Source organism: Methylophaga sp., from assembly GCF_009711715.1.
In the GTDB taxonomy this organism is placed as follows: Bacteria; Pseudomonadota; Gammaproteobacteria; order Nitrosococcales; family Methylophagaceae; genus Methylophaga.
Genome location: NZ_VENF01000015.1, coordinates 1 through 96,815, shown reverse-complemented (window position 1 = coordinate 96,815; position 96,815 = coordinate 1). Strand labels below are relative to the sequence as shown.

Below are 96,815 nucleotides of genomic sequence, written 5' to 3'. Positions count from 1 at the left end.
GGCTGCCGGGTTTGCTCAACAGCACCCTGTTTGAACTCGGGGCTGTATTTTCTTCTCTTTGACATAAACACTCCTTTTGCCCATTATCAGGCTTCTTTGAAGTGTCCGCAAAATCGGGGTAGAACCCCACCGAATATAGACAAATTGATTTCAAGCGCTTTTAGATCGGGCTGTTGTGATTTAGATTGCTTCAGCAGTGCAACCTGCTCATGAGCACCACTTAGGTCCCCCTTTCTAAATAGAGACCAAGCCCAGTGAGCCTGCAATCCCTCGCTTCTCTTAACGAGATCCTTCTTATCTGACAGAAATTGATGAAGCTCAGAAAATTTTCCAAGTGATGAGGCGGCATTACAAACTCTGATAGCATCAGATTCCTGGCCAGTGCGATCAAAGAGCTCCTTACAATATGAGTAGTATCTATCCCCAAGGTTTTCTCTTTCCAGTAAAATAACCAAATGAGAAAGATCATTGGTAGCTTTACTTTGTTGATATTGGCTTATGGCTAATGCAACTGGGTCTTTACCCTTGGCTGACTCAATGATATTTTGCAGATTCCTTACTTCAGCATCAGGTGCCCCCGAGCCTCCCATCTTTTGTAGGAGCCGTTCTGCATCATCCACCAACCCTGATCGCGCCAATGCCTCTATTTCAAGCATCTTAATGGCAATGGAATTAACGGCTCTCTCCATTTGAGCTCTGTGGCGAACGATATACTCCACCACTGCTGAGGCTGGTTTTTTTGTCTGTGCCAATACAAACCGGGCCAAACCAAGAATTGAATTATTCTCACGGCTTAACGCTGTCTGTCTATTTACCTCCTTTTCAATGGACTCAAAATCGATATCGATTCCAAAAGCAAATGCCAGTGGCAAATACTCAAGCGTTTTTTGAGTGTAACTAACGAAGTAGCTCTGAAGTTCTACCTTTGCCAGTTCATGTGTTTCACTGTTTCTAAGCTCTAACCACAGCACATATTTATCCGCGATATTCGCTACATCTTCAGCACCGATATGTCTTGCCAGACCCGAACAAATTTTAAACAGCTCGACAGAGCGATTTCTAAGCGCTATTGATTCAGAATCATCTGCTAGTGGAAACAGATCTGATGCAAAAGGAATATTAGTCAAGACACTCTCACGAAGCTCAACAGCCTTAATTGCATTTACCAAATAGGTAAAAGCAGAAAGCTGAGCCAGTGCTGGCGACATAGAGAAGGATTCATTGCTTAGTGTCTCCACAATATCTAAAGCCTTTTCCCATTGATGCTCTGACAGCAATGCAGAAACTAAAGCGACCTTTCCATCATTATCTAAAGATTGAGCACTTAATTCTGCCATTTCGAACCAGCCCAAAGCAGCTTTGCTTCCCTCAACTGTTCTTTTAATCATAAAGAAGGCTGCATAACTTGACGGACTACTTACCTTAAGCAAACCAGCAGCTACATCTACATTGTTTGCTCCAACCGCATCAATAAATGCCTGAGCTATCTCGGCCTCATCCGTTGGGCATAGCTTTTTAGAAATTGATAACCAGTTTTCCGCTTGCTCACCCCTTTCCCCTACGCATAGGTATCTTGCAAGTAGCGCTAGCGCCCTAGCTTTTGCTTGAGGAGCACCACCAGACAATTCACCATTAATAATGCTTTCTGCTAAAGCGGTCGCCTTATCTTCCTTGGGAAACGAACCAAAAAATCGCAGCAAGGTAATTTCGTGAGAAAGTTTTTCTATTTTTTCATCTTGAAGGTGTTGAGCGGTAAAACCGGCACTCTTCATTCGTGTTGTTATTTCAATAGCTACTTGCGACGGGAGTTCACTTAATTGATTGGGTAGCTTACTATTTTTCTTTAGCCATACATCAAGGAAATAAACAAGAACACATAAAGCTATAAGGGACGCTCCCAAAGGGTAATTTGGCTGCGCAAGAGGAAATTTATAATCGGGGAGAAAATTCTGGTGGACTAATATCCAGTTCGCAATATCAATCCATAGTGGAACACTAAGCGACGCTAAACCTACCGTCATTGATGGCCAAATAATATACTTCGCTAATGAGGGCTTCCAATGTGTCTTCAGAAAATCTAGCACATCGCGAATTGCTTCATTTAGATCAAATTTCATTAAACTCTCCCTGAAGATGGAATGTCCTTATCAACTAGCATCGAAGATAGGCCATGACTACAGGAGGTTGTTAGGGTCTACCCAGATAAGTCATCGACTAACCTGCATCATGGCCATGAATGCTCATCCATATCTTCCGAAATGATACATTTAGAATGTATACTTGGGGGGGAAGCAGATCTTAAAAAAGTCTTGAGTAATCAAGAAATAACACGCCATGATGCGCAAGTGAGATCTCTCCCGGACGCGGATGACTGCCACCGCCGACCAGTGCCGCAGCCGATGCAGTGTGATGTGGTGCCCGGAAAGGCCGCTTTTGCCACTGGCCAACATCAAAACCTTTATTTGCGATGGAGTGCACCGTCGCCGTCTCAACCGCTTCCTGCTCGCTCATTTCAGTCAGAATGCCCGGCAAGCGGCTTGCCAGCATGGTTTTACCGGTACCCGGCGGTCCTGAAAACAACAAGCTGTGGCTGCCGGCGGCAGCGATCTCCAAAGCCCTTCTAGCGTGGCTCTGACCGCGAACATCAATCAGGTCCGGATAGTCGGGTATGACTTCACGGGTGTCTGTCTGGCTGATAGTCAACAGCTGCTGGCCATGCAGATGGGCACAGACGGCAAGCAAGCTGTCGGCACCAAAGCTTCTGCCCTGTTCTACCAGCCCGGCTTCTGCCGCATTACCGACCGGTAGAATCAGAGCATGGTCGGCTTTCGCCGCAGCCAGCGCGGTCGGTAACACGCCATGCACCGGCCGGCATTCACCGGTCAACCCCAGTTCGCCAATAAATTCCTTGTCTTCCAGCGCTTTCACGGGAATTTGACCTGAAGCTGCCAGAATGCCAAGGGCTCTATAGGCAAATCAAAACGGCCGCCCTCTTTAGGCAGATCAGCGGGAGCCAGGTTAATTGTGATGCGTTGCTGCGGAAAATTGAACTGCGAATTCAGCAGGGCACTGCGGACACGATCTTTGCTTTCTTTCACCGCTGTTTCCGGCATACCCACAATCGACAAGCTGGGCAAGCCATTGGAAAGGTGGACTTCCACTGTCACAGCCTGAGCTTTGACGCCGGTCACGGCCCGGCTTTTTACCATTGCAATACTCATTCACCATCCTTGGGAAATTCGATTAGCTTATTCTAACTGATATGTCTTTTCCGATGTAGTGAACCATCCCGAATAAGGGCTGAAGTCAACATGGCTTGTCTTAGTGAATTTTTATATACAACATGCTTGTGTTAGTTTCTATAGCGCACAACCCATCTGAATCAATAATGGAGATATCATGGACAAGCCCGGCTTGAGGACTTTATTGTTTTTAATTTCAAGCACTTTAACCAGTCCCCTTCTCGCAGACCAGATCACTCTTGATGACGGCAGTCTGCTCAAAGGCACCATCAAAGAAGTCGCAAACGGTCAGCTTATTATCAATACCGCGTTTGCCGATGACGTCACGATTGATTACAGCCGCATCAGCAGCATTTCAACAGACAGTAAATATGTCGTCGAACTGAACAGCCGCGACCGCATCGTTGGTCAATTGACTGTGGATCAGAACGGTCAGCATAAAATGACCAATACCGCCTTCGGTACCGTCAATGTTGACCCGACTAATATCCGCAGTGTCTGGGCTACTGATGCCGCCAAACCTCAGGTAGCTGCAGTGGAAGCGGAATATCAGCAGGAAATTGCTGACATCAAGGCCTCCAAAGAACAGGAAGTGGCTGAACTCAAAGCGTCCTACGAACAGGCCATGACAGCGATTCGTGAAGATCGTGACCGCCTTCGGGACCCATGGAGCGGCAGCCTGGCACTGGGTGCGACCGGGTCATCCGGTAATACCCAACGTTTCGGGGCTCACGCCCGCGGTGATCTGCATCGGGAAACCGATATGGAACGCATGGATCTCTACTTTGCCTTCAACTTTCAGAAAGAAGATGGCGAACAAACCGTCAACGAGAAACTGGCCGGACTGTCTCTGGAACGTGATATTAGTGAGATGTGGTTTGTCCGTGGTGCGATGGATTTCGAAATCGATGACTTCGAAGAACTGGACCTGCGCGCAATTGCCACGGCCAGTATAGGCCGTTTCTTTATCCGGGAAGAAGATTTGAAATTCAAAGGCTTTGCCGGTCTCGGTTATCGTTATGAAGGGTACTCAGATGGCACTACCGAAAAAGATCCGACCGGGGTGCTCGGTTACGCCGTCGACTATCGGATGAACAGCCACCTGAAACTGTTCCACGACTTCACCTACTACCCTTCATTCAGCAGCCCGGGTCAAAACTACCTGGCCGTCACCAACCTGGGGGGTGAAATGCCGCTGGCTCAGGACAACTGGAAGCTGCGTGCCAGTGTCCGCTCTCAGTACAACAGTCAACCGGCACCGGATGCTGAAACAACCGACACAACCTATCTGATGGATCTGGTCTATGACTGGGAATAAGCAAAAACACGCTTCAGAAAAGGCGCCTGCGGGCGCCTTTTTTGTTTGTGACACTTTTGCGTGAACTGTCTGCATTCAGACCTGTCTTTTGTGCACAGGCAGTTTTGAAGCCCGCCGGTTTCAGGGTATCCTGCCTCCTCTGATTTTGACCTGAAAGGACATCCACATTGATGAAACAATTTGCTCTGCTCTTTGCTCTCCTTATGCCCCTGTTGCTCACCGCCTGCGGCAGTGATGATTTCCAGGGCAGATATGTCGCGACCGATGGCATCACCAGTTATGAATTCCTGCCTGAAGGCAAACTGATCATTCTCGATGGAGATAAGGTCACCAGCGCGCAGTATGACTATGACAGCAGCGACCAAATCATCACACTGGAATCTGAACAGGAACTGCGTAGCGATACGCTGGCAGTCAACGAGGACGGCAACCTCAGCTTTGATGACACCACGCTCGTTAAAAGTGTCGATTATCAGATGCTGGAAAACTCAACCTGGATTGGTCACCAGGGGCAATCCACATTCGCACTGACTTTCACCAAAACGGAAGAAGGCATGGAAACCTATTCCCAGCTCGTCACTTATTATGATGACGATATGACCTATGTCTATCAGACCGATGACAGCATTACTCGACTGGCCGGCGACAAGCTGTTGCTGGACCGGACACAGTACCGCGTGTCGGATGTGACTGAAGACAGCCTGACACTCTCCATAGGCAGCAACAGCATGCAGCTCAAGAAGTATCCGAAAGGTACCGAAATTGAGTTCCGTGAGGGATACCAGTCAGAAGACGACATTCCCAGGTAAGAAAACATCAGGCAATAAAAAAGGCGCTTAAAGCGCCTTTTTTGTCTCTGAATACAGACTTTGCTTAATCCAGATAGGTGCAGCAGTAATCCACCAGCTCGGTGATTTTGATATCAAACGATGAATTCGCCGGCACATTGAAAGACTCGCCGCCTTTGACCTGATGCCATTCCGTCGTGTCTTTGAGGCGATAACTCAAAGCACCTGCCATGATTTCCATCAGCTCGGCTTTCTCAGTGCCGAAGGTGTAATCACCAGGCATCATAATGCCCAGCGTTTTATAGCTGCCATCGGCAAATGTCACTTTGCGGCTGGTCACCTTGCCATCAAAATAAACGTTCGCTTCACGGGTGACCGTGACATTGGTAAATTCGGACATAAAAATTCTCTTCAGTAGTTAATTATCTTTGTTCGCTTCCATCTCAGCCACCCGTTTTTCCAGCGCTTCGAGCTTTTCACGGGTGCGGTGCAGAACCTGAGTTTGCACATCATATTCTTCGCGGGTCACCAAATCCAGCTTGTTGAAAGTGGCAGTCAAAGCAGAACGGATATTCTTTTCGGCATCGGCCTGCATCTGTACCAGACCGGGCGGCAAGGCATTGGTAATGCTGTTGACGACTTCCTCAATTTTTTTCGTGTCGATCATAAGAATTCCTTCGGATTGATAAGCGCTAGCTCTCATTCTACGGCAATTTAGCAGCGACTCAATTGAAGATTTCTTACAGCAGGCTAAGACCATGCATATAAACCACAAGACAGCCTGACCAGCATTCACCAGGCCAGAGAAATGAATTTTCTCGTGCTGGGTATGTCCAGACTTTCAATTGGCAATGTAAAGGATGCAGCATGTCTGATTCAGCGCCCCACATTCCGAGAGACAAGACCTTTGACAGCACTTATGACTTGTTTCAGGAAGGCTACGATTTTATCCGTAATCATTGTTGGCAGTTGGGTACGGATGTGTTTCAAACACGCATCCAGTTAAAACCGACGATCTGCATGATGGGGCGGGAAGCTTCGCTCCTCTTTTATGACGAGCAGAAATTCAAGCGCAGTGGGGCCGCACCCAAAAGAGTGATGAAAACCCTGTTTGGCCAACAAGGCGTTCAGGGACTGGACGGTCAGGCGCATCGACACCGCAAGGCCATGTTCATGGCGCTGATGAATGAACAGTCATTGGAAGCACTGCTCCGAATCACCGAAGCTTCATGGCTGTCAGCCATCAATGACTGGCAACAGCACAACAAGCCCGTCATATTGAAAGATGCTGTAGCCGACATACTGACCCAATCCGTTTGTCAGTGGGCCGGTGTACCGCTTGAGCCCGATGAAATAAGGCATCGCAGCCAACAATTTCTGTTGATGATCGAAGCTGCCGGACAGATTGGCCTGCCTCACTGGCAAGGACGACAGGCCAGACGTTCAATGGAAAAATGGTGCCGACAACTGATTCAGCAAACACGTCATGGCAGCTTACCGGTCAGTGACAACACCGCATTATTTCAAATCGCTCATCATCGAGAGCTTGATGACAGTGTGCTTCCAGAACAAATCGCCGCCGTCGAACTGCTGAATGTTCTGCGTCCAACCGTGGCGATTACTTATTATGTGGTCTTAACAGCACTGGCTTTACATCAATTTCCTCATGAAGCACAACGACTGGGCGACGCCGAATCACGATACCGTTTTGTGCAGGAAGTACGTCGTTTTTACCCTTTCTTCCCTGCCACTATGGCTCAAGTCAGACAAACTTTTGAATGGCAGGGCTATCGGTTCGAGGAAGGTCACAGAGTCATGCTGGATCTATACGGTACCAATCATGATGAGCGGCTATGGCAGAATCCTGAACAGTTCTGGCCTGATCGATTTCTTGATTACAAACCGGATACCTTCAGCCTTATCCCTCAGGGCGGTGGCGATTATTGGCAAAACCACCGCTGTGCCGGAGAGTGGTTCACCGTGTCCATAATGGCGTTAATGACGAAGCTGCTGACCACAACAATAGATTATGATGTTCCAGGCCAGAATCTGCTTCTGGCTCATAATAAAATGCCGGCCATACCTGAGAGCGGGTTTATCATTTCTCAGATCACCTTACTCGCCACAGTGACCATCGCTGAAGCATAGTGAGAACAGGTTTCACTACACTGTCCGGCTTAAATTTCTCTAACCGTCTTACTGATACAGCCTTCATCAAATCATGAAAGCCGGAACCCGGCGCAAATCAAGTTTGTCATCAACAGGGAGCCTAGCTAGACTAAAAGAAACTTTAATTCACAACGGAATGAATCATGAGCACAGCGACTATCTGGACTATTTTTGCACTCGGCGTGATTCTCGCCGCCCTGATCGGCTTCGCCATCGGTCGCCGTCAGGCACCAGGTGGTAGCGCCCAACTTAAAGACCTGCAGGAAGAACACGACCAGCAACTGGCCCAGAAACAAATGGAACTGGAAGCCTACCAGCAGGAAGTCCACGAGCATTACCAAAAGACTGCGAGCCTGTTTAAAGAAATGGCCGGCTCCTACAAGGAGCTGTTTGACCACCTTTCAACCGGCTCAGATAAGCTCGGTGATTTTTCCGATCAACGCATCCTGCCGGAACGTGCCGGTGCACTGTTGGATGGCCCGGATCTGCAGCCTAAGAGTGATTTTATGAATCCTAAGGATAAAGATGAGGATTCATTGACGCGTTGAGCTAATGATGTGTGTCAGGAACCGGGTTGATAAGCAACGACCCGGTTTCTTCCACTCTCCTTCGCGCGGTATAGAGCACTGTCGGCTTCGTGAACAATTTCCCCGACAGATTTACCTCCTTCAAAGTCAGACAAGCCAATAGAAGCAGTAAAAGTTATCTCTTTGTTTTCGTATTGAACGCAAAGCTGGCTGATCTCTTTGCACACTTTTTCCAGAATCGCTAAGGCATTTTCATGCCCTGTATCTGGTAGCAATATCAGAAACTCTTCTCCGCCATAGCGACTGACGCTGTCAGAGTGTCTGAATGCCGAAGACAGGTAATCTGACAAAACTCTGAGTACCTGATCACCGGCCAAGTGGCCATAGTTGTCGTTGACCGACTTGAAGAAATCGATATCCAGCATGGCAATACTATAGGGTGTGCGATGACGGATTGAGTATGAGTGATTCTTTTCAAGAATCAATGCAATAGACTTTCGGTTAATTAACCCTGTTAATGGATCAAAAGAATGTTGCTGATTGATCAAGTTATCACGCAATGTGACTAGTGATTTCATTAACTTCTCTTGTTTGTCGGATACCAGTCGGTAGTCCTGCAAATTCACTTCGCGAGTGAGATTAAATTTCTCAACCAGATCCCTCGCCTTGTCGTGCATGCTTTGATGAATTGCCTCCAGCGTTTTGAATTCAGGATTATCTCGAATCTCATCGCTGGAATGACTGTAAAACCAACAACCCAAACCGCACTTCCTGTGGGCATCGACATCCGTGATCGTGACAGGAAAACCTTGCTTACAAAGTAAGCCTTCATGGAGTTGAGCGTACCAGGCACGATGGTTTTCGATCGCCTGTTCCATGATGTTCAACGCCATCTCGATTTCTTCTTGAGATAAGTTATTCCGGGTGACTATCTGATTAAAATCAAGCTCGCTGATCATTGTTATCTTTTGCTACTTCTTTTCATAACGCCCGGCTTTGGGGCCGGCTTGTAACCGCTAAGCGGCGGAAAGGCCGTCTCAGCCACGAAGGAGCGAAAACAGCCGATTGTTAGCTTTCACACAACGTCTTGGCTAGACCTTTCTAGCGACTATAAACACCGATTCATGGCTAATCTGCCATTCTCGTTCAATAGCAAAACCAGATGTCATTAATTTGGAAATAAGATCACACTTTGTAATCCGGCTGACGTAAGGAGCCAAACCAATTAACTGCATACCGGAGATCAACCATCGAAAAGCGAAATTAATTTCTGCTATTAATGATGTACTGGAAACAAATACACCATCTTTTCTTAAAATTTGATTAACTCTAGTAATCGCGCCATCTACATCCTCCAAAAGATGTAATACATTTAGGCCCAAAACTGCGTCGAAGCTCTCATTTTGGAAATTTAAGCTGTCTAATGTTCCCTGCTCAAAAGCAATGTTCTTTACGCCAGCTTCGACCGCCTTTCTCTTAGCCGCTTCTATCATCTTGTCAGATATATCAGTAGCAATAACATGTTTCACATGAGGGGCATGAAAGATTGCAGTGGCGCCACTGCCACAGCCAAACTCTAGCACCTTCGAATCTGACCTTAGAAACTCTCGGGTAATTGCCAGTTTCTTTTGATACGTGGCCTCATCTTTAAGAGGGCTTTTGATATATTTTTCTGCAGTTTTGTCCCAAAACTCTTTTGAATCTTTCATCGCTCATGTATCCCAGTACTGCCCCAAAAAGCTAACGTCCGGCTCAAGCGCCGGCTTGGAGGCGCGAAGCGGCGGAAAATCGGTCGCTTTGTAGCCGTTGGTTATGTCCTGTGCCCGATTTCTGATACAGCACTCCATAGGCGAATTTTCTTCAACTGATCCTTGAGGGCATCTTCCGCAATCTCAGTGTCGCAGGCAGCCTACTCGCAACCAATAGCCATTCCACAAACAAAAAAAGCGACAAAATCGCAAGTCCGTGTCTGCGGTTATCGAACGCTCTCCTTAACATTCAGCACGTCGCCGTTTCAGCCGGTACATGTTGTCATCAGCATGGTTCAACAGGGTGTCGGCGTCCTCTCCGTCCGCTGGATAACAGGCTACGCCGATACTGCAAGACGGCGTTTTGATATTGCCGAATCCGGCACCCAGGGGCGCGGTCACGGCTGCGATGATTTGCTCGACCTTCTGGGAAACGTCATCCGCTGACTGGATGTCCGTCAACAGCACAGTGAATTCATCGCCACCCATCCGGGCCACCGTGTCCGTCTCTCGAACGCAGCCTTCCAGCCGTCCGGCAATCATACAGAGCACCCGATCACCCATAGCATGTCCATGGGTATCATTGATGTGCTTGAAGTCATTGATATCCAGAAACAGCAAAGCCAGGCAGCTCTCGTGGCGATGGGCTGCGCGCATGGCCAATTCGAGTCGATCATGGAACAACGATCGGTTGATAAGCCCTGTCAATGGATCGTGATGGGCGAGGAAACGCAGTTTCTCCTCGGCCTCCCTCAGTGCCGTCACATCCCGCGCTACACCGATCCGCACACCGTCCTCTTCCGATAAACGGGCAGACCAGAGGACGTATACAATAGTGCCGTCCCTGTGGATGTAGCGGTTACAGAAGTCGTTGTGGGGCTGACCGTTCATAACTCGGACAATTGACGCTCGCGTGGCCTCCAGGTCATCTGGATGCACATAGTCGGTGATCGGCGTGCCCGTCAACTCATCGGCACGATATCCGAGCAGTGCCTCACACGCATCGCTCACATAGACGATCTGGTCGTCCTGATCGACTACAAAGACAGCGTCCAGCAACAAATTGGTCAGCTTGGGGTAAAGCGCTTTCAGATCAACGGGCATAGTTCAGGGAGACTTGGTGATTCATACAGGTCAAGTATAGTCCAGCGGGTCCAACAGGTTGTCGAAAAACCGTCTGTGTGGCCGGGCCTTCACGGGAAAACATCGGTACACGCAACTCTCCGGGAGACCGCTCCTTTCTTTGGCGCTTTCTGTTTCTTGGAGGGGGGAGGCCTCTTCATATAATTGCATAACAGCCTATTAATGAGGCCAACGGCCTCATAATAATATTTATTATTGGGCGGCCTTTTAATTCTATTGCCGCAACATGTGAATAAGAAGCAATTTATTGTTTTATAAGTAAAAATCAAACCGAGGCAGATACGTTAAAGAAAAAACAGGCCGTTGAGATAAAGACAACTTTATTTTTCAAACTGGTTTTTCAACCCGCTTTCCCGCTGATGTCGACTCTGAATGGTATGCCGAAGCACCTGCTCAGTTGCCAGAATACTGAGTGTTTTCCTGGCACGGGTAATGGCTGTGTAAAGTAGCTCACGATTGAGGATCGGGCTGATTTCATCGGGCAGCAGGATGCTGATGGCATCAAACTCGGAGCCCTGACTTTTGTGTACGGTCATGGCGAATACGGTTTCATGGGCCGGTATTCGGTTCAGGCTGACCCATCTCAACTCTTCGCCAAAATAGAAACAGGCTTTGAGCTGGCCGTTTTCATCTCTCAGAATCACGCCGATATCGCCATTGAATAACTGCTGACGGTAGTCATTCCGGATAATCATGATCGGTCTGCCGGGGTAATAGGTCTGGGCGGTTCGCCAGCCCCGCTGGGCAAGGAAGCGGATCATCATCCGGTTAACGGAAAAGACTGATTGCGGGCCTTGCTTGAGTGCCGCAAGGACACGGAACTCATCGAATGCCTGCAGAATATCCTGTGGTCTGGCTTCGTTTTCAACGGCATTGATAAAAGCCAGATAACCGTTTGAAACGGTATTGAGCAAACTGCGTTCATCGGGTGGCAGCCAAGTCGATTCGGGTTGTTCCAGCAGCAGACTGATAGCGTTGTCACTGTGACCGGCGTTGACCTCTGCTGCCAGTTGACCAATCAGGCTGTCTTTATCGAAACGATAGCTGTGTTGCAGGCGGACAAAGCTGTCCGTGAGTATCGAATGATGCGGTTCCGTATCAGCTTGCGTCAGCCCCAACTCCGGGAACTGGACGATGAACTCATCTGAGAAATAGCCCTGCTGGCCTTCGCTGAGGCTGGCCAGTACCGCACCGGATTCAACAGACGCCAGTTGCTGGCTGTCGCCGAGAAGAATCAGCCTGGCTTTCTGCGGTAAAGCGCGTATCAGCTTGGCCATCAGGCTGATATCAATCATCGAGGCTTCGTCGATAATCAAAACATCCAGTGGCAAGGTGCGCTCGGCGTTATAGCGACCCTGATCATTATGTTCGGTGATACCCAGCAGACGGTGCAGAGTTTTCACTTCCAGATTTTGCTCACGACTGATGGACTGTTGCAACCGGGCGGCGGCTTTGCCGGTGGGCGCTGCAAGGCCGATGCGCAGATTTTCAGACTGCCTGCTCAGACATTGCAGGATTTTCAGGACAATTGTGGTTTTGCCGGTGCCGGGGCCACCTGAAATCACGGCGATATGCCAGCTCAGCGCAATGGCAACAGCGACTTTCTGCCAGTCCACCCCTTCAACCGGATTGTGCCAATCGGCTAAATCCTTGTTGAGTTGTAAAACATCCAGTTCCTCAACCTGATGTAAACGCTGACGGATAGCCTGGGCAACATCACGTTCATCCAGCCAGTAGCGATACAAATACAGCAGACCTTCATCAGTCAGAATCAGCGGTTTGTAATCTCCGGGCTCGCCGACTGATTTGCCGGCTTTCAATGCCGACTGCCACTGTTCGATGCTGTCCGGTAGCAGATCGGCCATGGGCTGCAGGGTGTCTGGCAGATGAGTGAGATTCAGACAGACATGCCCCTGCGCCATCGCTTCGGTGAGCAAACCGGCAGTGAGACTGATAAGCGGCTGCTCCCCCTGCTCCTTACGATCAATAAAGGCCGCGAACTGACAGGCGAGTTCACTGAAGCCATGTTGTCTCAGCAGATTCAATGACTCAGTCATCCTCCACCTCGCTCATACAGTTATCGAGGGCTTCCAGCAACGCGGCAGACGGTCTGTCGTAATAGACCCCGGCCTGTTCCCAGTCAGGCTGTATGCCACGGATGAACAGGTAGTAGACTCCACCAAAATGACTTTCCGGGTCGTAGTCCGGTAATCGGATTTTGAGATAACGATGCAGCGCAAGACTGTAAATCAGGTATTGCAGCGGGTAGCCGTGCATCACCATCGCATCATCCAGTGCCGCCGGGCTGTATTGCTCTGCTTTATCGCCCAGCCAGTTGGATTTGTAGTCAGCGACATAGAAACGTTCATCGTGCTCAAACACCAGATCGATAAAGCCCTTCATAAAGCCCTGAATATCGGCAAAGCTGAGTTGTTTCAACACCCTTTCCAGTACCGGCATGTTTTTACTGAATGGTTGCAATGTACGCTTAAGACGAGTCACGGTGAGGTCATTCACTGGAAAATAGAAAGCCATTTCATCGAGGCGTTTGTCAGGATTTATCGCATCCAGTGTCAGCGCTGAGTCAGCTGAAAGTGGGGCTTTCACCACTGACTGCAGCCAGTCCATGACCACCGGCGTCCAGTCACTGTCGATGCCGTATTGAGTGAGTGTTTTATGCACCAGTTGCTGCCATTCAGCACCGGTGGTCTTAAAGTCCCAGTGTTCAAACAGGCTGTGCAGACAGGTACCGGCATTGGCACCGCGGGGAAAACCGAAACGGTCCATTCTGTGTTCAGAGGTTTGCGGCCAGTCCAGGGTGACGGTCTCGGCATCATAGTCGGGTTGTTCCACACTATGGCCGCGGGTCAGGCCACTGAAACTGCTGACCTGCCAGACTTTTTTGATCTCGGTGTTAAATTCTCTCGCCTGTAGTTGCTGGCTTTTATCTGACTGGATAATCCGCTGTGCCATGGTCATCGGTTCTGCTTTATGAACAGCGATATTGTCCGGGTATTGCGCGGTAAGCTGGTTAAGATCCTCCAGCATTGTGGCAGCATCGGCCTTGTCCTTATTGCCATGTAACAGCCTGAACATCGCGGTTTTCTGCGATTCCTTGGCAGCACCCCAGTTGATAATGCAACGTTCACGGGCCCGGGTCAGCGCTACATAAAGCAGCCGCAGATCTTCTGCTCTTTCTTCCTGCTCGACCACAGGTTCAGCGATGGAGAAACCGGGCTCACCAAAAGCGACACAGGCTTCGTTATCGTCACCACGATGGAAAGTCAGTATCGCTGGCTTCTGCGGTGGCTTGCCGTGATGCCAGAGGAAAGGACAGAACACCACCGGGTATTCCAGCCCCTTGCTGGTATGAATGGTGATGACTTTGACCAGTTGCTCGTCACTTTCCAGCCGGATTTGGGCGGCATCCTGGGTCGCAGCACTGGACTGACGCTGACCGGCAAACCAGGTCAGAATGGCTTCAATACTGCTGTTACGACGGCTGGCATAAGCCTGAATCAGCTCAGCCAGATGCATCAGATTGGTCAGTTGCCGTTCGCCATCGGGCTGCGCCAGTAAGCGACGCTGCACGTCCAGTTCGACCATTAATGAACGCAGCATGACGATAAAGCCTTTCTGCCGCCAGCGCTCATGCAGCGCCACAAACGCATCTGTCTCTGCCAGCCAGGCATTATCATTCTGCTGGAGTTCGTAAATCTGCAGTGCGGTTCTGGCAAACAGCGGTGTTGCCAGCGCGGTAGCGATCAGGCTGTCGTTACCGGGATTGGCGACTGCCATCAATACCCTTTCCAGCATCACGGCCTGTTGTGACTGAAACACATTGTCACGCGACTGCTGCACGCTGTTGACGCCGCGCAGGCGCAGAGCCTGCTGAATGGCTGAAGCCTGCGTATGACTGCGGACCAGCACGGCAATATCACCGCCGTTGAGCGGTCTGCTGTTGTCCCGTTTGTCGGTCAGCATGACCTTGCCGGCATTGGATTGAGCGATAAGCTCAACAATCTGATCGGCGGTATGTGCCGCGGCCCAGGCATGCATATCGCCCTTGTTGATCTGATCCTGCTCTGCGTCAAGCCAGACAAACTCCAGCGGGGAAGCGGACTGGCCGTCACTTATTAAAGCCGGTTTGTTTTCACGGGCTGATTTCACCGGATGGAAGGGAATCTCATCATAGATAAAAGGCTGTTCAACCCGCTCAAACAAGCTGTTAACTGCCTGCACCAAAAGCGGATACGAGCGCCAGTTGGTATCGAGGTTAAACTCCTGTTCCGAGGCGCGCTTGGCATTAAGGTAAGTGAAAATATCAGCACCCCGGAAGCTGTAAATCGCCTGCTTCGGGTCGCCGACAAAAAACACCGGATGGTCGCTGTCACTGAATATCCGATAAAAACAGTCATACTGAATCGGGTCGGTATCCTGAAACTCATCAATCAGTGCAGCCTGAAACTGCTCGCGGATCCGGGCCGCCAGTTTATCGCCCTGAGTCCCCTGCAGTCCCTGTTGCAGGTTTAATAGCAAGTCATCAAAGGCCTGCATTTTATTCTGTAGTTTGCGCTTGGGTAGTTCCTCGCAGAGATAATCAGCAAGTCTGCGGCGCAGATGCTGCAATTGCAGCTCACGGCTGGCTGTCAGCTTCTGATGCGACTCCAGAAAACGCTGGGCATGTGACCAGAATGGATGATCCGGCAGGGTTTGATTTTTCTTCAGCGCCGGTTCCAGCCGCTCGCGGGTGAAACGGTTAAGCTGTTCAAACACCTGGTCGGGCAGGCTGTCCTGGTTGAGCATTTCCACCAGTAGCTGCAGCCAGTTCTGTACCCAGTCTGAGCGATAGCTGTTGGCCTTGAGCAGATTATTGTCAGTGACAATAGCAATGACTTCGGCGCTGTAATTGAGCCAGCATTGTTTCAATGACTCAAAGTCAGTTTCAGCCTGCAAACGGGCATTGTCAGGATCGACATCAGGCAGCGGCAGATAATTGAGATAGGGTTTTCCCGGCAGATTACCCACTGCGCTTAACAGGGTTTCCGGGCTTTGTTTCTGCCGCAGCAGATAATGGGCGAACGCTGGATCAGCCGTACTGACCTCACGCCGCCAGAAGTCATCGACGACGGCCTGTTTAATGGCTTCTTCATCGGTCACCATTTCCATATCAAAGAAGTGGCCGCTCTCGAAAGCAAAGTCCTGCAGCGCACGCTGACAGAAGCCATGGATGGTGTAGATCGCCGCTTCATCAAAACTCTGGATCGCCAGTTTCAGCCGTTTCAGCGCTTTGGGATCAGCCGCTTCATCCTGGCTGAGCTTGAGCCGTTCATCGACTAACCGCTGACGCAGTCTGCCACGCAACTCTTCGGTAGCGGCGCGGGTATAGGTCACCACCAGAATCTGGCTGACTTCCAGTTGCTTTTCAATCACCAGCCGGCAATAGAGTTCAGCCAGAGTGAAGGTTTTACCGGTACCGGCACTGGCCTCAATCAGGTTGACGCCCTGCAGGGCAACTTTATCAGCCGAAAAAAGCGTCACAGCTTGCCTCCTTCCAGATGCTGCAGGATGTCCTGATAGACCTGCTGGGCCACTTCGCCAAACTCCTCGTCAATCGGTGGTTCACGATAGAGCAACTGATAATAGGGATCATCCTGTTCCGCCATGGCCCGGTTACTGTCCGGCGCCCAGGTTTTGAGGGCACGCAGGAAGGCATCTTCCGGTTTTTTGCCTTCTGTGGCTTTGAAGTATTCCAGGCTGGTTTTATCAAAGAATTTGAGTGGCTGATGGCAACCCTGCCAGTAAAGCTTGAGCAGACCAGCCATAATCTGCGTGGCGCCAGTGACCGGCAGGAACAGCATTTCCGCATCTTCGGTAATCAGCCGGGTTTCCAGAACCACCGCTTCCGGCCGCAGGATATTGAGCAGCAGATGGTCAATCCAGGCGGCGATAATATCCCGGCCTTTTTTCTTGGCAAGCCGGTAACGCAATAGGCCCTGCGGGCTGATATTGTCGAGCTGACCACCGAAGTAAAAGCCGTCGATATGGATTTCCACCGGCATGGCAAACTGTTCACCCAGAGGCAGATGGGTTTCCAGCTTGTCGACAAAGTCATTCACCTTGCTGGCTTCCTGCTCATACCAGGCTTCACCGACATAACCCTGCGGCAGCATACCGGTGGCATCAATCACCGGCTTCAGGCCCTCATCACTGCGCTGGCTGAGCTGGGCATCAAGCAGCAACTGACGTAACTGCCAGCTTTCCAGGCCATCCAGCTGGAAGGGTTCGCGACTTTCCAGTTCCGTTTCATCCAGTTCCAGCCGGACACCGAGTCGTTCACGTATTAAAAAGCGGGCGGGATGGGCAAAAAAGCGTGCCAGTTGTGAACCGGTCAGTTCACGCCAGCTGTCATCCGCTTCCGGCAACGGCGCATCAAACCAGTCCTGATGATCCTGTTCAGTCTCATCCGGACATTGCGAATGGTTAAAGCTAAACAGCTTGGGGTTACTGCCATCAAAATAGCGGCGGCTGAATGGCTGCAGCGGGTGCTCGGTTTTAATCTGGTTCAGGATGTCATCACCATTTACTGTCTCAAAGCGCTCGGTCAGTAAGTCCTGCAAATCACTGACCAGCACCGAGGGCGGAATTTCGCTGTTATCGACGATGCTGGCACCGACATAACTAATGTAAAGCTGGCGCCTGGCTGACAATAAAGCTTCCAGAAACAGGTAACGGTCATCCTCCCGCCGGGAACGGTCGCCCTCCCGGTGATCATGCGCCAGCAGGTCGAAGCTCAATGCCAGTTGCCGACGCGGAAAGACCTCGTCATTCATTCCAATCAGGCAGACGACATCAAAGGGGATGCTACGCATCGGTACCATGCCGCAGAAAGTAATGCCGTGGCCCATGAAACGGTGGGAGCTGTCGACACTATCCAGATGGGATTGCAGCCAGCTCTGAACCAGATCAACAGCAATGTCATCGTTGAAACTGGCGTGTTCACTGCTTTCCACCAGCCTTTCCAGTTGTTTCCGGATCGCTGTCACTTCGAGTTCAAACTGGGCGTCATCAAGCCCCTCGGTATCAAAAAAAGCATCCAGACACAGATTAAGCTGAGCTTGCCAGCCTGCGATGGTCTGGCGTCTGGCTAACTGCTGCCGCCAATGATCCAGGGTATCGATAAACTGACACAGCGCGGCAACAATACGGGCCCGCTCACCACTAATACCGTCCATCGCCAACTCACCGTCAAACAGTCGCATCGGCTCACCAGGTTCAGTCAGTGGCATCGCAAAACCCAGCATCAACCGGTTGAGACCGGCACGCCAGGTATTGGCATCACTGGCCGGTAAATCGAGCTGAGTTTTGTCGTTTTTATCCAGGCCCCAGCGGGTGCGGGTTTCCTGACACCATTCACGCACCCAGACCAACGCCGCATCATCCAGCCGGAAGCGTTGCTGCACAGCCGGACATTCCAGCAAGGCCAGCACGGTTTCAACATCAAAACGTGACTGAGGCAGTTGCAGCAGGGTGAAAAAGGTATTGATGAGCTGACTTTCCTGCTGGCCGCTGCTGTCAGCAATACTGAACGGAATGCGGTGTTTTTCTTCTGCCGCGCCAAACACGGCTTCAATCCACGGCGCATAGACATCGATATCCGGCGTCATCACCACGATATCGGTCGGAGACAAATCCGGTTCGCGTTCAAACATCGCCAGCAGCTGATCATGCAGCACTTCAATTTCACGCATCGCGCTGTGACAGACATGAATCACAATCGAGTCATCCGTTTCTGCCACTGGCGTTTTGCCGCTCTGCATCAGCTCGAACATATCGGCCTGAATATCGGCAAGCATAAAACCGGTCTCAGGCTCGGCAAACACGCTCTCTTGTTCGTGCTCCGTTGCCTGCAACTGGCGGAAAAATGACTGGCCCTGCTTGCCCAGACTGGCCAGAAGGGGATGGCCGGGTTCGAACTCGGCAGCGTCAAAGTCGAACTGCAGCTGTTCTTTTTGCAGTTGCTTTTGATCGCGCAGATCGCCCCAGTAATGCTCACTCGGCGACAGGTAATACAACGTGATATCGATAAATCGTGCCAGTAATTCAAAGGTCTTAAGGTAAACCGGCGGCAAAGCTGAGATGCCAAAAATACTGAGTCTGGGTGGCAGTCCCGGTGGCTGATTATCACTGTTGTTAAGCTGCTCGTGCATTTTCTGCAGCAGATAAGCGCGGTGTTTGGGTTCCGCATCATGTTCGGTAAGCCAGAACCACAGTTTGCTCTGCCAGCTTTGGGTCTCGCCCTGCTCCCAGCGCTGAACCCAATCCGGGCGATACATCAGATACTGATCGAAGGTGTCGGCGATACGCTCGGCTAACTGGTAGCGCTTAAGTTCATCTTTGTTACCCCCCAGATAGGCCGCCACCAGTTCAAAACCGGGCTCATCGATACACCCGGGCAGCAACGCATAAATACGCCAGGCTAATGAGGATTTGGCATAGGGTGACTGCAACGGGATTTCGGGCCAGAGTTCGCGGAATAAATCCCAGATATAGGCTGACGGGAATGGGAACTGCAGATTTGCGGCGATGCCGTGCCGGTTCGCCAGAAACAAGGAAAGCCAGCGCGACAATTCATTACTTTGAACCAGAATGGTTTCACTCTGAAACGGCCCAAGCGGCGTAGCACGCTGTTGTTCGGCCAGGTGGTCAGCCAGTAAACCCATATTGTTGCTGTATACCACCTTGAGCATGCGTGCCTTTATCCCTTAAATTCTTTTGCCTTGATGCATTCTACAGTGAAACATTTGGCCTGTTCAGGCATCAATATGGTATCTACGATAACGAAGTCGGAATTGATTATGACCAAAAGCTATAAAAAAGATGACTCAGCCATAGAACAACTGGACAGCCTGCAGTACCAGGTCACCCAGCAATGCGGCACCGAACCACCGTTCAATAATGCTTTCTGGGACAATAAGGAGCCGGGGCTTTATGTCGATATCGTTTCCGGTGAACCGTTGTTTTCCTCCACCGACAAGTTTGACTCCGGCACCGGCTGGCCCAGTTTTACCCAGCCGGTTGAAACAGACAACGTCACCAGCAATGCCGATGACAGTCATGGCATGAGCCGCACCGAAGTTCGCTCACGCCATGGCGACTCGCATCTGGGCCATGTATTTCCGGATGGCCCCAGCGATCGCGGCGGAATGCGCTACTGCATCAACTCGGCCAGCCTGCGCTTTATCCCCAAAGATAAACTGGAACAGGAAGGCTACGGAGAATATCTGCCATTGTTTGAAGACAAAAAAGCCGCTACGGAAGCGGTCGCGATTCTGGCTGGCGGCTGTTACTGGGGCATGGAAGAGTTATTCCGCAAACAGCCGGGCGTGTTAAGAACCCGGGTCGGTTTTACCGGCGGCCATGTGCCGGATGTCAGCTACAGCGACGTCAAACAGGGCCACACCGGGCATGCCGAAGCATTGGAAATTGTGTATGACCCACAAAAGACCAGCTACCGGGATTTGCTGGAATTTTTCTTTATCGTGCATGATCCCACCACGAAAAACCGTCAGGGTAATGATGTCGGTGACAGCTATCGCTCAGCGATATTCTGCATGAATGAGGAACAGGCCCGAATCGCCTCAGAGGTGATTAAAGACTTTGATGCCAGCGGCAAACTGCCCGGACCGATTGTGACCGAGGTGGTCAAAGCCGGTCCCTTCTATGAAGCCGAGCCCGAACATCAGGATTATCTGCAGCACTACCCCAACGGCTATACCTGTCACTGGGTCAGAAAAGACTGGGCACTGGATAAATGAGATGGCGCCCGGTTTTAACCGGGCCTTATTTGAGCTTACGGATACCGAACAGGTCGAGAATCTTGCGCTCGAACCAGGGTTCGGTAATACCTCGCTTCATCTTGTAGAGAAAGTATTTCTCAAACGCGATCTTGCTCCACTGCACCCAATGGCCTTTTTTCATCCAGGCCACATTGCGCGGCGGAATCTGCGGTTCTGCAATAAAGGCAGCGCCGGTATGACCCAGATCGGCCAGACAAATGGCGTTCCAACTGGGCCGGCTTTGCAGTTCCCGGCCCTCAATGGAAGCCGTGATGTTATCGACGGTGGCGCGGGTCATGCTTTCGATCATATAGCCGGTTTTGGGCGCCCCTACCGGCAAGGCGGTGGCTTCTACCGGTGGTATCGCAATACAGACACCGACGCCATAGATATTCGGGAAAACCACATTGCGCTGGTACTCGTCGACTTTCAGAAAGCCTCTCGGATTGACGGCTTCGTCACCCAGACCGGCTACACAGTCCACGCCGCGGAAAGCCGGAATCATCATTGAATATTTGAACGGCAGCTGATGGGTTTTAACGGTCTCGGCTTTATCATCCACCTCTTCTACCCGCATCTGACCGGGTTCAACCTGTTTAACCCGGGCATTGGTGATCCACTTGATATCGTTCTTGCGAAACTCGGACTCGAACAGGCCTTTGGAATCGCCGACCCCACCCAGCCCCATATGACCGATATAGGGTTCCGGTGTCACAAAGGTCATCGGCACACGATCGCGGACTCTGGCTTTACGCAAAGCCCGGTTCATAATCATGGCAAACTCGTAAGCCGGACCGAAACAGGAGGCCCCCTGCACCGCACCAACCACGATAGGGCCCGGATCCTTAATAAACCGGCGCCAGCTATCATAGGCGTCTTCGGCGTGGTCAACGGTGCAGATGGATTCCGTATAGCCTTTAGGACCAAAACCTTCAACCTCATCAAAGGCGAGTTTAGGTCCGGTGGCGACGACCAGATAATCATAGCTGAGATGGGTGCCGTCAGAGAGCGTCAGTCGGTTGTACTGAGCTTCGATTTCACTGACACCGCTGTCGTAAAAGTCGATGCCTTTTTTATACAGCGGCGGCGCCAGCTCAAAACTGATTTGACGGCGTTTGCGCCAGCCGACCGCGACCCAGGGGTTACTGGGAACAAAATGAAAGATCGGGGTATTGGAAACCACCGAAACGCGGTGGTTATTGCCCAAAGCTTCCTTCAGCTCGTAGGCGGCGGGCAAACCGCCCGTGCTCGCACCGATGATGACAACATGCGCCATAAAGATTCCCGGCTCTCAGACAGAAACGCTCAAACTAAAACTTTTTACTCTTGCTGACAATCAATGCAGGGTGTCCGGGTCGCTACCGGGTGAGACCGCATCGGTAAAAATTTCCGCTACATCGACCTTATCGAAATGATAATGTTCATTGCAGAATTCACAGGCAACCTCAATACCCCCTTCGGCATCAATGATCTCTTCCGCTTCTTCCTGGCCCAGCATACTGATGGTTTCCGCCACCCGCTCACGAGAGCAGGTACAGGCAAAACTCAGTGCCGCCGGGTCAAACACCCGCACTTCTTCTTCGTGAAACAGGCGATGCAGCAAACTTTCCATTTCCAGTGTCAGCAGTTCTTCATCGGTAATGGTCGAGGCCAGTTGACTGATCCGTGACCAGTCTTCTTCGGCCTGTTGCTTGTCGGCTTCTTCGCTCGGCAATTGCTGCAGGAACAGGCCGGCGACATTGTGATCATTGGCATAAAGCCAGATTCTGGTCGCCAGTTGCTCAGAGTGAGCGAAATAGGTTTCCAGTGTCTCGGCGATGGTGTCGCCCTGAACACTGACCACGCCCTGGTATGGCTGTTTGGCACCTTCGACTTCGATGGTAATGGCCAGCGTACCTTCGCCAGTGAGATCAGTAAGACCAAGGTTTTCATCCACTTCCCCCTCCCACTGGGCAAAGGCACGCAGGGTATTGGCACTGGTACACTCCACCATCAGCAGGCTCACCGGGCCTTCTGAGCGAATCTGTAATACCAGCCGGCCTTTGATTTTGACTGTGGAAGTCAACAAGGCCGCCGCCCCCATCATTTCGCCCAGGACGCGGCGGATAGCGGCCGGATAGTGGCGGCGATTAAGGACTTCCTGCCAGGTTTCCTGCAGGTTAACCCACTCGCCACGAATCGCCGCATTATCAAAAAGAAAACGTTGTAAACAATCTGACTTCACGTTGGAACACCTTTAATGGTGAGGCTGAATAAAACAGAAAGGCCGGACATCACTGTCCGGCCCATTCTATCGCATCAGGGTCCGAGTTCTAAGCAATCTTGAGCAGAATCTCGTTGATACGTTTGACGTAAGTGGCTGGATCTTCCAGTTGACCACCTTCCGCCAGCAGCGCCTGATCGAAAATAATCGAGGTCCAGTCGCTGAAGCGCTCGTCATCCGATTCGTCTTTCAGTTTCACGACCATCGGATGTTCCGGATTCAGCTCCAGGATCGGCTTGCTGCCAGCCACTTCCTGACCGGCGGCTTTCAGCATCCGTTCCAGGTTCTGACTCATATCATAGTAATCGGCCACCAGACAGGCAGGAGAATCAGTCAGGCGATGGGTAATGCGTACATCCTTGACCTTGTCAGCAAGGTTTTTCTTGACCCGTTCAACCAGGTCTTCGAAGTTTTTGTCGGTTTCCTCGTGCGCTTTTTTCTCTTCCTCGTCTTCCAGCTCGCCGAGGTCCAGATCGCCTTTAGCGACAGATTGCATATGCTTGTCATCAAACTCGGTCAGCGAGTTCACCAGCCACTCGTCAACGCGATCGGTTAGCAGCAGGACTTCGATACCTTTCTTGCGGAAGACTTCCAGGTGCGGACTGTTTTTTGCCGCGGCGTAGCTTTCCGCGGTGATGTAGTAGATCTTGTCCTGCTTGTCTTTCATACGGCCGACATAGTCTTCCAGTGACACGGTCTGTTCCGCACTACCGGACTCGGTGCTGGCAAAGCGCAGCAGTTTAGCCAGGGTTTCCTTGTTGGCGAAGTCTTCGCCCGGACCTTCCTTGATCACCTGACCGAACTCTTTCCAGAACTCGGCATACTGCCCAGGCTCATTTTTCGCCATTTTAGTGAGTTCGCTCAGCACTTTTTTCACTGAAGCGGCGCGAATGGTGTCGATTGTCTTGCTGCTTTGCAGAATCTCGCGGGATACGTTCAGCGGCAGGTCATTAGTGTCGATGACACCGCGGATAAAGCGCAGATAACGCGGCATCAGCTGCTCGCTGTCTTCCATAATGAACACGCGTTTTACATACAGCTTGATGCCATGCATGCGGTCGCGATCCCATAGATCGAACGGCGCTTTGGACGGGATATACAGCAAGGATGTGTATTCAATATTGCCTTCAACCTTATTATGGCTCCAGGCCATCGGATCCTGGAAGTCGTGGGCAATCTGTTTATAGAACTCCTTATATTCCTCGTCGGAAATATCGTTCTTCGACAGGGTCCACAGCGCAGTCGCCTTGTTGACGGTTTCTTCGCCCTGATCAGCCTCATCAATCTCACCGTCCTCATTCGGTACGGCTTCTTTTTTCATCACAATCGGCAGATTGATATGGTCGGAGTATTTCCTGATGATGTTGCGCAAACGCCAACCATTGAGGAATTCGTCTTCGCCTTCACGCAGATGCAGGGTGATTTCAGTGCCCCGCTCTGGTTTTTCGATAGTTTCAATGGTGAACTCACCTTCACCACCGGATTCCCACTGCACACCATGTTCGGCACCGAGACCGGCACGGCGGGTTTTCAGCGTGACTTTGTCAGCAACGATAAAGGCCGAGTAGAAACCGACACCGAACTGACCGATCAGCTGTGAATCCTTGGACTCATCACCGGTAAGGCTGTCGAAAAATTTACGGGTGCCACTGCGGGCAATAGTACCGATATTATCGATGACCTCTTCGCGGTCCATGCCAATACCATTATCACTAATGGTGACAGTCCGGGCATCGGCATCAAAGTCCACCCGGATCTTCAACTCGGCATCATCTTCATAGAGTGCATCGTCCGACAAGGCCTGGAAGCGCAACTTGTCGGCTGCGTCGGCCGCATTGGAAATCAGTTCACGCAGAAAAATCTCCTTGTTAGAGTACAAGGAGTGGATCATCAGGTTCAGTAACTGTTTAACTTCAGTCTGGAAACCCATGGTTTCCTTATGTGCATCAACGCCCATTGAAATAATGCCTCCATCTGGCTGTTGGTTGGAATATGCACATCAAATGGGGACCGTCGTTCACAAAATCAAGTCATCTTTTCAAATTTTGCTGAACTTGGATTTTTGTCATCCGACCACCATAATAGGCAGGTATCAATAAGGATACTTCAAGCGCCACCACCGGACTGTTTCCTACATGTCGAAAAACGAGCTTCGCATCCTCACCTACAACCTGCACAAGGGTTTTAATACAAGCAATCGGCAGTTTACGCTGCACCCTATTCGAGATGCGCTGGTCGAAACCAACGCCGATATCATGCTGTTGCAGGAAATCCAGGGCGAACACAGCCAGCACGGGCTGGTTCATCATCAGTGGCCAAGCGAACCCCATTTCGAGTTTCTGGCGCAGGATGTCTGGCCACACTATGCCTATGCCAAAAACGCGGTCTACAGCGTCGGCCACCACGGTAATGCAATTCTCAGTAAATACCCGCTGGATAACTGGGAAAATATCAATGTTTCCCCCTTTACGTGGGCCAGCCGCAGCCTGCTGCACGGTGAAATCAAACTGCCCTGGCATGATGAGGTATTGCATATTATCTGCATTCATCTGGGCCTGATTGGCCTGGAAAGACGGCGTCAGTTCGTGACCTTATGTGAGCGCATTGAGGAACATGTGCCCCATGATGCGCCGCTGATCGTGGCAGGTGACTTCAATGACTGGGCTGGCCAGGCAGAAAAAAGACTGTCACAGCACCTGGAGCTGAAAGAAGCCTACCGCACGCTGCATAATCGCTATGCCCGTACCTGGCCATCCTGGATGCCGGTACTGAAAATGGATCGCATCTACTATCGGGGCATGGAACCCATTATCTGCGAACGACCACCGCATTCTTCCTGGAACCGGCTCTCCGATCACGCACCTCTGGTTGCCTCGTTTGAGTTCTGAGCCCGGCAGCCATGTCTCTGAAACAGCGATTATCAGGCTGGGCTGATAAACTTAAACAACACATCGCCGCGATTTATTATGTTTATCGCGATCCGGAAACACCGATGCTGACACGCTGGCTGGCACTGCTGGTAGCCGCCTATGCTGTCAGCCCTATCGACCTGATTCCGGATTTTATTCCGGTCATCGGCTATCTGGATGATCTGATTTTATTGCCACTGGGCTGTTGGCTGGTTATTCACAGTGTGCCGGACAGTGTCTGGCAGCGCAGTCTGGAAAAAGCCACCGATCGCACAGCACTGCCACGTTTTCAGTGGATGCCCTGGCTGGTTGTGATGCTGTGGATTGTTGTGGCGGCAGTCATAGCCTATGGGCTATTTGCCTGAGCGAACGAAACTGGACTTATGCGCAGGATCAGCTTAAATTGCGCGCGGATTGCAAAACTTGGAGTTGAAGATGCCTGATATTGTCGTGATGTTTTTCTTGCTGGGTTTGATCGCCGGTATGGTCAAATCTGATCTGGAAATTCCCAAAGCCGCCTATGATGTGCTCAGCCTACTGCTGATGCTGACCATCGGCCTCAAAGGCGGGATGGCCTTACATGGCAATATGGGCTGGCACCTGCTGCCGGAGTTACTGAGCGTCGCTGCACTGGGTTTTCTGATTCCGGCCGCGCTCTACCCCTTGCTGCGCAAACTGGTTGGCCTGACCGTGGCTGACAGTGCCAGTTTTGCTGCTCACTATGGCTCGGTCAGTGCCGGTACATTTGCGGTGGCGCTGGCTTATGCCGAAACCCATAACATGGATATCGGCGGTCAGGTAACTCTGTACCTGGTCTTACTGGAACTGCCTGCGATTCTGTTCGGCCTGCTGATTTTCAATAAGTTGTCCGGCGAAAAAGCCTCGCGCAGCCAGTCACATATTCTGCATGAAGCTTTTACCAACCGCGGCGTTATCCTGCTGGTCGGCGGTGTGATTATCGGCTGGATGTACGGTCCGCTCAAAGGTGCCGTAGTGACTGATCTCTATACCGGCATGTTCAAAGGCGTGCTGGCGCTGTTCCTGTTGGAAATGGGCCTGGTCGCCTCCGAAGCCTTGAAACGGGTGTCCATAGATAAAATCCGGGTTGTCCTGTTTGCGGTGCTGGCGCCTTCCGTCCTCGCCATGTTCGGCCTGCTGACCGGTCACTGGCTGGGTCTTCCGGAGGGCTCGGTGTTGATTCTGGGCACTCTGACCGCCAGTGCCTCTTATATTGCCGCACCGGTCGCGATCCGTTCGGCGATACCCAAAGCGGATATAGGTCTTGCGATGCTGGCCTCGCTGGGTCTGACTTTCCCGTTTAACGTTTTAGTCGGGATTCCGCTTTACCACAGCTGGATTCAATAAGCTGTGCTTGAAAAAGCAAACTAACGTCCCTAGCGCAAGACTCGTTCTGCCATGACAGACAGCACCGGGGACTGAGGTAAGTCATTGGCAACCATAAGCGCTAAACTGAGTCCATAGTTCCATCCCAAACTATTCAACAGGAGGCATTTATGGATTTGCAGCTCACTGGCAAACTGGCCCTGGTGACAGGCAGCACGGCGGGTATCGGCTACGCCATCGCCAAAACCCTGGCTGCTGAAGGCGCCGATGTCATCATCAACGGCCGCAGTCAGGAATCTGTTGATGAAGCGGTCGCCTCACTGGCAACAGAAGCGACCGGACGATTATTTGGTTTTGCCGGCGATATCGCCACCGCCGAAGTTGCCGACAGGCTTTATGACCAGTACCCCGACGTTGAGATTCTGATTAACAATGTGGGGATATTCGAACCGGTTGCCTTTGAAGACATCAATGACAGTGAATGGCGGCGTTTTTTTGAAGTCAATGTACTCAGCGGCGTGCGGCTGGCGAGACATTATCTGCCTGTCATGAAACAGAAAAACTGGGGCCGTATTATTTTCATTTCCAGTGAGAGTGGCATCCAGATCCCGGCGGAAATGATTCATTACGGCATGACCAAGTCAGCCCAGATTTCGGTGGCCCGGGGACTGGCCGAAGATGTCGCCGCTACCGGCATCACCGTCAACAGTGTGCTGCCCGGCCCCACCCGTTCACGCGGTGTTACGGATTTCGTCGAAGATATGGCTGAACAGCAGGGACAGACGCTGGAGCAGTTCGAGGCGGATTTTTTCGAGAATGTAAGGCCGACATCCCTCATCAAGCGCTTTGCCACTACAGATGAAGTCGCCTCAATAGTTTGCTATCTTGTCAGTCCACTGGCCTCGGCGACCACCGGCGCCGCAATTAGAGTTGATGGGGGTGTCGTCAAAAGTGCATTCTGATAACAACGGTGTCCTGCGACTCTGAGCTTTATCGAGAGACTATTTAAGACTAAAGCCAGACATGCGGGAGTCACTGAATTCATTTATTTTCATCCTGTTTATGCTGGGGCTCAGCATACCGGGCCATGCTGATAATGCTGGCCCGCCTGCTATTGAGATTAAACAGCTTGAGCAACTGCTTATTCGTGAACCGGCACAGTTTCTGGTCACCGACCCGGCAGTGACTATAGATGCCCTGCCGGAAGCTGAATTCCGGCCACTGACAGATACTGATATTAATCAGGGCATTTCCGATCAGGCTTTCTGGATCCGCTTTAGTCTGAAAAACACCTCCGACGAGGACATCAACTGGATTCTCGCGCATAAAACCGCTTATCTCGATCATATTGAGCTATTTTTGCAGGATGCGCAGGCTGCTACTCAGCATATTCAGCTTTCCGACCGCAACAAATTCAACAGCCGGCTTATTCCCTACCGCACATTGGCCGTTCCCCATACTACTGCCGCCGGCGGTATAACCAAGGTCTATCTCAAGCTCTATTTCGATAAAGCCGACAGCGTCACGCTGGATTTCGAACTCAGTGACGCTGCTGTCTTTACCCGGCAGCAGAACCAGGAATACCTGCTTTATGGCCTGTTTTACGGTGCGATGTTGCTGCTGATGGCAATCTCATTTCTCGGCGCAGTGCTGCTCCGGCAATGGCTGTATCTGCTGTATACCGGTTTTCTGCTCAGCAGCACGCTGATGTGGGCCTTGCTGAACGGTTTTGCCTATCAGTATTTATGGCCGACATCGGTGTTTTGGCACAACGAAGGCTTCCATATTATCTTTCTGCTGGTCGCCACTACTGCGATTTTGTTTTCACGCCAGTTTCTGATGACCCGTATACAGTTCCCGCAGTTGGATACATTGCTGAGATGGCTGCCAGTCCTGTTTCTGGCTGGCATTGTGCTGCGTTTCACCGGTGTTTATGAACCCGTGTTATACCTTGCTATGCTCAGCATAGTCAGTCTGTTTCTGCTCAGCCTGCTAGGCCTGAAAGCCTATCTGCAGGGGCTGATTTATGCCCGCTGGTATGCCCTGGCCTGGCTGGTTTACGGTTGTGGCCTGGCTTTAAGTGTGACTGCCGCCACGACCTCTCTCCTGCCCTGGGGCATGAACACGCTGATTTATGCCCAGTTAGGCGCTATTGTCGAGGCGCTCATGCTGCTCATAGCACTGGGCGATAAAGTCAGACACTGGGAGCGTGACCATCAACAAATCCTGCAACTGGTCCAGCAGGATCCCTTGACCGGACTGGGAAACCGGCGGCTGATGCCGGAAGCGATGAAGTCGCTGTACAGTGCTTTTATCCATAATGGCAAGCCGGTGTTTATGGCACTGCTGGATCTGGATGACTTCAAACAGATCAATGACCGGTTTGGTCATGAAGCCGGCGATGACGTCATCAAACTGCTGGCTTCATTAATGCAAACCCATTCCCGTAGTGAAGATGTCTGTATTCGCCAGGGCGGTGATGAATTCCTGATCCTGTTCCAGGCTGGCAATGAACAGAAAGCGATCGACAAAATCGACCGCCTGCGGCGGGTGTTTTACGACAATAGCTTTCAGATTGATGGCAAAAACTTCTCAGCCAGTCTCAGTGCCGGTCTCAGCATTTTATTCAATACTGACAAAGTCTTATCTGAACAAACTGCTTTCCGTCGTGCTGATCGCGCGCTTTACCGTGCCAAACAGGCGGGCGGTAACCAGTGTCTGATATACCAGAGCCATAGCGATGCGCTTGGGGCGGAGGAGCCGGAGCGCCACTATTCATGAATACGCCTATTTACACAGGCCGTTATGCTCCCTCCCCCACTGGTCCTCTGCACTTTGGTTCCCTTGTCGCTGCCGTCGCCAGTTTTCTTGATTCCCGTGCGCATCAGGGGCGCTGGTTACTGCGCATGGAAGATCTCGATAAACCACGTGAAATGCCGGGGGCTGCGGACGATATTCTGCGCACCCTGGAGGCATACGGTTTCGAGTGGGACGACAAGATTATCTATCAAAGCGAGCGTCATGACGTCTACCAGGCCACACTGGATCAGCTGATTGCTGATGACAAGGTCTACAGTTGCAATTGCAGCCGACGCGAAGTCGCCGATATTGCTCATGCCGGCATCGAAGGTCCTGTCTACCCCGGACTCTGCCGTGATGGCCTCAGCCGTGATCGGAAGACCATCGCCTGGCGCTTTAAAACCGATGTGGCGCATCTGGTTTTCAACGATCGCATTCAGGGCAGCATCGATCACTGTATGCAACGGGATATCGGTGATTTTGTACTCAAACGTGCCGACGGTCAGTTTGCCTATCAACTCGCCGTGGTGGTGGATGATGCTGAACAAGGCATAACACATGTTGTGCGCGGTGCTGATCTGCTGAACTCAACCAGTCGCCAGCTTCTGCTGCAATACAGTCTGAATCTGCACTCGCCGGTGTATGCCCATATTCCCATCGCAACCAATGAGCGCGGTGAAAAGCTGAGCAAACAGACTCAGGCCAAAGCGCTGCGTGTCGATAATGCAGCGCTGATGCTGACACAGGCTATACAGTTTCTCGGCCTCAATCCGCCTGATGCGCTTGCTCAGCTCCCGCTCAGTGATATCTGGCAGTGGGCATACGAGCACTGGCAGTTAGAAAAAGTGCCACAGCAATCCAGTTAAACAGCCACCCAGAAATTGGAAAAACCGATTAATGAAAACCGGCCTGGGGCCGACATAATCAGCATATTGATTAGCTTGCCAACCACAGGCGCAGACACTTAACAAGGAACCACCCCATGCTCAGCCAGTTGACCGTCAGAAAGAAACTTATTCTCGTTGCCGTTATGGTTGCACTGACATTAATTACCATCCTGGCATTGGAACAGCTTGCAATGCGTAAAGTGGTACAACTGGAAAATCTGGCCCTGGAGGCCCAGCAGGCGGAGGTGGAAATGCTGACCCTCAGACGCCATGAAAAAGATTTTCTGGCACGACTCGACCCTAAATACATTACGGGCTTTCAACAAACTCAGGCATCGTTAATAAGCCGTGCTGATCAAATGGCGATTGAGCTTGAAAAACAAGGTCTGGATAGTGCCGCCGCTGAAGACCTGGGTTTTTACGTCAGCGACTATGCCATTTTCTTCAGTGATATTTATGCATTACAGAAAGAAATTGGACTGACCCCGACTGACGGGCTCTACGGTGCGCTGAGGGCTTCGGTTCATAATATCGAAGAGCGGCTGAATACCTTCAGTGAAGATACCCTGCTCAAGCATATGCTGATGCTGAGAAGACATGAAAAAGATTTCATGCTGCGTCTGGATATGAAGTATATCCCCCGCTTCAATGATCAAGTTAAGACTTTCAAAGCCGCGCTCAATGACAGCTTTCTACCGCCTGGCACTCAAACGGAGATCAGTGGTTTGCTGGATAATTACCAGCAGGATTTTCTGGCGCTGGTTGAGGGTTATCAGAAAAAAGGACTGGACAGCAATAGTGGCCTGCTTGGGGAAATGCGCGCTACCATCCATGAAAGCCAGGGGGCGCTGGATAATCTGGATAAGCTGATGAAATCATCAGTTCCGGCAACCATCCAACGTTATGAACGTTGGATTCTGGCTATTTCCGTGGTGCTGGGTGTGGCAATCATCTGGTTAATCATGGCTATCAGCCGCAGCATTATCCAGCCCCTGCAGCAGTTGTCTGGGACCATGCGCGAAGTCGAGGAGACTAAAAATCTCAGCATCCGCGTGCCGGTCAACGCCAAGGATGAAATTGCTGAGATGGCGGCCTCGTTTAACGGCATGACCGGTACGTTCCAGAAACTGATTGAAGATGTCCTGACATCGGCTCAAACCGTCAGTGCGGCTGCGGAGCAACTGGCCGTGGTATCACAGCAAAGCCGCGAAGGCGTCATCAATCAGCAAAGCAGCAGTGAGCAGGTCGCGACGGCTATGAACGAAATGACTGCCACCGTGCAGGAAGTCGCACGCTATGCCGCTCAGGCTGCGAATGCATCCAAGGTCTCTGATGAGGAGACCGTCAAAGGCAAAGCGGTAGTGCAGAAAACGGTCGCCGGTATAAAGCAGTTGGCAGTTCAGAGCAGCAACAATGCTGAAGCGATCAAAAACCTGCAGATGGAAAGCGACAATATCGGCACCGTACTGACCGTGATTCAGGAAATTGCCGAACAAACCAATCTGCTGGCACTCAATGCTGCGATTGAAGCTGCCCGTGCCGGTGAATCCGGTCGCGGCTTTGCGGTGGTTGCCGATGAAGTCCGAACCCTGGCCCAGCGCAGCCAGCAGTCTACGGAAGAAATCAAAACGATTATCGAACGTCTGCAAGGTGGCGCCAATCACTGTGTTGAAGCCATGCTGAGCGGCAAGGAACAGGTCGAGTTAACGGTGACTCAGGTCGAGGAAGCCGGCCAGTCACTGGATGTTATTGCCGATAAAGTGAAATCAATTCTGGATATGAACACCCATATTGCCAGCGCGGCAGAAGAACAAAGCGCGGTGGCCGAAGATATCAATCGTAATATCAGTCATATCGCGCAGGTGGCCGAAGAGAATGCTGACAGTACTTCACAGACCACCGAAACCAGTCAGAGCCTGGCCAAACTGGCCGCAGATCTGCAGAAACTGATCAGCCAGTTCAGAGTGTAGTGGTTGAAATTAAGCGGTTTCGTGAGCTGTTTATTGTCATACACAGACCGCTTCGCGCTATCATCAAAGCTGGAATTATTATCAGGATGATGAGCTATGCCCCGCTTGAGCTGTTTAATACTGAGTTTTTTTCTGTTGCTGTCCCTGACCGCCTGTGATCAGTCAGCCTCAGAAACCAGTACACAGCAGGCCCTTTTAATCAGCGGCGAAGCTGATATTCAGGGTAGCGTCAGCGGCAAAAGCGGCAGCAGCCTGACCGTCAGACTGGAAAATCTTTCTGCCCTGCCCAGTGGCAATGCCATCATCGTCGAAAAAAAGTCGGCTATGGAGAAACCGCAGCAACCCGTGCCATTCAAACTCCGCGTCTATCGTGATCAGTTACAGGTCGGCACCACCTACATTCTCAGAATCATTTATCAGGCTGTTGACGGCCGCCGCTGGACTAACAGCCGGCTTTACACTATCGACCGTGCCAGTGAACAGACTGAGCTCGGTAGAATTCCGCTGCAGCCTGTTATCCCGGCTCAGGCAAACAAGGCACAGCTTTTTTTATGCGGCGAGAAAACCGTCAAACTGATTGAACACCAACAGCGCGTTCAGCTGCATGTGCAGGATGATGTTTATCACCTGCAACCGGTAGTATCGGCCTCGGGAGCCAGGTATCAGTCGATAGACGAAAAAGTGTTGTTCTGGAATAAAGGTATCGAAGCCATGTTGTCGATGGCCGATTTCGACTGGCCGACCTGTGCCCGGGTCAGTCAAGATGTGCTGGCTTTATTCCCATTTCGCGCTCATGGCAATGAACCGGGCTGGATCCTGTCGGCCAATGTTGATGAAGTGGTGCTGGACTGGAATTACGGTCAACAGCATCTGGTGATGCCTTACCCGGAACTGGATCTGACTCACAGCGGCTTTGTACTGCACTCGGAGGCCAATGTTCCGTTGCTCAAAGTGAATGTCCTGCACAGTCTCTGCCGGGACAGTATGTCAGGACGACCCTACCCTCAGCATGTGGAATTACATTATGGAGACTTGCACCTCAGCGGCTGTGGCGGTGACAGCTATGCGCTGCTGACCGGCAAGGAATGGATTGTGGAAGATATTGGTGGTCAGGGACTGATTGATTTCACCCGGGTTACCATGCAGTTTGACAGCGAGGGACGCTTATCCGGACATGCCAGCTGTAACCAGTACACCACTGCTTATGAATTCAGTGAACAACTGGATATCGCCGATCCCATCGCTACCCGCAAAAGCTGTGCACCGGCACTGATGAAACAGGAACAGCGTTTTCTGAATTTTTTAAGCGAAGTTCAACAGCTGGACTTTGACCCGACCGGAGCCCTGCTGCTGATTACGGCGAACGGTCGAACAATTACCGCCCGCCGTTGAATCAGTCTGACTGTATCACCACATGGCTGTGATAACGGCGATTGCCTTCCAGTTTACGCAGCAGCACATAGAATACCGGAGTAAAGAACAGACCAAAGAAAGTCACCCCGAGCATCCCTGAAAATACAGTAATACCGATGTCATTACGCATTTCTGAGCCGGCGCCGGTCGACAGCACCATTGGCACCACACCCATAATAAAGGCAAACGACGTCATCAGAATCGGACGCAGACGCATACGGCTGGCTTTGATTGCGGCTTTAACGGTCTGCATGCCGTTGATTTCCAGTTCCCGGGCAAACTCAACTATCAGAATGGCGTTTTTACTTGCCAGTCCCGCCAGAACGAAGAAACTTATCTGCGTAAAAATATTACTGTCACCGTCAGTCAACCAGACACCAAAGACGGCGGCCAGAATCGATAACGGTACGATGGTAATGACCACCAGCGGCAGAATGAGACTCTCGTATTGAGCCGCCAAAACCAGGAACACCAGCAGCAGGCACAGCGGGAAAATATACATTGCCGTATTTCCGCTCAGCACCTGCTGATAAGTCAGATCCGTCCATTCAAACACCATACCCGGCGGCAGGGTTTCTTCCAGAATTTTGCTGATAGCATCCTGTGCCTGACCACTGGAATAGCCGGGGGCGGCGTTACCGTTCAGGTCAGCAGCAAGATAACCGTTGTAGTGCGCGGCACTTTCCGGACCGTAACTTTCCTGCATTTCAATCACACTGCCCAGCGGCACCATCTCACCCTGGGTATTACGCACCTTGAGGTTCAGCGCATCATCCGGACTGTTACGGTAAGGCGCATCCGCCTGAGCAATGACCTGGTAGGTACGGCCGAACTGATTGAAATCATTGATATATAACGACCCCAGGTAAATCTGCATGGTGTCGAAGATTTCCTTGACGTTAAGGCCCAACTGCTTGGCCTTGGTCCGGTCCAGATCGGCATACAACTGCGGTACATTGATCTCATAGTTTGAATAGACACTGGTCAGTGCCGGGCTCTGCCAGGCCTTTTGCAGCGACTGATCGACCGCTTCCGCCAGTTTTTCATAACCCAGATCAGCACGATCCTCGATCTGTAGTTTAAAACCGCCGGTTGTACCCAGTCCACGTACCGGAGGCGGCGGGAAAATAGCGATAAAGGCTTCTTCTATCTGAGCGAACTTGGCCTGCAAACGGCCCGCAATCGCCCCGGCTGACAGACTGGGGTCGGTGCGCTCATCAAAGGAATCCAGCGGCACAAAGACGATGCCGGCACTGGGACTGTTAGTAAATCCATTCACCGACAGGCCCGGAAACTGCACCGCATTAGCGACGCCCGGTTCTTCCAGCGCGATACGGCCCATTTCACGGATAACTTCTTCGGTCCGCGCCAGTGATGCGCCGTCCGGTAATTGGGCAAAACTAATGAGATATTGCTTGTCCTGCGCCGGTACAAACCCTTTCGGCAGCGCATTCAGGCCATAGACCGTGAAACCAAGCAGAATCGCATAAATCACAACCGAAATGGATTTATGACGCAGCAAACCAGCCACCGAATTGGAATAACCATGCGAAGCGCGCTTGAAGCTGCGGTTGAACCAGTTAAAGAACCAGCCGAACAGAAAATCCATGACTTTGGTCAGCCGGTCTTTTGGCGCATCATGAGCGCGTAGAAGCAGGGCTGACAATGCCGGGCTCAGGGTCAGTGAATTAATCGCCGAAATCACGGTTGAAATCGCAATGGTCATCGCAAACTGCTGATAGAACTGACCGGTCAGCCCGCTGACAAAGGCAATCGGTACAAACACCGCGACCAGCGTCAGCGAGATGGCAATAATCGGGCCGCTCACCTCACGCATGGCCTGGTAACTTGCTTCCAGCGGTGACAGTCCGGACTCGATGTTACGCTCGACGTTTTCCACCACCACAATGGCGTCATCGACCACAATACCGATAGCAAGTACCAGACCAAATAGCGATAAGGTATTAATCGAAAAGCCGAACAGGTGCATGACCGCAAAGGTACCGATAATCGATACCGGCACGGCAAGCAATGGAATCAGAGACGCCCGCCAGGTCTGCAGGAAAACGACCACCACGATGACCACCAGCAGCAATGCTTCCAGCAGAGTTTTAATGACCGCGCGGATCGATTCTTTAACGAATACCGTGGGATCATAGACCACCTCATAATCCACGCCCTCCGGGAAACGCTGTTTGAGGTCGGCCATGGTGGCACGCACATTATCGGAAATCTGAATCGCATTGGCGCCGGGCGACTGGAAGATCGGAATCGCCACCGCCGGCTGGTTATTCAGCATCGAATTAAGGCTGTGCTCCGAGGCTTCCAGCTCAACCCGGGCGACATCCTTGAGGCGGGTGATCTGCCCGGCGTCACCGGCGCGGATGATGATTTCCTCGAACTCTTCCGGTGTTTCCAGACGTCCTTTGGCATTGATCGGTAATTGCAGCTCAACCTCATCATCCATCGGCGCGCCACCTATCAGGCCGGCCGCTACCTGCACATTCTGTTCGCGAATGGCATTGACCACATCACTGGCTGTCAGTCCTCTTTCAGCCACTTTCTCCGGATTCAGCCAGATCCGCATCGCATAGTCACCGGAGCCGAACAGGCGCACATTACCAACGCCCTCGACTTTGGCGAGCTCATCCTTCACATGCATCAGTGCATAGTTACGCAGATACAGCTCATCGTAGCGCTTATCGGGCGAGATCAAATGCACCACCATTGTCAGGTCAGGTGAACTCTTGACCACCGTCACGCCCAGTTGCCGGGTCACTTCCGGCAGCCGCGGGGTCGCCTGGGTAACCCGGTTCTGCACCATCTGCTGCGCCAGATCGGGGTCAGTACCGATCTTGAACGTTACGGTGAGCGTCATGCGTCCATCTGATGTTGCCTGCGAGAACATATACAGCATGTTCTCGACACCGCTCAGCTGTTCTTCCAACGGCCGGGCGACAGTCTCGGCAATGACTTTAGGATTGGCACCGGGGAATGAAGCATTCACCACCACCGACGGCGGTGCCACCTCGGGATATTCCGAGATTGGCAACTGGAACATCGAGATCAAACCGGCAATAAAAATGAGCATGGACAAGACGCCGGCAAAGATCGGACGGTCCACAAAAAACTTAGATATATTCATCGCGTTCCTTCGTTCAGAAAGCTACAGGCTGAAAGGCGCTTATTCAGTGACGGCGACTTGTTGAGCCTCGGCAGGTTTGGCAGTGACCTTGCTGTTGGGGCGGATATGGGACAAGCCATTCACCACCACCCGATCACCTTTCTGCAGACCCGACAGCACGATCCGGCTGCCTTTGTGATGGGCGCCGAGTGTTACCTCGTGATAGCTGACTTCATCATTATCATTAATAACGTAGACGAACTTCTTATCCTGGTTGGTGCCCACAGCCCGTTCCGGAATCAGCAAGACAGACTGGGTTTCCGCTGTACCCAGGCGCACATTGGCATACATGCCGGGCGTCAGCGCGCCATCAGTATTATCGAAGATAGCTCTGGCGCGAATTGTGCCACTGCTGACATCAAGCTGATTATCAAATGAGTGAATCTTGCCCTGGTAAGTCACGCTGGTATCGGCGGCCAGCGTCATTTCCACCGGCATCGCTTTATCGCCCTGGCTATGACGCATGCTTCTCAGATAGGTTTGCTCATCGATATCAAATTCTGCATAGAGCTTGTCATTGGCGACCAGCGTGGTCAGTACCGGCGCATTGGGTGAGGTTTCTATGATGTTGCCTACCGTCAGCTCTGCACGGCTGACCTGACCGGCAAACGGTGCCCGAATATAGCAATAATCCAAATCCAGCTTCGCCTGGGCAAGCGCGCTGCTGGCTTCTTCTATCGCCGCTGTGGCGACCTGAAATTCATTTTTAGCCGCATCAAACACGCTTTCTGAAACCAGCTTCTTTTTCACCAGTTGTTCAGAACGATCCAATTCATCTTTGGCTAATTTTGCACGGGAGCGGGCTGAGGTCAGTTGGGCTTCAGCGCGTTTGACGGCCGCCTGGTAGGGTCGTGGGTCAATCACGAACAACAGGTCGCCTTTTTCCACTTTTTGCGCATCTTCAAACAGAACCTGCTGTAACTCACCGCCTACCAGTGGCTTGATTTCAGCCATATCGACCGCACTGAGGCGTCCGGAAAATCCAGTCCAGATACGCACTTCCTGCGGTGTGACCGTGACAAATTCCGCAACCGGAGGTGGAGGCGCAGCCGCAGCAGGAGCTTCCTGAGACTGTTCACTATAGGCGCTGTTGAAATAAACGGCAGCGGCGGCAACAGTGATCACCAGCAATAAACTGAGCTTGAACCAGCCACGCGACTGACGTTTCGATGATGTATTTGACATGCGTTATCTCCCACTGCCCTGCTGGCAGCGCTGACCTTCCTTGAAATCATTCCGGAGCGGAATGCAGATGCGAAAGCTTACATACCGGTCGGTATGCTCGTCAAGTTGCAGGCTAAAACGCGGGTATAGTGCATCAAAAAAACAAGACTATCTTATTGTTAATAAAAAACTATTGTGTTTTACCTCACTGATACAGCGCATTCCATCGTTGCGCAGGAAATATGACCACGCGATGACATTTTCCTTGTCACACAAACCGTATGGTATTTATACTGGACAGAATTTTTCATGTAGCGAACAACATGTCTGTCATAGAAACTAAAGAAAAACTGCTCGAAACAGCATTGGCGCTGATCTGGCAAAGCAATTACAGCGTGGTCGGTGTCAATGAGATCTGTAAGCAGGCCGGTGTCACCAAGGGGGCGTTTTATCACCACTTTGAGTCCAAAGCCAGTCTGTTCTGTGAGGCCACCGCTTTCTACTGGCAAGTCATTAAGAAAGACCTCGACAACATCTTCTCTCCGGTTAACAGCCCGCTGGAACAACTGGAAAACCTGATCCAGTTTCTGTTCCGTTCCAAACTCAGTGACAATACCGTTCGCGGCTGTCCGTTCTTCAATGCCGGTGCCCAGATTGGCACCGATGACGAGAAAGTCATCGAAGCGCTGAAAAATCTCTCACAAAAAGCCATCACCTACAATCTCGCGCTGATCAAGGCACTTGATAACGGCGGTTACCTGGAACGCAGCGGTGATAAGGAACAGCAGGCCCGGCTGATTTATCACTACATTCATGGTGTGATGAGTTATGCCTATGTGCAGCCTGATATCGAGACTATCAAGAGAGATCTGCCGGAAGGAATGTACCGCCTGCTGGGCGTGAAACAGGAATACTGGTTCACCACCTCACCAACCTGGGAAGCTGAGCCGGCTATTTTCCAGCACCGGGGTTAGTCAGGCCTTCAGCGGCCATTTTTCCAGCACATCATAACGCACGCCCCGTTCGGTCGATACCGATTCCACCAGAGCAAAGTCCTTCGCATGAACTGTGATCGGTTTGAAGTTTTTTGCTGGCCGCCGCTGAGCCTTGCGTGCCAGCGTGATATGGGCCCGGTAATGCCGTTTATCGAGTCTGAGCGGATAAGACTCAAGCATTTTTGTCAGCGCGTTAACCAGTGAATAGAGATTTTTCGGTTGTCGGTGACAGGTCAGGCACATCACACGCGGCCGCCGCCAGTAATCCAGTTCATCGAACTGCAGTGTAATCGGGCTGCCCTGAATCATCGCCGCATCACGCTGTACCGCTCTGGCAATGTCCTCCTCCACATTCCCCAGAAACACCAGTGTGATATGCAGATTGTCTGGAACCAGCTTGCGGCCGGGTTCATCAATGGAATGATTCAAAGCATCAATTTGCGCGCGGGTCTGATCATCGGGCCATAAAGCAAAAAACAGGCGTTTCATCACTGGACCATTAAAAACTGATGGTCTGGTTACGTCCACGATGTTTGGCGCGGTAAAGCGCCTGGTCTGCCCGCTTGATACAGTCTTCAATCATTTCGTCATCCCGGAAATCGGTCACCCCCAAACTGGCTGTAATGCTCATCTTATCAATACCGAAATCGGTCTGACCAATCAGTGTGCGCAGTTGTTCGGCCAACCTCCATGCACCCTGCAGATCGGTTTCCGGACAGAGGATCAGAAACTCTTCTCCGCCCCAACGTCCGGCGATATCAGCACCGCGCAGATTTTGAGTGAGCAGATCCGAGATTCTTTTCAGGATCTCATCACCAACGACATGACCGAAGGCGTCATTGATGCGTTTGAAATGATCGATATCCAGTATCAGCAATGAAAACACATGACCGTAGCGATGATAACGCTCCAGTTCAGACTCGAATGCCTCCTGCAGATAAAGCCGGTTGGGCATACCGGTGAGATGATCCCGACGTGACACATGTTCCAGTTGTCGGTTGGCCAGCTGTAACTGGCGGTTGGTCCGCTTCACCGTGTAATAGTGATAAAAAAACAGGCATGACAACAGCAATACGCCTGCCAGCACCTGCCAGATGAGGGTTGTATTGATTTTGTAATCAAACTCCAGTGACAGCCAGTTATTGAGAATCCGCTGTCGTTCCACTTCATGAGTTTCAGTGATGGCTTTGTTGTAGATGGAAAGCAGCAGTGGTAAATCGCGACGTACGCCGACAGACATGGAATAATACTGTTCCAGCACACCACTGATTTTGATATGCGAGATCCCGTGTTTCAGTGTCTGGTAGTTAATACTGGGGACGGTATCGATAAACCCATAGACCTGGCCTTTTTCAACCTGTTTGAGTCCGGCACGTGCCGAATCCACCAGTCTCAGGTTAATGTCCGGGTATCGACTTCGAATGAGTTCAACCCCGGCATAGCCTTTTACCATGGCAAAGGTTTTGTCCATCAGCGGCAACAGGTTGATGATAAATTGCTGATCAGGCTGGGTCGCGACGGCAAAAGGATAGTTGATGAAAGGCTGGGTGACACTTAGGTAATGCCGGCGACTGGGCAGATCCTGGGCGCTGGATAAGACATCACATTTTTTCTGTTGCATGAACTGCAAAGCCTGTTCCCAGCTCCCAGTGACCTGGATCTTTACGGGCTTCGCTATCATATCAGACCAGAGTTCATGGAAATCAGACATGATGCCGATGTACTGCCCGGATTTACCAATCGCCTCGTAAGGCATCCAGTCAGGGTCACTGCACAGACGGATCACCTCAATCGAATCCAGCCATTGCTGCTCTGTTGCGCTGAGCGTGAGCCGCTCTCCAGCGACCAGAACAGGAAAAACCGCGGCCAGCAACAGTAATGCCAGCAGCGGTTTTTTTATCCCTTGTTTCGTCCCTGAAAACATAGTTAAAGCTTATCAGTTATTCATGGTCACGAATAAATACCCAGTCATCGCCCTTGGACATTTCTTCATTGAAACGGTAACCATCATAGTCAAATTGTTTAATGGCTTCTGGCTCCGATAATTTGTGATCGATGATATAGCGGCTCATCAGACCACGGGCTTTCTTGGCATAAAAACTGATCATCTTGTACTGACCGTTTTTCCAGTCCTTGAACACCGGTGTGATGATGCGGGCATCGAGCTGTTTAGCCTGCACCGCTTTGAAATATTCATTAGAGGCCAGGTTAATCAGCACACCATCTTTGAGCCCCTCATCCTGCTGCAGCGATTGCCGCAGCTTGTCGCCCCAGAAAGCATAAAGATCTTTACCGGCCTGATTCTCGAGCCTGGTACCCATTTCCAGCCGGTAAGGCTGAATCAGATCCAGCGGTTTAAGCACACCGTAAAGCCCGGACAGAATCCGGAGATGCTTTTGTGCGAAATCAAAGCCGGCTTTATCCAGACTTTCGGCATCCAGCCCGGTATAGACATCGCCTTTAAATGCCAGCACCGCCTGCTTGGCATTATCTGCCGTAAACGGCCTCTGCCATGATTCATAACGCGCCGCATTAAGGCCGGCCAGCTTGTCACTGAGTTTCATCAGGCTGGCAATATCGGTCGTGCTCAACTTTCTCAGTCTGTCGATAAGCTTGGCCGAGTCATCCAGAAATCGTGGCTGACTGGCTTGTTTGGTGACAGGGTCGGTATCAAAATCCAGCGTCTTTGCCGGTGAAATCACCATCAACATGGTTGGCTGCTATCCTTTTTTGTCTGTTTATTTTTGATTGGGATCACTGCGACGGTCACCGCCCGGTTGACCGGCATCACCCATATTTTCCATGGACTGTGAGTAATCATCCTCATCGTCATTCGTTTCCTGCTCATCATCCTGCTCCCAGTTATCAAACGGGAAAGGCCGGCGATCATCGGTATAAGTCAGGAATGCCACGATACGATAGACGTACTTGGACAGGTCATCGGCAAAATCACCGATATCCTCATTAGGTTTGCCGGTGAAAAGCGCAAACAGCAACTGAACAATCACCACCACTGTCACCAGCATCATCACCAGATAAAGGATGACGGCAAACAGAATCATGTAAAGAATTCGCAGCCATTGATTTTTGTTACTGACGTTTTTTTTGACGGTTTCGTTATCCATCGCTTTTCTCCATGTAGAGTCCTGCTTTACTTTACCACTTCACTGGCCTGAGGGGCGTTTGACCATGCATTTATGCTTCTGTTGTGAGTCCATTAAACCCTAGAGCTTCAAGCCTGATTGTGGGACACTTAGCCGATTGTAATCAAGATTAATGAATTTGAAATGAAATTATCGGCGACGTGCCTGATTGCAGGTATCGACAAATTCACCGAGTCAACCGGTAAAGCCGTATCCTGGCTGATCCTGGGCATGGTATTACTGATTTGTTATGACGTGGCAATGCGTTATCTGTTCCAGCAGGGATCGGTAGCACTGCAGGAGCTGGAATGGCATTTATTCGCTTTGATGTTTCTGCTCGGCGGCGCCTATACACTCAAACATGACGACCATGTTCGTGTAGACATCCTTTACCAGAGCAGTTTTGTCTCTGATCGGGGCCGCGCCTGGATCAACATTCTGGGCACCGTGCTGTTCCTGTTTCCTTTCTGCCTGTTGATTCTGTTCACTGCCTGGCCTTTTGTCGAAAACGCTTTCTATTACAACGAAGGCTCGCCTGACCCGGGAGGTCTGCCGCATCGTTACCTGCTCAAAGGCGCGATTTTGCTCGCTTTTGTCATGCTGATGCTGCAGGGACTGGGAGAACTGCTCAAACAAATTCAGGTTTTACGTCATAAGGAGAGCCGCTGATGGAATACTGGGCTCTCGCCATGTTCGCCGTATTGTTCCTGCTTTTGCTGGCAGGCTATCCGGTGGCCTTTACGCTGGGCGCGATTGCGCTTGCTTTCGGCAGCCTCTTCCTGGGCATGGATTTCTTCAATCTGTTGCCGCTTCGGATCTGGGGCATTATGACCAACTTCACGCTGCTGGCTGTGCCCTTGTTCGTGTTTATGGGGGTCCTGCTGGAAAAATCCGGCATCGCCGAAGAACTGCTCGATACCATGGGGCGGCTTTTCGGCAAGCTGCGCGGCGGCCTCGCTATCTCTGTGGTGGTAGTCGGCGCACTGCTCGCCGCGACGACCGGTGTGGTTGGCGCCTCGGTGGTGACGATGGCGGTGATAGCCCTGCCGGTGATGCTGAAGCGCGGTTATGCACCCTCACTCGCCAGCGGCACCATCGCCGCCTCGGGCACACTGGGTCAAATCATTCCCCCCAGCATTATTCTGATATTGCTGGGTGATGTCATCGGTGTCCCGGTCGGGGAGTTGTTTATTGCGGCCACCATCCCCGGTACTTTACTTATCGGCGGTTATATTCTCTATATCGTCTGGGTTGCCTGGCGCAAGCCCGAACTGGCGCCGGCGATGAATATGAATGAAGCGTTTGATACCAGTCTGGCTTTAGCTGTGATTAAGAGCCTGCTACCGCCCCTGTTTCTGATTATCGCGGTGTTGGGCTCCATCTTTTTCGGCATTGCCTCGCCTACCGAATCAGCGGCAGTCGGTGCGCTCGGCGCGATGATGCTGGCAGCGCTGCATAAACGCCTCAACCTCGACAATCTGCGTGAAGCCATGCAGAAGACCACGCGGCTGACCAGCATGGTCTTTATTATCTTTATTGGTGCAACAGCCTTTGGTCTGGTTTTTGTCGGGATGGGCGGGGATAAACTGATTCTGGATATTTTCAGCGGTCTGCCCGGCGGTAAATGGACATTCCTGATCCTGAGCATGTTGTTGATATTCCTGCTCGGCTTTTTCCTGGACTTTATAGAAATCTGTTTTATCGTGGTGCCGGTGATTGCCCCCGTGGCCGTGCATATGGGGCTGGATCCCTTGTGGTTTGCCTTGCTGATAGCACTGAACCTGCAAACCTCCTTCCTGACCCCGCCGTTTGGTTTTTCTTTGTTCTATCTCAAGGCCAGTGCACCACCGACATTAAAACTGCAGTCCATTTACAAGGGTATCGTACCGTTTGTCATCCTGCAGATCGTGGTACTGGCGCTGATGATTGCTTTCCCGCAAATCAGTCTGTGGCTGCCGGGGCTGATGCAAAACTGATTCTGAAACCCAGCCCGCCCTTTCCGGGCGGGCCATCACTGTTTTTTATTACAACGGCGGAATAATATCGATTTCCGGCAGAGCATTGCTCTGTTTAAGCCGTCGGTATTCCTGGATCAGCTGCTGATCAATAAAGACCGCTTCCTCCTTGATCATGGCGGCGCATTCTTCGGCTTCAACCAGAAACGCTTCCTGTGCCTTTTCATTTTCCGCTTTGTTATCGCCGGTCTGAATCAGGCCACCATCATGCGCCAGAGAATCACGGTGATTATTTACCAGCCGCAGTTTCTGAATCAAAGACTCATTGCGGCTGAAAGGTTTGAAAAGTTCAATCAGGCGCGGCAAGGAGGACTCATCTATCGTTTTAAGCGGGACTTCATAAGGCAGGCTGGATAAAATCCGCAGCTGGATCAGGGTATGGCATCGATACAGGCAGAACCTGAGTCCTTCCTCCAGAAACTGGTAGTTGACCATGCATCTGGCCAGTTTTTCCGGGTAGGGGGCGAGCTGTTTAGACATAGCTTGACTCCTTCGCTGAATATGATTCGCTAAACAATAAGCTTACTAATAAGTCTCCACGCTGAGCCCAAACGTTCGTGACCAGTGTCATACGCTTTGACGACTGGCTGAGTCAGCAGGAAACAGCCAGACCGCAAGCAGATATAACACCAGTGCCACACTGAGCAATACCCGGAAGCCAAACTCCATCGCAATCAGGGTCGCCAGAATCGGACTTATTACAGAGGCAAAACCATTAATGCCCCAGGCCCAGGGAATCATTTCATCATGCTCGCGCCCCAGCATACTCATCGCTGCCGGAAACGGCAGCCCCATGCAAAAGCCGAGCGGCAAAATCATCAGAATGGCGAACAGATAACGCAGCAAATCCGACTGTGCCAGTAAAAAAGCAGAGATAGTGCCATAACTGCTCATATACACCACGCTCAGGATAATCATCAGCAGCACCGCGGCCAGTACCTGATGCTGTGGGTGGATATGTCTTATTCTGCCGAACAGATAACTACCTGTACCCGCTGCCAGCAGAAAACCGGCAATGACCGTTGTCACCGCATACACAGGATGATGCAGGATCAAGACAAATTTCTGGATAAAGGCAATTTCAACAAATAGAAATGCCAGCCCCAATGCAAAAAAATAAGCCAGCACTCTTTTATGCAGCGGCTGCGCCTTTTCCCGGTCTCGCCTGCGACGACGCCATAGCCACAGTGGCAACAGCAATAATAACAAGCTTGCCACCAGTGCCTGAATCAGCGCGGCCAGCAATAACAGGTAACCGCTTTCTAACAAAAACAGACTGCCGGCATCCAGCAGGGACAGAATTTCAGGCAAGGTTTCCCATTTAAAGAATTGTGAGAAATAGGGCTGATTATCCGTGGCCGGCTGGATATTGAATTTGTAATCATCTATGAACTTCCCGCTTTGTGCTGACAGCAGGGCTGTTGCGGCCTGATAGAAATAAGGCTGCTGAAGCTGATGGTAGCGATTGACCTCATCTGCGCTGATGCCCGGATAATAGGCAAGGTCAAAATTATATTGCTGGCTGAACTGCTTCAGACGGCTGATTTCCTGATCGCTGACCGCGCCGTTTTTGACCAGCAAGGTCGTGGTTTGCCAGCTTCTTATCAGGATCAGATTTTGCGAAGGAGTACGGCCCAGAGATTTGAGCGCTGTCGACACAGTGGCTATCAGCTTGGGCATCACACGCGGCGGCAGTGTTGTCTGCTGGGTGATACTGATATACCCACCCGGCTTAAGGTGCTGAAAATAATCCCGCATGGCCTCGACAGTAAACAGGTAATTTTCACTCATCGAGTACAGGCCGCCCACCCCGGCAGCGCTCAGAAACGACATGGTAATCAGATCGTATTGGCGTTCGGCTTTACTGGCAAAAGCACGGGCTTCCGACTGATGCACGTTGACCTGTGGCAGTGAATAAAGCTCACCGGCAAACTCAGCGTAATCGTCTTGAATCAGATCTATCATCTGCGGGTTTTCTTCTACCGCATCAATCGCTGCAGCCTCAAACATCAATGCCTGCAATACATCGCTGCCTGCCCCGGCCTCCAGTACTAGAACATCCTCAATGCGCTTTAACTGATAGGGCAGCGCTGAACTGGTTTGCCCCAGAAAACCCAGTTTTTCGAAGTCGCCATCAAAACGGCTAATGGCCGTCATTGCCTCGGCATCGGTAAATACGGCGAGTTGCTCTGGCAGTTCTGCATCACTGAGAATGCTTAGTCCCGGCGCATAGCGTAGCGGCACCTGACTCGACTCAACCACACTCAAGACGCCAAGTGGACTCGATTCACGCTGCAGCACCCCGGTCTTCGGTACTGTCAGCATCTGGCTCATACTTTTATAGGACGAAACATTAAGCTGCAGCGAAGGGGGTAACAAAAACAACATGGCTGCCGCCGTTACGAGCAGAGTCATCTGCCAGCCCAATTTATGCCTGCCGGCCCAGAGCGACGATTGTGATACCAGCAGCAAACCAGCCAGTAAGACCAGACAGGGCAATAACAGCAGAATCTGCTCCACACTGATACTGAACAGCAAGGCAATAATGCCGACACTGCCCAGCGCCGCCCCTAATAAATCAGACGCATAGAGCGTCGGTATGCCTTGCCTGAACTGATATAAAGACAGGCCGATGATATTCGCTGCAAAAAAGAACGGCACTGCGAGGATCAGGTACACCACCAGCCAGTAAACCAACTGCCACGGATCCCATAATAGTTCCGCCGGGTTAAACGGCAGCGACTGTGCCAGTAGAAAACACAGGGGCATTGCCAGTGCCAGCAACAGCAGATTGGTCATGATAACGGCCGGGAAATAACGGCTGACACCCTGCCTGGCCAAGGCCAGAAACACCCCGCTGACACCATAACCCAGCAGGGCGAGGCTGATAATCATAAAAGCAAAATGATGCCACTGGATCATCGAAAACAGGCGCAACAGCAAGACTTCATAGGCCAGTGTCGCGCCCGAAATCACAGCGATGGTCAGCAGATAGCCGGCACCCGGATGCATAACAGCGATTAATGTTCGCCGGTCAGGGGAACGAACTGCACCGGCAACAACTGCTCAGTGAGGATGTCGCTGTCTTCTGTTTTTTTGACCAGCACCAGGTGCTGCACCATAAAGCGGCTGCCGACCGGGATCACCATACGACCACCGGGTTTGAGCTGCTTCAACAGTCTGGGTGGAATATGATCGGCGGCAGCAGTCACGATAATGGCGTCAAACGGGGCCTGTTCCTCCCAGCCGTAATAGCCGTCACCCTGGCGCGTTGTCACATTGTTATAACCGGTCCGCTTCAGGTCTCTGGCCGCACGTTCCGCCAGTTCGGGGACAATTTCGATACTAAAAACCTGATCAACCAGTTCTGCCAGCACTGCTGCCTGGTACCCAGAGCCAGTTCCAATTTCCAACACCTTGTCTGAAGGCTCCAGCTCAAGCAGATTAGTCATTAAAGCCACAATGGCCGGCTGCGAAATAGTCTGGCCATAGCCGATAGGCAAGGGACGGTTCCGATAAGCCTGATGTTTATGTTTTTCCGGCACATACTCATGCCGCGGCACCGTTTTCATGGCCCTGAGGACACGCGGATCCAACTCTGTTGGCTCCAGAATTGCCTCACTGCGGCGAAGATCCTCGGCGACTTCCTCGATGAGGGCCTCGCGCTGTTGTTCGAAATTTTCTTGCGCAATGCCCGGACTCAGGGATAAAGCCGATATTGCAATCAATAACAGAAAAACAAGCGATCTGCGGAGATAGCTCAGCGTCATTTCTTGCCTCCAACTTGTTGTCTTTGGTAACAAGCTATGACTCTACGATACTACGGGTGTGTTGTGTATGCGAACCCCACGACCGGATAACAGGGCTGTTAACCCGGTCAGTCCCCTTATTCCGAAACGCGATGCCGTGACGATGTGATCAGGCTTTGCTCAAGGCCATAAAAAGCATATCCGAAGTCGACTGTTCCTCAAACGGCACAAAGCCCATTTTCTGATATAAAAACATTGCCCTGGGATTATCTCTCAGCACATTGAGCGTGATGGTTTCAGGCTGGTGACGCTCAGTAGCCTCAATGATCAGCAGTTGGATCAGCGCCTTGCCCAGCCCCTGGCCTCGATATAGCGGGTTAATAATAACCCGGCCCAGATGCACGGTATCTTCATCACGGGGCCAGAACTGACCGAAGCCCATCAAAGCTTCATCCGCATCTGTCAGCGAATAGCTTTCGCTATCGGTCATTTGCAGCAGTTTCGGTAGAGACTGCGCAGAAAAAGGAAAACCGAAATCAGGCCCTGCCCAGTGAACGCAGGACTTAGCATCCGTAATCCAGGATGACAGCGCCGCGTAATGACGGCTGCTGGGCTCGGTTAAAGAGAGTTTCATCGTTAGAGAATAATCAGGTGTCATGGCAGTATTATGGCGCACAGCCATTGTCACAACAAACCGAACACCTTTAATCCGGTTTTAGTCAGGTGCCCTCAAGCGATGATAAATGGAACCTTGTCTGAGGTATTAGGCGAGTCTGTGATCAACGTAATATCAGCTATTCACCCAATGCCAGGCCTGTTCACACTGCTCTCTGGGGAAAAATTTCATCTCTGAAGCAAAAATCAAATCTGAGATTTTTGTGCCCCACTCCTCCCATTTTGTCTCAGCGACAATCGCCGCTTTCCCGTATTGATTTTTGTGCTTGAGGTCAAACTTCAGATCTTCCCATAAGGCGCCGATTTCAAAGCCGTGAAAGTCCTTCAGTTCAATAAAGAATTTTAAGCTCCGATACTGTGCAAATAACGCCTCAAGCTTTGGCAGCAACTGCTGATAGTCGTCTTTCGTGTGTTGCTGACTTACTGATATGGTCAACACCTCATTTTCATTCGGACCATCCAGAACAAACATCATGGGCCTCCTTAATCAGGACCACCAGACCCCAACCCTGTGGTCAGCAGGCTCGGTGTCTTTTTCAAAGTTATCGAACTTCACAACCATTGGCACTGTATTCACACTAGCATTGACAGCCGCTGATTAAAATCCGGATAGGCTACATGATAGAAGGGATTGGCGAGCGTAATGTCTAGCTTTAATGCTGGCTGGCTATGCTTAAATGTTGTCATCAGGTAAACGTTGACTGCCTGAATAGATACTCAGCGCGGTAACCGTTAATAAAATCAGCACCATGCCGGTAATTTGCAGCTCCGTAAGACTCTGATTCAGAACCAAGACGCCGAACAGGGAAGCCGTCACCGGCTCAACCATCGCTACCACGGCGGCGACACTCGGCGCTGTATAGTTAAGACCTGCAATGTAGAGTAGAAATGAGACCCCGCCGCCAAACACCCCGAGTATCAGGAATAACGGCACAGCGGCGTCATTGAGCACCGCCAAAGCCTGGTCAGTATCGATCAGCCCGATCAGAGACACACAGAGTGTCGAAAAAGCAATCACAAGAATCGCCTGCGGGCTGCCATGCGGACCGGCATATTTGAAGCCAAAAATAAATACCGCATAGGACAAACCGGATAACAGACCAGCCACGACTCCCATCGTTGATACAACGCTGTTAGTGCTCCCTAAAACGCCCGTCAGCATAATAATACCGAGCATCACCAGCAGCATCGCGACCCATTTCAGCAGGCCCGGTTTTTCCAGCTTAAGCGCAAAGGAGATCAAATAAACAAACACCGGTGCGCAATACATCAGCGTCGCGGCCACGGCCACGCTGCCCTCGCTGATACTGAGGAAATAAAAAGAGAAATTGCCGGCAACACCGAGACCGGCAACGATTGACCAGCCCCACAGACGCCCACTGTCCAGGCCACTCTGCCGGGGGCGTAAGGCCAACCAGCCCAGTACAAATAAAAGCCCGATAGCCCCCCGGTAGAATGACACCACAAGAGCATCCCAACCCTCTTCCATGAGCAGTGCGGCGATGCCGCCAGACAGCCCCCAGAATAGCGCTGCCAGTATGACAAAAACCGCACTCAAACTTGCCAGCTGTCCAGAGTTTATCCGCATAAAATAAGCCATTTCGCTACCGGCAAGCCTTCAGCATATCCATATCCAGGCCAATGTCACCTGGCAATCAAAAACCTGTGTTACCGATGCACTCTGCCAGTCAGATCAGGCTGCCTTAATCCGGTTCCGGCCAGTCTGTTTTGCCTGGTAAAGTGCGCGGTCGATAGTGTCCAGAAAATCCCTTAATTCGTCCTTATGTGTCGGCACAATCGTGCCACTGCCAATGCTGATGGTCAGGATTTGCGAGACTTCAGATTGTTCATGAAGTATTTGCTGTTTGAAGATAAGTTGCTGGCAGCGTTCAGCTACTTTCTGAGCGGCATCGGCATCGGTCTCAGGCAATACCATAACAAATTCCTCACCACCAAAGCGGGCAAAGAAGTCACGCGAACGGGTGGCGGCATCAGCCAGCACCTGCGCCACCTGTTTCAGACAGTCATCGCCCTGTATATGGCCGTAGAAATCATTGTACTGCTTGAAAAAGTCGATATCGACAAGCAATACTGACAGAGCTTGCTGTTCCCGTCTGGCCCGAACCCACTCCTGTTCCAGCACAGAGTCCAGCATACGTCGGTTGGACACGCCGGTCAGACCGTCTTTGAAGGAAAGTTCTTCCAGTTCTTTTTGCAGGTCCAGCAGTTTCTGCTCGGTTTGCTTACGCTCGCTGATATCGAACATAAAGCCGATCAGGGCTTCAACCTCACCCTTTTCATCCCGGGCCACATGCACCACGTCCCGAATCCAGACGTAGTTGCCGTCTTTGGTAAGCGCACGGTAGTCAGCTTCATGATCAGTGCCGGATTTAGACTGAGTCACACAGAAGTCCACCACCCACTTTTGATCGTCAGGGTGCATGCGCTCTGCCCAGTCATTGACCGAGACCCAACTCGACGGCTCCCAGCCCAGCAATGCTTCAATCTGCGGACCGATATAGGCAAACTGCATGGTGTTCCAGTCTATTTTCCAGGGGATGGCCCGGGTCGATTCCAACAAAGCTTTATAGACGTCGTTATCAGGTTCGACAGATTTTGAAAGGTCGCTCATCTTGCATGGTCCTTCTACGCATCACCGCTTCCGTGGTCAAGGTGCCATTCCGTGACAGACTTCAAAATTTTATTATGGCTCAACTACGATCAAAACCAAAGCTTAATACCGCATCGAGGGCCGTCTTATCTGCAAGCAATAACATCAGGCGATCCAGCCCCAATGCAACGCCGGTACACGGCGGCAGGCCTTTCTCCATCGCTGCCAGCAAACGGGTATCAATGGGCATTGCCGGTTTACCCTGCTGCTTACGCCGTTGGTTATCGGCTTCAAAGCGAATACGCAGCTCAGCGGCATCCAGACATTCATCATAGCCATTGGCCAGCTCCAGACCACCGGCATAGACTTCAAACCTCGCCGCAACTGCGATGCCATCAGCATTGTGATGGATTTTGGCAAGCTGAGCCTGGGAAGCCGGAAAATCGTAAACCATTACCGGCTTATTGAGTTGACTGAGCTGGGGTTCAATGACCTCACTCATCAGCATCTCCAGCCAGCCATCATAATCTGTCTGCCAGTCGTCAGGCAGTCCACTGATTAATGACAAAGCAGCCCGCTTAAGGATTTGCACATCAACCTGCTCTATGTCGAGATCCAGATATTGCTGAAAAGCCTGGTGATAAGAAATTCTGATCGCTGCCGGCGTGGCCGCAACCCGCTGCAGCAAATCATCGACTTCCTGCATCAGAGCGCTATAGTCCAGTGCCGGACGATACCATTCCAGCATGGTGAACTCGGGGTTATGCAGCCTGCCACATTCACCGTTTCGAAATACTTTGGCAATTTGATAGATATCACCGCTTCCGGCAGCGAGCAGGCGTTTCATGGGAAATTCAGGAGAAGTTTGCAGGTAACAGCTGACCGCCTTGCTGCCCGGTGGCTGATAGTCAGTCCTGAAACTGTCGAGGTAGGTCGCGGTGGGCGCGGCCTGAGAAAGAACCGGTGTCTCCACCTCGAGTACATCACGCTCAGCAAAAAAACGGCGGACATCAGCCAGAAGCTGAGCCCGCCGTTTTAGCGTGTCGATGCTTGCCGTGGGTTGCCAGTCCTGTTGCGTTGTCATCGCTATATCAGACTGTTTACAGCGCTTTTTTATTAATTCTGTTCATCATCGCTATGACGCATAAGCCGAAGATGAATTCAGTCTTTGGCGCGCTCGACATAGGAAGAAGTCCGGGTATCGACTTTCAGCACTTCACCGATTTCGATGAACAGCGGCACCCGAACCACGGCGCCGGTCTCCAAAGTTGCCGGTTTACCACCGCCGCTTGAAGTATCACCCCGGACGCCAGGATCGGTCTCGACCACGGCGAGGTTGACAAAGTTGGGGGGGAATACCAGCAGCGGAGAACCGTTCCAGAGTGTCACGGTGTAGGTGTATTGTTCTTTAAGCCAGTCTTTGGATTCCGCAATCGCGTTGGCATCAGCGGCATACTGCTCGAAAGTGGTCGGGTCCATAAAGTACCAGAACTCACTATCGTTGTAGGAGTATTCCAGATCGATTTCGATGACGTCCGCACCCTCAACAGTATCACCCGATTTGAATGTGCGCTCGTTGACACGGCCGGTTTTCAGGTTACGGAATTTAACACGGTTAAAGGCCTGACCTTTACCGGGTTTGACGAACTCATTCTCGATGATGCTGCATGGATCGCCATCCAGCATGAATTTGAGACCCGATTTGAATTCATTTGTACTATAGCTTGCCATCTTAACCTCTTTTGGGGGACGATCTTCGCCTGCCGGAGAATAAAAGTGACTATGATACCGCAATCCCCGCCCGTAAAGACAAAACAAAGCTGGCAACAAGCGCTGGCTGATGCCGTCTCTGATGCCGATGAATTATTGACACAACTGGGTCTGCGCGGCGCCCTCGCAGCCATCGACAAAGCAAAAATCCGCCAGTTTCCCTTGCGCGTGCCGCAAAGCTATATCAACAAGATGCGCTATGGTGACAAGCAGGATCCGTTGTTGAAACAGGTCTTTCCGCTGATCGATGAAAGCCTGGATGTCACGGGCTACGGCAGTGATCCGGTAGGAGATCAATTTGCCGTCACTTCGCCCGGTATGCTGCAGAAATATCAGGGCCGCGCCCTGCTGGTGACGACCGGTGCCTGTGCCATCCATTGTCGCTATTGTTTCCGGCGGCATTTTCCGTACTCAGACAGTAATCCTCTGGCCAGCCAGTTAGCTGAGACACTCACACAGATCAGTGCCGACACCACTATCAATGAGGTGATTCTGAGCGGCGGTGATCCCCTGTCACTCAACGATGACAAACTGGCCAGACTGGTGGCCGAGCTCGAACAAATTCCGCATCTTAAACGGCTGCGGATTCACACCCGTTTGCCGGTCGTGCTGCCGGAACGCATAAATGCCCGCCTGCTTGACTGGGTGAGCAACTGCAGGCTCAACGTCGTGATGGTGATTCATGCCAACCATGCCAATGAGATTGATGCTGAGACTGCGCGCTCGCTATTGCAGTTGCAGCAGGCCGGTTGTCAGTTATTGAACCAGGCTGTTTTGCTGAAAGGCATTAACGATTCGGTCGAAGCGCTCGTCAATCTCAGTGAGCGTCTGAGCGAGGTCAGTGTGATGCCCTACTATCTGCATCTACTGGATAAAGTCGCAGGCGCGCATCACTTTGATGTGACAGAAACAACGGCAATTGAACTGATAGATACCGTCAGAAAGCTATTGCCCGGCTATCTGGTGCCGAGACTGGTACGGGAAATTCAGGGGGAAGCCAGTAAGACGGTGATTCGTTAGTTCGGGGTGCTGGTTTTCGCAGGCTCAGCCGAGTCTACAGGCTTATCTCAACAGAAAGCCCCTTCCCACCGGGGGAAAGGGCAGCATCAGGGTGAAAATAATTAACTGCGCTCGTTAATCGGGACGTAATCACGCATTTCACTGCCGACGTAGATCTGGGTCGGACGGTAAATACGGTTATTGGCAATTTGCTCACGCCAGTGCGCCAGCCAGCCGGCACTGCGGGCAACGGCAAACAGCGCCGTGAACTGATCTTCGGGAATGCCCATTTCCGAATAGAGAATGCCGGAATAAAAATCGACGTTAGGATAGACCCCTTTGTGGCCCAGACGATCGGCGCAGACTTCTTCCAGTTTCAAGGCGGTTTCGAACATATCATCCAGTGCACCGCCGCGCTCTTCCACCAGTTTTTCCACCAGCTTGTGCAGAATTGTTGCCCGGGGATCTTTGACCTTGTATTCGCGGTGGCCCATGCCCCAGATCACTTCTTTGTTTTTCAGCTTGGCATCAACCCAGGCTTCAACATTATCGGGTGAACCGATTTCCTGCAGCATCCCCACCACGCGCTGGTTGGCACCACCATGCAAAGGCCCCGACAGGGTACCAATCGCTGCTGAAATCACACTGTATGGAGAAGCCAGCGTAGAACCGGCAACCAGGGCCGCAAAGGTCGAGGCATTGAGCGTATGTTCGGCATGCAGAATCAGGCAGACATCCATGATTTTGGCCATCAACGGATCCGGCTCTTTGCCGGTGAACATGTAGAGCAGGTTTTCAGCGACCGACAGATCCGAGCGCGGTTGAATCGGGTCCCAACCGTAGCGGATGTGTTCCCACATCGCCACCAGCGGTGCCATCTGTGCAATGATATTGACCGTCATATTGCGGACGTAATCCAGATCTTCACAGCTATCAGCACCGGTCAGACACTCTGTGCCTGGGTAAAACATACCGAGGCTGGATACCGCGGTCTGCAGCATATCCATCGGATGACCATCGTGCGGGAAATGACGCATCATTTCACGAATGTGGTACTTGATGCGGTAGTTCTGCCGCAGCTCCTGCTTGAAGTCGTCGAGTGCTTTTTGGGTCGGCAGTTCGCCATTGAGTAACAACAGGGTGGATTCTTCAAAACTGCTGTTTGCTGCCAGCGTTTCCAGCGGATAACCGCGATAACTCAGTATCCCTTTCTCACCATCAATATAAGAAATGGCGGACTTTGTTGCGGGGACACCTTCCAGGCCGGGTAAAAAATCACTCATCTACAACCTCATAAAATAACTTGATGGCGGAGATTTGGTACGCTGAATTTGAAACAGGGCAATGTGCTATCGGGGTATCCCTCAACAGGGCGAGATTCGGACTGAAGATGATTTTATCTATATTTCATGCTTTGCCAGAGCCGCGCCGCGCTTCGATATCACATTAAAAAGCGCACCAGAAAAGCAGGCATTATACTGCATTGCCCCTGCCGTCACACCCCGGATATGGTCTGCCATCGATTCGCCAGCATTTATCGCAAAATATCTGACCAGATATTCTGCGCCCAGGCATCTGCAATCCGCCCTTCCATTTCAGTTGCGACCGACGTCGCGCCAGCGCCGGGCATAGCATTCATCTGTCCGTCAGTCTCATCGTAGCCAAATACCGCCGCCACATGGCCGGCCTGGTTTGCATCTACAAAGCTGTAACAGGTATTGCCAAACTTGGGCTGAGCTTCCACCGGCTGCTGTTTAAGCAGGGCAATCACCGCGGCCGCACAGACTTTGGCCTGAGAATTTGCAATATGGCCTGATTTCGGCATATTCGACGCGACCGCATCACCAACCACGTGGACACCACTGACAGCCGTCGATTCATAAGTCCGGAAATCCACTTCACACCAGCGACGATCCACATTGATCACACCGGCCAGATCGGCCACCTTACCGGCCTTTTGCGGTGGAATCACATTGAGCACATCCGCTTTGAAACTATCGAACAGACTCTCGACAGTCATAGTCGCAACATCAATCGACTCGAGTGCATTACTCGGGTAGTAATCAATAAGTCCTGAGTAATAACGCTCCCATGCATCGGTAAACAGGGCTTTTTTGGAAACAACATCGCCGTTGGCATCCAGAATAATCAGCTTGCCTTTCGGATTATGATTTTTCAGGAACAGGGCAATCTGGCAGGCGCGCTCATAAGGGCCGGGTGGACAACGGAACGGCGCATTAGGTACCGTCATCACGACTTTGCCGCCCTGGGGCATCGCCTTGAGTTGATTGAATAACAGTTGCGTCTGCGGGCCGGCTTTCCAGGCATGCGGGATTTTGTTGTTAACGACGTCCGTTGTCAGCATTGGCAGTGCGTCATAAATAAAATCGACGCCGGGGGCGACAATCACCCGGTCGTAGCCAATCTCAGTGCCATCCTCAAGCGTCACGGCGCGCTTTTCGGTATCTATCGCCGTGACCGTCGCCTGAACAGTTCTGACCTTGTGATGACTCGACAGCGACTGATAGTCATGGGTGAGTTGCTGCATGGTCCGGTTGCCGCTCAGGACCAGATTACTCTGTGGGCACGACACAAAACGACTGTTTTCCTCGATCATGACGACTTCGAGATCGGGCGCCCACAACTTCAGATATTTGGCTGCGGTCGCGCCGGCAAAGCCACCACCAATAACAACGACACGTTGCCGTTTACTGTCGGTTTTGGCGGCGAGTTTCAGATGAGGGAATAAAGCCAGCGAACTGGCTGCGGCTGCTGTTTGTATCAGCCTGCGTCGGTTAATGGCCATGATCCCTCCTCTGTACTTTGACTGCGCCCGGGCAACCTTAAACTATCCTAGCCGGTACAGGGCCGGTTTTGCTTAACTCTGTTCCGTTTTATTCAAATCCAGCTCAGTGAAATAGTCATTTTCTGTCAAAGCACTGGCTGTTTTGGCATCGGCCAGGATGATGGTTCTCTCACCACCGTGCGTATCCAGAATAAGACATTCCTGACGTTCGCCGTTGGTTGTCAGATTGCGTGCCTTGCCTTCAAACTGTTCACCATTGTTCATGGTTACGGCCAGATCATAGCGATGCAGGCAGGCCAGTTCCAGGTTATCGACAACACCACAGTCTAAAGTTGATTCAGTCATTGTCATCCTCCCTTTGTCAGGGCCCGGGCATACCGGACCTGTTTACGAATCAGGAGACTTTTTCACCCTGGGCCTGTAAGTCGGCATGATAAGAAGAGCGCACCATCGGCCCACTGGCCACATGATCAAAGCCCATCTGTTTACCCAGCTCGCCCAGTTCATCGAACTCGGCCGGGGTAACAAAGCGATCGACGGGCAGATGATGGCGGCTGGGTTGCAGATACTGACCGAGGGTCAGCATGCGGCAGCCGTGATCACGTAAATCCTGCATGACCTGTTTGACTTCATCCATGGTCTCACCGAGGCCGAGCATCAGGCCTGACTTGGTCGGCACTTCCGGATGCAAGTCCTGAAAGCGTCGAATCAAATCCAGTGACCACTGATAATCGGAGCCGGGACGGGCTGCCTTATACAGGCGCGGTACAGTCTCCAGGTTATGGTTGAAAATATCCGGCGGACTCTGAGTCAGGATTTCCAGCGCCACATCCATGCGGCCGCGGAAATCCGGCACCAGCGTTTCAATATTGGTCTGTGGCGACTGGCTGCGAACTTCGTTGATGCATTTGACGAAATGATTAGCCCCGCCGTCACGCAAATCGTCTCGGTCGACCGAGGTAATCACCACATGCTTAAGCTGCATGGCGGCAATCGTTTTAGCCAGATGTGCCGGCTCATTCTGATCCAGCGGATCGGGACGACCATGGGCCACATCACAGAACGGGCAGCGGCGGGTACAGATATTGCCCATAATCAGGAACGTGGCCGTGCCATGAGAAAAACATTCTCCCAGATTGGGGCAGGCAGCTTCCTCGCAGACGGTATGCAGTTGGTGTTCGCGCAGCATATCCTTAATGTGTTGAACACGCGGGTCACCGTGTGATTTGGCCCGGATCCACTCCGGCTTGCGCTTGGGCTGGCTGGGTTCAATCTTGATCGGAATACGGGAAACCTTCGATTCGCCCTTGAGCGCGCGGACGTCGCGTTTACCCTCTACTGTCTCTGTCATGTATTCATACCTGTCTGCATCTGCTGTTTAAATGCAGCGATAAATTGTTGTTTGGCCTCGACCATCGTCAGTTCGATATCGAGTGAAGTCAGGTCAATGACTTCCATGCCTGCCTGGCCACAGGGATTGATATAGCTGAACGGCGTCAGATCCATATCAATATTGAAACTGACACCATGATAACAGGCACCGCGCTTGACCCGTAAACCCAGCGAAGCAATCTTGCGCTCATTGACATAGACGCCGGGGGCATCTTTTCGGGCGTAGGCATCGACATCAAAGGCTGCGAGCATGCTGATAACCGTCTGCTCCAGCTGTGTCACCATCTGTCTGATGCCCGACTTATGGCGGCGCAAATCAATCAAAGGATAAGCGATAAGCTGACCCGGGCCGTGATAAGTCACCTGACCACCACGATCAGTCGCAACCAAGGGGATATCGTGCAGATCCAGTACATGTTCCGCCTGACCGTTGGCCCCCTGAGTAAAGACGGGCTGATGTTCCAGCAGCCAGAGTTCGTCCTCGGTGTCCGGTCCCCGTGTCAGTGTGAACTCACGCATTTTCTCGACTACCGGCTGGTAGTCAACGAGCCCCAGATCTCTAACGATCATCAGAGCACGTACTTAATGCGGTGATGGCTGGTCAGATCCTGATAAATCGCGTCGAGTTGCGGCTTACTGGTTGCCCGGATGGTGACCGTAACCGAAGTGAACTTGCCACCGGAACTCTGGCGACTGCTGACCGCGCCTTCCGAGATATCTTCCACATGGCGGCGCACGATTTCGACCACGATCTGATCCAGGTCATCACTGGTTTCGCCCATGGCTTTGATAGCAAAGTCACAGGGAAACTCCAGCAGGGTTTCCTGTTGTTTATCCTGTTCGCTCATACACTGCCCTCTGTTTTGCGGCGCTGGTAAAGCGCGTCCAGCTGCTGCCAGACCGGGCCCGGTTTACCGCCGCCCACCGGTGCACCATCGAGTGAAGTGACAGGCAATAATTCACGGGTAGAGCTGCTGATCCAGATTTCATCGGCCTGTTTCAGCTGCTCAGCAGAGACAGCCTGTTCACGATAAGGAATATTGGCCGCTTGTGCCAATGCCAGTACCACATCCCGGGTAATGCCGGGCAGCACTTTCTCATCTTTGGGGGCGGTGTAAATGACACCATCCAGTACCGCATAGCTGTTACTGGCAGAGCCCTCGGTCATATAGCCATCACGAATCAGAATCGCTTCCTGGGCACCGACATCCTGTGCCTGTTGTCGTAACAGACTGTTAGGCAGCAGTGTGATGGCTTTGATATCACACTGGGCCCAGCGAATATCATTGACTGTAATCGCCTTGATGCCTTCCTGTTTGTACCAGGCGGGCAGCGGTTTAATCGGGTTAGTCATCACAAAAGCGGTGGGCTCAACGCCTTCCGGGAAAACATGATCACGCGGTGCGACGCCCCTTGTCACCTGCAGGTACACGGCCTGATTATCGCCGTCATTTTCTTTCACCAGGCGGGCGATAATCTCACTCCATTCATCAAGGGAATAGGGATTTGCCATCCGCACCCCGTCCAGGCTGCGTTGCAGGCGCTGCAGATGTTCTTTCAGACAGAAAGGCAAGCCCTGATAGACCGGAATCACCTCATAAACACCATCACCCAGCAGAAAGCCGCGATCGAGAACAGAAACCCGGGCCTGATCGGCGGGCAGATACTCGCCGTTTAGAAAAACGGTTCTCACTTGCTAGCCCCAGATCCACAGCAGAATATGATCAATCAGGCGACGCCACCAACTGCCCTGCTCGACAGCGGTCAAAGCGACCAGTGGTTGTTTTGCGACCACTTCTTCTCCCAGACGGATTTCGACTTCACCCAGTTGAACACCAGCCTCAACCGGGGCAATCACCGGTTGCTGGATATTGGTGCTGGCTGACAAATCATCATACTGACCACGAGGGACGGTGACCGACAGGCTTTGCGCCAGACCCAGTGCCAGCTGATCCTTCGCCCCTTTCCAGACCTTGGTATTGGTGATGCTGGTATTGGCCTGGTAGAGCTGATGTGTTTCAAAGAAACGGAAACCATAGTTCAATAATTTCTGAGTTTCCTGGGCACGGGCATTTTCACTACGCGTACCGAGTACCACCGAAACCAGACGCATATCGCCGCGTTTGGCGGAAGCCGCCAGACAGTAACCGGCTTCTTCGGTATGACCGGTTTTCAGACCGTCGACGCTGTTGTCCCGCCACAGCAGCTTGTTGCGGTTGTGCTGAGTAATGTCGTTATAGGTGTATTCTTTTTCTGCGTACCATTCGTAATGCTCGGGAAAATCGCGGATCAAGGCCGCTGACAGCGTCGCAATATCACGTGCCGTGGTGTAATGATCGGGGTCCGGCAGACCGGTCGAGTTCACATAGTTGGTGTTAGTCATGCCCAGTTGCTGCGCGTACTGGTTCATCATCTGCGCAAAAACCTCTTCACTGCCGGCAATATGCTCTGCCAGGGCCACAGCAGCATCATTACCTGACTGCACAATCATGCCCCGCAGCAACGCTTCCACCGAGACTTTGGTGTTGACTTTGATAAAGCTGCGAGAGCCAATCATGCGCCAGGCTTTTTCACTTATCAGCACTTCATCTTCAAGCGAAATATTGCCGGCGTGCAGTTCATGCGAAACCACATAGGAAGTCATTAATTTGGTGATACTGGCCGGCGGCAGTTTTTGATCCGGATTCTCGGCAGCCAGCACCTTCCCACTGTCATAATCAATCAGGATGTGGGCTTTGGCCGCTACCGCCGGTGCTGACGGTTTGGGCGCAACCACGCCCGCCTGAACCGAAACAAAAGCGGTCAGGAACAGAACAAATAAAACAACTTTCGTGTTTTTCAGCATGATGAACTCTCAGGAAATAAAGATTAATCGACGACGATATGGCTGTCGCGAAAGCCGAGTCCGACCAGTCTGGCAGCGAGATGATCCCCGTCTGCGACACTGGCTAGCGGGCCGACTCTGACCCGATACAGGGTGCCCTGGGCACCATCCATCGGCATGATGGAGATGCTGTCTGGGATATCCTGCTGCAAGCGTAATTTTACCTGCTCAGCGCGATTGAGGGTGCTAAATGCCCCAACTTGCAAAAACATCGCGGCTGAGCCAGAGGACTTTACCGGCTGAGCATCCCGCTCAACCGAAGTCACCGTTTTCTGTGCTTTGCCCGGCGTGATAGCTCTGACCTCCACCAAACCGGTACCTTTGGAGACGATGCCCAGTTTGGTTGCAGCGCTATATGATAAATCAATCAGGCGATTGTCGTGAAATGGTCCGCGATCATTAACTTTGACGATGACATTGCGGCCATTCTCAAGATTAGTCACTTCAACGTAGCTGGGTAGCGGCAATGTCTTATGCGCCGCTGTCATTTCGTACATGTCATAGATTTCACCGCTGGACGTGCGGCGACCATGAAACTTGGTGCCATACCAGGACGCGATTCCCTTCTCGCGGTAGCCATCAGCGCTGGTCAGCGTGTAATAACGCTTGCCGAACACTTCATACTGGGTGGGATTACCGTACTTGCTGCGCGGTTCAGCCTTGGGAACGGCATCCGGTATCTGACTGATGTCAGGCACCTTTCCTGGCGCGCCATCTTTTTCAGACACGCCACCGCAGGAAATCAACAGCAGATAAGTCAGCGCCAGCGCTGCTCTCCGCCAGAAAACTGAACAGGTCATTGCAACTCACCAAATTGTTGTCGGATTGCCTCCGCCAGCTGCACCACAGCCATGGCATACATACGACTGTGATTATAGCGGGTGATGGCATAAAAGTTCTGCCGACCGAGCCAGTATTCCTCTCCATCCGGCTGAGTCAGCGCGATCACCGAAAGGGGATCATTGCCGGCTGGCAGTTGCGCCAGTGAGAAACCGGCAGCAGCCAGTTGTTCCCGGCTGAACGCCGGCTTCAGGTCTGTGCCGTTGATTGCTTCCGGCAGTGTGGCATCGAGCTCAGTGGGATGCACAATACTCTCGCCGGGTACCCAGCCATGCACGGACAGATAATTGGCAATACTGCCGATAGCATCGGTGGGATTGGTCCAGATATCACGATGTCCGTCCTCATCAAAGTCCACGGCATAGGCGCGATAGCTGCTGGGCATGAACTGTCCCAGTCCCATTGCACCGGCATAAGAGCCCACTGGTTCCAGTTGTGATATCTCTTCCTCACGGGTCAGAATCAGGAAATTTTCCAGTTCACTGGTAAAAAACGGGCTGCGCGGTGGATAGCGAAACGCCAGTGTAGACAAGGCATCGATCACCCGGTAGCTGCCAACATTACCACCGTAGCGGGTTTCCACTCCCAGAATCGAAACGATGATTTCTGCCGGCACGCCATACTTCTGCTCAGCCTGGGCTAATGCTTCCTTGTGCTCTTCCCAGAACTCGACACCGCCGGCAATCCGGGACCCGGTCAGGAAAATATCACGGTACTCGTACCAGGGTTTGCTCTTTTCAGCCGGCCTGGAGATGGCTTTGAGAATACTGTCTTTGACTTCAACTTCGGCAAAAACCTGTTCCAGTTCGGCCTCATTAAAACCATGTTCAGTCACCATTTTGTCGATAAACTGTGGCAAGTCCGGCAAGTCCGGGTTTGCCATCACAGGCAGGGAAGTCAGACACAACAAGGCACTACTGAACACTAAATGTTTCACGGCGACATCATCCTTCGGTGAGTATGAATTGACATCAGGATACCGAAGCCGGCGAGCAAGGTCACCATGGAGGTGCCACCATAACTCACCAGCGGCAGGGGCACCCCGACCACAGGTAACAAGCCGGTAACCATACCGACATTAACAAACACATAAACCAGGAAGGTAATCGAAATACTACCCGCCAGCAGACGCGAAAAGCTGCTTTGCGCCTGACTGGCAATAAACAAGCCACGGCCCGCTATCAGCAGATACAAACACAGCAGGAGGGCCGCGCCGGCCAGGCCAAACTCTTCGGCAATCACGGCAAAAATAAAGTCAGTCGAGCGCTCCGGCAGAAACTCCAGATGGGACTGCGAGCCTTGCAGCCAGCCCTGGCCGAAAGTACCACCGGAACCGATGGCAATCTTGGACTGAATAATATGATACCCCGCACCCAGGGGATCGTTTTCCGGATTCAGAAAGGTCAACACCCGCCGCCGCTGGTAGTCATGCATGAAATACCAGAGCACCGGTGCCGCCGCCGCGCAGGCACTGATAAAACCGATAATCAGTTTCCAGCTGATACCAGCCAGGAACAGGACGATCAAACCGGAACTGGCAATCAGAATAGCGGTACCCAGATCCGGTTGTTTAGCAATCAGAAATGCCGGCAGGCCAATCAAAACCAGGCTGGTGAGTAGCCGCAAAACTGAGGGCGGCAGGGGCCGCTCAGCGAGAAACGCTGCCACCAGAATCGGCACCGCCAGCTTGATAATCTCGGAGGGCTGAAACCGGAAAAAACCCAGGTTAAGCCAGCGCTGCGCGCCTTTACCTTCATGACCAAACAGCAACACCGCGACCAGCAATATCAGACCAAAAGCATACAGCCAGTAGGCACTGTCACGCATCCTGTCAGGATGAATCTGGGCTACCACCAGCATTGCACCCAGAGCAACGCCGAGTCTCACCAGTTGGCGAATTATCAGACTGCTATCCTGACCACTGGCGCTATAGAGCATCATCAGCCCGACGCCAAGCAGCAACAGCAAGCCGAATAACAGCATGGCGTCGATATGCAACAACTGAAACAGCCTGCCTGGCTGCCAGGATTGTCGCTGAGGTCTGTCACTGATCAGGCTGTGGTTCATCCAGTTCCAATCCGAAATGTTCAATCATCATCTTGCGTGCTATGGGGGCAGCAGTTTTGCTGCCACTGCCGCCGTTTTCGACCACTACCGCCACCACAAACTCAGGCTTGTCGGCCGGGGCAAAGGCAATAAACAAAGCATGATCATGCAGCTTTCTTTCCAGCGTTTCCGCGTCGTATTTCTCGTCCTGAGCGATACCGAAAACCTGCGCGGTCCCGGTCTTGCCGGCGATCTGGAACGGCATGTCCTCACCGACATGTCTGGCAGTTCCCCGGGCACCATGAATCACCTCGACCATAGAGTCTACCACTGCTTCCCAGTGCTGACTGTTCTGCATCGGCAGACTGTTGATGCGTTCATTGCCGCGCAGCTCCATCTCGTCTTGTCCTGCTTTACGACTGGCGCGGACTACCTGGGGTTCCTGCATCACGCCGCGCATGGCCAGCGTCGAGGTAGCATGGGCGAGTTGAATCGGCGTAGTCTGATTAAAGCCCTGGCCGATACCGGATATCAGTGTTTCACCGGGGAACCATGCCTGGTTACGGCTGGCCCGTTTCCATTCTCTGGATGGTGACAAACCGCTGCTTTCGCTGGGAATATCAATGCCTGTTTCATGACCAAAACCGAACAGATCGAGGAAATGATGCAGACGGTCAATACCCAGCGTATGCGCCAGGTCGTAGAAGTAGACGTCACAGGACTGGGAAACTGCATCATTCATATCCATCATGCCGTGACCTTGATGTTTCCAGCAGCGATAACGGTGATCATGGCCCGGTAAGGTATACCAGCCCGGACAATAGGTTTTCGAATGTTCTGTGACCACGCCCAGTTCCAGTCCGGCCAGCGCGACAAACGGTTTCAGGGTAGAGCCGGGGGGATAACTGCCCCGCAGCGCCCGATCATAAAGCGGACGGTCAGGAGAGTCTCTGAGCTCGGCATAATCTTTACTGCTGATGCCCGACACAAACAGGTTGGGATCAAAATCCGGCTTACTGACCAGTGCCAGCACACCGCCGGTGCGGGGGTCCATGGCAACAATCGAGCCGTTGTAGTCTGTCAGCGACTCACTGGCTACACGCTGCAGGTTGATATCGAGATTCAGAAACAGATCGTCACCGGAGTGCGACGATACAGACATCAGTTCACGTACGATACGACCCTGCACATTGGTTTCGACCTGGCGATAACCGACTTCGCCATGCAGAATATCTTCGTACTCTTTCTCCACCCCGGTCTTGCCAATCTGCAAAGTGCCCTTGTAGTCCTGCTGATCGATGATCTGTAATTCACGTTCATTGATTCGGCCTACATATCCCACCGCATGCGCAAACAGATTGCCCTGCGGATAATGTCGTATCAGGCGACCCTGAATATCGACACCGGGAAAGCGGTAGCGGTTAGCAGAAAAACGGGCGACCTCTTCTTCGGTCAGCCGTTGTCTAATGACGACTTGCTGAAAACGGCGGTGACGTTGCAGACGATCCCGAAAGTCGGTGATATCCTCTTCTGTCAGCGCTACCAGCTTGGCAAGCTCACTGAGTGTGGCATCCACATCAGTTACCTTTTCAGGCACCATTTCCAGGCTGAAAGTCGGGATATTTTCGGCAATCAGGACGCCATTGCGATCGTAGATCAGGCCCCGTTGTGGCGGCAGCGGTTCTATATCGACGCGGTTGCGGTTCGACAGAGAGTCAAAGTGTTCATATTCAAACACCTGCAGCACCACCAGCCTGACCACCACCACACTGAAAACCAGAATGGAAATCAGTGCAGCCACCAGCAATCGGCCGTTGATTAAGCGGCTTTCACGGAAATGGTCTTTCAGCGTGAAGCGTGAGGACATAAATATTAACTAACCTGGAATGTACGGCGGATCTTACGCAGCACGGCATACATCACCGGCCACATCAAAGTACTGGTTATCACGGGCATCCAGATGAGCCAGTCAATATCCGGCCCCGCCGCCAGAATAGCAACCAGATGCACCAGCAACACCACTGAAAAGATTGTCAGCGCCTGTTGCCACAGCGGATATTGTCGAAGTTGCAGATGAAAGCGGGCAATGAGATAAACGGCCAGTGCGTAGCTGAATGCCATAATCCCCAGTGTCGTGCCCATCATTGCATCCATCAGCAAACCGGTCAGCCAGCCGATGCCAATGCTGACCCGGTGAGGCAGTGCCATCGCCCAGTAAATCAGGGTCATCACCACCCACTCCGGACGGAAAAAACGGGCCGTATCGGGCAACGGTACCAGCATCAGCAGCATGGCAATAATCAGGGTAATCACAATCACAAAACCATTTCTGGATTCAGCGGTTGTCGCCATCTGCCGCCTCCTCTGTCGTGTTTTGCGGTGTTGTCAGCGTCGGCTCTGCGCCGGAAGCCACGGGGGTAACCGTTACTTGCGCTTCTGACGCCGCCGGTGCCGGTGCCAGTAAAGGCTCGGTATGGATTTTTTCACCCGGTAGTACCAGCATTACTTCACGGCTGGTCGACAAATTCGCCGCCGGCTGAACCTTGATATCAGCAAAAGCCTTGCCCTGCGGAAAATCCACCGAGACCACCTTTCCTACCGGATAGCCCACCGGGAAACGTCCACCCAGACCGGAGGTGACCAGCAGATCCCCTTTTCTGACATCGGCATTATGTGGCAGGAAATCCATCTGCAGGTTTTCACTCAGTCCACGACCGGTCACCACTGCTCTCAGACCATTCCGGTTGATTTGTACCGGAATGCTGTGGCTCGGGTCAGTCAACAAGACAACACGACTGGATAAATGGGAAGTCTCGGTGACCTGGCCCATCACACCATGGGCATCCAGCACCGGCTGTCCCACATACACACCGTAGTTTTTTCCCTTATCGATAATAACCTGCTGGGAAAACGGGTCCAGATCCACTGTCAGCAGTTCGGCTACCTGTACCCGTTCCTGCAGCCGGAATGAGGAGCCCAGCAACTCGCGCAGCCGCATATTTTCCCGCTCCAGAGCCTGCATTTTCTGCAGTCGGATACTTTGCAGCTTGTTAGTGGCACTCATGACCGTGATCTGCTCACGCAGCTGTTCCCGGTCCTTAAAAAAATCACCGGCCCAGTCGACAAAATTGGTCGGCAGTGAGGCAGTTGCCTGAATCGGATAGACCACTGTGGATAAGGCCGAGCGAACCGGCTTGAAATAGTCCAGACGCGAGTCAAGAAAAAACAGCACCAGTGACGCCAGCAAAGCCAGCATCATCCGGGTATTCAGTGACGGTGTATTGGTAAATAACGGTTTAATGGCTAGCGTCCAAAACTAAAAGACCTTCGCAAACAAAAATCATTTGCAAAGGTCTTAATCTAACGTTTCCTGGCGATTATTCAAATGTAAAGACGTCTGTCCCCTTCTCGTCGATCATTTCCAGTGCCCGGCCGCCACCTCGTGCGACACAGGTCAACGGGTCTTCAGCAACAATCGCCGGCAAACCGGTTTCTTCAATTAACAGACGGTCCAGATCACGCAGCAGCGCGCCACCACCAGTCAGCACGATGCCACGCTCGGCGACGTCAGCACCGAGCTCGGGCGGGGTTTGTTCCAGGGCTGTTTTAACGGCTGCCACGATGCCGGATAAAGGATCCTGCAGCGCTTCAAGAATTTCATTGCTGTTAAGGGTAAAGCTGCGGGGCACACCTTCAGCCAGATTACGACCACGGACTTCCATTTCCTTGACTTCATTGCCCGGATAGGCAGAACCGATTTCTTTCTTGATTTTCTCTGCCGTCGATTCGCCTATCAGGGTGCCGTAGTTACGACGTACATAATTGACGATGGCTTCATCAAACAGGTCACCACCGATTCGAACAGAAGCGGAGTAGACGATACCATTAAGCGAGATAACCGCCACTTCCGTCGTACCACCACCGATATCCAGCACCATCGAACCACTGGCTTCATCAACCGGCATACCGGCACCAATCGCTGCAGCCATCGGCTCTTCGATCAGAAACACATCACGGGCACCGGCACCGGCAGCGGATTCACGAATCGCACGGCGTTCGACCTGGGTTGACCCGCAGGGCACGCAGACCAGCACGCGGGGGCTGGGTTTAAGGAAGCGGCCTTCATGCACTTTTCGAATGAAGTGCTGCAGCATTTTTTCGGTTACCGTGAAATCAGCAATAACACCATCTTTGAGGGGTCTGATTGCGGTGATGTTGCCCGGGGTCCGTCCCAGCATCCGCTTTGCTTCAACCCCCACAGCGGCGATTGAACGGGGGCCACCCGGTCCTTTATCCTGACGAATCGCCACCACTGACGGTTCGTCGAGCACGATACCTTTACCGCGCACATAAATCAGCGTATTTGCTGTTCCCAAATCGATCGACAGATCGTTGGAAAAAATTCCACGTAAACGTTCAAACATTGAAGAAACCACACCTGAAAGGGGTAAAATGGATACTTTAGCAATGCTCAGGACTGTTGAGCAAGCTGCTGATGATTTAAACTTGGTGCTTTATTGAAGCAATTAACATTTGGAACTGTCGATGAGTTTAGATAAACACGATGTAGAAAAAATTGCGCATCTTGCGCGCCTTTCGATACAGGAAGATGACATTCCGCATTATGCACGGGATCTCAACAATATTCTCAATCTTGTTGAACAAATGAGCGCGGTAGACACCAATGACATTCTGCCGATGGCTCATCCGCTGGATGCACATCAACGTCTGCGTCCCGATGTGGTCACTGAAATCGATCAACGTGAAGCCTTCCTGGCTATCGCTCCCAAAACCGAAGCCGGTGTTTATCTGGTTCCCCAGGTCATCGAATAAAGAGAACTACAGGCTCATCCATGCATAACAAATCTCTCCCGGAACTCTCGACAGCCCTGCACGCTGGAGACATCAGCAGCGTTGAACTCACCCAGCATTATCTGGACCGCATCAACCAATACAACGGCGATCTGAACGCCTTTATCAGCGTCACCGAAGACCGGGCACTGGAACAGGCCAGAGCGGCGGATAAGTTGCTGGCCGATAAAAAAGCCGGACCGCTGACTGGTATTCCGCTTGCCCACAAGGACATTTTCTGTACCAAAGGTGTTCGCACCAGCTGTGCCTCGAAAATGCTGGACAAGTTCATCGCGCCATACGATGCCACCGTAGTGGAAAAAACCGACGCTGCCGGCATGGTCACCCTGGGCAAAACCAATATGGACGAGTTTGCGATGGGCTCTTCCAATGAAACCAGTTATTACGGTCCGGTCAAAAATCCCTGGAACACCGACTGTGTGCCCGGTGGTTCTTCCGGTGGCTCAGCCGCCGCGATGGCGGCCCGTCTCGCCCCGGTTGCTACCGGTACCGATACCGGCGGTTCGATTCGTCAGCCTTCGTCCCTGTGCAACCTCACCGGTCTCAAACCGACCTACGGCCGCATTTCCCGTTACGGCATGATTGCTTTTGCCTCGAGTCTGGATCAGGCCGGCCCCATGGCCAACAGTGCCGAGGATGCCGCCTTTCTGATGAATGTGATGGCCGGCTTTGACCCCCGTGATTCCACCAGCGTCGAACGTGAAGTGCCCGATTACACCGCAACGCTCAATGATTCACTGGAAGGCCTGACTATCGGCCTGCCCAAGGAATATTTCGGAGAGGGTCTGAACCCGCAGGTCGCTGAAGTCGTGGAAACGGCAATAAAGCAATACGAAGCCATGGGCGCCAAGCTGAAAGAAATCACCCTGCCCAATACCCACCTCGCGGTACCGACCTACTATGTAGTGGCACCGGCTGAATGTTCTTCCAACCTGTCGCGGATGGATGGGGTTCGTTTCGGCCACCGCGCTGAGGATCCGAAAGACCTGCTGGATCTCTACACCCGTTCCCGTGGCGAAGGCTTCGGCGAAGAGGTGAAGCGACGCATCATGATCGGCACCTATGCCCTGTCTGCCGGTTACTATGATGCCTATTATCTGAAAGCACAGCAGTGCCGCCGCCTGATTCGTGATGACTTCCTCAAGGCCTATGAAGAAGTCGATGTGATCATGGGGCCTTCTGCGCCGACCCCAGCGTTCCGCTTCGGTGAAAAAACCGACGATCCGGTTGCAATGTACATGGAAGATATTTACACCATCAACGTCAACCTAGCCGGCTTGCCCGGCATGTCGATTCCGGCCGGTTTTGTTAACGGTCTGCCGGTCGGTCTGCAAATCATCGGTAACTACTTCGATGAAGCGCGTCTGCTCAATGTGGCACACCGATATCAGCAGGAAAGTGACTGGCACACCCGGATGCCGGATGCGTTCAAATAAACGCTGAAACTGAAAGGGGCTTCGGCCCCTTTTTTTGTTTTGATTTCAATCAAACCTCAGGCAGAGAGATTTGCTTTATCGCAGGTGACACAGATAAACGCAGATTTTTCTTAAAAAGAGAATTATGACAGGCGTTATTTACACAACACGGCCTTCAGCAACCACATTTTAATCTGTGTAATCGCATAATCTGCGGATAGCCATCGTTTATGACTCTGTCCTGTGTGGTTAATGAGCAAATCCCTGAAGCCCGCCATAAACGCAATCTGCTATCCTTGCAGCACGATCGAATTCGGTAAAAGGAAGCCGCTGCATGAAAGCCGCAGAACTGTTTATCAGGGCGCTGGAAAATGAGGGTGTCGAATACCTGTTTGGTATTCCCGGTGAGGAAAATCTGGATGTCATGGATGCGCTGCTGGACTCCAGTATCCGCTTTATTACCACCCGCCATGAACAGGGCGCTGCTTTTATGGCCGATGTCTACGGTCGCCTGACCGGACGCGCCGGGGTCTGCATCGCCACCTTGGGACCGGGCGCAACAAACCTGATTACCGGTGTGGCTGATGCCAATATGGACCATGCGCCTTTAATTGCCGTTGCCGGCCAGGCCTCGACCCGTCGTTTGCATAAAGAATCCCACCAGGTACTGGATCTGGAAGCGATGTTCCGGCCCATCACCAAGTACGCGACCCGCATCGTCAGTCCGGAGGTCATTCCCGAGATTGTGCGTAAGGCGTTCAAAGTCGCCCAGACAGAGAAAACCGGCGCCTGCTTTATCGAGTTTCCGGAAAATATTGCCGAAATGGAAATTGATGATCAGCCGCTGCGGGTTAAACACGCGACGCCGCCGGAGCCGGCCGCTGAACATATCGAACGTGCCGCCGAAATTATTTCCAATGCCAAAAACCCGATTATTCTCGCCGGTAACGGTGTCGTCAGAGCCAATGCCAGTGAAGAACTGGCAGAGTTTGCCGAAAAGCTGCGAATTCCGGTTGCCAATACCTTTATGGCCAAGGGCGTGATTCCATTCCGCCATCCGATGGCACTGGGCAGTGTCGGTCTTCAGTCAAACGACTATGCCAATTGCGGTTTTGCCAGTGCCGATGTGATTATCTGCATTGGCTACGACATGGTCGAATACCACCCCTATCTCTGGCATCCGTCACGGGATCGCACCATTATTCATATCGACAGTACCCATGCCGAAGTCGATGCCCATTACAGCGTGGTGCTGGGCATCGTCGGCAATCTGCGCCACAGCCTGAACCGGCTGGCAGCGCTGACTACGCCACATGAGGGCAAAGCGCTGCGCATTTTGCGTGACAGTCTGATCGAGGAAATGAATCTGCACCGTGACGATACCGAGTTTCCGGTCAAACCACAGAAGATCATCTGGGATTTACGTACCGCGATGGATCTGGAAGATATCGTGATCTGCGACGTCGGTGCCCACAAGATGTGGATGTCACGGATGTTCCGCTGTGAATATCCCAACACCTGCATTATCTCCAACGGTTTTGCCAGTATGGGGATTGCTGTGCCCGGCGCAATTGCCGCCAAGCTGGCCTATCCCGATCGCAAGGTGGTCGCGGTCACCGGCGATGCCGGCTTTATGATGAACTCGCAGGAAATTGAAACCGCAATGCGGCTGCATATTCCGGTGGTGATTCTGATCTGGAATGATGCCAGTTATGGCCTGATTGAATGGAAACAGAAAAATGAATTCGGCCGCACCAGCCATGTTGAATTCACCAACCCCGATTTTGTTCAATATGCGCAATCTTTCGGTGCCGTTGGTGTCAGAGTGGAGAAGACCGAGCAGCTGATGCCGGTATTGCAGGAAGCATTGGAGCGTGACACGGTCACTGTGATTGATTGTCCGGTCGATTACCGGGAAAATCTCAAGCTGACTGAAACTCTTGGACAACTGACTTTAACCACATGAAACCTGTAATCAGAAATCTGCTTATTGTCGTACTTGCCGCCGTCGCCGGCCTCACCACTTATACCCTGTTGCCGACATCGCGTCAGCCCATGCCCGACATCAGTTTTACTGATATTGACGGCGGCAGGCATCAGCTGACTGACTACAAAGGCCAGCCTATCCTGATGATATTCTGGGCCACTGACTGTCCCGGCTGCATCAAGGAAATGCCCGAGTTGATTGCACTGCATGAGGAATATGCCGATAAGGGCCTCGCCATGATCAGTGTGGCAATGCCGCATGATTACCCGGAACATATTCAGGCTATGCGCGAGGAGAAAGGTCTGCCCTACCTCATCACCTGGGATCAAACCGGCGACATCAGTGCAGCCTTTGATAATGTGCGGGTAACGCCGACCCACTTCCTGATTTCACCCGAGGGCGAAATAGTCATGCGCAAAATTGGTGTGCTTGATATGGCGCTGTTGAAAGACAGACTCGCCATGATGGGACTTAGACCGGTACAATCATAAATTCACTACACATCTCAAAGCTTATATGGTATAAAGTCCGGCTTTAATAGATGCAGGCAGGGGCCTTGGTTGGAACCCTGCGAAGAGTAAAGTTCATCAGGAGCAGGTTCTAAAATGGCCAGAGTATGTCAGGTAACGGGCAAACGCCCAATGAGCGGTAACAACGTTTCGCACGCTCACAACAAAACAAAACGTCGTTTTTTACCCAACCTTCAATCTCACCGTTTTTGGGTCGAGTCTGAAAACCGCTGGGTAAAACTGCGAGTCAGCAACCATGGTCTGCGCATCATCGACAAGAAAGGCATCGATGTTGTTCTGACTGAAATGCGTGCTCGCGGCGAAAAAATCTAGGAGATAAGACATGCGTGATAAAATCAGACTCGTTTCGTCTGCTGGTACTGGTCACTTCTATACCACTGACAAAAACAAACGCACCATGCCAGAAAAAATGGAGATCAAAAAGTTTGATCCCGTTGTACGCAAGCATGTGATGTACAAAGAAGCAAAAATCAAGTAATTCCGACTTGTATAATGCTTAGCAAAAAGCCCGCTGACGCGGGTTTTTTTGTGCGCGCCAGTTGAGCTAAGATGTTGGCAAACGACAGGAAAACTAGTACATGGCCCATACCAACAAGAATGCAACATCCGTTGTCATCGCCAGACAGCCGATTTTTGATCGTCAATACCAGGTCTATGGCTATGAATTGCTTTTTCGCGGTGCCGGCCATCATCCAAAGGCAGATTTCAGCCATTTCTCAGCCGATGTTGCCACCAGTCGGGTCATTAATTATGCGTTTCTGGAGCTGGGTATTGATCGTGTTATCGGTGAGAACATTGCCTTTATCAACCTGACCCGTTCTTTCATTCTTAATGACGAACCGATTCCTGCCAAACAGAACAAAGTGGTTCTGGAAGTACTGGAGGATATCGAGATAGACCATGAGCTGTTGCAAGGCATCAAAATGCTTAAACAGCAGGGCTACACCATAGCCCTGGATGACTTTGTCTATCACGAGTCACTAAAACCGCTGATCGAAATGGCTTCAATAGTCAAAGTCGACGTACTGATGCTGGATGAAGACAGCCTGCGCGAGCATGTACGTGAACTGCGGCAATATGACATCAAGCTCCTGGCTGAAAAAGTCGAAACACTCACAAACTACCAATTGTGCTATGACCTGGGATTTGATTATTTTCAGGGTTTCTTTTTTTGCCGCCCCGATGTGATTGAAGACACTCCCATCCCCGATAACCAGTTTGTTCTGTTGCAGATCATTCAGAAACTGCAGCAGCCGGATGTCGAGTTCAAGGATATTGATGAACTCATCAGTAAAGATGCCGGCCTCAGCTACAAACTGCTGAGACTGCTCAATTCGGCCGCTTTGTCATTGCCACGTAAAATTAACTCTATCCGCGAGGGGCTGGTCATCCTGGGTCTCAAGGCAATTAAAACCTGGACCACACTGATTGTGATGAGCGAAATCGATTATACCCCCAAAGAGTTGCTTGACTACTCGCTGATTCGCGCCAAAATGTGTGAGTCTTTGTCGGCTGCCTATGATTGCAGTGCAGAAAGTGGCTTTATGGTCGGGCTGTTTTCAACCATCGACGCGATGCTGAACCGGCCGATGGCAGCTATTATTGATCCACTTCCTCTGAGTGATGAGAGCAAACAGGCATTGAAACACCACGAAGGCGATCTCGGCGCACTATTGCAGGATGTGGTGCGCTATGAACAAGGCTTGTGGCCCGACATGAGCGAACAGCCAGTCTCGCTGGAAACATTCAGCGAACAATATATCCAGGCTGTAGAGTGGGCTCAGAAAACGAGGGAAGTCATCTGACACTATGAGTAATAAGGTACTGCTGGAAGCCACACAACTGTCACGCTATTTCGGTGGTAAAGCCGCCGTTGATGATGTCAGCTTCAGTGTCAATCAGGGTGAGGTCGTCGGTTTTCTGGGGCCTAATGGCGCCGGCAAATCGACCACGATGCGGATGCTGACGGGCAATCTGGCACCGGATTATGGCGAAATTACTATCAACGGCATCGATCTGCTGGATAAACCTGGCCTCGCCAAGGCGCAGATCGGCTATCTGCCCGAGACCCCGCCTTTGTATAAAGAACTTACCGTCACAGAGTTTCTGCGTTTTTGCGCACGCCTCAATCAGATTGAGAGCAGGCAACAGCAAACTGCTGTTGATACCGCCATGGCCCGCTGCGGTCTGACAGAAGTAGCACACCGCCTCATCGCTAACCTGTCCAAAGGCTTTCAGCAACGGGTAGGCATTGCCCAGGCCATTATTCACTCACCCTCGGTGGTCATTCTGGATGAACCGACGTCAGGGCTGGATCCCATCCAAATCCGCGAAATCCGTCAGTTAATCCGCGAGATTGCTGATGAGCACAGCGTTATCCTGTCGACGCATATCCTGCCCGAGGTACAGATGCTGTGTGACCGGGTGCAAATCATCTCCCAGGGCCAACTGCTGTTTAACGATACAATCGACCAGCTTAGCCTGCAGATGCAGGCTCATACCCTGCTGGTTGAATTTGAACAGCCCCTGGCTGCCGACTTTCTTAAACAGGTCGAGGGCGTCAGTTCGGTAGAGACCATCAACCTTCAGCGCCACCGTCTGCATTACCGGCCCGATAATAACCCGACCCAGGCCCTGCTCAGCCGGGCTGTCAGTGATAACTGGCGGCTGACTACGCTGATGCCCGAGCGGCGCTCACTGGAAGAGGTATTCATGAAGATCATTCAGAAAGAAGAAGCCGATGTTTAATATCGCCCGCAACGAACTTCATCGCCTGTTTCTGTCACCACTGGCCTGGGTTATGCTGGCGCTCACGCAGTTATTGCTCGCCTATCTGTTTCTGACTCATATCGACTATTTCAGCAGCATTCAGGCCCGTATTTCAGCGATACCCGGAGCGCCCGGTGTCACTGAAATGGTCGCCATGCCGCTTCTCAGCAATGCCGCAATCATCCTTTTGCTGATTACCCCGCTGCTGACCATGCGCACCATCGCAGAAGAGAGGCGCAATGAAACCCTGCCGCTGCTGGCATCTGCGCCTCTGAGCATGACTCAGATTGTGCTGGGCAAATATCTGGGTAACCTCACTTTTTTTCTGCTGATCGCCTTACTGACCATGCTGATGCCCTTATCGCTCAGCCTGGGTACCCATCTAGACTGGTATCAGCTCAGTGCCGGCATGCTGGGGCTGGTGTTACTGATTGCCAGCTTCACCGCCATTGGCCTCTATATGTCGTCGCTGACGCGTCAGCCAACCATTGCCGCAGTGAGTACCTTTGCCCTGCTGTTTCTGCTCTGGATCATCGACTGGGCCGGCAGCAGCGCTGCGGACTTTTCGGTATTGAGCTGGCTGTCATTGCTGAGTCATTTTGAACCCATGACAAGAGGACAAATCAACACGCAGGACTTAAGTTTTTATCTGATTGTTATCGCGACGTTTATTCTGCTGACGATTCGCCGATTGGACAGAGAACGACTGGACTGACGTTAGCCCGATATGAAAATTACCCGACGCATACAACGCTTATTCCGACTGCAGCAGGCCCTGTTTTACCTGCTGCTGATCGCCGTGATCATCCTGCTCTCGAAACTGGCTGTCGATCACAACCGTCAATTCGACTGGACAGCTAACGCCCGACATACGCTGTCAGAGAGCAGCCTCCAGTTACTGGACAGCCTGCAAGACAATATCCGCATTCAGGTTTTTGTCAGCCCCGAGTATCAATACCGCCAGGCCGTGGTTGACTTGCTCAAACGCTATCAGCAACACACCGATAAGATTGATGTGAGTTATGTCGACCCTAACTTTTCTCCTGATCTGGTTCGGGAGCTGAATATTCAGCAGCAGGGGGAAATGGTTGTCAGCCGTGGTGAACAGAGTCAGCACGTGCTGGACTTATCCGAACAATCACTGACCAATGCCTTGATCAGTGTCTCCCGTCAGCAACAACAGTGGCTGGTTTTTATTGAAGGCCATGGCGAGCGCAGCCTGTTTGAAAAAAATAACTTCAGTCTCGATACCTGGGCCAGGCAGTTGGAGAGTCAGGGCTTTAAGTTACAGGCCCAGAATCTCATCGACACCCCTCAGCTACCCTCTAATACTGCGGCAGTTGTTATTGCCAGCCCCACCCGTGACTGGTTGCCGGGTGAAGTCGCGCTGGTAAAAGACTATCTGAGTCAGGGTGGTAACCTGCTCTGGCTCGCTGATCCGGACCAAACCGGGTCATTAGCACCTCTGAGTGAAATGCTCGGCATCGAGTTTATTCCCGGTACAGTCATGGATCCGACTTCTGTCAGCCTGGGCCTCGAGGATCCGCGGTTTGTTCTCATCAGTGACTATGCCAATCATCCGATTGGTCAGGCCGTCGCCAGTGTCTCGCTTTTGGCTGAAGCTGTTGCCATACAACAAACTGATCGGATCGAGGAAGACAGTGACTGGCAATATCTCAACCTCCTGCGTAGCCAGCCCGGCGCCTGGGTAGAATCGACACCGATTAATCAAAACAACCTGGCATCACAGGCCTATGATATCGGTGCAGATGTGTCAGGACCGGTTTCTTTGGGCTATGTGCTCAGCCGCCAGTTGAATGATGGTGAGAGACAACAGCGGGTTGCTGTGATTGGCGACAGTGATTTCAGTTCTAATGCTTATATCGGTAATGCGGCCAACCTGGATTTGGCAATGGCGCTCGCCAATTGGCTGGCAGCCGAAGACAAGCTGATTGAGATCCCGGTTAAAACTAGTGTCGGCACGCAGCTTGAACTGAGCCGGACACAGACAATAATTATCGGTTTTGGCTTCTTACTGGTGATACCATTATTACTACTGGCGACCGGCCTGGCTATCTGGTGGCGGAGACGACGCCGATGAAAAGCAGTTATCTGACTAACCTGGTTTTACTGTCAATTGTGATTGCCCTGCTGTGGCTGTCACAGCGGGAGCAGCCTGCCGAACAGCAAACTTCGACACTCTCGTCACTCGATACCGAAGCAGTCGAGCTGATTCAGATCGAACGCGATGGCAAAGTTAATCTTCGGCTTGAGCGTCAACAAAGCCAGTGGGTGCTGACCGAACCGTTTAATGCCCGTGCCAATCCAACCCGCATCAACCTGTTACTGAGCCTGCTCAAAGCCCCTGTTCATGGCGAATTTCAGCCAATGGATCAGGCTGCGCTGGACCAGTTTGGACTCAGCAACCCGGATGTGATTTTGAGCATGAACAGCGAACAGTTCGCCTTTGGCGGCGTTGAATCACTGAGCGAGAACCGTTATGTGCTGCATCAGGGCATGATATTTCTGGTACAGGATGACGTCACACCATTGCTGACTGCATCGGCCGGCAGTTTCGTTGATAATCGGCTGATTCCTGAAACCAGCCGGATCAGCCGGCTGAGCTTACCTGCCAGTCCGAACGCCGACATCACGATGACTCTTACGCTGCAGAACGGACAGTGGCAAAGTGATTCGGGCGAACTCAGCGCCGACACCATCAAAACCCTGGTGGACAGCTGGCAGCATGCCTATGCGATGCAGGTAAGCTATCTCGATCAGGACCAACTCAATGCCCTGACTGAACCACAAATCCAGATCTGGCTCGATGATAAAGCGAAACCGATGCAACTGGTGTTGCGTCAGAGCGGAGAGACATTACATCTGCTCAACCCTGCCCAGCGTCTGCAGTATGATTTCCCGCTGGCATTACAGAGCCAGTTACTGCCCTTGCCCCCGAAACAATAAACCATGCCTGAATTACCTGAAGTCGAAACCACGCGACGTGGTATCCAGCCCTTTGTCGAGGGTGAAACCATCAACAAAATGACCGTACGTCATCGCGGTCTGCGCTGGCCGGTGCCGGACGGCCTGGAAGCACTAGTCAGCGGCCAGCAGGTGCATCAGGTCGCACGCCGTGCCAAGTATCTGTTATTGAAATGCGATCGTGGCACTTTGATTATTCATCTGGGCATGTCCGGCCGGCTGCGGGTGCTGGATAATGACGACAATATCGCCAAGCATGATCATGTCGATATCTTTTTCAGTAACGGCAAAGTGCTGCGTTTTACCGATCCCAGACGTTTCGGTGCGGTGCTCTGGGCAGAGGACAACACTGATCAGCATCCCTTGCTCCGTCATCTGGGCCCGGAACCTTTATCAGAGGCTTTTGACGGCGATTATCTGTACCAGCGGGCCAAAGGCCGCAGCAGCAATATCAAAAGCTTTATTATGAATGGCGAAATTGTGGTTGGTGTGGGGAATATCTACGCCAACGAAGCCCTGTTTCTGGCCGGCATTCATCCGGCCATGGCGGCCGGTAAAATCAGTAAAGCCAAAATGCAGAAACTGGTGGATGCTATCAAACTGGTACTGGAAAAAGCCTTACTGGCCGGTGGCACGACGCTGCGAGACTTTCGTAAAAGTGATGGCAAGCCCGGTTATTTCACCCAGGAACTGCATGTTTATGGGCGTCAGGATCAGCCCTGTCTGAGCTGCCAGCAACCGATTATATGTATCCGTCAGGCACAACGGGCAACCTACTACTGTAAACACTGCCAGCCGCGTTGAGCCCCGCTACCCGCAGATTGCACAGATTGATGCGGATTTGCCAAAAATAAAAAAATCGTGTGATCAAAGACAAGGGGACAATCTGCGTCATCTGTAGCTTACTTATTTCTGCGCAGCGAAATAATCTGCCAGTAAGCGGATTTCTTCTTCAGTGTAGCCGCGGGCATGCTGCATCATCACAGTGGCAGGGCGTTCTCCACGCTGAAACTGTTGCATCTGCTCGATAAAATACAGCCGATCGAGACCGGCCAGGCTGGGTGTGCCGCCGACACTGTGGCCCTGAGTGCCGTGACAGGCAGCGCAGCTCGAAGCCAGTAAGGCTGCGTTGCGCCCTTCCGCCTGCAAATTAAAACCAGCCAATAATAATAAAACAGCCAGTGTCAGCCGTGAAAGCGACATCCTGTTCTCCTAATTCAGACTCTAAGCTTAGCCTACGTTATAATTGCCATTTAATCACCTGCCAATGGCCTTTTACCCAACTACTTATGTCAGAAAAAATTCAACTCGATGATATTATCCCAGAAGAGCTCAACGGCATGCGCCTCGACCAGGCCCTGGCCAGAATGTTTCCAGAGTTCTCCCGCGGTCAGCTGACAAAGTGGATTAAAGCAGGTGATGTCAGCGTCAATGACCATCAACCTCGCCCGAGGGACAGTGTTTCCGGTGGCGAGCAGGTCACCATCAACACGACGCTGACCATTCAGGATGACAGTTGGAAAGCTGAACCCATTTCTCTGGATATTGTTTACGAGGATGAAGACGTCATCATTCTCAATAAAGCGGCTGGCATGGTTGTCCATCCCGGTGCCGGTAATCAGCAGGGCACGCTGGTCAATGCCCTGCTTTCCCATGCCCCGCAGCTTGCGAACCTGCCCCGCGCCGGCATTGTTCACCGCATCGACAAGGCCACCACAGGTTTGCTGATGGTTGCCAAAACGCTGCAAGCGCATAATTCGCTGGTCTCCCAGTTGCAGGCCCGTACCGTGGTGCGTGAGTATCAGGCTATTGCCGTCGGGGTGATGACCGCCGGCGGCACTGTCGATGAACCTATCGGTCGCCACCATATCGACCGTAAACGTATGGCGATCAGCCAGGGAGGCAAACCCGCCGTGACCCATTACCGGGTGGAACAGCGCTTCCGTGCTCATACCTATATACGCTGCAAACTGGAAACCGGCCGGACTCACCAGATACGGGTACATATGGCGCATATCCGGCACCCCTTACTCGGAGATCCAGTCTATGGGGGGCGCTTCAAAATTCCCAAGGGGATGTCGGAAAAGTGTCGGGAAGCCATTCAGGGTTTCCGTCGACAGGCACTGCATGCCGGTGTGTTAGGCTTCAAACATCCGACCAGCGGCGAAGAGGTCAGCTGGCAGGTGGATTTGCCGGAAGATATGCAGCAAATTCTGGCTGAGCTGGCTGAAGATGACGCACGGGATGAGGAATGACAGCACAGCGCCGCTTTCATGAAAAACTGAGCTGGCTGCTCGACAACAGCATCACCCTTCCGGGTGGATATCGTATAGGACTGGACGGGTTTATCGGCCTGATTCCGGGCCTGGGCGACTTTTTCAGTGGCCTTTTGGCATCACTTATCGTGATCAAAGCCAATCAACTGGGTGTACCACGCATGGTGTTGTTCAGAATGGTGATTAACGTCCTGATTGATACAGGAGTGGGCAGTCTGCCTGTCGTCGGTGATTTATTTGATTTTATCTGGAAAGCGAATCAGAAGAACAGCGAGCTGCTGACACATTATGAGCAGGCACCGGAGCAGACGGTTCGCCGCTCTATGCTGGAAAATCTGGCTTTTATTCTGGCTATTGTTTTTATTCTGGCACTGTCCGTGATATTAATCGGCTGGCTACTCGGTCTTGTATGGTCGCGCATCCAGAGCTACTAAACTCGTCAAACAGGAGAATTTTATGGACTTAATTCGCGTTCTTATCGCCATCCTGCTGCCCCCGCTGGGCGTATTTCTGCAAGTCGGCCTGGGCGGCGCCTTCTGGCTCAATATTCTGTTAACCCTGCTGGGTTATATTCCGGGAATTGTGCATGCAGTCTGGATTATTGCCAAACGCTGAACCTGGTATTTTGTACCCGTCTCTATCCCTTGACGGTCCTGTTTCCTGAACTTTAGGCCTTTGGAAAATCAGTAATGAATAAAGTTTTAATTTCCGTTCTGGGCAGTGATCAGCCCGGCATCATGGCCAAAGTCGCCACGGTGATCAAACAGCATAATGGCAACATCGAAAACCTGAGCCAGACACTGCTGGATAATGCTTTCGGGGCGCTTTTGTTGGTCAGTCTGGCCGAGGATGACAGCGCCGAAAAACTGCAACAATCACTGCAGGAACAGAGTCAGGGAATGAATTTGTATATTCGTGTTCACCCCTGGCAGGCTGAAGCCTCAGACTGGTATAGCAACAAACGTGAAACCCAGCCCTACATCGTGACCGCAATTGGACCCGACCGCCAGGGACTAGTGGCCGAAATCGCTGGCGAATTGTTCAAGCACGGTGTCAATATCACCAATATTCAGGCCATTTTCAAAGGCGGTAAAAACCCGATGGACAATCTGATGGTGTTTGAAGTGGATGTGCCTCGTGCTACCGTCATGAACGATCTGCGCGATGCCTTAGATGCCATTGCCGCCAGGCTGAATCTGGAAATCAGCGTCCAGCATCGCAAGATTTTCGAATCCGTCAGTAATATCCTTAACTAACCGCCGTTAATCCAGGACAAAGCATGCTTACGCCAAAAGAGATTATTTCCACCCTGCAAATGGTCCGCGAGGAAAACCTGGATCTCCGTACCGTCACGGTCGGTATCAATTTAACCGACTGCGTGAGTGACGATATTGAGACATTCAAACGCAAGATTTATGACAAGATCACCCGCACTGCGGGACAACTGGTGGTGACCTGCAAACAGATTGAACGCCGCTACGGTATCGAAGTGGCCAACAAGCGTATTTCGGTGAGCCCTATCGGGGTGGTTGGGGCGCCTTTCAATGCCGACCAGATGGTGGAGATTGCCCTGACCCTGGATAAAGCCGCGATCGAGCTCGGTGTCGATTTTGTCGGTGGCTTCAGTGCACTGGTTGAGAAAGGCATGAGTCGGGGCGATCAGGCGCTGATTCAGGCCATTCCGCAAGCCCTCACCGAAAGCCAGCGGGTCTGTTCCTCAGTCAATGTCGCCAGCACCCGCGCCGGACTCAACATGGATGCCATCAAGCGCATGGGGGTGATAATCAAACAAGCTGCTGAGATGACCGCTGACGATGATGGTCTGGCTGCTGCCAAACTGGTGGTGTTTGCCAATATTCCACAGGATGTGCCGTTTATGGCCGGCGCTTATCTCGGCATTGGCGAGGCTGACGCAGTGGTCAGTGTCGGTGTCAGCGGGCCCGGTGTAGTCAAAGCCGCGCTGCATCGCGCGATGGCAGAAGAGGAAAACCTTGATCTGAGCCGGGCTGCCGATGTCATCAAACAAACCGCCGCCCGCCTCACCCGTGCCGGTGAACTGGTCGGCCGTGAAGTCGCAGAAATCCTGGGACTGCCTTTCGGGATCGTTGATTTGTCGCTGGCCCCAACACCCAACGAAAATGACAGTGTCGGTGAAATTTTCGAAACCATCGGCCTGCCGGCGATCGGTGCGCCGGGCAGTACCGCGTTTCTCGCCATGCTCAATGATGCCGTGAAAAAGGGCGGTGCCTTTGCCAGCTCTCATGTGGGTGGTCTCAGTGGCGCCTTTATTCCGGTCTGTGAAGATCTGACCATTGCCCGCTCAGCCGCCGAAGGCACGCTGCGACTGGAAAAACTGGAAGCCATGACCGCGGTCTGCTCTGTTGGCCTGGATATGATCGCCCTCCCCGGCGATACCTCCGCTGAAATGCTGTCTGCCGTTATTGCCGATGAAATGGCTATCGGTGTGATTAACAAGAAGACTACAGCGGCCCGCCTTATCCCCGCACCGGGCAAAAAAGCCGGTGACCATGTTGTTTTTGGTGGCTTATTGGGAGAAGGCCCGGTAATGGCCGTTAACCTGGGCGATCAGGAAAACCGCTTTGTTCGTCTTGGCGGTCGGATCCCGGCACCGATTCAAAGCCTGGTTAATTAAAGATCACTGCAGCTCACCCTGGCCTGATGTGAGCTGCTCCCCTCCCCTATGATTAGGGGTTGCGAATATTCTGAATTTTTCCTCATACTCAGTGTCAATATCCATTGAGGGTAAGGCACACCAATCCCCTGAAAGTCCCTGAATCCAGTGTTTTAATGCTGGATGCATCACAATAATCCAATATTGATAGCCGTCTCGATTGAAGCGTGTTTATTGATATGGAATATTAGTCCCGCTCTCTAAAGTCATCGTGCTCCAGATGAACGAATCCCCCTTAACTTCAACAGGGAGAATTGACCCGCGTGTTAATCAACGGCACTACGCAACAGCCCCCAAAACATTACATTACTGCTCTGCTAATGACTGGACTATTGCTGGTATCAGGTCTATCTATCAGTCAAGCCAAACCGCAATTGACGGATATACAAACGGGCACGCCATTCACCCATCAGACTGTCATTGAACTTGCCAGAGCCTTGTCTGAAAAAGCCTTTGAGGCGCCCGGGAAAGCGCCCGAATCACTCACCAGTCTGAGTTACGCTGAATACCGTAAAATCAATTTTCAGCAGCGGGCAGCCATTTGGGGAAACAGCCCCACGCTATTTTCAATACAGTTATTCGCCCCCGGCTATTTGTATGAACATCTTATCGATGTCGATATTGTTGAGGATGGCATGGCTTACTCGGTGGGGCTCAACGAAGCCTCTTTCAGCGTGCCGCGCGAGTCGATGGCAAAGATACTGGCAGATATCGGTAAATATGCCGGGATTCGTTTGCATTACCCGCTCAACAATGCTGATTACAAAGATGAATTCCTGGTCTTTCAGGGCGCAAGTTACTTCCGGGCTGTGTCCAAAGATCAACAATACGGGCTATCCGCACGCGGCCTCGCCATCGACGTGGCTGAATCTCAGGGCGAGGAACATCCCATCTTCCGACGATTCTGGGTAGAGCGGCCCGGCGAGAAACAGAAAGCGATTGTGGTTCATGCGCTGCTCGACAGTCCCGGCGTTACCGGTGCCTATCGCTTCGGTATATATCCTGACGACCCAACCAGGATGGATGTGAATGTCATTCTGTTTCCCCGCCGCGATCTCGATCATGTGGGCATTGCCCCACTGACCTCAATGTTCATGCATGGAGACATGCAGTCCGCCGATAAGCCTGACTACCGGCCTGCGGTCCATGATTCGGAAGGGCTCGCGATTATCAGAGGCAATGAAGAGCGCGTCTGGCGTCCGCTCAGCAACCCCAACACACTGCAGATTAGTGCCTTTATCGATGAGGACCCCAGAGGCTTCGGACTGATTCAACGTTCCAGGAACTTTCACCATTACCAGGACCTGGAAGCGATGTATCACAAACGGCCTTCGCTATGGGTTAAGCCCCTTGGAGACTGGGGAAAGGGCCAGCTTCAACTGGTGGAAATTCCGTCTGAAAATGAGGCAAACGATAATATCGTGGCCTACTGGCGCCCGGCTGAAACCCTCAAAAAAGGCCAGAAGTACCGTTATTCCTATCGTTTGACCTGGCCCGACAAACCCGGCTCGCAATCTAATCAGACTCAAGTCATCAGAAGCGCCAGTGGACTCAGGCTGCAGGATAATCAGCGGGAAATCGTCATTGATTACAGTCATATCGAAGCGGAAGACATTAAAAACATTAGCGTCAATGCCACGCTGGATCAGGGCCATTTACTGGCATCCCGTATTCAACATAATCCCGAAACCGGTGGAGCGCGGGTATTTCTGACATTTGATGAGCAGGATGCCAGTACGATTGAATTTCGTGTCCAGCTCAAAAAAAATCAGCAAGTACTGACTGAAACCTGGCTTTATCGTTGGATTAAACCCACTTTATTTGCGGATGGACTATGAAAGCAGAGCGCGCACTACCAGAGCTTGCCCCGCTGGATATGCCCCGCCATCGGGTCAACGAAAAAGGCTTCACGCTCAAAAGGCATCAGCGGCAGTTTTTTTACCCGCTGACCACCTTTCTGGCACGGCTATTTATCACAGTGACAACCGTCGCTTTGTCGGCATTCGGCATCAGCGAGATGTACAGTGTACTGAGCACGACTACAGTCACCCTGTTGCAGTGGCTGTTTCTGACACTTTTCAGCATAAACTTTACCTGGATATCTTTTGCCTTCTCACAGGCTTTTCTGGGTTTTCTTCTGACCCTGAAACCCAGAATTCTGAGAGTCCCTGAAGCCGCTGAAGCGCCTTTCAAAACGGCCATTCTCGTGCCCATCTACAAAGAAGAGCCGGCACGGATTGCTGCCGCGATTAAAACCATGCGGCAGGAACTGCTTATTAAAGCGCCGGGGAAATATGCTTTTTTTATCCTCAGTGATACCAATCAGGCGGAAGCCTGGCTGGCAGAAGAGCAGGCCCTGCTGGAACTGTTTGATAATGATCAACACGCCTGCCCGGTGTATTACCGCAGACGTGCCAGCAATAAAGAACGTAAAGCCGGCAATATCGCTGACTGGGTAACGAACTGGGGCGCTGACTACGAAGCCATGATCGTGCTGGATGCAGACAGCATCATGAGTGCAGACAGCATGATAAGTCTGTCACGCCGACTTGCCGCAGCGCCTGAAGTCGGCCTTATTCAGACACTGCCGACCATCGTCAATGCCCGCAGTCTCTATGGACGACTGCAACAATTCGCCAATCATTGCTACGGCCCGATCTATGCTGCAGGTTTATCAGCCTGGCATGGTCTGTCTTCAAATTTCTGGGGTCATAATGCCATCATCCGCACCCGGGCCTTTGCAGAGGCATGCAATTTGCCGATTCTGCCCGGGAGCCCGCCGTTTGGGGGACATATTCTCAGTCACGATTTTATCGAAGCCGCCATGCTCAGACGGCGCGGCTGGGGAGTCAGGTTTGATACCGATATCCGTTGCTCCTATGAGGAAGCCCCACCTTCTCTGGTAGACGTGCTGACACGCGACCGCCGCTGGTGTCAGGGCAACCTGCAACACAGCCGCCTGTTGCTGGCACATGATCTGGTCATGCCCACCCGAATTCATATTCTGTCGGGCATCATGTCTTATCTGAGTGCGGTGTTCTGGCTGGCCCTGATCATCACCGGGCTGGCTATCGCGGTTCAGGCGCAGTTTGTCAGGCCTGAATATTTTTCCGATCCTTCTTTGTTCCCGACCTGGCCGGTTTTCGACGCAGAACGGGCCCTCAGGCTGTTTGTGATCTCCATGTTTGTGTTGCTGGCACCCAAAATTTTTGGCTGGTTCAGTGCGATGGTTAATTTCAGGCGTTGCAAACATTTCGGTGGTCCGGTTTTACTGACCGGCAGTACCTTATCGGAGATGTTGCTGTCCGCGCTGTATGCGCCCACGCTGATGCTGGCCCAGTGCAATGTGGTATATAAAATATTACGGGGCAAGGACAGTGGCTGGAATCCACAATCACGCGATGATGGCGCTTTATCTCTTCAGCAGGCCTACCAGGCGCATCGCGGTCATACCCTGTTTGGCATCGTGCTGGGCGGCATTGCCTACCTGATCAGTCTGGAACTGTTCTTGTGGCTATTGCCGATCGCGGGCTGTCTGATGCTGTCTATCCCCCTGTCATGGCTCAGCGGTGGCGAAAAAAGGGGCCGTATTTTCAACTGGCTGGGACTTTTCCGGTCACCGGAGGAAAAACATCCCGCTGAGATTCTGAAAAGCTTCAGAGACAATACGCAGAATTTACGGCCCATGTTACCGGTTGACGCCCCACTCCAGTTTCTCAACAACAATCAGCCGCTGTTTTGCTGGCATCTGGCACAGTTGCCTTTACTGGATGCGTATAGTCCAGGGGAATTCCATGCCCCCACTGTCACAGCAAAATGGAAGCTGGAGCAGGCTGCGACTTTACAGGAATTGCAGGCATGGCTGGACCCGCCGGAGATGCTGGCCTTGCTGTCGCAACATTCACATATTCAGAAATTGCGTGAAAATGGCCTGGTTGAGCTTAGTTAGTCTGTTGTTACTTTGAAAATATCGGCCATTCCCCTGCTCTGTTGAATCCGTGCTGGAATAAAGTTGGGCCGGCGCCCGGACTATCAATTTTTCCGAAAAAACTGGCTTTGAATCACACAAGTTGAAAACCAGCTGATCTAAAGTGCTTTTCAGACAGTCACTCAAGGGCTATGAATGAAATCATCGAATCTCATCAATACACCGTCATGGTGCCTGGTTGTGCTGGCGCCATCCCCGCTATCAGGAAAAAGCCATGTCTGAAAAAATAGCCAAGGCGCTTTTTCTCATTTCATTGATTCTCCTTGTTTATGGCTATGGCTTTTTCAGTCATCGTCATCACCTGTTTCCGGCAGACTTTGTCTATTTCCTGCAAAACGGACTGAAAGAGGCCCTCAGCCTGGCAGATGACGATTTGCCATTTCAGTACTGGGAAACGGACAAAACCCGGAAAATAATCAACAACAACCCGGACAAAATGGCGCCGGGCCTTACTTTAATAAGCCGCGTGGGCAATGATGACAAACTCATCGCAGAGGTGATTAATGCTGATGGTAAGGTGATTCATCACTGGTCTCTGGACTGGTTTGATATCTGGCCCGATGCCAGCCACCTGCCTGAATACCTCAACCCAAAGGAACCACCCGGTAGCCATATTCATGGCATGGTGCTGATGAAGGATGGCAGTCTCGTCTTCAATTATGATGGACTGGGCTTGGTGCGTGTAGATGCAAACAGCGAGGTTATCTGGCGTCTCCCTTATCGCACCCATCATTCGCTTTACCAGTCCGGGGACGGCCATCTCTGGGTGCCGGGAATGATTACCCATGAAAAACCCATTAAGGATCTACCGTTTTACAAGCCCAATTTCGATGAATTCACTATTCTTGAAGTAGATCCCGATAATGGCAGTATTCTTCAGGAAATCTCGTTACATACCCTGTTCCAGAAAAACGAGCTCCAGGGCCTGCTTTATCTCTCCTCTCTGGATCTGCATCCGGAATCACAGGGCGACACGCTGCACCTGAATGATATTGAACTGTTCCCTGAAGACATGGAGCCCGGTTTTTTCAAGCCTGGTGACATCATGCTTTCAATGCGCAATATCAATACCGTACTGGTATTCGATAAAAACAGCTGGAAAAAGAAATTCATCTCTATCGGTCCATTCGTACGTCAGCATGATCCCGATTTTGTTGATGGCAATACCATTTCTATTTATGACAATAATGACTCCGCACCGGCAGAATCCGGCGTTCAGAGCAGAATTTTGCTTCTGGATGCGCCCAGCGGTGAGATATCAGTCGCCTACACCGGCAATGAGAAAGAGCCCTTTTTCTCATTTCTGCTGGGTAAACATGAGTGGCAGAAAAACGGCAATATTCTGATTGCTGACTCCCGCAATGGGAGAGTCATTGAAGTCACGCCTGATGGCGAAATCATTTGGGAGTACAACAATATTGTCAGGGATGGCGTAGTCGGCTTCGTCGAGACCGCTCAGAGGCTTCCAGCCCATTTTTCGCCTGACTTTTTCAGGCAACTGGAAAGGCACGAAAAATCAGCAAGCTCGCCTGAAACCGCTTCTTCGAACTAACCAAAATGGTATCCGACCATGATTAGAGCCTTCTCTGTTTTTATATTATTGTTATGCAATCTGCTTCAGCCGGCCTATGCCTATATCGGTCCGGGGGGCGGACTCACTGCGATTGGGGCCATTATTGCCGTGATTGCTGTCGTGATTGTTATCTTTTTCGGCTTTTTGTGGTATCCCATCAAACGCTTACGTAAAAAATGGCAGTCGCGACGTCGCGAAACTGACAGCTCGGATAAGACTTCATAATGGTCATGCTGACAGAGCTCGCAGGCGCTTCTTTTCTCGTTGCCGGCTTTCTGATTCTGTTCAAACTACTCAATCTGATGGAACAGGCAAGAGATACGCTGACTGCCTCCCGATTGTCACTGTTTGAAATCAGTCGCCGTGACATTGATGATGAGGAAAAAGAAAAGAACCTGCGTGCGCATAGCCTCAATCTGTTGAAAGCGATCGCTGCGCTGATGCTGGGCAGCATCATGGCTGCCGGTCTGCCGCTTGTCATCCTGTGGGGGCTGGATATCGTCGATCTGATATCGCTGGAGGCGACACTTCGGACAGCCTCTTCGTGGCCGTTTCTCCTGGTCGCCACCATCGTCACGCTAGGCGTATTCTGGCGATCTTTTCAGCGTCAGCGTGGACACCATAACGAAGCCACAGCGTTTGAGAACCGCTATTCCGGCAGCACACGAATTCTGCATAACCTGGCTTTTGCCAGTGTTCCCGTACAACTGGCCCTGGCAGACCTCGAAGATGCTGTATATCTCAAACACACCGATGCGGATGCTGACCAAGATCCGGTCTTCATCACATCCTTGCCACGCGCAGGTACCACCCTGTTGTTGGAATTGTGTTTCGCAACAGGTGAGTTTGCGACACACAGCTATCGTTACATGCCGTTTGTTTTTACACCAGTGCTATGGCAGCGTCTCACAAAACGCATGCAGACAACCGGCGAGTACCGTGAGCGGGCGCATGGCGATGGCATGCTGGTCAATGAGGACAGCCCGGAGGCATTTGAAGAAATGCTTTGGATGGCGCACTGGGACAGACCCTATGATAAACACCGGATCAGTCCCTGGCAGCTATCGGAGCACCCTGATTTTCTGAAGTTTTTTCGCAACCATATGCGGAAAGTTGTCTATCTCAGTCATATACAGACAAGGACAACAGCCAGACGCTATGTGTCGAAAAACAATCTCAATATCGCGCGCATCGACTGGCTGTTGAGCCAGCTGCCCACCGCTAAAATTGTCATCCCCTTCAGACATCCGCTGCATCACGCCGAGTCATTACTGCGTCAGCATCTGCGCTTTTTAGCCATTCATGAGTCTGATCCTTTTGCCCGTCATTATATGGCAGCTATCGGTCACTTTGATTTCGGTGCCAATCTGCGGCCGGTGAACTTTGATAACTGGCTGGATGATAAGGCACTTCCACCAGCGACGGATATCAACTTCTGGATCGCTTACTGGATTGCCGCGTATCGTCACTTATTAGCGAAGCCGGATGCCAATATCATTTTTGTCGACTATGATGCGCTTTGTCGTGAACCTCAACAAACCCTGTGCCAGCTGGCTGGATTCCTTCAGTTAACCGAGCCGGAGAGACTTATCGGCCAACATGACAGACTGCAGATAAAGTCTCAACGCAGTCACTTTGATAGCACCATACAGTCCCACTATTCAGAACAGGCTCATGAGCTCCACGAGCAACTTAAAGCCAGAAGCCGCTTGAATATCACTGAGACCGGCCGTGTAACCAATTGAGTGACAATGAAAACTGCGAGTGGATATCACCCGCTTATTTGATGCTTATAGTGCCGGTCATGCCCAGTTCGGCATGGGTCATATTGGCAGCCTCATCATCAACATGGCAGTGTAAGTCATCAAGCTCACCGGTCTGCACCGGCACAAACCACCATTCAACACGCTGTCCGGGAAAAACCTCGATCTCACTGATATCACCTTTGATTTCAGCTGTACGGCTGAATTCGCCCTGCGTTTCCTGCATGACCTGAACCTTTCGGGAAAAGACCCGTTTCGCCAGACCAAAGGAAGTGAAATAGTGTTTAACCTGGCTATTGTTGATTAGCACCAGTTTGTAAAGCTTGCCTGTTTCAAACTCCAGATGGCTGGGTGAGAAGCGGTGTTCATTCCCGACACCAAGCTGCACTTCGACCGTTATCGGCTCCTGACGGGTTAAATCCCCTTCAGCTGAAACTGTCGTACCAAGACTTAAAAAGCCGGTCAACATGAGTAAGGTCAACCACTTTACTGAATTAACAGACTGATTGAAGGCCTGATTGAGCATACCGCTTCTCCTTATATTTATGGCAGTTGTAGTTTAAACAGATTGAGCCGCTATCCGGATTCAAATTTATGACGCGCTTTAATTCACATAGTTTCTGACGTAATATCAATTCAGATAGTCACATCCGCAGGAGAGGCTATGCAAATCAGCAAACCGGCATTGATGTTATTACTGATGGTTCTCCCCGTTTATGCCGGGGAAACCGCCGATAACACAGCAACTGATGAGCCCCTCCCCATCGTGCTCTGGGATCGGCTCAAAACCAACAGCAGCAAGACCTGGCAATCTCCCACCCAGCGTGAACTCTACATCCCGTTATTCAGCTGGCATGTGCCTTTTGCCTGGGACAGTGATCGCCGCAGGCAATACAATGAGCAAGCATGGGGGGCTGGCTACGGACTCACCCGTTATGATGCTGACGGTGACTGGCATGGACTCTACCTGATGGTGTTCAGAGACTCACAGGATGAATGGGAACCTGTAGCAGGCTACGGCTACGAAAAAATCTGGCATCCGCTGGAACAGAATCCGGATTTCAGGCTCGGTCTGGGTCTCAACGCCGGGTTGACCATGCGCGATAACTGGAACTATGTGCCAGTTCCTTATGTGCTGCCGCTGGGATCAGTGGGATACAAGAAACTGACCTTCCAGGCTACCTTTGTTCCCGGGCTGCGTAATAAGGGGAATGTCTTTCTCGGCTGGTTACGCTGGCAATTTGACTGATTCACTAATCAAGCGATGCCAGTAATTGCTTGAGTGCTATTCTGACTTCATCAATCGCCTTGCTCATGTCATCGACAGCAGCCTGCTCATGACCTACCTGATCCCAGCCTGCCGCCCACTGAAGCTTGAGCTTATCGGCTTTCTCAGCAACGTCTGTGTCGGTCAGTGTGCTCAGGTCACTGATTAACCCGACTAAGACCCAGCCCTTCCGGGGACTGCCTGCCTGAAAATCATCATCGTAATGTGCCGTGTAGATAATCTGTTCCAGCGAAGCCAGGTTAATCAGAATTTCAAAACTGGCAGTACGGATATTGTTGTTTTGCTCAGACACCTCCATGCGCCAGACGTTATAGGAGAAGCCCAGCAGTGCGAAGAGAACGCTGAAAACGACTGTCAGCTGATAATACCAAAGCTTATTTTCAAATGACATGATGGGTTCAGACCTCATTCTGCCTGCCTGACCAGGGCAATGGAGTGGCTCAGCAGCTGACTATCACCGGGCACACCATGGCCGGGAATCACTATCCTGACTTGCGGATAACGTGCCTGCATTCTTTGCAGTGAGGTCGGCCATGCTGCCAGATCGGCATCGATAGTATTACCGGCAGTGTCCCGCCCTGCCTCATGGATCGCACAGCCGCCAAACAGGATATCCGCATCCGGCAGGTAAACTACCAGATTATCCCGGGTATGGCCTGCCCCGGGGTAAAACACTTCCAGTGGCCCTATCGATACTGCATCACCTGCATTATCGAGTCCGGTCAAAATGGCTTCGGGCACGGTATTATCTGCCGCTGCCGCCAGTTCGCGTGTTAACTCGGTAGCGTAGACTTTGATGCCATGGGCTTTGAGCACTTGATCGCCGGCCACCCGGTCATCATGAAAATGCGTTGATATCGCCCATCTCACCGGCAGACCGATCTGTTCATCAATGGCTTTCAGCAGAGACTCTGTGGCTTTTTCACCCCAGGCGGGGTCGATCAGGAATAGTGCCCTGTCCTGACGGACAATCAATCCATTGGAAGGATAACGCATACCATTTTCAAACACCCAGGTCGAGATATGTATCCAGACATCGGGATGAATTTGTTTCAGCGCGACTTCACCCGGCGCCACGTCGCTAATACCCGGATGCTTATTGTCTGCAGCAATCGAGACAGACAACATCAATGCCATAACGAACAGTAACAGGCGTGTTGCCAAGCTGAATCCCTCCTATTTTTGTGTCGCGTTGTAACTGGTCATCAAACAACGGTAATTTGGCAGATGATTGGAAAATAATGTGCCAAGCCCTTCCACATCATTACGCCAGTCACGGTGCAGTTCGCAGGCGGCGCCGAACCAGGTCATCATCTGAGCGCCTGCCTGTGACATCCGCATCCAGGCCGCATCACGGGTGGTCTTGTTGAAGGTACCAGAGGCATCGGTGACAACAAAGACCTCGTAGCCCTCTTGCAGTGCCGACAAGGCCGGGAAAGCGACACAAACTTCGGTGACGATACCCGCTATCAGTAACTGCTTTTTACCGGTCGCTTTCACTGCATTGACAAAATCTTCATTATCCCAGGCGTTGATATTACCGGGCCGCGCGATATAAGGCGCATCGGGAAACAACGCTTTGAGTTCCGGCACCAGCGGTCCGTTGGGGCCGTCTTCAAAACTGGTGGTGAGAATCGTCGGCAGCTTGAAGTATTTGGCGCAGTCAGCCAGGGCCAGCACATTGTTTTTGAAATCATCCGGCGAGAAATCATGTACCAGATTGGTCAGACCGGACTGGTGATCAACCAGCAGACAAGCCACCTGATCCTTATCCAGACGGTGATACTGAAAATCGGGATTCATTGCAGCACTCCTCTACCAATGAATAAAAGTCTGTTCCAGAAACAGACAATACGTTCCGGAGAATCCGTGTTCCGCCCTTTATTTATAACAAGACCCGGAATGATTTAACAGCAGAAAAATGCCCGTTCAGCCGGTACAGGAAAAACAATATCAGCGACATAGGTGATTGTGGATGGGGGGATAAACGAATGGACATATCTGGTCGGAGTGAGAGGATTCGAACCTCCGACCCCTGCCTCCCGAAGGCAGTGCTCTACCAGGCTGAGCTACACTCCGTCTTCATGGCATTATAAAAACACTTTCCCAATTAGGGAACTGCTGAGGTGGCAGAATGATCATGTCATGCTGTCTGTTACATCTACTCGCATATAAAGATACAGAATCAAACTGCTCATCTCTTGACATTTAGTAGCCAGTAAACGACGCCCAGGGCTATCGTGACCACGCCCAGTGCAACCAGCAATTGATATTCAGTCTTGTGTATATCCAGAATAATAAACTTTCTCGACACTGCAAGTAATGCAATCAGAATAATAACCTTAGTTTGAATAATACTCTGTTGCCGGGTGACTACATATTGAAGTGTGTGATTGAATTCCAGCGCAATCAGAACGGTCATAATTTCACCGAACACTCTTTGGAAAACAACATACTGTAGCGGGTTATGGGCTTTAAGTATGAGTTCCGATATTACGTCTACCGTTAAACGATACATAGCGACCAGAACAACAAAGGTCACGATACAGGTAAGGACCAAAGCCATGATCGTCTCAAACCGCTGATAGAACGTCATGATTGCCCACTGTTCCGGCAGTAGCTTCTTCAACATAGTGCACCTCTCATGAACAAGCTTGATGCCATCAAAAAATAGTGCGCTGAAGCTGAATTTCAAGTACAGAAGGATAAAAATAAAAAAGGCCGGATAAACCTAAACCGGCCTTAATATCACAGCATTGTGAGACTGAATCTGTAGCCCATATGAACCGTTAACGGAGGCCTGACCTAGTCCAGGCCTCCGGCCGTCATCTTTCTGGCCACTTTCGCTACATGCTCGCCCTGAAAACGGGCAATGGCCAGTTCATTTTCTGAAGGTCGCCGGCTACCGTCACCGCCGGCAATTGTACTGGCCCCATAAGGCGTGCCGCCGGTAATCTCATCCATATTCGTCAATTCAGAGACCGAATAAGGCACCCCGACCACCACCATACCGAAATGAAACAGATTGGTATGGAATGAGGTGAGCGTGGTTTCCTGACCACCATGCTGACTGCCGGTGGATGTGAATACGCTACCGACCTTGCCTATCAGTTTGCCTTTGGCCCATAGTCCACCGGTCTGATCCAGAAACTGACGCATCTGAGCGCACATATTGCCATAGCGGGTGGGGGTGCCAAAGATAATAGCATCATAATCAGCAAGTTCATCCGGGGTAGCGACAGGTGCATCCTGATCCAGTTTGGCACCGGCGTTTTCAGCCTGTTCTTGAGACATTAATTCGGGAACACGCTTGAGGGTCACCTCGGTACCATCAACCTTTCCAGCGCCTGCTGCGACTGCTTTAGCCATCGTTTCCACGTGTCCGTACATACTGTAATAAACCACAAGTACTCTAGTCATGCGACCTCCGTCTGATTATTGGTTTAACCACTGTAAAGCGCTTTTGGGATCATCAAAGAACCTGATTTCACCGGAAATAAACCAGCTACTCAGTCTGGCGATTACTGCCTGCCACTTCTTATAGCCGTAAATGGCAACTTTTTCGAACTCATTGCCGTGTTTCAGTGCCAGCCTGAAGTCATCCCAGACAGCCCTGGCTTCCCAGCCTTCCAGTTCTACTGCATCAATAAAAGCATTGACCTTAGGGGCTCGAATCTCGGCCAGTGCCGCATCCAGCATCGGCATCATGCTCTGATAATCTTCATGTGTCAGCTTGCCGCTGACTTTCAGCGACAGGAAAAACTTTTCGCCTGAATGCTCCAGGCCGATGCTCAAACCATGTCGTTTCAGTTCCATATTGCAAGCTCCATGAACCCAGACCTTACATACTAGATAAGGTCCCTGACAGCGCGCTTGGTTCCAATTGGATCAGCAAAATGAAGTTCAGCATGCAAGAGATGTCCCGTCCTAAAATACGTTGACAGTATTCATCACAGCCAGCGGTATTATGTCGCTGGCTTTATTATGCACTTCTTGAGGTGTTTTCATATTCAAGCTCAGGTGCGGCCTAAAGACATTGTACGCT

At 51.7% G+C, this 96,815-nt stretch carries 90 protein-coding genes, 1 tRNA gene and 1 pseudogene; 40 read left to right on the top strand and 52 right to left on the bottom strand.

The window, feature by feature from the left end:
- Positions 1–86 precede the first annotated feature (86 nt).
- Both FH755_RS11845 and FH755_RS11840 read right to left on the bottom strand, forming a co-directional pair.
- Positions 87–2,117: a hypothetical protein gene (locus FH755_RS11845; RefSeq protein WP_292441327.1), complete on the bottom strand. Its 2,031-nt coding sequence runs from the start codon at positions 2,115–2,117 to the stop codon at positions 87–89.
- Between the two features lie 199 nt (positions 2,118–2,316).
- Positions 2,317–3,221 (bottom strand): annotated as a pseudogene (locus FH755_RS11840) (YifB family Mg chelatase-like AAA ATPase); the annotation flags it as partial.
- Positions 3,222–3,399: 178 nt separating this feature from the next.
- Here FH755_RS11840 and FH755_RS11835 point away from each other — a divergent pair.
- Positions 3,400–4,560 carry a DUF481 domain-containing protein gene (locus FH755_RS11835; protein WP_292441326.1) on the top strand — a complete coding sequence of 387 codons (1,161 nt, stop codon included), beginning with the start codon at positions 3,400–3,402 and terminating at the stop codon, positions 4,558–4,560.
- Positions 4,561–4,730: 170 nt separating this feature from the next.
- On the top strand, positions 4,731–5,369 hold the full coding sequence (locus FH755_RS11830) for a hypothetical protein (protein WP_292441325.1): 639 nt from the start codon (positions 4,731–4,733) through the stop codon (positions 5,367–5,369).
- 64 nt (positions 5,370–5,433) lie between these two features.
- On the opposite strand, the gene FH755_RS11825 is transcribed toward FH755_RS11830, so the two are convergent.
- Together FH755_RS11825 and FH755_RS11820 are read right to left on the bottom strand one after the other, a co-directional pair.
- Entirely contained in the window at positions 5,434–5,748 is a 315-nt protein-coding gene (locus tag FH755_RS11825; protein WP_292441324.1) for a pyrimidine/purine nucleoside phosphorylase, read from the bottom strand.
- Between the two features lie 18 nt (positions 5,749–5,766).
- Positions 5,767–6,015 (bottom strand): accessory factor UbiK family protein, encoded by a 249-nt coding sequence (locus FH755_RS11820; RefSeq protein ID WP_292441323.1) that lies wholly within the window; start codon positions 6,013–6,015, stop codon positions 5,767–5,769.
- A 200-nt stretch (positions 6,016–6,215) separates the two neighbouring features.
- On the opposite strand from FH755_RS11820, the gene FH755_RS11815 reads away from it, so the two are divergent.
- Positions 6,216–7,496, top strand: coding sequence for a cytochrome P450 (locus FH755_RS11815; RefSeq protein WP_292441322.1), 1,281 nt, complete (start codon positions 6,216–6,218; stop codon positions 7,494–7,496).
- A gap of 164 nt (positions 7,497–7,660) precedes the next feature.
- Positions 7,661–8,065 (top strand): DUF1043 family protein, encoded by a 405-nt coding sequence (locus FH755_RS11810; protein ID WP_292441321.1) that lies wholly within the window; start codon positions 7,661–7,663, stop codon positions 8,063–8,065.
- Positions 8,066–8,079: 14 nt separating this feature from the next.
- Here FH755_RS11810 and FH755_RS11805 read toward each other — a convergent pair whose 3' ends face one another.
- From FH755_RS11805 to recC, 6 genes are all read right to left on the bottom strand, one after another.
- Positions 8,080–9,003, bottom strand: coding sequence for a diguanylate cyclase (locus tag FH755_RS11805; RefSeq protein WP_292441320.1), 924 nt, complete (start codon positions 9,001–9,003; stop codon positions 8,080–8,082).
- A gap of 132 nt (positions 9,004–9,135) precedes the next feature.
- Positions 9,136–9,753 (bottom strand): class I SAM-dependent methyltransferase, encoded by a 618-nt coding sequence (locus FH755_RS11800; RefSeq protein WP_292441319.1) that lies wholly within the window; start codon positions 9,751–9,753, stop codon positions 9,136–9,138.
- 282 nt (positions 9,754–10,035) lie between these two features.
- Entirely contained in the window at positions 10,036–10,896 is an 861-nt protein-coding gene (locus FH755_RS11795; RefSeq protein ID WP_292441318.1) for a sensor domain-containing diguanylate cyclase, read from the bottom strand.
- A 359-nt stretch (positions 10,897–11,255) separates the two neighbouring features.
- Positions 11,256–12,992, bottom strand: a complete 1,737-nt coding sequence (gene recD, locus FH755_RS11790) for an exodeoxyribonuclease V subunit alpha (RefSeq protein ID WP_292441317.1) — start codon at positions 12,990–12,992, stop codon at positions 11,256–11,258.
- Positions 12,985–16,476, bottom strand: coding sequence for an exodeoxyribonuclease V subunit beta (gene recB, locus FH755_RS11785; RefSeq protein ID WP_292441316.1), 3,492 nt, complete (start codon positions 16,474–16,476; stop codon positions 12,985–12,987). Before recB ends, recD begins: the two co-directional genes overlap by 8 nt.
- Positions 16,473–19,685, bottom strand: a complete 3,213-nt coding sequence (recC, locus tag FH755_RS11780) for an exodeoxyribonuclease V subunit gamma (RefSeq protein WP_292441315.1) — start codon at positions 19,683–19,685, stop codon at positions 16,473–16,475. Before recC ends, recB begins: the two co-directional genes overlap by 4 nt.
- Before the next feature lie 108 nt (positions 19,686–19,793).
- On the opposite strand from recC, the gene FH755_RS11775 reads away from it, so the two are divergent.
- A complete protein-coding gene (locus FH755_RS11775; RefSeq protein WP_292441314.1) occupies positions 19,794–20,753 on the top strand; it encodes a bifunctional methionine sulfoxide reductase B/A protein in 960 nt (319 codons plus the stop codon).
- 25 nt (positions 20,754–20,778) lie between these two features.
- Here the strand turns inward: FH755_RS11775 and FH755_RS11770 are convergent, their stop codons facing one another.
- From FH755_RS11770 to htpG, 3 genes are all read right to left on the bottom strand, one after another.
- Positions 20,779–22,050 carry an FAD/NAD(P)-binding oxidoreductase gene (locus FH755_RS11770; protein WP_292441313.1) on the bottom strand — a complete coding sequence of 424 codons (1,272 nt, stop codon included), beginning with the start codon at positions 22,048–22,050 and terminating at the stop codon, positions 20,779–20,781.
- Between the two features lie 60 nt (positions 22,051–22,110).
- Positions 22,111–22,998, bottom strand: coding sequence for an Hsp33 family molecular chaperone HslO (gene hslO, locus FH755_RS11765; protein WP_292441312.1), 888 nt, complete (start codon positions 22,996–22,998; stop codon positions 22,111–22,113).
- A gap of 88 nt (positions 22,999–23,086) precedes the next feature.
- Positions 23,087–24,994, bottom strand: coding sequence for a molecular chaperone HtpG (gene htpG, locus FH755_RS11760; RefSeq protein WP_292441311.1), 1,908 nt, complete (start codon positions 24,992–24,994; stop codon positions 23,087–23,089).
- 178 nt (positions 24,995–25,172) lie between these two features.
- On the opposite strand from htpG, the gene FH755_RS11755 reads away from it, so the two are divergent.
- The 8 genes from FH755_RS11755 to FH755_RS11720 all read left to right on the top strand — a co-directional run bounded on the left by FH755_RS11755 (position 25,173) and on the right by FH755_RS11720 (position 34,338).
- A complete protein-coding gene (locus FH755_RS11755; RefSeq protein WP_292441310.1) occupies positions 25,173–25,925 on the top strand; it encodes an endonuclease/exonuclease/phosphatase family protein in 753 nt (250 codons plus the stop codon).
- A gap of 11 nt (positions 25,926–25,936) precedes the next feature.
- Complete coding sequence (locus FH755_RS11750; RefSeq protein WP_292441309.1) at positions 25,937–26,311, top strand: YkvA family protein; 375 nt, start codon at positions 25,937–25,939, stop codon at positions 26,309–26,311.
- A gap of 70 nt (positions 26,312–26,381) precedes the next feature.
- Positions 26,382–27,311, top strand: a complete 930-nt coding sequence (locus FH755_RS11745) for a sodium-dependent bicarbonate transport family permease (RefSeq protein ID WP_292441308.1) — start codon at positions 26,382–26,384, stop codon at positions 27,309–27,311.
- 149 nt (positions 27,312–27,460) lie between these two features.
- Positions 27,461–28,252 (top strand): SDR family oxidoreductase, encoded by a 792-nt coding sequence (locus FH755_RS11740; RefSeq protein ID WP_292441307.1) that lies wholly within the window; start codon positions 27,461–27,463, stop codon positions 28,250–28,252.
- Between the two features lie 61 nt (positions 28,253–28,313).
- Positions 28,314–30,071 (top strand): diguanylate cyclase, encoded by a 1,758-nt coding sequence (locus tag FH755_RS11735; protein WP_292441306.1) that lies wholly within the window; start codon positions 28,314–28,316, stop codon positions 30,069–30,071.
- Positions 30,068–30,955, top strand: coding sequence for a tRNA glutamyl-Q(34) synthetase GluQRS (gene gluQRS, locus FH755_RS11730; RefSeq protein ID WP_292441305.1), 888 nt, complete (start codon positions 30,068–30,070; stop codon positions 30,953–30,955). Before FH755_RS11735 ends, gluQRS begins: the two co-directional genes overlap by 4 nt.
- Before the next feature lie 116 nt (positions 30,956–31,071).
- Complete coding sequence (locus FH755_RS11725) at positions 31,072–32,946, top strand: methyl-accepting chemotaxis protein (RefSeq protein ID WP_292441304.1); 1,875 nt, start codon at positions 31,072–31,074, stop codon at positions 32,944–32,946.
- A gap of 105 nt (positions 32,947–33,051) precedes the next feature.
- On the top strand, positions 33,052–34,338 hold the full coding sequence (locus tag FH755_RS11720) for an META domain-containing protein (protein WP_292441303.1): 1,287 nt from the start codon (positions 33,052–33,054) through the stop codon (positions 34,336–34,338).
- Position 34,339: 1 nt separating this feature from the next.
- Here the strand turns inward: FH755_RS11720 and FH755_RS11715 are convergent, their stop codons facing one another.
- Together FH755_RS11715 and FH755_RS11710 are read right to left on the bottom strand one after the other, a co-directional pair.
- The gene (locus FH755_RS11715; RefSeq protein WP_292441302.1) at positions 34,340–37,504 is read right to left on the bottom strand and encodes a multidrug efflux RND transporter permease subunit; all 3,165 of its coding nucleotides are present in this window, start codon (positions 37,502–37,504) and stop codon (positions 34,340–34,342) included.
- A 39-nt stretch (positions 37,505–37,543) separates the two neighbouring features.
- Positions 37,544–38,728: an efflux RND transporter periplasmic adaptor subunit gene (locus FH755_RS11710; RefSeq protein WP_292441301.1), complete on the bottom strand. Its 1,185-nt coding sequence runs from the start codon at positions 38,726–38,728 to the stop codon at positions 37,544–37,546.
- 302 nt (positions 38,729–39,030) lie between these two features.
- On the opposite strand from FH755_RS11710, the gene FH755_RS11705 reads away from it, so the two are divergent.
- Positions 39,031–39,681 (top strand): TetR/AcrR family transcriptional regulator, encoded by a 651-nt coding sequence (locus tag FH755_RS11705; RefSeq protein ID WP_292441300.1) that lies wholly within the window; start codon positions 39,031–39,033, stop codon positions 39,679–39,681.
- Here FH755_RS11705 and thpR read toward each other — a convergent pair whose 3' ends face one another.
- The 4 genes from thpR to FH755_RS11685 are packed head-to-tail and all read right to left on the bottom strand — an operon-like array spanning position 39,682 to position 42,827.
- Positions 39,682–40,191 (bottom strand): RNA 2',3'-cyclic phosphodiesterase, encoded by a 510-nt coding sequence (gene thpR, locus FH755_RS11700; RefSeq protein ID WP_292441299.1) that lies wholly within the window; start codon positions 40,189–40,191, stop codon positions 39,682–39,684. It lies immediately after the preceding gene.
- A gap of 10 nt (positions 40,192–40,201) precedes the next feature.
- Positions 40,202–41,626: a diguanylate cyclase gene (locus tag FH755_RS11695; protein ID WP_292441298.1), complete on the bottom strand. Its 1,425-nt coding sequence runs from the start codon at positions 41,624–41,626 to the stop codon at positions 40,202–40,204.
- 16 nt (positions 41,627–41,642) lie between these two features.
- A complete protein-coding gene (yaaA, locus tag FH755_RS11690; RefSeq protein WP_292441297.1) occupies positions 41,643–42,413 on the bottom strand; it encodes a peroxide stress protein YaaA in 771 nt (256 codons plus the stop codon).
- Positions 42,414–42,440: 27 nt separating this feature from the next.
- Positions 42,441–42,827, bottom strand: coding sequence for a DUF4389 domain-containing protein (locus FH755_RS11685; protein WP_292441296.1), 387 nt, complete (start codon positions 42,825–42,827; stop codon positions 42,441–42,443).
- A gap of 162 nt (positions 42,828–42,989) precedes the next feature.
- Here FH755_RS11685 and FH755_RS11680 point away from each other — a divergent pair, with 162 nt between their 5' ends.
- A complete protein-coding gene (locus FH755_RS11680; protein ID WP_292441295.1) occupies positions 42,990–43,514 on the top strand; it encodes a TRAP transporter small permease subunit in 525 nt (174 codons plus the stop codon).
- The gene (locus tag FH755_RS11675) at positions 43,514–44,821 is read left to right on the top strand and encodes a TRAP transporter large permease subunit (protein WP_292441294.1); all 1,308 of its coding nucleotides are present in this window, start codon (positions 43,514–43,516) and stop codon (positions 44,819–44,821) included. Before FH755_RS11680 ends, FH755_RS11675 begins: the two co-directional genes overlap by 1 nt.
- A 48-nt stretch (positions 44,822–44,869) precedes the next feature.
- Here the strand turns inward: FH755_RS11675 and FH755_RS11670 are convergent, their stop codons facing one another.
- From FH755_RS11670 to efp, 9 genes are all read right to left on the bottom strand, one after another.
- The gene (locus FH755_RS11670) at positions 44,870–45,340 is read right to left on the bottom strand and encodes a hypothetical protein (protein ID WP_292441293.1); all 471 of its coding nucleotides are present in this window, start codon (positions 45,338–45,340) and stop codon (positions 44,870–44,872) included.
- Between the two features lie 87 nt (positions 45,341–45,427).
- Positions 45,428–47,872: an SAM-dependent methyltransferase gene (locus FH755_RS11665; RefSeq protein ID WP_292441292.1), complete on the bottom strand. Its 2,445-nt coding sequence runs from the start codon at positions 47,870–47,872 to the stop codon at positions 45,428–45,430.
- Between the two features lie 8 nt (positions 47,873–47,880).
- Positions 47,881–48,630 carry a protein-L-isoaspartate(D-aspartate) O-methyltransferase gene (locus tag FH755_RS11660; protein ID WP_292441291.1) on the bottom strand — a complete coding sequence of 250 codons (750 nt, stop codon included), beginning with the start codon at positions 48,628–48,630 and terminating at the stop codon, positions 47,881–47,883.
- Between the two features lie 148 nt (positions 48,631–48,778).
- Positions 48,779–49,243 (bottom strand): GNAT family N-acetyltransferase, encoded by a 465-nt coding sequence (locus tag FH755_RS11655; protein ID WP_292441290.1) that lies wholly within the window; start codon positions 49,241–49,243, stop codon positions 48,779–48,781.
- 156 nt (positions 49,244–49,399) lie between these two features.
- Positions 49,400–49,759 (bottom strand): STAS/SEC14 domain-containing protein, encoded by a 360-nt coding sequence (locus FH755_RS11650; RefSeq protein WP_292441289.1) that lies wholly within the window; start codon positions 49,757–49,759, stop codon positions 49,400–49,402.
- A 198-nt stretch (positions 49,760–49,957) separates the two neighbouring features.
- Positions 49,958–50,872, bottom strand: a complete 915-nt coding sequence (locus FH755_RS11645) for an EamA family transporter (RefSeq protein WP_292441288.1) — start codon at positions 50,870–50,872, stop codon at positions 49,958–49,960.
- Positions 50,873–50,977: 105 nt separating this feature from the next.
- On the bottom strand, positions 50,978–51,916 hold the full coding sequence (locus FH755_RS11640; RefSeq protein WP_292441287.1) for a sensor domain-containing diguanylate cyclase: 939 nt from the start codon (positions 51,914–51,916) through the stop codon (positions 50,978–50,980).
- Between the two features lie 79 nt (positions 51,917–51,995).
- Positions 51,996–52,979 (bottom strand): EF-P lysine aminoacylase EpmA, encoded by a 984-nt coding sequence (gene epmA / locus FH755_RS11635; protein WP_292441286.1) that lies wholly within the window; start codon positions 52,977–52,979, stop codon positions 51,996–51,998.
- 77 nt (positions 52,980–53,056) lie between these two features.
- A complete protein-coding gene (gene efp, locus FH755_RS11630; protein WP_292441285.1) occupies positions 53,057–53,626 on the bottom strand; it encodes an elongation factor P in 570 nt (189 codons plus the stop codon).
- A 51-nt stretch (positions 53,627–53,677) separates the two neighbouring features.
- On the opposite strand from efp, the gene epmB reads away from it, so the two are divergent.
- Entirely contained in the window at positions 53,678–54,685 is a 1,008-nt protein-coding gene (epmB, locus tag FH755_RS11625) for an EF-P beta-lysylation protein EpmB (RefSeq protein WP_292441329.1), read from the top strand.
- 101 nt (positions 54,686–54,786) lie between these two features.
- On the opposite strand, the gene FH755_RS11620 is transcribed toward epmB, so the two are convergent.
- From FH755_RS11620 to FH755_RS11550, 15 genes are all read right to left on the bottom strand, one after another.
- Positions 54,787–55,947, bottom strand: a complete 1,161-nt coding sequence (locus FH755_RS11620) for a citrate synthase (RefSeq protein ID WP_292441284.1) — start codon at positions 55,945–55,947, stop codon at positions 54,787–54,789.
- Positions 55,948–56,198: 251 nt separating this feature from the next.
- A complete protein-coding gene (locus FH755_RS11615; RefSeq protein ID WP_292441283.1) occupies positions 56,199–57,470 on the bottom strand; it encodes an NAD(P)/FAD-dependent oxidoreductase in 1,272 nt (423 codons plus the stop codon).
- A gap of 72 nt (positions 57,471–57,542) precedes the next feature.
- On the bottom strand, positions 57,543–57,815 hold the full coding sequence (locus FH755_RS11610; RefSeq protein ID WP_292441282.1) for a Rho-binding antiterminator: 273 nt from the start codon (positions 57,813–57,815) through the stop codon (positions 57,543–57,545).
- A gap of 49 nt (positions 57,816–57,864) precedes the next feature.
- On the bottom strand, positions 57,865–58,821 hold the full coding sequence (gene lipA / locus FH755_RS11605; protein WP_292441281.1) for a lipoyl synthase: 957 nt from the start codon (positions 58,819–58,821) through the stop codon (positions 57,865–57,867).
- Positions 58,818–59,432, bottom strand: coding sequence for a lipoyl(octanoyl) transferase LipB (gene lipB / locus FH755_RS11600; RefSeq protein WP_292441280.1), 615 nt, complete (start codon positions 59,430–59,432; stop codon positions 58,818–58,820). Before lipB ends, lipA begins: the two co-directional genes overlap by 4 nt.
- The gene (locus FH755_RS11595; RefSeq protein ID WP_292441279.1) at positions 59,432–59,710 is read right to left on the bottom strand and encodes a DUF493 domain-containing protein; all 279 of its coding nucleotides are present in this window, start codon (positions 59,708–59,710) and stop codon (positions 59,432–59,434) included. Before FH755_RS11595 ends, lipB begins: the two co-directional genes overlap by 1 nt.
- Positions 59,707–60,555, bottom strand: a complete 849-nt coding sequence (gene dat, locus FH755_RS11590) for a D-amino-acid transaminase (RefSeq protein WP_292441278.1) — start codon at positions 60,553–60,555, stop codon at positions 59,707–59,709. Before dat ends, FH755_RS11595 begins: the two co-directional genes overlap by 4 nt.
- Positions 60,556–60,558: 3 nt before the next feature.
- Complete coding sequence (locus FH755_RS11585; RefSeq protein WP_292441277.1) at positions 60,559–61,707, bottom strand: D-alanyl-D-alanine carboxypeptidase family protein; 1,149 nt, start codon at positions 61,705–61,707, stop codon at positions 60,559–60,561.
- A gap of 23 nt (positions 61,708–61,730) precedes the next feature.
- Positions 61,731–62,546, bottom strand: a complete 816-nt coding sequence (locus FH755_RS11580; protein ID WP_292441276.1) for a septal ring lytic transglycosylase RlpA family protein — start codon at positions 62,544–62,546, stop codon at positions 61,731–61,733.
- Positions 62,543–63,523: a lytic murein transglycosylase B gene (gene mltB / locus FH755_RS11575; RefSeq protein WP_292441275.1), complete on the bottom strand. Its 981-nt coding sequence runs from the start codon at positions 63,521–63,523 to the stop codon at positions 62,543–62,545. Before mltB ends, FH755_RS11580 begins: the two co-directional genes overlap by 4 nt.
- Positions 63,520–64,653 carry a rod shape-determining protein RodA gene (rodA, locus tag FH755_RS11570; protein WP_292441274.1) on the bottom strand — a complete coding sequence of 378 codons (1,134 nt, stop codon included), beginning with the start codon at positions 64,651–64,653 and terminating at the stop codon, positions 63,520–63,522. Before rodA ends, mltB begins: the two co-directional genes overlap by 4 nt.
- Entirely contained in the window at positions 64,631–66,499 is a 1,869-nt protein-coding gene (gene mrdA / locus FH755_RS11565; RefSeq protein WP_292441273.1) for a penicillin-binding protein 2, read from the bottom strand. Before mrdA ends, rodA begins: the two co-directional genes overlap by 23 nt.
- Positions 66,500–66,504: 5 nt before the next feature.
- Entirely contained in the window at positions 66,505–66,984 is a 480-nt protein-coding gene (gene mreD / locus FH755_RS11560; RefSeq protein WP_292441272.1) for a rod shape-determining protein MreD, read from the bottom strand.
- Entirely contained in the window at positions 66,968–67,933 is a 966-nt protein-coding gene (gene mreC, locus FH755_RS11555) for a rod shape-determining protein MreC (RefSeq protein ID WP_292441328.1), read from the bottom strand. The genes mreD and mreC overlap by 17 nt, the downstream gene beginning before the upstream one ends.
- A gap of 76 nt (positions 67,934–68,009) precedes the next feature.
- Complete coding sequence (locus FH755_RS11550; RefSeq protein ID WP_292441271.1) at positions 68,010–69,056, bottom strand: rod shape-determining protein; 1,047 nt, start codon at positions 69,054–69,056, stop codon at positions 68,010–68,012.
- Positions 69,057–69,177: 121 nt separating this feature from the next.
- On the opposite strand from FH755_RS11550, the gene gatC reads away from it, so the two are divergent.
- The 12 genes from gatC to mutM all read left to right on the top strand — a co-directional run bounded on the left by gatC (position 69,178) and on the right by mutM (position 79,994).
- Entirely contained in the window at positions 69,178–69,465 is a 288-nt protein-coding gene (gene gatC / locus FH755_RS11545; protein WP_292441270.1) for an Asp-tRNA(Asn)/Glu-tRNA(Gln) amidotransferase subunit GatC, read from the top strand.
- 20 nt (positions 69,466–69,485) lie between these two features.
- Positions 69,486–70,940 (top strand): Asp-tRNA(Asn)/Glu-tRNA(Gln) amidotransferase subunit GatA, encoded by a 1,455-nt coding sequence (gene gatA / locus FH755_RS11540; RefSeq protein WP_292441269.1) that lies wholly within the window; start codon positions 69,486–69,488, stop codon positions 70,938–70,940.
- Positions 70,941–71,253: 313 nt separating this feature from the next.
- Positions 71,254–72,885, top strand: coding sequence for an acetolactate synthase large subunit (locus FH755_RS11535; RefSeq protein ID WP_292441268.1), 1,632 nt, complete (start codon positions 71,254–71,256; stop codon positions 72,883–72,885).
- On the top strand, positions 72,882–73,397 hold the full coding sequence (locus FH755_RS11530) for a TlpA disulfide reductase family protein (RefSeq protein WP_292441267.1): 516 nt from the start codon (positions 72,882–72,884) through the stop codon (positions 73,395–73,397). Before FH755_RS11535 ends, FH755_RS11530 begins: the two co-directional genes overlap by 4 nt.
- Before the next feature lie 114 nt (positions 73,398–73,511).
- A complete protein-coding gene (gene rpmB, locus FH755_RS11525; protein WP_292441266.1) occupies positions 73,512–73,748 on the top strand; it encodes a 50S ribosomal protein L28 in 237 nt (78 codons plus the stop codon).
- A gap of 10 nt (positions 73,749–73,758) precedes the next feature.
- Positions 73,759–73,914, top strand: coding sequence for a 50S ribosomal protein L33 (gene rpmG, locus FH755_RS11520; RefSeq protein WP_266236702.1), 156 nt, complete (start codon positions 73,759–73,761; stop codon positions 73,912–73,914).
- Positions 73,915–74,014: 100 nt separating this feature from the next.
- Positions 74,015–75,241 carry an HDOD domain-containing protein gene (locus FH755_RS11515; RefSeq protein ID WP_292441265.1) on the top strand — a complete coding sequence of 409 codons (1,227 nt, stop codon included), beginning with the start codon at positions 74,015–74,017 and terminating at the stop codon, positions 75,239–75,241.
- Positions 75,242–75,245: 4 nt separating this feature from the next.
- On the top strand, positions 75,246–76,184 hold the full coding sequence (locus tag FH755_RS11510; protein ID WP_292441264.1) for an ABC transporter ATP-binding protein: 939 nt from the start codon (positions 75,246–75,248) through the stop codon (positions 76,182–76,184).
- Positions 76,177–76,920: an ABC transporter permease subunit gene (locus tag FH755_RS11505; protein ID WP_292441263.1), complete on the top strand. Its 744-nt coding sequence runs from the start codon at positions 76,177–76,179 to the stop codon at positions 76,918–76,920. Before FH755_RS11510 ends, FH755_RS11505 begins: the two co-directional genes overlap by 8 nt.
- Positions 76,921–76,932: 12 nt before the next feature.
- Positions 76,933–78,306 (top strand): GldG family protein, encoded by a 1,374-nt coding sequence (locus FH755_RS11500; protein ID WP_292441262.1) that lies wholly within the window; start codon positions 76,933–76,935, stop codon positions 78,304–78,306.
- Positions 78,303–79,172, top strand: a complete 870-nt coding sequence (locus FH755_RS11495; protein ID WP_292441261.1) for a DUF4340 domain-containing protein — start codon at positions 78,303–78,305, stop codon at positions 79,170–79,172. The genes FH755_RS11500 and FH755_RS11495 overlap by 4 nt, the downstream gene beginning before the upstream one ends.
- Positions 79,173–79,175: 3 nt before the next feature.
- Positions 79,176–79,994 (top strand): bifunctional DNA-formamidopyrimidine glycosylase/DNA-(apurinic or apyrimidinic site) lyase, encoded by an 819-nt coding sequence (gene mutM / locus FH755_RS11490; protein ID WP_292441260.1) that lies wholly within the window; start codon positions 79,176–79,178, stop codon positions 79,992–79,994.
- A 102-nt stretch (positions 79,995–80,096) separates the two neighbouring features.
- Here mutM and FH755_RS11485 read toward each other — a convergent pair whose 3' ends face one another.
- Complete coding sequence (locus tag FH755_RS11485) at positions 80,097–80,393, bottom strand: c-type cytochrome (protein ID WP_292441259.1); 297 nt, start codon at positions 80,391–80,393, stop codon at positions 80,097–80,099.
- Between the two features lie 86 nt (positions 80,394–80,479).
- Between FH755_RS11485 and rluD the strand changes: the two genes are divergently transcribed.
- From rluD to FH755_RS11435, 10 genes are all read left to right on the top strand, one after another.
- On the top strand, positions 80,480–81,445 hold the full coding sequence (rluD, locus tag FH755_RS11480; protein WP_292441258.1) for a 23S rRNA pseudouridine(1911/1915/1917) synthase RluD: 966 nt from the start codon (positions 80,480–80,482) through the stop codon (positions 81,443–81,445).
- Entirely contained in the window at positions 81,442–81,900 is a 459-nt protein-coding gene (locus tag FH755_RS11475) for a DUF4112 domain-containing protein (protein WP_292441257.1), read from the top strand. The genes rluD and FH755_RS11475 overlap by 4 nt, the downstream gene beginning before the upstream one ends.
- A 22-nt stretch (positions 81,901–81,922) precedes the next feature.
- Positions 81,923–82,081: a YqaE/Pmp3 family membrane protein gene (locus FH755_RS11470; RefSeq protein WP_292441256.1), complete on the top strand. Its 159-nt coding sequence runs from the start codon at positions 81,923–81,925 to the stop codon at positions 82,079–82,081.
- 74 nt (positions 82,082–82,155) lie between these two features.
- Positions 82,156–82,722 (top strand): ACT domain-containing protein, encoded by a 567-nt coding sequence (locus tag FH755_RS11465; protein WP_292441255.1) that lies wholly within the window; start codon positions 82,156–82,158, stop codon positions 82,720–82,722.
- A gap of 23 nt (positions 82,723–82,745) precedes the next feature.
- Positions 82,746–84,119, top strand: coding sequence for a PFL family protein (locus FH755_RS11460; RefSeq protein ID WP_292441254.1), 1,374 nt, complete (start codon positions 82,746–82,748; stop codon positions 84,117–84,119).
- A gap of 359 nt (positions 84,120–84,478) precedes the next feature.
- Positions 84,479–85,996 (top strand): glucan biosynthesis protein G, encoded by a 1,518-nt coding sequence (locus FH755_RS11455; protein WP_292441253.1) that lies wholly within the window; start codon positions 84,479–84,481, stop codon positions 85,994–85,996.
- Complete coding sequence (gene mdoH / locus FH755_RS11450; RefSeq protein ID WP_292441252.1) at positions 85,993–88,107, top strand: glucans biosynthesis glucosyltransferase MdoH; 2,115 nt, start codon at positions 85,993–85,995, stop codon at positions 88,105–88,107. Before FH755_RS11455 ends, mdoH begins: the two co-directional genes overlap by 4 nt.
- A gap of 253 nt (positions 88,108–88,360) precedes the next feature.
- Positions 88,361–89,698, top strand: coding sequence for an arylsulfotransferase family protein (locus tag FH755_RS11445; protein ID WP_292441251.1), 1,338 nt, complete (start codon positions 88,361–88,363; stop codon positions 89,696–89,698).
- Positions 89,699–89,716: 18 nt separating this feature from the next.
- A complete protein-coding gene (locus tag FH755_RS11440) occupies positions 89,717–89,944 on the top strand; it encodes a hypothetical protein (protein ID WP_292441250.1) in 228 nt (75 codons plus the stop codon).
- Positions 89,944–91,464 carry a sulfotransferase gene (locus FH755_RS11435; RefSeq protein WP_292441249.1) on the top strand — a complete coding sequence of 507 codons (1,521 nt, stop codon included), beginning with the start codon at positions 89,944–89,946 and terminating at the stop codon, positions 91,462–91,464. The genes FH755_RS11440 and FH755_RS11435 overlap by 1 nt, the downstream gene beginning before the upstream one ends.
- Positions 91,465–91,498: 34 nt before the next feature.
- On the opposite strand, the gene FH755_RS11430 is transcribed toward FH755_RS11435, so the two are convergent.
- On the bottom strand, positions 91,499–92,008 hold the full coding sequence (locus tag FH755_RS11430) for a hypothetical protein (protein ID WP_292441248.1): 510 nt from the start codon (positions 92,006–92,008) through the stop codon (positions 91,499–91,501).
- A 138-nt stretch (positions 92,009–92,146) separates the two neighbouring features.
- Here FH755_RS11430 and pagP point away from each other — a divergent pair, with 138 nt between their 5' ends.
- Complete coding sequence (pagP, locus tag FH755_RS11425) at positions 92,147–92,731, top strand: lipid IV(A) palmitoyltransferase PagP (protein ID WP_292441247.1); 585 nt, start codon at positions 92,147–92,149, stop codon at positions 92,729–92,731.
- 4 nt (positions 92,732–92,735) lie between these two features.
- Here the strand turns inward: pagP and FH755_RS11420 are convergent, their stop codons facing one another.
- From FH755_RS11420 to FH755_RS11390, 7 genes are all read right to left on the bottom strand, one after another.
- The gene (locus FH755_RS11420; protein ID WP_292441246.1) at positions 92,736–93,179 is read right to left on the bottom strand and encodes a hypothetical protein; all 444 of its coding nucleotides are present in this window, start codon (positions 93,177–93,179) and stop codon (positions 92,736–92,738) included.
- Complete coding sequence (bla, locus tag FH755_RS11415) at positions 93,176–93,934, bottom strand: subclass B1 metallo-beta-lactamase (protein ID WP_292441245.1); 759 nt, start codon at positions 93,932–93,934, stop codon at positions 93,176–93,178. Before bla ends, FH755_RS11420 begins: the two co-directional genes overlap by 4 nt.
- Positions 93,935–93,946: 12 nt before the next feature.
- Positions 93,947–94,573: an isochorismate family cysteine hydrolase YcaC gene (gene ycaC, locus FH755_RS11410; RefSeq protein ID WP_292441244.1), complete on the bottom strand. Its 627-nt coding sequence runs from the start codon at positions 94,571–94,573 to the stop codon at positions 93,947–93,949.
- A gap of 199 nt (positions 94,574–94,772) precedes the next feature.
- A tRNA-Pro gene (locus FH755_RS11405) sits at positions 94,773–94,849 on the bottom strand.
- Between the two features lie 115 nt (positions 94,850–94,964).
- Complete coding sequence (locus FH755_RS11400) at positions 94,965–95,402, bottom strand: phosphate-starvation-inducible PsiE family protein (protein ID WP_292441243.1); 438 nt, start codon at positions 95,400–95,402, stop codon at positions 94,965–94,967.
- A gap of 173 nt (positions 95,403–95,575) precedes the next feature.
- Positions 95,576–96,190, bottom strand: coding sequence for an NAD(P)H:quinone oxidoreductase (gene wrbA / locus FH755_RS11395; protein ID WP_292441242.1), 615 nt, complete (start codon positions 96,188–96,190; stop codon positions 95,576–95,578).
- A 15-nt stretch (positions 96,191–96,205) separates the two neighbouring features.
- Complete coding sequence (locus FH755_RS11390) at positions 96,206–96,586, bottom strand: STAS/SEC14 domain-containing protein (RefSeq protein ID WP_292441241.1); 381 nt, start codon at positions 96,584–96,586, stop codon at positions 96,206–96,208.
- Between the last annotated feature and the right edge of the window lie 229 nt (positions 96,587–96,815).

Excerpts from the sequence above, each read along its gene's own strand:
- FH755_RS11475 (WP_292441257.1), top strand. The coding sequence starts at position 81,442 with ATGACAGCACAGCGCCGCTTTCATGAAAAACTGAGCTGGCTGCTCGAC.
- FH755_RS11710 (WP_292441301.1), bottom strand. The coding sequence starts at position 38,728 with ATGTCAAATACATCATCGAAACGTCAGTCGCGTGGCTGGTTCAAGCTC.
- ycaC (WP_292441244.1), bottom strand. The coding sequence starts at position 94,573 with ATGAATCCCGATTTTCAGTATCACCGTCTGGATAAGGATCAGGTGGCT.
- htpG (WP_292441311.1), bottom strand. The coding sequence starts at position 24,994 with ATGGGCGTTGATGCACATAAGGAAACCATGGGTTTCCAGACTGAAGTT.
- rpmG (WP_266236702.1), top strand. The coding sequence starts at position 73,759 with ATGCGTGATAAAATCAGACTCGTTTCGTCTGCTGGTACTGGTCACTTC.
- FH755_RS11465 (WP_292441255.1), top strand. The coding sequence starts at position 82,156 with ATGAATAAAGTTTTAATTTCCGTTCTGGGCAGTGATCAGCCCGGCATC.
- FH755_RS11845 (WP_292441327.1), bottom strand. The coding sequence starts at position 2,117 with ATGAAATTTGATCTAAATGAAGCAATTCGCGATGTGCTAGATTTTCTG.
- FH755_RS11535 (WP_292441268.1), top strand. The coding sequence starts at position 71,254 with ATGAAAGCCGCAGAACTGTTTATCAGGGCGCTGGAAAATGAGGGTGTC.
- FH755_RS11440 (WP_292441250.1), top strand. The coding sequence starts at position 89,717 with ATGATTAGAGCCTTCTCTGTTTTTATATTATTGTTATGCAATCTGCTT.
- FH755_RS11455 (WP_292441253.1), top strand. The coding sequence starts at position 84,479 with ATGACTGGACTATTGCTGGTATCAGGTCTATCTATCAGTCAAGCCAAA.
- efp (WP_292441285.1), bottom strand. The coding sequence starts at position 53,626 with ATGGCAAGCTATAGTACAAATGAATTCAAATCGGGTCTCAAATTCATG.
- FH755_RS11495 (WP_292441261.1), top strand. The coding sequence starts at position 78,303 with ATGAAAAGCAGTTATCTGACTAACCTGGTTTTACTGTCAATTGTGATT.
- recC (WP_292441315.1), bottom strand. The coding sequence starts at position 19,685 with ATGCTCAAGGTGGTATACAGCAACAATATGGGTTTACTGGCTGACCAC.
- recD (WP_292441317.1), bottom strand. The coding sequence starts at position 12,992 with ATGACTGAGTCATTGAATCTGCTGAGACAACATGGCTTCAGTGAACTC.
- FH755_RS11755 (WP_292441310.1), top strand. The coding sequence starts at position 25,173 with ATGTCGAAAAACGAGCTTCGCATCCTCACCTACAACCTGCACAAGGGT.
- mreD (WP_292441272.1), bottom strand. The coding sequence starts at position 66,984 with ATGGCGACAACCGCTGAATCCAGAAATGGTTTTGTGATTGTGATTACC.
- FH755_RS11595 (WP_292441279.1), bottom strand. The coding sequence starts at position 59,710 with ATGAGCGAACAGGATAAACAACAGGAAACCCTGCTGGAGTTTCCCTGT.
- FH755_RS11435 (WP_292441249.1), top strand. The coding sequence starts at position 89,944 with ATGGTCATGCTGACAGAGCTCGCAGGCGCTTCTTTTCTCGTTGCCGGC.
- rluD (WP_292441258.1), top strand. The coding sequence starts at position 80,480 with ATGTCAGAAAAAATTCAACTCGATGATATTATCCCAGAAGAGCTCAAC.
- gatC (WP_292441270.1), top strand. The coding sequence starts at position 69,178 with ATGAGTTTAGATAAACACGATGTAGAAAAAATTGCGCATCTTGCGCGC.
- FH755_RS11585 (WP_292441277.1), bottom strand. The coding sequence starts at position 61,707 with ATGCTGAAAAACACGAAAGTTGTTTTATTTGTTCTGTTCCTGACCGCT.
- mutM (WP_292441260.1), top strand. The coding sequence starts at position 79,176 with ATGCCTGAATTACCTGAAGTCGAAACCACGCGACGTGGTATCCAGCCC.
- mdoH (WP_292441252.1), top strand. The coding sequence starts at position 85,993 with ATGAAAGCAGAGCGCGCACTACCAGAGCTTGCCCCGCTGGATATGCCC.
- FH755_RS11620 (WP_292441284.1), bottom strand. The coding sequence starts at position 55,947 with ATGAGTGATTTTTTACCCGGCCTGGAAGGTGTCCCCGCAACAAAGTCC.
- FH755_RS11835 (WP_292441326.1), top strand. The coding sequence starts at position 3,400 with ATGGACAAGCCCGGCTTGAGGACTTTATTGTTTTTAATTTCAAGCACT.
- wrbA (WP_292441242.1), bottom strand. The coding sequence starts at position 96,190 with ATGACTAGAGTACTTGTGGTTTATTACAGTATGTACGGACACGTGGAA.
- gluQRS (WP_292441305.1), top strand. The coding sequence starts at position 30,068 with ATGAATACGCCTATTTACACAGGCCGTTATGCTCCCTCCCCCACTGGT.
- FH755_RS11725 (WP_292441304.1), top strand. The coding sequence starts at position 31,072 with ATGCTCAGCCAGTTGACCGTCAGAAAGAAACTTATTCTCGTTGCCGTT.
- FH755_RS11795 (WP_292441318.1), bottom strand. The coding sequence starts at position 10,896 with ATGCCCGTTGATCTGAAAGCGCTTTACCCCAAGCTGACCAATTTGTTG.
- FH755_RS11825 (WP_292441324.1), bottom strand. The coding sequence starts at position 5,748 with ATGTCCGAATTTACCAATGTCACGGTCACCCGTGAAGCGAACGTTTAT.
- FH755_RS11740 (WP_292441307.1), top strand. The coding sequence starts at position 27,461 with ATGGATTTGCAGCTCACTGGCAAACTGGCCCTGGTGACAGGCAGCACG.
- FH755_RS11430 (WP_292441248.1), bottom strand. The coding sequence starts at position 92,008 with ATGCTCAATCAGGCCTTCAATCAGTCTGTTAATTCAGTAAAGTGGTTG.
- FH755_RS11830 (WP_292441325.1), top strand. The coding sequence starts at position 4,731 with ATGAAACAATTTGCTCTGCTCTTTGCTCTCCTTATGCCCCTGTTGCTC.
- FH755_RS11655 (WP_292441290.1), bottom strand. The coding sequence starts at position 49,243 with ATGAAACTCTCTTTAACCGAGCCCAGCAGCCGTCATTACGCGGCGCTG.
- FH755_RS11735 (WP_292441306.1), top strand. The coding sequence starts at position 28,314 with ATGCGGGAGTCACTGAATTCATTTATTTTCATCCTGTTTATGCTGGGG.
- FH755_RS11470 (WP_292441256.1), top strand. The coding sequence starts at position 81,923 with ATGGACTTAATTCGCGTTCTTATCGCCATCCTGCTGCCCCCGCTGGGC.
- FH755_RS11810 (WP_292441321.1), top strand. The coding sequence starts at position 7,661 with ATGAGCACAGCGACTATCTGGACTATTTTTGCACTCGGCGTGATTCTC.
- FH755_RS11445 (WP_292441251.1), top strand. The coding sequence starts at position 88,361 with ATGTCTGAAAAAATAGCCAAGGCGCTTTTTCTCATTTCATTGATTCTC.
- FH755_RS11770 (WP_292441313.1), bottom strand. The coding sequence starts at position 22,050 with ATGGCGCATGTTGTCATCATCGGTGCGAGCACGGGCGGTTTGCCCGCC.
- gatA (WP_292441269.1), top strand. The coding sequence starts at position 69,486 with ATGCATAACAAATCTCTCCCGGAACTCTCGACAGCCCTGCACGCTGGA.
- thpR (WP_292441299.1), bottom strand. The coding sequence starts at position 40,191 with ATGAAACGCCTGTTTTTTGCTTTATGGCCCGATGATCAGACCCGCGCG.
- FH755_RS11800 (WP_292441319.1), bottom strand. The coding sequence starts at position 9,753 with ATGAAAGATTCAAAAGAGTTTTGGGACAAAACTGCAGAAAAATATATC.
- FH755_RS11815 (WP_292441322.1), top strand. The coding sequence starts at position 6,216 with ATGTCTGATTCAGCGCCCCACATTCCGAGAGACAAGACCTTTGACAGC.
- epmB (WP_292441329.1), top strand. The coding sequence starts at position 53,678 with ATGATACCGCAATCCCCGCCCGTAAAGACAAAACAAAGCTGGCAACAA.
- rodA (WP_292441274.1), bottom strand. The coding sequence starts at position 64,653 with ATGAACCACAGCCTGATCAGTGACAGACCTCAGCGACAATCCTGGCAG.
- FH755_RS11460 (WP_292441254.1), top strand. The coding sequence starts at position 82,746 with ATGCTTACGCCAAAAGAGATTATTTCCACCCTGCAAATGGTCCGCGAG.
- FH755_RS11400 (WP_292441243.1), bottom strand. The coding sequence starts at position 95,402 with ATGTTGAAGAAGCTACTGCCGGAACAGTGGGCAATCATGACGTTCTAT.
- FH755_RS11745 (WP_292441308.1), top strand. The coding sequence starts at position 26,382 with ATGCCTGATATTGTCGTGATGTTTTTCTTGCTGGGTTTGATCGCCGGT.
- FH755_RS11805 (WP_292441320.1), bottom strand. The coding sequence starts at position 9,003 with ATGATCAGCGAGCTTGATTTTAATCAGATAGTCACCCGGAATAACTTA.
- pagP (WP_292441247.1), top strand. The coding sequence starts at position 92,147 with ATGCAAATCAGCAAACCGGCATTGATGTTATTACTGATGGTTCTCCCC.
- FH755_RS11610 (WP_292441282.1), bottom strand. The coding sequence starts at position 57,815 with ATGACTGAATCAACTTTAGACTGTGGTGTTGTCGATAACCTGGAACTG.
- FH755_RS11715 (WP_292441302.1), bottom strand. The coding sequence starts at position 37,504 with ATGAATATATCTAAGTTTTTTGTGGACCGTCCGATCTTTGCCGGCGTC.
- FH755_RS11500 (WP_292441262.1), top strand. The coding sequence starts at position 76,933 with ATGAAAATTACCCGACGCATACAACGCTTATTCCGACTGCAGCAGGCC.
- FH755_RS11680 (WP_292441295.1), top strand. The coding sequence starts at position 42,990 with ATGAAATTATCGGCGACGTGCCTGATTGCAGGTATCGACAAATTCACC.
- epmA (WP_292441286.1), bottom strand. The coding sequence starts at position 52,979 with ATGACAACGCAACAGGACTGGCAACCCACGGCAAGCATCGACACGCTA.
- FH755_RS11530 (WP_292441267.1), top strand. The coding sequence starts at position 72,882 with ATGAAACCTGTAATCAGAAATCTGCTTATTGTCGTACTTGCCGCCGTC.
- FH755_RS11775 (WP_292441314.1), top strand. The coding sequence starts at position 19,794 with ATGACCAAAAGCTATAAAAAAGATGACTCAGCCATAGAACAACTGGAC.
- FH755_RS11670 (WP_292441293.1), bottom strand. The coding sequence starts at position 45,340 with ATGTCTAAACAGCTCGCCCCCTACCCGGAAAAACTGGCCAGATGCATG.
- rpmB (WP_292441266.1), top strand. The coding sequence starts at position 73,512 with ATGGCCAGAGTATGTCAGGTAACGGGCAAACGCCCAATGAGCGGTAAC.
- FH755_RS11640 (WP_292441287.1), bottom strand. The coding sequence starts at position 51,916 with ATGAGCGACCTTTCAAAATCTGTCGAACCTGATAACGACGTCTATAAA.
- lipA (WP_292441281.1), bottom strand. The coding sequence starts at position 58,821 with ATGACAGAGACAGTAGAGGGTAAACGCGACGTCCGCGCGCTCAAGGGC.
- FH755_RS11645 (WP_292441288.1), bottom strand. The coding sequence starts at position 50,872 with ATGCGGATAAACTCTGGACAGCTGGCAAGTTTGAGTGCGGTTTTTGTC.
- FH755_RS11550 (WP_292441271.1), bottom strand. The coding sequence starts at position 69,056 with ATGTTTGAACGTTTACGTGGAATTTTTTCCAACGATCTGTCGATCGAT.
- FH755_RS11580 (WP_292441276.1), bottom strand. The coding sequence starts at position 62,546 with ATGACCTGTTCAGTTTTCTGGCGGAGAGCAGCGCTGGCGCTGACTTAT.
- FH755_RS11390 (WP_292441241.1), bottom strand. The coding sequence starts at position 96,586 with ATGGAACTGAAACGACATGGTTTGAGCATCGGCCTGGAGCATTCAGGC.
- FH755_RS11515 (WP_292441265.1), top strand. The coding sequence starts at position 74,015 with ATGGCCCATACCAACAAGAATGCAACATCCGTTGTCATCGCCAGACAG.
- FH755_RS11685 (WP_292441296.1), bottom strand. The coding sequence starts at position 42,827 with ATGGATAACGAAACCGTCAAAAAAAACGTCAGTAACAAAAATCAATGG.
- FH755_RS11695 (WP_292441298.1), bottom strand. The coding sequence starts at position 41,626 with ATGTTTTCAGGGACGAAACAAGGGATAAAAAAACCGCTGCTGGCATTA.
- FH755_RS11510 (WP_292441264.1), top strand. The coding sequence starts at position 75,246 with ATGAGTAATAAGGTACTGCTGGAAGCCACACAACTGTCACGCTATTTC.
- yaaA (WP_292441297.1), bottom strand. The coding sequence starts at position 42,413 with ATGTTGATGGTGATTTCACCGGCAAAGACGCTGGATTTTGATACCGAC.
- lipB (WP_292441280.1), bottom strand. The coding sequence starts at position 59,432 with ATGATCGTTAGAGATCTGGGGCTCGTTGACTACCAGCCGGTAGTCGAG.
- FH755_RS11705 (WP_292441300.1), top strand. The coding sequence starts at position 39,031 with ATGTCTGTCATAGAAACTAAAGAAAAACTGCTCGAAACAGCATTGGCG.
- FH755_RS11650 (WP_292441289.1), bottom strand. The coding sequence starts at position 49,759 with ATGATGTTTGTTCTGGATGGTCCGAATGAAAATGAGGTGTTGACCATA.
- FH755_RS11660 (WP_292441291.1), bottom strand. The coding sequence starts at position 48,630 with ATGACGCTGAGCTATCTCCGCAGATCGCTTGTTTTTCTGTTATTGATT.
- FH755_RS11420 (WP_292441246.1), bottom strand. The coding sequence starts at position 93,179 with ATGAGGTCTGAACCCATCATGTCATTTGAAAATAAGCTTTGGTATTAT.
- FH755_RS11665 (WP_292441292.1), bottom strand. The coding sequence starts at position 47,872 with ATGCATCCGGGTGCCGGCTATCTGCTGACCATCGCTGTGATTTCGGGC.
- mrdA (WP_292441273.1), bottom strand. The coding sequence starts at position 66,499 with ATGTCCTCACGCTTCACGCTGAAAGACCATTTCCGTGAAAGCCGCTTA.
- FH755_RS11615 (WP_292441283.1), bottom strand. The coding sequence starts at position 57,470 with ATGGCCATTAACCGACGCAGGCTGATACAAACAGCAGCCGCAGCCAGT.
- FH755_RS11750 (WP_292441309.1), top strand. The coding sequence starts at position 25,937 with ATGTCTCTGAAACAGCGATTATCAGGCTGGGCTGATAAACTTAAACAA.
- FH755_RS11485 (WP_292441259.1), bottom strand. The coding sequence starts at position 80,393 with ATGTCGCTTTCACGGCTGACACTGGCTGTTTTATTATTATTGGCTGGT.
- FH755_RS11820 (WP_292441323.1), bottom strand. The coding sequence starts at position 6,015 with ATGATCGACACGAAAAAAATTGAGGAAGTCGTCAACAGCATTACCAAT.
- FH755_RS11505 (WP_292441263.1), top strand. The coding sequence starts at position 76,177 with ATGTTTAATATCGCCCGCAACGAACTTCATCGCCTGTTTCTGTCACCA.
- FH755_RS11675 (WP_292441294.1), top strand. The coding sequence starts at position 43,514 with ATGGAATACTGGGCTCTCGCCATGTTCGCCGTATTGTTCCTGCTTTTG.